The organism is Pyxidicoccus sp. MSG2 (assembly GCF_026626705.1).
GTDB lineage: Bacteria > Myxococcota > Myxococcia > Myxococcales > Myxococcaceae > Myxococcus.
The window spans coordinates 11,801,114-11,900,000 of record NZ_JAPNKC010000001.1; the positions used below are offsets into that span (position 1 = coordinate 11,801,114).

The following is a 98,887-nucleotide window of genomic DNA, read 5'->3' on the forward strand; positions in this document are numbered from 1 at the left end:
TGGGCCTGTGCGTGGAGCGCTCGCTGGAGCTGGTGGTGAGCGTGCTGGGCATCCTGAAGGCGGGCGGCGTGTACGTGCCGCTGGATGCGAGCTACCCGCTGGAGCGCCTGTCCTGGATGAAGCGCGAGGCCGGAGTCGCGCTCCTCGTGGCGCAGGAGAAGCTGGCGGACGAAATCGCCGAGGGCAGCGAGCCCGTTTTCTGCGTGGACTCCCAGTGGGAGGCCCTCTTGCGTCAGCCGGAGGGCAACCTGCCGGTGCGAGTGGGCGGAGAGAACCTGGCGTACGTGATGTTCACGTCGGGAAGCACCGGCCGACCGAAGGGCGTGGGGGTGCCGCACCGAGCGGTGTCGCGGCTGGTGCTGGGGACGGACTTCGCGCGCTTCGGGCCGAAGGAGGTGTGGCTGCAACTGGCACCCATCTCGTTCGACGCGTCGACGCTGGAGGTGTGGGGAGCGCTGCTGCACGGAGCGAAGCTGGTGGTGTACCCGGCAGGCACGCCCTCGTTGGAGGAGCTGGGCCGGGCATTGAGTGCGTCCGGCATCACGTCACTGTGGCTGACGGCGGCGCTCTTCGAGCAGATGCAGGCGAGGCAGCCGGAAGCCCTGGCCAAGGTGAAGCAGTTGCTGGCCGGCGGAGATGTGCTTCCGGTGGGGCGTGTCCGCGAGCGGCTGGCCTCCGGGAACGTGCTCATCAACGGGTACGGCCCGACGGAGAACACGACGTTCTCCGCGTGCCACTGGATGGAGGGTGCGGAAGAGCTGGGTGCCTCGGTGCCCATCGGCCGTCCCATCACCAATACGCGGGCGTACGTGCTGGACCCGGCGATGAAGCCCGTGCCGACGGGCGTGCCGGGCGAGCTGTACGTGGGAGGAGAAGGCCTGGCGGTGGGGTACGTGGGTCGGCCGGAGCTGACGGCGGAGCGCTTCGTGCCCAGCCCCTTCGGAGACGGCGCACGGCTGTACCGCACGGGCGACGTGGTGCGCTGGCGTGTGGACGGGACGTTGGAGTTCCTGGGCCGGCGAGACACGCAGGTGAAGGTGCGTGGCTTCCGCATCGAGCTGGGTGAAGTGGAGACGGCGCTGGCACAGCACTCGGGCGTCAGCGAGGCCGTCGTCATCGCGAGGGAGGACGGCTCCGAGGGCAAACGCCTGGTGGCGTATGTGACGGCGAAAGAGGGCGTGGAGCTGGAGGCCAGCGTCCTGCGCACGCACCTGAAGCAGCGGCTGCCGGAGTACATGGTGCCGTCGGCGTACGTGGTGCTGGACACGCTGCCGCTGACGCCGAACGGCAAGGTGGACCGCAAGGCCCTGCCGACTCCGGACGCCCATGCTCCGAAGCAGGAGATGTTCGAGGCCCCGCGCACGGAGGCCGAGCAGACGCTGGCGGCCATCTTCGCGGAGGTGCTGAACGTCGAGCGGGTCGGCCTGTATGGGGACTTCTTCGAGCTGGGCGGCCACTCGCTGCTGGCGACGCAGCTCGTCTCACGCGTGCGCGAGGCGTTCCGGGTGGAGCTGCCGCTGCGCGACGTCTTCGAAGCCCCCACGGTGGAGAAGCTGGCGCGTCGCATGGAGGAGACGCGGGGCGGAGCCGTGGAGCCCCAGGCGCCCCCACTGAGGCGGGTCGCGCGTACGGGCGCACTGCCCCTGTCCTTCGCGCAGCAGCGACTGTGGTTCCTCGACCAGCTGGAGCCGGGCAGCCCCTTCTACAACATCCCCATGGCGATACGGCTCGTGGGCTCGCTGGAGGTGGACGCCCTGGAGCGCAGCCTCCGCGAGCTGGTGCGCCGGCACGAGGTGCTGCGTACGACGTTCCGCACCGAGGGCGGCTCGCCCGTGCAGGTCGTCTCCCAGCAAGCCGTGCTCCCGTTCGCGGTCATCGACCTTTCCTCGCTGCCTCCGGAACGGAGCGAGGCCGAGGTCCACCGGCTGGTCCGGGAGGAGGCGCTGCGCCCGTTCGACCTCTCCAGCGGTCCGTTGCTGCGGGCCCGTCTGCTGAAGCGCTCCGAGCAGGAGCACGTCCTGCTGGCGAACATGCACCACATCGTCTCGGACGGGTGGTCCCTGGGCGTCGTCATCCGTGAGTTCACCGCGCTCTACGAGGCCTTCCGCGAAGGACGGCCCTCGCCGCTGCCCGAGCTCGAGGTGCAGTACGCCGACTTCGCCGCGTGGCAGCGCTCCTGGCTGGAGAGCGGCGCGCTCCAGCGGCAGCTCGACTGGTGGCGGCGGCAGCTCGACGGAGCGCCCCAGGTGCTCGCGCTCCCCACCGACAGGCCCCTGCCCGCGGTGCAGACCTTCCGCGGCGCCAACGTTCCCGTCCGCCTTCCCGGGCCCCTCTCCCAGGCGGTGAGGGCGCTGTCCCAGCGGGAAGGGGCCACACCCTTCATGGTGCTGCTGGCCGCCTTCCAGACCCTGCTGGCGCGCTACTCGGGCCAGGAGGACCTCGTCGTCGGCACACCGGTGGCGGGCCGCAACCGCGCGGAGACGGAGGGGCTCATCGGCTTCTTCGTCAACACGCTGGCGCTGCGGGCGCGCCCGTCCGGAGCGCTGTCCTTCCGGGCCCTGCTGGGGCAGGTCCGGGATGTCTCCCTGGGCGCCTATGCCCACCAGGACGTTCCCTTCGAGCGACTGGTGGAGGACCTGCAGCCCACGCGCAGCCTGAGCCACTCGCCGCTGTTCCAGGTGATGTTCTCCCTGCAGAACACGCCCATCCCACAGAAGCGGTTGCGGGGACTCACGCTGACCGTGCTGGAGGCGGAGCTCGGCGCGGCGAAGTTCTTCCTCACCCTGGCCCTGGAGGATCTGCCGGACGGCATCTCCGGCCTGTTCGAGTACAACGCCGACCTGTTCGACGCGGCCACCATCGAGCGCATGGCGTCGCACTGGCTCACGCTGCTGGAGGCGGCCGTCGCCGCACCGGAGCAGCGCCTGGCCGACCTGCCGCTGCTGTCGTCCGGAGAGCGGCACCGGCTCCTGGTGGAGTGGAACGACACCGCGGCGGACTACCCGCGCGACACACCGGTCCACGTGCAGCTCGCGGCGCGCGCGGCGCGAATGCCCGAGGCCGTGGCCCTTCGCTGGGACGGCGGGCAGCTCACGTATGCCGGACTGATGGAGCAGGTGCGGGCCCTGTCCGTGCGGCTGCGGCGGCTCGGCGTGGGGCCCGAGGTCCGCGTGGGCCTGTGCGCCCTGCGCTCGCCCGAGGTGGTGGTGGGACTCCTCGCCATCCTCGACGCCGGTGGCGCCTGGGTGCCGCTGGATCCGGATTCTCCGCGTGAGCGCCTCGCGCTCATGCTGGAGGATGCGCGCCCGGCGGTGCTGCTCACCCAGCGGGCCCTGCGCGACGCGCTGCCTCCGAGCGCCGCGCCGGTGGTGCTCCTCGATGAGGATGCGCCTGCGTCGGAAGCCACGGCCGCTGGCGCACCGGCGCCGGTCGTCCTGGCGGACCATGCCGCCTACGTCCTCTTCACCTCGGGTTCCACGGGCCGGCCCAAGGGCGTGCTCGTGTCCCACCGCGCGCTGGCGCGGCACACGGCGTGGTTCATCTCCGCACTGAAGCTGGGTGCGGAGGACCGGGTGTTGCAGAAGGCCTTGCTGGGCTTCGACGCCTCCGTGCCGGAGGTGCTGGCGACGCTGGTGGCCGGCGCGCAGGTGGTGCTCGCGCCCGCCGAAGCGAACAGCGACTCGGGCGTCCTGTTGGAGGCGCTGGAGCGCCTGCGGGTGACGGTGCTCCAGCTCGTGCCGTCGCAGCTCCGGGTCCTGCTGGACGAGGAGCACCTGGAGCGCGCCGCGGCCCTGCGCGTGCTGGTCTCCGGAGGCGAGGGGCTGCCCGTGGACCTCGCCCGTCGGGTGAACGAGCGGCTGCCGTCCACCCGGCTCATCAATGCCTATGGCCCCACCGAGACCACCGTCGACGCGACGGCGTGGCTCGGGGGCGCGCTGGGAGAGGGCCCCACCGCGCCCATCGGCCGGCCCATCGCCAACACGCAGGCGTACGTGCTGGACGCCGGCTGGCAACCCGTCCCGGAGGGCGTGCCCGGTGAGCTGTTCATCGGGGGCGACGGCCTGGCGCGCGGCTACGTGGGCAGGCCGGAGCTGACGGCCGAGCGCTTCGTGCCGGACGCCTTCGGTGCAGCACCCGGCGCCCGGCTGTACCGCACGGGAGACCGCGTGCGCTGGCACGTGGGCGGCTCCCTGGAGTTCCTGGGCCGCGTGGACGCCCAGGTGAAGGTGCGAGGCGTCCGCATCGAGCCGGCCGAGGTAGAGGCCGTGCTGGCGCAGCACCCCGAGGTGCGTGAGGCCATCGTCATTGCTCGGGAGGAGGCCTCCGGTGGCATGAGGCTGGTGGCGTACGCGGTGCTTCGGAGCGCGGCATCCTCCGCCGGTGGAGTCCCGGTGACGGTGGACCTGCGGACCTGGCTCGCCGGGCGCCTGCCGCCCGCGATGGTGCCGTCGGCCTGCGTGGTGCTGGAGTCCCTCCCGCTGCTTCCGAACGGGAAGGTGGACCGGAAGGCGCTGCCTTCGCCCGATGCGGAGATCTCTGAGCGCCAGTACGTCGCGCCGCGCACTCCGACGGAGGAATTGCTGGCCGGCTTCTTCAGCCGGGTGCTGGGTGTCGAGCGGGTTGGCGTCCACGACGGCTTCTTCGAGCTGGGTGGCCACTCGCTGCTGGCGACGCAGCTCGTCTCGCGGGTGCGGTCGACGTTCCGGGTGGAGCTGGCCCTGCGCGAGCTGTTCGAGGCGCCCACGGTGGCCGAGCTGGCCCGCCGTGTGGACCAGGCGCAGCGGCAGGGGCAGCACTCCCCGTTGCCCCGGCTGAAGGCCCTTCCCCGCACGCGCGAGCTGCCTCTGTCGTTCTCGCAGCAGCGACTGTGGTTCCTCGACCAGTTGCAGCCGGGGAGCGCGTTCTACAACGTGCCCTCCGTGGTCCGGCTGTCCGGACCGCTGGACGCCCGCGCGCTGGAGTGGAGCTTCGGGGAGCTGGTGCGCCGGCACGAGGTGCTGCGCACGACGTTCCGCGTGCAGGACGGCACCCCGGTGCAGGTCATCTCGCCGGAGCCGACGGTGGCCTTCCTGGCGGTGGACCTGGAGGCGCTGCCGGAGGCGGCCCGCGATGCGGAGACCTCGCGGTGGATTGAAGAGGAGGCGCAGCGTCCCTTCGACCTGGCCAGGGGGCCCCTGCTGAGGGCGACGCTCCTGCGCCTGGACGCGCGGACGCACGTGCTGGTGCTGGTGATGCACCACATCGTCTCGGACGAGTGGTCCATGAACATCCTCGTGCGCGAGGTCGCGGAGGTCTACGAGGCGCTCGCCCACGAGCAGCGCCCGGCATTGCCGGAGCTGCCTCTCCAGTACGGGGACTACGCCCTGTGGCAACAGAACTGGCTGCGTGGAGAAGTGCTGGACGCGCAGCTTGCGTACTGGCGGACGCAGCTCGAAGGGGCGCCTCGGGCGCTGGAGCTGCCCACGGACAAGCCGCGTCCGGCGATGCAGACGTTCCGGGGGGCGATGAAGGGCACGCTGTGGCCCGAGACACTCTGGGGAGCGGTGAAGTCGCTGGCGCAGAAGGAAGGCGCCACGCCCTTCATGGTGTTGCTGGCGGCCTTCCAGACGGTGCTGTCACGCTACTCGGGACAGGAGGACGTGAGCGTGGGCGCGCCCATCGCGGGCCGCACACGTGAGGAGACCGAGCGACTCATCGGCTTCTTCGTCAACACGCTGGTGCTTCGGACGAAGCTCGGTGGCAACCCCACCTTCCGGCAGGTGCTCGCGCAGGTGCGTGAAGTGACGCTGGGGGCCTATGCCCACCAGGACGTGCCCTTCGAGAAGCTGGTGGAGGAGCTGCAGCCCGGGCGTGACCTGAGCCGCAGCCCGCTGTGCCAGGTGACTCTGACGCTGCAGAACACGCCGACGAAGGAGTTCCGGCTGCGAGAGCTGACGCTCCAGGGCCTGGACACGCAGGAGAAGACGTCGAAGTTCGACCTGTCGCTCCTGGTCGAAGAGGCACCGCAAGGGCTGGCGGTGGCGGTCAACTACAACAGCGACCTGTTCGAAGCCGCGACGATGGAGCGACTGCTGGGGCACCTGCGGGTGCTGCTGGAGTCGGCGGTGGCGAGCCCCGAGCAACGGCTGGTGGACCTGCCGCTGATGGGCAGGGAAGAGCGGCGGCGGGTGGAGGAGTGGAGTGGCAGGGCCGCCGGGTTCCCACGAGAGGCCGGGCTGCACGAGCTGTTCGAAGCACAGGTGCTGAGGACGCCGGACGCGGTGGCGGTGGAGTACGAAGGCCAGCGCCTGACGTACGCGGGGCTGAATCGCTGGGCCAACCAGCTTGCGCACCACCTGAGGGGAATGGGCGTGGGGCCCGAGGTGCGAGTGGGCCTGTGCGTGGAGCGCTCGCTGGAGCTGGTGGTGAGTGTGCTGGGCATCCTGAAGGCCGGTGGTGTGTACGTGCCGTTGGACGCCAGCTACCCGATGGAGCGCCTTTCCTGGATGAAGCGCGAGGCCGGAGTCGCGCTCCTCGTGGCGCAGGAGAAGCTGGCGGATGAGGTCGCCGAAGGCAGCGAGCCCGTTTTCTGCGTGGACTCGCAGTGGGAAGCCCTCCTGAGCCAGCCGGAGGACAACCTGCCGGTGCGAGTGGGCGGAGAGAACCTGGCGTACGTCATGTTCACGTCGGGAAGCACGGGCCGACCGAGGGGCGTGGGCGTGCCGCACCGTGCGGTATCGCGGCTGGTGGTGGGGACGGACTTCGCGCGCTTCGGGCCGGAGGAGGTGTGGCTGCAGTTGGCGCCCATCTCCTTCGACGCGTCGACGCTGGAGGTGTGGGGAGCGCTGCTGCACGGAGCGAAGCTGGTGGTGTATCCGGCGGGCGCGCCTTCGTTGGAGGAACTGGGCCGCAAACTGGGCGAGTCCGGCATCACGTCGCTGTGGCTGACGGCGGCGCTCTTCGAGCAGATGCAGGTGCGGCAGCCGGAGGCGCTGGCCCGGGTGAAGCAGGTGCTGGCCGGCGGTGACGTGCTGCCCGTGGGCCGGGTGAAGGAACGGCTGGCCTCCGGGCACGTGCTCATCAACGGGTACGGCCCGACGGAGAACACGACGTTCTCCGCGTGCCACCGGATGGAGGGCCCGGAGGAGCTGGGTGCTTCGGTGCCCATCGGCCGTCCCATCACCAACACGTCGGCGTACGTGCTGGACGAGGCGATGCAGCTGGTACCGCTGGGCGTGCCGGGCGAGCTGTACGTGGGAGGGGAAGGCCTGGCGGTAGGGTACGTGGGCCGGCCGGAGCTGACGGCGGAGCGCTTCGTGCCCAGTCCCTTCGGAGACGGCGCACGGCTGTACCGCACGGGCGACGTGGTGCGCTGGCGCGTGGACGGGACGTTGGAGTTCCTGGGCCGGCGCGACATGCAGGTGAAGGTGCGTGGCTTCCGCATCGAATTGGGCGAGGTGGAGGCGGCGCTGGGGCAGCACTCGGACGTCAACGAGGCCGTCGTCATCGCGAGGGAGGACGGCACCGAGGGCAAGCGCCTGGTGGCGTATGTGACGGCGAAGGAGGGCATGCAGCTGGAGCCCGCCAGACTGCGTACCCACCTGAAGCAGCGGCTGCCGGAGTACATGGTGCCGTCGGCGTACGTGGTGCTGGACGCGCTGCCGCTGACGCCGAACGGCAAGGTGGACCGCAAGGCCCTGCCCGCACCGGACATCCAGGACTCCAACCCGGAGACGTTCGAAGCTCCGCGGACGGAGGCCGAGAAGAAGCTGGCGGCCATCTTCGCGGAGGTGCTGAACGTCGAGCGGGTCGGCCTGCACGGGGACTTCTTCGAGCTGGGCGGCCACTCACTGCTCGCCACGCAGCTCGTCTCCCGGGTGCGAGAGGCCTTCAAGGTCGAACTGCCCCTGCGCGACGTCTTCGAAGCCTCCACGGTGGAGAAGCTCGCCGGGCGACTGGACGAGGGCACTCAGGAGACGAAGGGCGTCCGCGCACCGCACCTGAGGCGTGAGGCGCGAAGCGAGGCGCTACCGCTGTCGTTCGCGCAACAGCGGCTCTGGTTCCTGGATCAACTGGAGCCGGGCAGCGCGTTCTACAACGTGCCGTCGGTGGTGAGGCTGACGGGGACCCTGGACCTCCAGGCCCTGGAGAAGAGCTTCCGCGAGCTGGTGCGCCGGCACGAATCACTGCGAACCACCTTCCGCGCGGAAGCCGGTACTCCCGTGCAGGTCATCTCGATGGAGCCGGCTCCCGCCATCGCGCGGGAGGACCTGAGCCGGTTGCCGGAAACGGACCGCGGCACCGCGGCCGAGCGCTGGGTGGAAGAGGAAATCGAGCGTCCGTTCAACCTGGAAACAGGTCCGCTGCTGAGGACGACGCTGCTGAAGCTGTCGGAGCAGGAGCATCTGCTGGTGCTGGTGATGCACCACATCGTCTCGGACGGCTGGTCGATGGGCATCCTCGTGCGCGAGGTGGTGGCGCTCTACGACGCGTACGCACGGGGCCGGGAGCCAGCGCTTCCTTCGTTGGAGGTGCAGTACGCGGACTACGCGGTGTGGCAGCGCGATTGGCTGAAGGGCGAGGTGCTGGAAGCGCAGCTCGGCTACTGGCGCAAGCAGTTGCAGGGAGCCCCGCGGGCACTGGAGCTGCCGACGGACAAGCCGCGTCCAGCAGTGCAGAGCTTCCGGGGCGACCTGCAGTCGTTCGAGTGGCCCAGGGAGCTGTGGGAGTCGGTGAAGGCGCTGGCCCAACGGGAAGGAGCCACGCCCTTCATGGTGCTGCTGGCGGCCTTCCAGACGGTGCTGGGGAGGTACGCGGGTCAGGACGACGTGAGCGTGGGCACGGCCATCGCCAACCGGACGCGAGCGGAGACGGAGGGGCTGATTGGCTTCTTCGTCAACACGCTGGTGCTGAGGGCGAAGCTGGAGCCGAGGCAGAGCTTCCGCGAGCTGGTGAGGCAGGTGCGGGAGACGACGCTGGGCGCGTACGCGCACCAGGAGGTGCCGTTCGAGAGACTGGTGGAGGAGCTCCAGCCCGAGCGGGACATGAGCCGGGGCGCGCTCTTCCAGGTGATGTTCGTGCTGCAGAACGCGCCGGGCACGGCGGTGAGCCTGCAGGGGCTGAAGCTGGAGGGGGCCAGGTCGTCGTCGGGCAAGACGTCGAAGTTCGACCTCACGTTGGACATGGGCGAGACGGAGAAGGGCCTCTCCGGCGGACTCGAGTTCAACAGCGACCTGTTCGAGCCGGAGACGATGGAGCGACTGCTCGGGCACCTGCGGGTGCTGCTGGAGTCGGCGGTCGCACGTCCGGAGCAGCGGCTGATGGACCTGCCGCTGATGGATGAGAAGGAACGCCAGCGACTCGTAGGCAGGTGGAGCGGCAAGGCCACTGAATACCCGCGGGAGGAGTCCCTCGCGGAGCTGTTCGAAGCTCAGGTGCTGAAGACGCCCGTTGCGGTGGCGGTGGAGTACGAGGGGCAGCGGCTGACGTACAGCGAGCTGAACCGGCGAGCCAATCAACTGGCGCACCACCTGAGGGCAATGAGAGTGGGGCCCGAGGTACGGGTGGGCCTGTGCGTGGAGCGCTCGCTGGAGCTGGTGGTGAGCGTGCTGGGCATCCTGAAGGCTGGTGGTGTGTACGTGCCGCTGGACGCCAGCTATCCGTCGGAGCGTCTGGCGTGGATGAAGCGGGAGTCTGCTGTGGCGCTGCTGGTGACCCAGCAGAAGCTGCTGCCTTCCGTCCGTCAGGCCGACGACGAGCCAACGGTGTGCGTGGATACGGAGTGGCCCGTCATTGCTCGCCAGCCGGAGGGCAACCTGCCGGTGCGAGTGGGCGGAGAGAACCTGGCGTACGTGATGTTCACGTCGGGAAGCACGGGCCGACCGAAGGGCGTGGGGGTGCCGCACCGGGCAGTGTCGCGGCTGGTGCTGGGGACGGACTTCGCGCGCTTCGGGCCGGAGGAGGTGTGGCTGCAACTGGCACCCATCTCGTTCGACGCGTCGACGCTGGAGGTGTGGGGAGCGCTGCTGCACGGGGCGAAGCTGGTGGTGTACCCGGCGGGCGCGCCTTCGCTGGAGGAGCTGGGCCGGGCATTGAGTGCGTCCGGCATCACGTCGCTGTGGCTGACGGCGGCGCTCTTCGAGCAGATGCAGGCGAGGCAGCCAGAGGCCCTGGCGGGAGTGAAGCAACTGCTGGCCGGTGGTGACGTGCTGCCCGTGGGCCGGGTGAAGGAGCGGCTCGCAGCTGGCGGAGTCCTCATCAACGGGTACGGCCCGACGGAGAACACGACGTTCTCCGCGTGCCACCGGATGGAGGGCTCGGAGGAGTTGGGCGCTTCGGTGCCCATTGGCCGTCCCATCACCAACACGCAGGCGTACGTGCTGGACGAGGCGATGCAGCCCGTGCCGACGGGCGTGCCGGGCGAGCTGTACGTGGGAGGAGAAGGACTGGCGGTAGGGTACGTGGGCCGGCCGGAGCTGACGGCGGAGCGCTTCGTGCCCAGTCCGTTTGGACATGGGGCTCGCCTGTACCGCACGGGCGACGTGGTGCGCTGGCGCGCGGATGGGGCGCTGGAGTTCCTGGGCCGGCGCGACACGCAGGTGAAGGTGCGTGGCTTCCGCATCGAGCTGGGGGAAGTGGAGACGGCGCTGGCGCAGCACTCGGGCGTCAGCGAGGCCGTCGTCATCGCGAGGGAGGACGGCACCGAGGGCAAGCGCCTGGTGGCGTATGTGACGGCGAAGGAGGGCGCGGAGCTGGAGGCCAGCGTTCTTCGTGCGCACGTGCAGCAGCGGCTGCCGGAGTACATGGTGCCGTCGGCGTACGTGGTGCTGGACGCGCTGCCGCTGACGCCGAACGGCAAGGTGGACCGCAAGGCCCTTCCTGATCCAAGGGCTGCCTTCAGTCCGGAAGGTGCCGGATACGAAGCGCCGCGCACTCCCGCGGAGGAGCTGCTCGCAGGGCTCTTCGCCCAGGTCCTCGGAGTCGAGCGTGTCGGCACGAAGGACAACTTCTTCGAGCTGGGCGGGCACTCCCTGCTGGCCACGCAGATCATCTCGCGGATTCGCGGTGCCTTCGGCATCGAGCTCCCGCTGCGTGCGCTCTTCGAGGCGCCCACCGTGGCGGCACTCGTCGAACGGACGGAGCGTGCGGTACGTGCAGGCTCCGCGCTGGTTGTTCCTCTCCTGAGACCGCGCGTGGAGCGCAATGCGGCCCCGCCGCTGTCGTTCGCTCAGCAGCGACTGTGGTTCCTGGACCGATTGGAGCCGGGAAGCGCCTTCTACAACGTGCCAACCGTGGTGCGTGCGGAGGGCACGCTGGACGTGAGCGTGCTCCAGCGGAGCTTCGAGGAATTGGTCCGTCGGCACGAGTCCCTGCGCACGACGTTCGGCGCCCGGGATGGAAGGCCCGTCCAGCTCATCGCCTCGGAGCCGCTGCTCGCCTTCGAGGTGAAGGACCTGGGCGCGGTACCCGTGGAAGGCCGCGAGCCAGAAGCCATGCGGCTCGTGGAGCACGAGTCGCAACGGCCGTTCGACCTGGAGCACGGGCCGCTGTTGCGGATGACCCTGCTGAAGATGTCGGAGCACGAGCACGTGTTGGTGCTGGTGATGCACCACATCGTCTCGGACGGCTGGTCGATGAACGTCCTCGTGCGCGAGATCGCCGCGCTCTACGAGGCGTTCTCGGAAGGCCGCTCGTCCCCGCTGCCGGATCTGGCGGTGCAATACGCGGACTACGCGGTGTGGCAGCGCGAGTGGCTCCAGGGACAGGTGCTGGAGGCAAAGCTCGGGTACTGGAATCAGCAGCTCAAAGGGGCCACCCGGGCCCTGGAGTTGCCGACGGACCGTCCGCGTCCGGCGGTGCAGACCTTCCGAGGCGGGCACGTCGAGGTCCAGTGGCCGAAGCGTCTGTGGGACGGTGCGAAGACGCTGGCGCAGCGCGAGGGAGCAACGCCCTTCATGGTGTTGCTGGCGGCGTTCCAGACGGTGCTGTCGCGCTACTCGGGGCAGGAGGACGTGAGCGTGGGAGCGCCCATCGCGGGGCGCACGCAAGGGGCGACGGAAGGGCTGATTGGCTTCTTCGCCAACATGCTCGTGCTGCGCTCGAAGCTGTCATCTGACCAGAGCTTCCTGCAACTGCTGGGACAGGTGCGGGAGACAACGCTGGGGGCGTACGCGCACCAGGAGGTGCCGTTCGAGAAGCTGGTGGAGGAGCTGCAGCCGGAGCGGGATTTGAGCCGCAGTCCGCTGTTCCAGGTGACGCTGACGCTGCAGAACACGCCGACGACGGAAGTGAAGCTGCGTCAGGGGCTGAAGCTGTCGGGAGTGGAGTCGGAAGACAAGACGTCGAAGTTCGACCTGTCGTTGGTGGTGCAGGAGGTGCCCCAGGGAGTGGCGGCGGGGGTGAACTACAACAGCGACCTCTTCGACGCGGCGACGATGGAGCGCCTGCTGCGTCACCTGGGGGTGCTGCTGGAGTCAGCGGTGGCGAGGCCCGAGCAGCGGCTGATGGACCTGCCGCTGATGGACGAGGCGGAACGCCGGCAGCTGGGAGGGTGGAGCGGGAAGGCCGTGGAGTACCCGCGAGAGGCCTCGCTGGCGGAGCTGTTCGAAGCACAGGTGCAGCGGACGCCTGACGCGGTGGCAGTGGAGTATGCGGGCCAGCGGCTGACGTACGTGGAGCTGAACCGCCGGGCCAACCAGCTCGCGCACCACTTGAGGGCAATGGGAGTGGGGCCCGAGGTGCGGGTGGGTCTGTGCGTGGAGCGCTCGCTGGAGCTGGTGGTGAGCGTGCTGGGCATCCTGAAGGCCGGTGGTGTGTACGTGCCGCTGGATGCCAGCTATCCACTGGAGCGCCTGTCCTGGATGAAGCGTGAGGCGGGTGTTGCAGTCCTCGTCGCCCAGGAAAAGCTGGCCGACGAGATTGCCGAAGGCAGCGAGCTGCTGGTGTGCGTCGATTCAGATTGGGACGCCATCGCTCGCCAGCCGGAAGGCAACCTGCCGGTGCGAGTGGGCGGTGAGAACCTGGCGTACGTGATGTTCACGTCGGGAAGCACGGGCCGACCAAAGGGCGTGGGAGTGCCGCACCGGGCGGTGTCGCGGCTGGTACTGGGAACGGACTTCGCGCACTTCGGACCGGAGGAAGTGTGGCTGCAGCTGGCACCCATTTCCTTCGATGCGTCGACGCTGGAGGTGTGGGGAGCGCTGCTGCACGGAGCGAAGCTGGTGGTGTACCCGGCGGGCGCGCCTTCGCTGGAGGAGCTGGGACGCACGCTGGGAGAAGCGGGCATCACGTCACTGTGGCTGACGGCGGCGCTCTTCGAGCAGATGCAGGCGAGGCAGCCAGAGGCCCTGGCAGGAGTGAAGCAACTGCTGGCCGGTGGTGACGTGCTCCCGGTGGGTCGCGTCCGTGAGCGGCTGGCCTCTGGAAACGTGCTCATCAACGGGTACGGCCCGACGGAGAACACGACGTTCTCCGCGTGCCACCGGATGGAGGGCTCGGAGGAATTGGGCGCTTCGGTGCCCATTGGCCGTCCCATCACCAACACGCAGGTGTACGTGCTGGACGAGGCGATGCAGCCCGTGCCGACGGGCGTGCCGGGCGAGCTGTACGTGGGAGGAGAAGGACTGGCGGTAGGGTACGTGGGCCGGCCGGAGCTGACGGCGGAGCGCTTCGTGCCCAGTCCGTTTGGACATGGGGCTCGCCTGTACCGCACGGGCGACGTGGTGCGCTGGCGCGTGGACGGGACGCTGGAGTTCCTGGGCCGGCGAGACACGCAGGTGAAGGTGCGTGGCTTCCGCATCGAATTGGGCGAGGTGGAGACGGCGCTGGCGCAGCACTCGGGCGTCAGCGAGGCCGTCGTCATCGCGAGGGAGGACGGCACCGAGGGCAAGCGCCTGGTGGCGTACGTGACGGCGAAGGAGGGTGCCGCCATCGACGCGGCCATCCTGCGCACGCACCTGAAGCAGCGACTGCCGGAGTACATGGTGCCGTCGGCGTACGTGGTGCTGGACTGGCTGCCGCTGACGCCGAACGGCAAGGTGGACCGCAAGGCCCTGCCTACGCCAGACGCCCCGATGCAGGAAACGTTCGTCGCCCCACGCACGGAGACCGAGCAGAAGCTGGCGGCCATCTTCGTGGAGGTGCTCAACCTCGATCAGGTCGGCCTGCACGGGGACTTCTTCGAGCTGGGCGGCCACTCGCTGCTGGCCACGCAGCTCGTCTCCCGGGTGCGCGAGGCCTTCCAGGTCGAGCTGCCCCTGCGCGACGTCTTTGAAGCCTCCACGGTGGAGAAGCTGGCCGCGCGCCTTGGCACCGAGCTGTCCACCGGGCCGGGCCTCCAGTCGCCGCCACTCAAGCGCGTTCCGCGCACCGGCCGCCTGCCGTTGTCCTTTGCACAGCAGCGGCTGTGGTTCCTGGATCAGCTCGAACCCGGGGGCAACTCCTACAACATCCCCGCCGCGGTGAAGCTGACCGGGACGTTGCACGTCGAAGCCCTGGAGCAGTCCCTCGAAGCGCTGGTCCGCCGTCACGAGTCGCTGCGCACGACCTTCCAGGAGCAGGGCGGCTCACCCGTGCAGGTCATCTCGCCCGAGGCGCACGTGCGCCTGGGAACCGAGGACCTCACCGGTGCACCCGAGGCCGAGCGGGCATCGGAAGCAGCGCGCATCTTCGCCGAGGAGGCCCAGCGCCCGTTCAACCTGGAACAGGGCCCGCTGCTGAGGGCGTTGCTGCTGAAGCTGTCAGAGCAGGAGCACGTGCTGGTGCTGGTGATGCACCACATCGTGTCCGACGGCTGGTCGATGGACATCCTCGTGCGCGAGGCAGGAGCCCTGTACGAATCGTGCTCACGGGGCCTGCCCTCGCCGCTGCCGGAGCTGCCGCTCCAGTACGCGGACTACGCGGTATGGCAGCGCGAGTGGTTGAAGGATGCGGTGCTCGGCGCCCAGCTCGCGTACTGGAAGCACCAGCTCCAGGGCGCCCCCGCGGTGCTGGAGCTGCCCACGGACAAGCCCCGTCCCGCCGTGCAGACGTTCGTCGGCGAGGGCCGCGGCTTCCAGTGGCCGCGCGAGCTGTGGGAGTCCGCGAAGGCGCTGGCGCACGGCGAAGGCGCCACGCCCTTCATGGTGTTCCTCGCGGCCTTCCAGACGGTGCTGTCCCGCCACTCGGGGCAGGACGACGTGTGCGTGGGCTCGCCCATCGCCAACCGCACCCGGGCGGAGACGGAGGGCCTCATCGGCTTCTTCATCAACACCCTGGTGCTGCGGGCGAGGCTCGGCGGCAACCCCACCTTCCGGCAGCTCGTGGCGCAGGCGCGCGAGGTGACGCTGGGGGCCTACGCCCACCAGGACGTGCCGTTCGAGAAGCTGGTGGAGGAGCTCAAGCCCGAGCGGCACCTGAACCGGAGCCCGCTGTTCCAGGTGATGTTCATCCTGCAGAACACGCCGACGACGGAGCTACGGTTGTCGGGGCTGACGCTGGCGGGCATGGACACGGACGCCCGCACGTCCAAGTTCGACCTGACGCTGGAGCTGACCGAGCAGCCACAGGGGCTCTCCGTCGCCGTCGCGTACAACCGCGACCTCTTCCATCAGGACACCGTGGACCGGCTCGTGGGGCACCTGCGCGTGCTGCTGGAGGCGGCCGTCCGCGCTCCGGATACGCGGCTGGCGGATCTGCCGCTGATGGTCGGCGCGGAGCGGCAGCGGCTCCTCGTGGAGTGGAACGACACCCACACCCCCTTTGCGCCCGTCACCGTGCAGGCCCTCTTCGAGGCCCAGGCGGCGCGGACTCCGGATGCCGAGGCCGTCGTCGCCGAGGACTCGCGCCTGACGTACCGGGAGCTGAACCAGCGCGCGAACCAGGTGGCGCATCACCTGCGCGAGCTGGGCGTGGGCCCCGACGTGCCGGTGGGCCTTTACCTGGACCGCTCCGCGAGCGCCCTGGTGGGCCTGTGGGGCATCCTCAAGGCGGGTGGCGCCTACGTGCCCCTGGACCCGGCCTTCCCCCTCGAGCGCCTGCGCGGTGTCCTCGCGGACGCGGGCGCACGGGCACTCGTCACGCAGTCGACGCTGGCGGAACGTCTCGGATGGAGCGCCGGAGCGGTCATCCGTCTCGACGCGGACGCCCGCCTGCTGGCCGGGCGCAGCGCCGCGGACCCGGTGCCCGTGACGGCACCGGAGAACCTCGCCTACGTCATCTTCACCTCCGGCTCCACCGGCCGTCCGAAGGGCGTGGCCATCGAGCACCGGCAGCTCGTCAACTACGTGGAGGGCGTCTCGCGCAGGCTGGAGCTGCCTGCCTCGGCGAGCTTCGCCTCCGTGTCCACGCTGGCGGCGGACCTCGGCAACACCGCGGTCTTCCCCGCGCTCTGCCATGGCGGCGCGCTGCACCTGGTGTCTCGCGAGCAGGCCTCGGACCCGGCGGCATTGGCCGCGCTCTTCGAGCGCGAGGCGGTGGACTGCCTGAAGATCGTCCCCCCACACCTCCAGGCGCTCCTGGCCTCCGGGAACCCGGAGCGGGTGCTTCCTCGCCAGCGGCTGGTGCTGGGCGGAGACGTGTCGGACTGGTCGCTCATCGACCGGGTCCACGCGCTGGCCCCCGGGCTGGAGGTGTTCAACCACTACGGCCCTACCGAGACGACGGTGGGCGTGCTCACGCTCAAGGTGCCACGCGGGGCGGAGGGGCGCGTGTCCGTGTCCGTGCCGCTCGGCCGGCCCATTCCCAACGCGCGCACCTACGTGCTGGATGCGCAGCTCGTTCCCGTGCCCGTGGGCGTTCCCGGTGAACTGTGCATCGGCGGCCTCGTCGTGGGCCGTGGCTACCTGGGCCGTCCCGACCTGACGGCGGAGCGCTTCATCCCGGACCCGTATTCGGGCGCTCAGGGTGCGCGGATGTACCGCACGGGAGACAGGGCCCGCCTGCTCGCGGATGGACGGGTCGAGTTCCTCGGCCGTGTGGACCATCAGCTCAAGATTCGCGGCTACCGCGTGGAGCTCGGCGAGGTGGAAGCCGCATTGGAGCGGCACCCCGCGGTGCGCGAGGCCGTCGTCCTGGCGCGTGACGGACAAGCGGGAGGCAAGCGGCTCGTTGCGTACGCCGTGCCCGTGGCGGGCCAGACGCTGGTGGCCGAGGCGCTCCGTGACTTCCTGGGCGGGACGCTGCCCGACTACATGGTGCCGCAGGCGTTCGTGGTGCTGGACGCGCTGCCGCTGACGCCCAACGGCAAGGTGGACCGGGCGGCGCTGCCGGCACCGGACTTCGTCGCGGCGGAGCCCGAGTCGTTCACCGCGCCTCGCACAGAGACGGAGAAGGTGCTGGCGGGCCTCTTCGCCGAGGTGCTCGGGCTCACGCAGGTGGGCGTCCACGGGAGCTTCTTCGAGCTGGGTGGACACTCGTTGCTGGCCACGCAGGCCATCTCGCGGATTCGCAGCGCCTTCGGCATCGACCTGCCGCTGCGTGAGCTCTTCGAGGCACCCACGGTGGCGGCGCTGGCGGACCGCGTGGACCGTGCGGTGAGGGCGGGGGCGGGCTTCGTGGCGCCGCCCCTGAGGCGGAGGCGTGAGCACCAGGACGTCCTGCCGCTGTCCTACGCGCAGCAGCGCCTGTGGTTCCTGGAGCAGCTCGCGCCGGGTAGCGCGTTCTACAACGTGCCGGCGGTGGTGAAGCTGAGCGGGCCGCTGGACGGGGCCGCGCTGGAGCGGAGCTTCGAGGAACTGGTGCGCCGGCACGAGTCGTTGCGCACCACGTTCCGCGCCGAGGGCGGCCTGCCCGTGCAGGTCATCTCCCCCGCGGGCCGTGTGGTGCTGGACACGGTGGACCTGGGCGGACATCCGGAGCGCGAGCAGGAAGCACGCCGCCGCGCGGAGGCGGAGGCCGTCCGTCCGTTCGATCTGGCGCAGGGGCCGTTGCTGAGGACGTCGCTGTTGCGGCTCGGGGCGCAGGAGCACGTGCTGGTGCTGATGACGCACCACATTGTCTCGGACGGTTGGTCGATGGGCATCCTCGTGCGCGAAGTGGCCGCGCTGTACGAGGCCTTCTCGCAGGGCCGCCCATCCAGCTTGCCGGAGCTGCCCGTTCAGTACCCGGACTACGCGGTGTGGCAGCGGGAGTGGCTGAAGGGCGAGGTGCTGGAGGCACAGCTCGGCTACTGGAAGCAGCAGCTCGAAGGGGCGCCGGCCACGCTGGAGCTGCCGACGGACAAGCCGCGTCCGGCGGTGCAGACCTTCCGTGGCGAGGTCCGGCAGACACTGTGGCCGAAGGCGCTCTGGCGCAACCTGGAGTCGCTTGGCCGGCGCGAAGGCGCGACGCCGTTCATGGTGTTGCTGGCGGCGTTCCAGACGGTGCTGTCGCGCTACGCGGGGCAGGAGGACGTGAGCGTGGGAGCGCCCATCGCGGGGCGCACGCAGGGGGAGACGGAAGGGCTGATCGGCTTCTTCGCGAACATGCTGGTGCTGAGGGCGAAGGTGGAGGGAGGGCAGAGCTTCCGGCAGTTGTTGAGGCAGGTGAGGGAGACGACGCTGGGAGCGTACGCGCACCAGGAGGTGCCCTTCGAGAAGCTGGTGGAGGAGCTGCAGCCGGAGCGGGATTTGAGCCGGAGCCCGCTCTTCCAGGTGACGCTGACGCTGCAGAACACGCCGACGACGGAAGTGAAGCTGAAGCAGGGGCTGACGCTGTCGGGAGTGGATTCGGAGTGGAAGACTTCGAAGTTCGACCTGTCACTGTTGGTGGAGGAGGTGCCGCACGGAGTGGTGGCGGCGGTGAACTACAACAGCGACCTCTTCGGCGCCGAGACCGTGGAGCGGCTGCTGGGGCACTTGCAGGTGCTGCTGGAGTCGGCGGTGGCGAGGCCCGAGCAGCGGCTGATGGATCTGCCGCTGATGGGCGAGGCGGAGCGAAAGCAGCTCTTGGGCGGGTGGAGCGGCAAGACTGTCGAATACCCGCGAGAGGCCTCGCTGGCGGAGTTGTTCGAGGCGCAGGTGCGGAGGACGCCTGGCGCCGTAGCGGTGGAATACGCGGGCCAGCGGCTGACGTACGTGGAGCTGAACCGCCGGGCCAACCAGCTTGCGCACCACTTGAGGGCAATGGGAGTGGGGCCCGAGGTGCGGGTGGGCCTGTGCGTGGAGCGCTCGCTGGAGCTGGCGGTGAGCGTGCTGGGCATTCTCAAGGCGGGTGGCGTGTACGTGCCGCTGGATGCCAGCTATCCGCTGGAGCGCCTTGGCTGGATGAAGCGCGAAGCCGGAGTCGCGCTGCTGGTGGCGCAAGAGAAGCTGGCGGAGGAGATCGCTGAAGGCAGTGAGCTGCTGGTGTGCGTCGATTCGGAGTGGGCCACCATCTCGCGCCAGCCGGAGACCTCGCCTTCCACCCAGGTCAGCGGAGCAAACCTGGCGTACGTGATGTTCACGTCGGGAAGTACGGGCCGACCGAAGGGCGTGGGCGTGCCGCACCGGGCGGTGTCGAGGCTGGTGCTGGGGACGGACTTCGCGCACTTCGGGCCAGAGGAGGTGTGGCTGCAACTGGCGCCCATCTCGTTCGACGCGTCGACGCTGGAGGTGTGGGGGGCGCTGCTGCACGGGGCGAAGCTGGTGGTGTACCCGGCGGGCGCGCCTTCGCTGGAGGAGTTGGGACGCACGCTGGGCGAAGCGGGCATTACGTCACTGTGGCTGACGGCGGCGCTCTTCGAGCAGATGCAGGCGAGGCAGCCGGAGGCCCTGGCTGGAGTGAAGCAACTCCTGGCCGGTGGTGATGTGCTGCCAGTAGGCCGGGTGAAGGAGCGGCTCGCAGCTGGAGGAGTCCTCATCAACGGGTACGGCCCGACGGAGAACACGACGTTCTCCGCGTGCCACCGGATGGAGGGCTCGGAAGAGCTGGGCGTTTCGGTGCCCATTGGGCGGCCCATCCGCAACACGCAGACGTACGTGCTGGACGGGGCGATGCAGCCGGTGCCGGTGGGCGTGCCCGGAGAGCTGTACGTGGGAGGCGAGGGACTGGCGGTGGGGTACGTGGGCCGGCCGGAGCTGACGGCGGAGCGCTTCATCCCCAGCCCCTTCGGAGACGGCGCACGGCTGTACCGCACGGGCGACGTGGTGCGCTGGCGCGCGGATGGGGCGTTGGAGTTCCTGGGCCGGCGAGACACGCAGGTGAAGGTGCGTGGCTTCCGCATCGAGCTGGGTGAAGTGGAGACGGCGCTGGCGCAGCACTCGGGCGTCAACGAGGCCGTCGTCGTTGCGAGGGAGGACGGCACCGAAGGCAAGCGCCTGGTGGCGTATGTGACGGCGAAAGAGGGCGTGGAACTGGAGGCCAGCGTCCTGCGCATGCACGTGAAGCAGCGGTTGCCGGAGTACATGGTGCCGTCGGCGTACGTGGTGCTGGACGCGCTGCCGCTGACGCCGAACGGGAAGGTGGACCGCAAGGCCCTGCCGGCCCCGGACGCCCATGCTCCGAAGCCGGAGGCGTTCGAAGTGCCGCGCACGGAGACGGAGAAGAAGCTGGCGGCCATCTTCGCGGAGGTGCTGAACGTCGAGCAGGTCGGCCTGCACGGGGACTTCTTCGAGCTGGGGGGCCACTCCCTGCTCGCCACGCAGTTGGTCTCGCGCGTGAAGGAAGCCTTCCAGGTCGAGCTACCCCTGCGCGACATCTTCGAAGCCTCCACGGTGGAGAAGCTGGCCGAGCGGATCGAGGCAGGAGCCGGGGACACGAAGGGACTTCAGGCACCCGCCCTGAAGCGTGCGCTGCGCGATGGAGCGCTACCGCTGTCGTTCGCGCAGCAGCGGCTCTGGTTCCTGGATCAGCTGCAGCCGGGCAGCGCCTTCTACAACGTGCCGACGGTGGTGAAGCTGTCGGGGCGGCTGGATGTCGATGCCTTGGAGAAGAGCTTCCGCGAGCTGGTGCGCCGGCACGAGTCGCTGCGAACCACGTTCCGCACCGAGGCGGGCGCACCCGTGCAGGTCATCTCGACGGAGCCTGCACTCGCCATCGTCCGAGAGGATCTGAGCCCGCTGTCGGAAGCAGACAGAGCCCAGGCAGCACAGCGCTGGGTGGAAGAGGAAATCGAGCGTCCGTTCAGCCTGGAGCAGGGCCCACTGCTGCGGACGGCCCTGGTGAAGGTGTCGGAGCAGGAGCACGTGCTGGTGCTGGTGATGCACCACATCGTCTCGGACGGCTGGTCGATGGGCATCCTCGTGCGCGAGATGGTGGCGCTCTACGAGGCGTATGCGCAGGGTCGTCAGCCGGCACTGCCGGATCTGGCGCTGCAGTACGCGGACTACGCGGTGTGGCAGCGCAATTGGCTCAAGGGCGAGGTGCTCGAAGCGCAGCTCTCGTATTGGAGGAAGCAGCTCGAAGGGGCACCGGCGGCGCTGGAGCTGCCGACGGACAAGCCGCGCCCGGCGGTGCAGAGCTTCCGAGGCGACACACGGACCTTCCAGTGGTCGAAGGGGCTGTGGGAGGCGGTGAAGACGCTGGCGCAGCAGGAAGGGGCGACGCCCTTCATGGTGCTGCTGGCGGCCTTCCAGACGGTGCTGGGGAGGTACGCGGGTCAGGACGACGTGAGCGTGGGCACGGCCATCGCCAATCGCACGCGAGCAGAGACGGAGGGGCTGATTGGCTTCTTCGTCAACACGCTGGTGCTGAGGTCGCGGCTGGACGGCAGGTCCACCTTCCGCGAGCTGCTGAGGCAGGTGAGGGAGACGACGCTGGGTGCGTATGCGCACCAGGAGGTGCCGTTCGAGAGGCTGGTGGAAGAGCTTCAGCCGCAGCGAGACATGAGCCGGGGCGCGCTCTTCCAGGTAATGTTCGTGCTGCAGAACGCACCGGTCTCGGCGGTGAACCTGCCGGGACTGAAGCTGGAGGGGGCCGACTCGTCGGGCAAGACGTCGAAGTTCGACCTGACGCTCGGCATGGCGGACTCGGGCGATGGAGGTGTAGCGGGCGCACTGGAGTTCAACAGCGACCTGTTCGAGCCCGCCACCATTGAGCGGCTGATGGGGCACCTGCGCGTACTGCTGGAGTCGGCGGTGGCGCGTCCGGAGCAGCGGTTGGAAGCGCTGCCGCTGATGGCCGGGGTGGAGCGGCGGCGGCTGGTGCAGGATTGGAGTGGGAGGGCCGCGGAGTATCCGCGCGAGGCCTCCCTTGCCGAACTGTTCGAAGCACAGGTGCGGAAGACACCTGACGCGGTGGCGGTGGAGTACGCAGGCCAGCGGTTGACCTACGCGGAGCTCAATCGTAGGGCCAACCAGCTTGCGCACCACCTGAGGGCAATGGGAGTAGGCCCCGAGGTGCGAGTGGGCCTGTGCGTGGAGCGCTCGCTGGAGCTGGTGGTGAGCGTGCTGGGCATCCTGAAGGCGGGCGGCGCGTACGTGCCGCTGGACGCGAGCTATCCGTCGGAGCGCCTGGCGTGGATGAAGCAGGAGTCCGACGTGGCGCTGCTGGTGACCCAGCAGAAGCTGCTGCCGTCCGTGCACCAGACGGAAGTCGAGCGAGTCGTGTGCGTGGACACGGAGTGGCCCGTCATCACACGTCAATCAGAGGGCAACCCGCCGGTGCGAGTGGGCGGAGAGAACCTGTCGTACGTGATGTTCACGTCGGGAAGCACGGGCCGACCGAAGGGCGTGGGAGTGCCGCACCGAGCGGTGTCGCGGCTGGTGCTGGGAACGGACTTCGCGCACTTCGGGCCGGAGGAAGTGTGGCTGCAGTTGGCGCCCATCTCCTTCGATGCGTCGACGCTGGAGGTGTGGGGAGCGCTGCTGCACGGAGCGAAGCTGGTGGTGTACCCGGCGGGCGCGCCTTCGCTGGAGGAGCTGGGACGCACGCTGGGAGAAGCGGGCATTACGTCGCTATGGCTGACGGCGGCGCTCTTCGATCAGATGCAGGCGAGGCAGCCAGAGGCCCTGGCGGGAGTGAAGCAGTTGTTGGCCGGTGGTGACGTGCTACCCGTGGGTCGCGTCCGTGAGCGGCTGGCCTCCGGGAACGTGCTCATCAACGGGTACGGCCCGACGGAGAACACGACGTTCTCCGCGTGCTACCGGATGGAGGGCCCGGAGGAGCTGGGCGTTTCGGTGCCCATCGGGCGTCCCATCACCAACACACGAGCGTATGTGCTGGACGGAGCGATGCAGCCGGTGCCCGTGGGAGTGCCGGGCGAGCTGTACGTGGGAGGCGCGGGCCTGGCGGTGGGGTACATCGGCCGGCCGGAGCTGACGGCGGAGCGCTTCGTGCCCAGTCCTTTTGGAGACGGTGCACGTCTCTACCGCACGGGCGACATGGTGCGCTGGCGTGTGGACGGGACGTTGGAGTTCCTGGGCCGGCGAGACACGCAGGTGAAGGTGCGTGGCTTCCGCATCGAACTGGGTGAAGTGGAGACGGCGCTGGCGCAGCACTCGGGCGTCAACGAGGTCGTCATCATCGCGAGGGAGGTCGGCACCGAGGGCAAGCGCCTGGTGGCGTACGTGACGGCGAAGGAGGGCGCGGAGCTGGAGCCCGCCGGACTGCGCACGCACCTGATGCAGCGGTTGCCGGAGTACATGGTGCCGTCGGCGTACGTGGTGCTGGACGCGCTGCCGCTGACGCCGAACGGCAAGGTGGATCGCAAGGCCCTGCCCGATCCGACGGCTTCGGCTCGTACCGCCAGCGCCGAATACGAAGCGCCGCGCACGCCCAGGGAGGAGCTGCTCGCAGCGCTCTTTGCCCAGGTCCTCGGAGTCGAACGCGTCGGCACGAAGGACAACTTCTTCGAGCTGGGTGGGCACTCCCTGCTGGCGACGCAGGTCGTCTCGCGGATTCGCAGCACGTTCGGTGTCGAGCTTCCGCTGCGTGAGCTCTTCGAGGCACCCACGGTGGCGGCTCTCGCCGACCGGACCGAGCATGCGGCACGTGCGGGTCATGGGCTGGCCGCGCCTCCCCTGAAGCCGCGTACGGAGCGGCAGGCGGTGCTGCCACTGTCGTTCGCTCAGCAGCGACTGTGGTTCCTGGATCGGCTGGAGCCAGGCAGCTCCTTCTACAACGTGCCGGCAGTGGTGCGTGCGGAGGGCGCGCTGGACGTGGGTGTGCTCCAGCGAAGCTTCGAAGAATTGGTCCGCCGACACGAAGCGCTGCGTACGACCTTCGGAAGCAAGGACGGGAAGCCCGTCCAGGTCATCTCATCGGAGCCGTTGCTCGCCTTCGATATGAAGGATCTGCGCGCGGTGCCGGAGGGAACGCGTGAAGCGGAGGCCATGCGGCTCGTGGAGGAGGAGTCTCAACGGCCGTTCGACCTGGAGCACGGGCCGCTGCTGCGGATGACCCTGTTGAGACTGTCCGAGCAGGAGCACGTGCTGGTGCTGGTGACGCACCACATCGTCTCGGACGGCTGGTCGATGAACGTCCTCGTGCGCGAGATCGCCGCGCTCTACGAGGCGTTCTCGGAGGGCCGCTCGTCCCCACTGCCGGAGCTGGCTGTGCAGTACGCGGACCATGCGGTGTGGCAGCGCGAGTGGCTCAAGGGCGAGGTGCTCGAGGCGAAGCTCGGGTACTGGAAGCAGCAGCTCGAAGGCGCCACCCACGCCCTGGAGCTGCCGACGGACCGTCCGCGTCCGGCGGTGCAGACCTTCCGCGGCGGGCACGTCGAGGTCCAGTGGCCGAAGCGCCTGTGGGACGGAGCGAAGACGCTGGCACAGCGCGAGGGAGCAACGCCGTTCATGGTGTTGCTGGCGGCGTTCCAGACGGTGCTGTCGCGCTACGCGGGGCAGGAGGACGTGAGCGTGGGAGCGCCCATCGCGGGGCGTACGCAGGGGGAGACGGAAGGGCTGATCGGCTTCTTCGCGAACATGCTGGTGCTGAGGGCGAAGGTGGAGGGAGGGCAGAGCTTCCGGCAGTTGTTGAGGCAGGTGAGGGAGACGACGCTGGGTGCGTACGCGCACCAGGAGGTGCCGTTCGAGAAGCTGGTGGAGGAGCTGCAGCCGGAGCGGGATTTGAGCCGCAGTCCGCTGTTCCAGGTGACGCTGACGCTGCAGAACACGCCGACGACGGAAGTGAAGCTGAAGCAGGGGTTGAAGCTGTCGGGAGTGGAGTCGGAAGACAAGACGTCGAAGTTCGACCTGTCGTTGGTGGTGCAGGAGGTGCCCCAGGGGGCGGCGGCGGCGGTGAACTACAACAGCGACCTCTTCGACGCGGCGACGATGGAGCGGCTGCTGAGCCATCTGCGCGTGCTGCTGGAAGCGGCAGTCACCCAGCCGGAGCAGCGGCTGGAAGCGTTGCCTCTGATGGACAAGGAGGAGCGGCGCCAGGTGGAGCAGTGGAGCGGCCGGGCCGTGGAGTACCCGCGAGAGGCGGGCCTCCACGCTTTGTTCGAAGCGCAGGTGCAGCGGACGCCGCGGGCCGTGGCCGTGGAGTACGCGGGTCAGCGGCTGACGTATGAGGCGCTCGACCGCCGTGCCAACCAACTGGCGCACCACCTGAGGTCGATGGGAGTAGGCCCTGAGGTACGAGTGGGCCTGTGCGTGGAGCGCTCGCTGGAACTGGTGGTGAGCGTGCTGGGCATCCTCAAGGCCGGCGGCGTGTACGTGCCGCTGGATGCGAGCTACCCGCTGGAGCGCCTGTCCTGGATGAAGCGCGAGGCCGGCGTCGCCGTCCTCGTCGCCCAGGAACGGCTGGCCGACGAGATTGCCGAAGGCAGCGAGCTGCTGGTGTGCGTCGATTCGGAGTGGGCCACCATCTCGCGCCGGCCCGAGAGTCCCCTGTCGCCCATGGTGGGCGGGGAGAACCTGGCGTACGTGATGTTCACGTCGGGAAGCACGGGGCGTCCGAAGGGAGTGGGCGTGCCGCACCGGGCGGTGTCGAGGCTGGTGCTGGGAACGGACTTCGCGCACTTCGGACCGGAGGAAGTGTGGCTGCAGTTGGCGCCCATCTCCTTCGATGCGTCGACGCTGGAGGTGTGGGGAGCGCTGCTGCATGGAGCGAAGCTGGTGGTGTACCCGGCGGGTGCGCCTTCGCTGGAGGAGCTGGGCCGCACGTTGGGTGAAGCGGGCATCACGTCACTGTGGCTGACGGCGGCGCTCTTCGAGCAGATGCAGGCGAGGCAGCCAGAGGCCCTGGCTGGAGTGAAGCAACTCCTGGCTGGTGGTGACGTGCTCCCGGTGGGGCGCGTCCGTGAGCGGCTGGCCTCTGGAAACGTGCTCATCAACGGGTACGGCCCGACGGAGAACACGACGTTCTCCGCGTGCCACCGGATGGAGGGCTCGGAGGAGTTGGGCGTTTCGGTGCCCATCGGCCGTCCCATCACGAACACGGCTGCACACGTGCTGGACGGAGCGATGCAACCGGTGCCCGTGGGTGTGCCCGGAGAGTTGTACGTGGGAGGGGAAGGACTGGCGGTAGGGTACGTGGGCCGGCCGGAGCTGACGGCGGAGCGCTTCGTGCCCAGTCCTTTTGGACATGGGGCTCGCCTGTATCGCACGGGCGACGTGGTGCGCTGGCGCGTGGACGGGACGTTGGAGTTCCTGGGCCGGCGCGACACGCAGGTGAAGGTGCGTGGCTTCCGCATCGAATTGGGCGAGGTGGAGACGGCGCTGGCGCAACACTCGGGCGTCAACGAGGCCGTCGTCGTCGCGAGGGAGGACGGCACCGAGGGCAAGCGACTGGTGGCGTATGTGACGGCGAAGGAGGGCGCGGAGCTGGAGGCCAGCGTCCTGCGCACGCACCTGAAGCAGCGGCTGCCGGAGTACATGGTGCCGTCGGCGTACGTGGTGCTGGACGCGCTGCCGCTGACGCCCAATGGCAAGGTGGACCGCAAGGCCCTGCCAGCTCCGGACGCCCATGCTCCGAAGCCGGAGGCGTTCGAAGCGCCGCGCACGGAGACGGAGAAGAAGCTGGCGGCCATCTTCGCGGAGGTGCTGAACGTCGAGCAGGTCGGCCTGCACGAGGACTTCTTCGAGCTGGGCGGGCACTCGCTGCTGGCGACGCAACTCGTCTCCAGGGTGCGCGAGGCGTTCCAGGTGGAGCTGCCGCTGCGCGACGTCTTCGAGGCCTCCACGGTGGAGAAGCTCGCGTTGAAGCTGGACGGGGCGGGCACGGATACAGAGGTGAAGGCACCGCCCCTGGTCCGCGTCTCTCGCGACCGCGCCCTGCCGCTGTCGTTCGCACAGCAGCGCCTGTGGTTCCTGGATCAGCTGGAGCCGGGCAGCGCGTTCTATAATGTCCCAGTGGCCGTGAAGCTGACCGGGACGCTCGACCTCCGAGCCCTGGAGCGCAGCTTCGAAGCGCTGGTCCGCCGTCACGAGTCACTGCGCACGGTGTTCCGAACCGAGAACGGGCTCCCCGTGCAGGTCATCGAGCACGGGATGCAGGCGCGGCTGGAGGTGGTGGATCTGGGCTCCCTGCCCGAGGTCGCCCGCGCCACCGAGGCGAAGCACCTGGCCGGACAGGAGGCTCAGCGTCCGTTCAACCTGGAAACGGGCCCACTCCTGAGGACGACGCTGCTGAAGCTGTCGGAGCAGGAACATCTGCTGGTGCTGGTGATGCACCACATCGTTTCGGACGGCTGGTCGATGGGCATCCTCGTGCGCGAGGTGGTGGCGCTCTACGAGGCGTATGCGCTGGGGCGTCAGCCGGCACTGCCGGAGCTGACGGTGCAGTACGCGGACTACGCGGTGTGGCAGCGCGAGTGGCTGAAGGGCGAGGTGCTGGAGGCGCAGCTCGGGTACTGGAAGAAGCAGCTCACCGGGGCCCCGCGAGCGCTGGAGCTGCCGACGGACAAGCCGCGTCCGGCGGTGCAGAGCTTCCGAGGCGACACGCGAACCTTCCAGTGGCCGAAGGGGCTGTGGGAGTCCGTGAAGGCGTTGGCTCAGCAGGAAGGGGCCACGCCGTTCATGGTGTTGCTGGCGGCGTTCCAGACGGTGCTGTCGCGCTACTCCGGGCAGGACGACGTGAGCGTGGGCACGGCCATCGCCAATCGCACGCGGGCGGAGACGGAGGGGCTGATCGGCTTCTTCGTCAACACGCTCGTGCTGCGGACCCGGCTGGACGGCAACCCCTCGTTCCGCGAGCTGCTGGGGCAGGTGAGGGAGACGACGCTGGGCGCATACGCGCACCAGGAAGTGCCCTTCGAGAGACTGGTGGAGGAGCTGCAGCCCGAGCGGGACATGAGCCGCGGTCCGCTCTTCCAGGTGATGTTCGTGCTGCAGAACGCACCGGGCTCGGCGGTGAGTCTGCCGGGGTTGACGCTGGAGGCGGCCGAGTCGTCGGGCAAGACCTCGAAGTTCGACCTGACGCTCGGCATGGGTGAAACGGAGGAGGGCCTCTCCGGCGGCCTGGAGTTCAACAGCGACCTGTTCGAGTCCGACACCATCGAGCGACTGCTGGGGCACCTGCGGGTGCTGCTGGAGTCGGCTGTCTCCAATCCGGAGCAGCGGTTGGAAGCGCTGCCGCTGATGGGCGCTCAGGAGCGGCGGCGACTGGTGGAGGAGTGGAGTGGGAAGGCCGTGGAGTACCCGCGCGAGATGTCGCTGGCGGAGTTGTTCGAAGCGCAGGTGCAGCGGACACCGCACGCCGTGGCCGTGGAGTACGTGGGCCAGCGCCTGACGTATGCGGAGCTGAACCGCCGGGCCAACCAGCTTGCGCACCACCTGAAGGGAATGGGCGTCGGGCCCGAGGTGCGGGTGGGACTGTGCGTGGAGCGCTCGCTGGAGTTGGTGGCGAGCGTGCTCGGCATCTTGAAGGCCGGCGGCGTGTACGTGCCGCTGGATGCGAGCTACCCGTGGGAGCGCCTGTCCTGGATGAAGCGCGAGGCCTGCGTCACGGTGCTCGTGTCCCAGGAGAAGCTGGCTGTGGCCGAGGACGGCGTGCCGGTAGTGCTCGTGGACTCCGGGTGGACGGCGTTCTCGCATCAGTCCGAGAGCACGCCCCCGGTCCGGGTGGGTGGCGGCAATCTCGCCTACGTGATGTTCACGTCGGGAAGCACGGGTCGTCCGAAGGGCGTGGGCGTGCCGCATCGAGCGGTGTCGCGCCTGGTGCTGGGGACGGACTTCGCTCACTTCGGGCCGGAAGAGGTGTGGCTGCAACTGGCGCCCATCTCGTTCGACGCGTCGACGCTGGAGGTGTGGGGAGCGCTGCTGCACGGGGCGAAGCTGGTGGTGTACCCGGCGGGCACGCCTTCGCTGGAGGAACTGGGCCGGACATTGAGTGCGTCCGGCATCACATCACTGTGGCTGACGGCGGCGCTCTTCGAGCAGATGCAGGCGAGGCAGCCGGAAGCCCTGGCGGGAGTGAAGCAACTCCTGGCCGGTGGTGACGTGCTGCCCGTGGGCCGTGTGAAGGAACGGCTCGCAGCTGGAGGAGTCCTCATCAACGGGTACGGCCCGACGGAGAACACGACGTTCTCCGCGTGCTACCGGATGGAGGGCTCGGAGGAGTTGGGCGCTTCGGTGCCCATTGGCCGTCCCATCACGAACACGTCTGCATACGTGCTGGACGGGGCGATGCAGCCGGTGCCCGTGGGGGTGCCGGGTGAGCTGTACGTGGGCGGCGAGGGCCTGGCGGTAGGGTACGTGGGCCGGCCGGAGCTGACGGCGGAGCGCTTCGTGCCCAGTCCTTTCGGAGACGGTGCACGTCTCTACCGCACGGGCGACATGGTGCGCTGGCGCGTGGACGGGACGCTGGAGTTCCTGGGCCGGCGAGACACGCAGGTGAAGGTGCGTGGCTTCCGCATCGAGCTGGGTGAAGTGGAGACGGCGCTGGCGCAGCATTCGGCCGTCAACGAAGTCGTCGTCGTCGCGAGGGAGGACGGCGCCGAGGGCAAGCGCCTGGTGGCGTACGTGACGGCGAAGGAGGGTGCCAACATCGACGCGGCCACTCTGCGCACGCACCTGAAGCAGCGGTTGCCGGAGTACATGGTGCCGTCGGCATTCATGGTGCTGGACGCGCTGCCGCTGACGCCCAATGGCAAGGTGGACCGCAAGGCCCTGCCCGCACCTGACGCGGTGTTGGCAACCCACCGTCGCGAGTACGTCGCCCCACGTACGCCGGTGGAGCAGACCCTGGCCACGCTGTGGTCCGAAGTCCTGCGCCACGACAGCCCCGGCGTGCTCGATGACTTCTTCGAGCTCGGCGGGCACTCGCTGCTCGCCACGCAGCTCGTGTCGCGTATCCGCGAGGCCTTCCAGGTGGAGCTGCCGCTGCGTGAGCTGTTCGAGTCACCCACGGTGGCCCGACTGGCTCAACGCGTGGAGGCCGCACGGTCTCGCGCGGCCGGAACACAAGCTCCGCCCCTGAAGCGCGCTCCTCGCGACGGAGCGCTCCCGCTGTCCTTCGCGCAGCAGCGCCTGTGGTTCCTGGATCAACTGGAGCCGGGCAGCACCGTCTACAACGTGCCCTCCGTGGTGCGACTGTCCGGGGGGCTCGACACACACGCCCTGGAACGCGCCTTCGACGCGCTCGTGCACCGCCACGAGTCGCTGCGCACGACGTTCCAGGTCGCGAACGGCGCACCCGTGCAGGTCATCGAATCGCAGGGCCGCACCCGACTCCACGGTGTGGACTTCAGCTCGCTACCGGAAGACTCTCGTGACGCGGAGGCGCGCCGGTGGGCGCTGGTGGAGTCCCAGCGCCCGTTCGACTTGGAACAGGGGCCGCTGCTGCGGACCACGCTCCTGAAGCTCTCCGCGCAGGAGCATGTGCTGGTGCTGGTGATGCACCACATCATCTCGGACGGCTGGTCCATGGGGCTGCTGGTCCACGAGGTCGCGGAGCTGTACGCGGCCTTCTCCCAGGGCCGCCCGTCGCCGCTGCCGGAGCTGCCGCTCCAGTACGCGGACTACGCGGTGTGGCAGCGCGAGTGGCTGCGCGGGGACGTGCTGGACGCGCAGCTCGGCTACTGGAAGCAGCAGCTCGAAGGCGCCCCTCGCTTGCTGGAGTTGCCCACGGACCTGCCTCGGCCCGCGGTGCAATCGCTGGAAGGCGCCCTTGCTCCGTTCTCCCTCGGCCGTGAGCTGACGGACGCCGTGAAGGCGCTCGGCATGCGCGAGGGTGTGACGCCGTTCATGGTGATGCTGGCCGCGTTCCAGGCCGTGCTGGCGCGCTACTCGGGGCAGGACGACGTGTGCGTCGGGTCGCCCATCGCGGGCCGGACGCGGGCGGAGACGGAGGGCCTCATCGGCTTCTTCGTCAACACGCTCGTGCTGCGGACACGGCTGGACGGCAACCCCTCCTTCCGCGAGCTGCTGGCGCGGGTGCGCGAGGTGACGCTCGGCGCGTATGCGCACCAGGACGTGCCCTTCGAGAAGCTCGTGGAGGAGCTGCGCCCCGAGCGCAGTCTGAGCCACTCGCCGCTCTTCCAGGTGATGCTCACCCTCGACAGCACGCCCAAGGCGGCGGGACAGGGCCTGTCGGACCTGGCGCTCCGTCCCGTCGAGGTGGAGCACCGGGTGGCGCGGTTCGACCTCACCCTCGGTCTCGCGGACGGGGAGGACGGGCTCACCGGCGGGCTGGAGTACAGCACCGCGCTGTTCGAGCCCGCGACGGTGGAACGGCTGCTTGGTCACCTGAAGGCGCTGCTCGAAGGCGCCCTGGCCCGGCCCGAGGCGCCCGTCTTCACCGTGCCCCTGCTGCGAGACGCCGAGCGGCGCCGCCTGCTGGTGGAGTGGAACGACACCGGCTCGGCGGGGCCCGCGGACGCGTGCATCCACACCCTCTTCGAGTGGCAGGTGACCGCCACCCCGGACGCAGTGGCGGTGCTCGCGGGTGACGTGTCGCTGACGTACCGCGAGCTCGACACGCGGGCCAACTGGCTGGCGCACCACCTGCGCGGCCTGGGCGTGGGTCCGGAGGTGCGGGTCGGCCTCTGCGTCGAGCGCACGGCGGACCTGTTGGTCGCGGTGCTCGGCATCCTCAAGGCGGGCGGCGCGTACGTGCCGCTCGACCCGGCGTACCCGCGCCAGCGGCTCGCGTTCATGCTGGAGGACGCGAAGCCCCGCGTGCTCGTGGGCCAGCGCCATCTGCTGGACTCCCTGCCTCCAGTGGAGGCGGCCCGGGTGGCGCTCGACGATGCGCACATGCTGGCTGTCGAGCACACGGAGGCACCGACCTCCGGCGTCACGCCGGACCACCTGGCCTACGTCCTGTTCACGTCGGGCAGCACCGGCAGGCCCAAGGGCGTCGCGCTGGAGCACCGGAGCGCGGTGGCCTTCCTGCGGTGGACGGCGCGCGTCTTCGCGGCGGAGACGCTCGCGGGCGTGCTGGCCTCCACCTCGCTCAACTTCGACCTCTCCGTCTTCGAGCTCTTCGCTCCGCTCACGCGTGGTGGCGCGGTGGTGGTGGCGAGGAACGCGCTCGCGCTGCCCTCGCTGCCGGCGGCTGGTCGCGTCACCCTCATCAACACTGTCCCCTCGGCCATGGCGGAGCTGGTGCGCGCCCACGCCGTCCCCGGCTCCGTGCGCACGGTGAACCTCGCGGGCGAGCCGCTGGCCAACTCGCTGGTGCAGGCCATCCACGACGCCGCGCCCGGCGTGGAGCGCGTGCTCAACCTCTACGGCCCCACCGAGGACACGACGTACTCCACGTGGACGCTGGCGCCCCGGGGCGCGACGCGGGAGCCGACGCTGGGCAGACCGTTGGATGGGACGCGGGCGTACGTGCTGGACGCGTTCGGCCAGCCCGTGCCCACGGGGGTCGCGGGAGAGCTGTACCTCGGCGGCGCCGGCCTGGCCCGGGGCAATGTGGACCGGCCCGAGCTGACGGCGGAGCGCTTCGTTCCGGACCCGTTCAGCACGACTCCGGGCGCGCGGCTGTACCGCACGGGAGACCGGGTGCGGTGGCTCGCGGAGGGCGTGTTGCAGTACTTCGGCCGCATCGACCAGCAGGTGAAGGTGCGCGGCTTCCGCATCGAGCTGGGCGAAATCGAGGCGGCGCTGCGCCAGCATCCCGACGTGCGCGAAGCCGTCGTGTTGGCCCGCGAGAGCGGCGCCGAGGGCAAGAGGCTGGTGGCCTGGCTCGTGGCTCAGGCGGGGGCAACGCCGGACACGGCGGAGCTGCGGCGCTTCCTGAAGGAGCGGGTGCCCGACTTCATGGTGCCCTCCGCCTTCGTGTCGCTGGACGCGTTGCCGCTGACGCCCAACGGCAAGGTGGACCGCAAGGCGCTCCCGGCACCGGAAGTCCGGACGGAGCCGGCACACACCTACGTGCCGCCGCGCGACGACCTGGAGCTGCGTCTCGCCCGCATCTGGGAGGAGCTGCTGGGCGTGTCACCCGTTGGCATCCACTCGGACTTCTTCGAGCTGGGGGGCCACTCGCTTCTGGCAATGCGGATGATGTCCCTCATCCGCGAGCGCCTGGGCCGGAGCCTGCCGGTGGTGGCCCTCTTCCAGTCGGGCACGCTCGAGGAGCTGGCGGCACGGCTGCGCGAGGCACAGGGGAGCCTGTCTCCGTGGGTGTCACTCACCAACGGGGGCTCGCGCCGGCCGTTCTTCTGCGTCCACCCCGTCAGCGGCAACGTCCTGCCCTACCTGGAGCTGGCTCGCGCACTGGGCCCGGACCAGCCGTTCCACGCGTTCCAGGCGCCCGGCATCGAGGACGAACAGGCTCCGTTGGAGACGGTGGAAGCCCTGGCGGCGCGCTACCTGGAGGCCCTCCGTGAAGTCCAGCCCGTCGGCCCGTACCGGCTGGGAGGCTGGTCCATGGGAGGCACGGTGGCCTTCGAGATGGCGCGCCAGTTGGAGCAGCGGGGCGAGCAGGTGGAGCAGCTCGTGCTCATCGACTCCTACGCCTTCGACAAGCGCCCGCCGGAGGGGGCAGGGGAGTCGTGGCTCGCGGCCCGCTTCGTCGAGTTCACGGCCCGACTCGTCGGCCTGCCAGCTCCCGAGCTGGATGCGGAAGCCCTGCCCGGCGGCGACGCGCTGCTGAACGGGTTGCTGGAGGCGGGGCGGAACGCCGGAGTCCTCGCCCGGGGCGTGGGCGTCGAGCAGCTCCGCATCCTGTACCGCGTCTTCGCGAGCAACCTGCGCGCCCTGTGGCGGTACGAGCCGGGCGCGTACGGAGGCCGCGTCACGCTGGTGCGCGCCAGCGAGACGCAGGTGCCCACCGGCCCGGACGGTGGCTGGGCGCGGCTCGCGGCCGGCGGCGTGGAGGTGTGCGAGCTCCCCGGTGACCACCACTCCCTGCTTCGTGCTCCCACCGTGGAGGCGCTCGCGAAGAAGCTTCAGGAGTGAGCGAGACACGGGCGTGCCGAGCGGCACGCCCGTGTCTGGCGCAGACGGCCTGAGCGTGCTCCCGAATCCGTGGAGGGCTTTAGAGCGCCGTCCTCATGCCTGTGGCCGGGAGCTCCGAGGGGAGAAGTGCTCGCAGGTAGCCCTCCACCTGCTCCGGAGTGCCCGGGCTCGCGAACAGGCCGAGATGGCCATCCGGTCGCACCAGCACGAGCGCATCGCCTCGCACGTCGTACGCCGTGCGGGCCCGCGCGCTGGAGTCGATGAGGTCTGGCCCTTGGCACGGCTCTCCCGGCTGGACCAGTCGCAGCGCGCGCACCGTGGGCGCGAAGCGAGCCGTCATTCGAGCCACCGTGCTCGCATGTGCCGCTCCGAAGGCGAGCAGCGTGAAGTGTGGTCCCCGGAAGGACTCGAACAGCCGGACGGCGCCTCCGCTGGCGTCGTGGCAGGGGGCATCCGGGGCCCGGTCTCCCGCGCGGAGCCTTCCGGGATGGCGTTGCTCGTCGCGAGCCAGGGAGCCGCCGCGGTAGCTGATTCCGAGCTGCTGCGTGTCGGCTCCTCGCCGTTGGGGCTTCATGCCCCCTCCGGTGGCGGAGGCCTGTCGGTACAGCCGGGTGGAGAGGCCCAGCACGTGCGCGGCGATGGGCAGCCGCTCCTCCTCGTAGGTGTCCAGCAGCGCCTCGGGCGCGCCCGCGAGCACCTGGCCGAGCTTCCAGCCCAGGTTGTACGCATCCTGGATGCCGGTGTTGAGCCCCTGGCCTCCCGTTGGCGGGTGCACGTGCGCGGCGTCTCCCGCCAGGAAGACCCTGCCCACCCGGTAGCGGTCCACCATCCGCACGTTCGGCCGGTACAGGGAAAGCCAGCTCGGGCTGTGGAGGCGGATGCCCGGGGGCGGCCGGGCGGACTCGGCGAAGTATTGCTGGACGCCGCGCTCGGACAGCTCCGGCGGCTCGGCGCCGGTGGGGAGCTTCACGAAGAGCTGGAAGTGGTCCGTGCCGGGCAGGGGGCAGAGCGCGATGGCGCCGCCCTTCGTCTTCGGCCAGACGTGCCAGTGCTCACGGTCGAGCCCCTCCACCTGGACGTCACCGACCACCATCCGCTCGCCTTCGTAGGTCTCTCCCTTGAAGGTCACGCCCAGCGCCTTGCGCACGAAACTGTGCCCGCCATCGGCGCCGACGAGGTAGCTCGCCCGGACCTGCTCGGTGCCCCCCTCGCGCGACAGCGTGGCCGTGACTCCGTCGCCGTCCTGCTCGAAGCCGGTGAGCGTGGTGGCCAGCTCCACCTTGCCGCCGTCAACGGCGAGCCGCTCGCGCAGGAGCGCCTCGGTCCTCCACTGGGGCACGAGCCAGGTGTTGGGATACGGCACGTCCGGGGTGGGCTCGCGCTGCGCGAACATGCTCCAGCGCGCGAGCGCGAAGCGCCGCCACCAGACACGCAGGCGCGGGTACTTCGTACCGGACGCCAGGAGCGGCTCCACGATGCCCAGGTCGTCGAAGAGTTCCAGCGTTCGCGGCTGCAGACCCTTGCCGCGCGAGCCGGCGAAGTGCCTCGGTTGCGCCTCCACCAGCCGGAACGCGACGCCTCGTCGCGCCAGCTCGCAGGCCAGCGTCAGTCCGGTGGGGCCCGCGCCTGCGATGAGGACTTGAAGCTCAGGTGACTTGCTCATGACGACTCCCGGCCGGACCCTGGAAGGGTCCGGCGCTCGTGAGGTCATGAAAATGTAAGGAAGTGCTTATTTTGTCAGCTTGCATTCCCCAACCGGTCGCGACGCCTCTGGGTGGACGCCCCGTGGGCACGACTTGCTGGCATTCGGATGCGGAAGTTCCCGGGGCTCAGGGCGAGCGCTGAACGACGACCGTCGTCTGGTCCTCGATGGGGGGCTCGGCTCGCGGCTCCATGGTGTGCGTGGGCGCGTCATCCAGCGAGGGTTCCGCCGGCCGCTCCCTCGTGAGCAGCACCTCGACCTCGGAGGGCGTGGGGTCGCTGAGCTCCGACAACTCCCGCTCGCGGCCCCAGCGCTCCGCGAAGTTCCCGCGCAGCCAGGAGGCGAGGTCGATGGCCGGAAGCTCTTGTCGCACCGGGTCGAGCGCGCGCTGGAAGCTCCAGGCGTCGGTGAAGCGCTTGTCCGGACGCGCCTGGAGCGCGACGTCCAGGACGCCCCGGAGCATCCGGTACGCCTCGGGCGCATCGGGGCGCTCCAGACCCGGAAGGCGGGGGCCTCCCGAGGCCGCGTGCGGACCCGGGAGCGTGCCGAACAGCAACTCGTGGAGGACACAGCCGAGCGCGAAGAGGTCGCCGGACGCGGTCGCCTCGGCCCCCGCGCGGCGCTCGGGCGGCATGTACACGAACTTCCCGATGACGTCGCCCACCTGCGTGAGTCGCTCCGAGGACGGAACCGCCCACGTCCCGGTGACCTGCTCTTTGGCGTCACCGGAGCCATGCGCGATGCCGAAGTCGACGACCTTCACCACGCCATCGAAGGACACGACGAGGTTGTCCGCGCTGATGTCGCGATGCACCACGCCTCGTTCATGCGCATAGGCGAGTCCGCGCAGGGCCTGCTGGCAGAGCTCCACCACCACCTCGAGCGGCAGCGCGGCTCCCTTCCTGACGCGCCGGGCGAGCTCCAGCATGCTCACGCCGCTCAGGTACTCCATGACGATGAACCACCCGCCATCCATCTGCCCGAGGTCGTAGACGGACACGACGTGCGGGTGGTGCAGGCGCGCGGCGGTGCGGGCCTCTCCGATGAAGCGGTGGAGCCGGACCGCGGGGTCCTCGCCGCCGCCCTCGTCCAGCATCCGCTTGAGGACGACGAGCCGGTTGAAGCCCGCCCGGCCGGTCCTCACCGCGAGCCACACCTCGCCCATGCCGCCGCGGCCGAGCCGGACGAGCCGGCGGTAGCGGTGGATGCCCGTCCCCAGGTCCGCGCCCCGCAGCGAGCGCGCGGTGAGGATGGCGAGCGCGGTGGAGGCGAGCAGGAGGAACGGCAGCCCCACCAGTGCGAAGAGCGGCGGCCCCGGAAGCCAGCCGACATCAATCGCAAGCTCGCGGCCCAGGAGCGCGAGCGCGACGAGCGAAGCGACGAGCACGGCCATCGCCATCGCGCCACGGCGCTTCAGGAGCCGCACCGCTTCGAAGGCCCAGGTCCCCGCCACACACGCCGCGAGGAGCCAGAACAGCGGCAGGCTCAGGCCCGCGGTCGCATGCGAGAGCTCCTCCGACGTCAGCCGCGTCGCCGGCAGCGCGAGCACGGAGGCGGAGATGTCGAGCACCCGCACCGCGCCGAGCGCCACGGCTACGCCCAGCATCACCCGCCGGCCAAAGGTGAGCGGCTGGTCCAGCAGCGACCACGCCACGCGAAGCAGGGGGTAGGGGAGCAACACCGACGTGAGCGTGCCGAACACCAGCCACGGACGCGTGTCGGAGAAGATGGCACTGGCCTCGCGGCTGGTGAGCCCGATGGTGAAGCTGATGACCGCGAACCCGAGGAAGCTCCAGGCCAGCCAGAGCTGCACGCGCTGCGAGCGGACCGCAATCCAGGTCGCGAGGTGCACCAGCGCGAGCACGAAGAACGCTCCCGCGAGCGCCAGGTGCAACATCGTATAGGGGGTCACGGACCGGGAGCGTATTCGAGCGGGCGACTTTTCGTGAAGACCAGGGAAAGCTGGAACGAAGCCCCGCAGGGGGTGAGTCGCGGTACACTCATGGTGTCAGTGGAAAGGACGGCTCCGCGTGCCCGTGCGAACGACGAGAACTTCCCGTGGAGTGCCTGGATGGGGGCTCGTCGTCCTGTGTGCGGTGCTGCTCTCCGCCACCGCGAGCGCCCAGACGTCCGAGGACCGCGCCTACGTCAGCTACAGCCTCGCGCGCGGTACCGCCATCGGCTCGGAGGGGCGGAAGCTCGACAACTGGAAGCAGCTGGACCTCCGCCTTCCGCTGCCGCCCGTCTTCCTCGGGAAGACGATTGTCGTCCCGTCGCTGGCGTACGAGACACGCTGGCTGGCGCTGGAGCCGCGGGGCGCCCTGGCGGGCCTCGACGAGGACGTGCTGGGCCGTCGCTTCCACCGCCTCCAGCTCGGGCTCACGGTGGTCCGGCCGCTCGCGCCCCGGTGGCTCCTGTTCGCCGGGGCATCCGGCATCGCGCGCACCGACTTCCGCAACGCCTTCGACGTGGGCATGGACATGTCCTGGGTGGGCTACGCCATGGCGAACTACCTGATTGGCGGTGACCCGGGCATGCGGCTGATGTTCGGGCTCGTCGTGATGTGGCCCTTCAACGTCCTCCCGGTCATCCCCATGGTGGGCTTCACCTACCGCAAGGGGGCCTACGTCGTGGAGCTCGGCCTGCCGCGGCTCACCCTGCTGCGGAAGTTCGGCGACGGGCTGGAGCTGGGCCTTACCGGCGCGTTCGATCAGCAGGTCTTCCACGCCCGCCTCCCGGGAGATGGCCAGACGCTGGGCGCGCACTTCGTGCAGGAGACGTCGATGCACGTCGGCCCCACGGCGAACGTCCGGCTGGGGGGCGGCAGCGTCTGGCTGAGTACGTCCGTCGGGCTCGACCTGCTCAACGACTTCTCGCTGCTCGACGGCGACCGGGAGCGGCTGGGCCTCGGTGTCGGCTCCACGCGCGCCGCTCCCTTCGTCCGGGTGGCCGTGAACTGGCGCCCGCCCCGGCGGATGCCGAAGGCACCGGAGCCGCCAGGCAGCGGCCCCGCCCCCGCGGCTCGGTGAGCGAGGCCCTTCCTCCATCTGCGCGGAGGAAGGGCGCGGGCCCGTTGGACAGGGCCTCACCTCTTCATGTCATCGCGTGGCGGCCGGCTGCTCGAGGCGCTTGACGGTCTCCGCGGCGCTCGTGTTCTTGGGGTTCAGCTCCACGGCGCGGCGGTAGTTCACGAGCGCCTGCTCCTTGTTCCCGCCGGCCAGGTACGCCTCGCCGAGGCTGTCGTAGACGTTCCCCTCGCCAGGGAACATCTCCACGTTGAGCTTGAAGATCTCGATGGCCTCCGCCACGCGCCCGGAGCCGAGGAGCCGGTAGCCCACATTGTTCAGCTCCCGCTCGGCGAAGTCGTACTCGGTGGCCTTGGTGGTCTTGAGGGTCCGGTACCGGGCGATGGCCTCCGCGGCGGACGACTTCTCGAGGGTCGCCATCACGACCTCGCCGATGGACGCCTGGGGCTGCTTCGGCGGGATGCCATGAAGGATGCTCAGTGCCCCCGTCGCCATCGCCATCAGCTTCGAGCCACGGGCCGTGTTGTCGAGGAGGACGACGACCTCCTTCCGCTCGGGCGCGCGGACGAACAGGGCGCTGAAGCCATTGATGCCACCGCTGTGGCTGATGGTGGCGACCTCCGTCTTGCCGTCATGCAGCTTGATGGGCCCGACGTGCCACCCGAAGGCGTAGTCATCCAGCGCGGTGGTGAACATCCGCTGCTTGAGCGGTGCGGGAAGCAGCTTGTCTTCGTAGAGGGCTCGGTCCCAGCGGTAGAGGTCCTGCACCGTCGAGTACATCGAGCCCGCGGCGTAGGGGAGGCCCATGTCGAGGTAGGGCGCGTTGACGTACCCGCCAGGCTGCGCCTCGTAGCCGCTGGCGCGCTTCGGGAGCACGGTGGCGGACACGTCGTAGCCCGTGTTCTTCATGCCCACCGGGTCGAAGATGCGCTGCTGCAGCGTCTGCGCGTACGTCTGTCCGGTGACCTTCTCGATGACGGCGCCGAGCAGGAAGTAGCCGGAGTTGCTGTAGTTGAACTTCGTGCCGGGCTCGAACTCCAGGTCACCGCTGCAGAACTTCTTCACGAAGTCCGCGACGGTGTAGGGGTCGCGTGAGGCGGTCTTGAAGAAGGTGGGGTTCGTGTAGTTGGGGAGGCCGGAGGTGTGGTTCAGCAGGTGGGCGATGGTGATGCGGTCGCCCGTGTCCTTGCGGTAGTCCGGCAGGTACTTCGTGACGGGGTCCTCGACCTGGAGCTTCCCCTCCGCCACGAGCTGCATGATGACCATCGAGGTGAACTGCTTCGTCACCGAGCCGATGCGGAACTTCGTGTCCGGCGTATTCGCCACCTGCCACTCGAAGTTCGCGAAGCCGTAGCCCTTCTCGAGGATGACGCCCTTCTCGTTGGCCACCAGCACGCTGCCGTTGAACTGGTTCATCTGCTGGTACTTCGTGATGAGCCGGTCCAACTCCTGCCGCTGCGATGCCGCCTCGGCGGCAGGCCCCACACACACCCACGCCACGACCACGCCCACGCAGAGCGTCTTCAGCCAGTTCATTCGTCCTCCAGGAGGTTCCCGGGACGTACGGTAGCTGGCGGCGGCGATTGCGTGGGCGCGTCACATCGCCAGGGCGCCCGGCAGGAGCAGGGGTGTGTGCCTGGCGGTGGTGGCCTGGGGGAGTTGGATGCGGAAGGTGGAGCCGTGTCCCGGCTCGCTCTCCACGTGGATGGAGCCGCCATGCGCCTCGAGGATGCGCCGCGCCACGGAGAGGCCCAGGCCGACGCCCGGGATGTTGGCGCGGTGCGTGGCGCTGCGGCGGAAGGGCTCGAAGATGCTCTCCCGCTCCGAGGGGGCCACCCCGACGCCCGGGTCGTGCACCGCCACCCAGGCCCCATCCGCCGTGTTTCCGACCTCCACCCGCACCGTGCCTCCATCCGGGGAGTACTTGATGGCATTGCTCAGCAGGTTGTTGAGCACCTGGGCGATGCGGGCGCCATCGCACCGCACCCACAGCGACCCCTTCGGCCAGGAGGTCTCCAGGGGGTGCGCGTCGCTCAGGGGCCGGTGCAGCTCCACGGACTCCCGCACCAGCTCGACGAGGTCGTGCTCGCCGCATTGCAGGGACAACTGCCCGGCCTCGATGCGGGACGTGTCGAGCAGGTCCTCCACCATGCGCGCCAGCCGGTCCACCTGACGTGCCACCAGCGAGAAGCGGTCTCTCAGCGTCTGCTCGGGAGGAAGGGGGCGCTCGGGGCGCACGCTGGTGGCCGCCGCGCGCAGGGCCTGGAGCGGGTTGCGCAGGTCATGCGCGACGCCCGCGAGGAAGCCGAGCTGCACCTCCCGCTGGCGCTCGAGTCGCGAGGCCGTTTCGTTGAAGGCACTCGCGATGTCGCGGATCTCCCGCACGCCCGCCGCTGGCGCACGCTGGAGCGGCATGCCCGGGCGGAAGCGCAGCAGCGCCTCGCGGACGGCTTCGAGCGGCCAGTAGAGCTCGCGGCGCAGCGTCCAGAACGCCAGGGCCGCTCCGGTCACCATCGCCAGCGACACGACGAGGCCCACGACGTGGGCCCTGCGCGCCCACCGCTGATTTGCCGCGAAGGTGGCGCGCGCATCCGCCGAGTTCAGCTTCTCCAGTGCTCGCGAGAGGTGCATCTCCCGGTCGAGCATCTTGCCCGTCTTTGCCTCGAAGGTTCCCGGCATGGGGGTCGGGTGGGCGAAGTACCCCTCGAGCTCCTGGTCCAGCTCATCGACGAAGGACCGCTCCTCGGGACTGTCCGCCAGTTGCCGGGCCTGCGCGAGGGACTCCCGCACGCGTGTCTTCGCGTCTTCCGCCTGCCAGACGTGGGCGAGCTGGCCTGTCGCCTCGTAGAGCCGCTGCTCCCGCTCATGGAAGATGAGCGCCTTCTCCATGCTCTCCGACGCCTGCATGCTCTCCAGCACGTGCATCATCCGGGCGCTGTTGCGCTCCATGCTCGCAGTGGTGCCCGCCAGCGCGGCGACCGTTACCCCGATCAGTGTGCCCAGAAGCAGGGTGAGGGTGACGGCTTGGCTTCGCAGGCTTCGACTCATGATGCTCCCCCGACAGCATTTGACGTCAAGGCTCAACAACCGATCCGGAGGTCTCCTGAAGCGCGCCGCGCGGACACGCGGCCACTGGCTTCACTGCTCGCACGTGGGGCTCACGGCACGAGCTCATAGGCGGTCAGCTCCTCGGTCTGTCCGCCGATCTCCTTCACCTTCCCGATGCCCCGCACGTACCAGTAGGTCTTCGCGGTGCTGCCTCCCGCCTTGCGCAGGACCAGCGCGCGGAACGTGCCGGCGGGCACGGTGATGGACTCTCCGTCGGCAATCACCGTCCAGCGGTCCCTCGCCGTTTCCGTGCTCGCCGCGCCATCGGTGGGCTGCTTCGTCTCCTCGTAGATTTCGAGCCAGCTCGCGCCCACGACGATGTGCTCGGGAGTCTCGTCGAGGTGGAGCTTGGGCGGATCCCACTGCTCCTCCAATTCGAGCGCCCCGGTGCTGGCGCGGAACGACTGCTCCCGGTAGCGGATGACGCGCTCGCCCGACAGGGCCTGCCAGCTCACCGTCTGGTCATTCACGCCCTTCCGGGTGACGACGCGGTTCGCGAGGAAGTCCCGGCTCACTCCCGTCCCGCCGACGGGCTCCAGCTCGCCCACCGTGGTCTCCTTCTCGGAGACCTGGCCGTCCTCGGTGACCCGGTATGTCCACCGGTTGCCCGCCTTCCACGGCAGCAACGGCCCCGAGCCGAGCGCCTCTTCGCCGCCGTCATCGGCGGGCATGGCGCTCTCGCCACAGCCCGTCACCATGAGCCCGAGCAGCACCGCGGCTCCGAGTCTCCACGCGTGTCGCTTCACCGAGACCTCCCTGAGGCTCATTGGCCCCGTCCGGGGTGCGGGCGGGCCTGCTTGATGACGACCCGGGGCGTCTCGCCGGGCTCTCCGTCGAACTTGAACTCGACGTCCATGGCGTACCAGCCGTCGTTGCCCGCCTTCGGGCCATAGGCGGGGGAGAAGCGCTCGTGGATGGCATCGAGCGCCTTGCCCAGCTCGTACACCTGCGCCGACGTCAGCACCGTCTCTCCGTCCCTCACCAGGTTGGAGCGGGACAGGTAGGTGATGGGCAGGCCGGGCTGATGGAAACCGTAGATGAACTGGTCGCTGGTGATGCCCGGGGGCGGGTGCACCACCTCCGCGTCTCCTCCCGCCTGGACGTTGACGTAGAAGCCGGGCTCCACGCCGGACGGGTCATACGGGTTGGCGGTGAGCGCGACGCCGTTGGCCTCTTCGTCCGGGAAGTTGTGATGCACCAGCAGCGCCATCACCACCGACTTGTGGTCGATGCTGCTGTACGAGCGCTCCTCGAACGTGCGGAACAGCCAGATGCTGGCCCACGTCTCGCGGATGGCGTCGAGCACGTCCTCCCAGTCACCCGCGTCCCCCGTGTGCGACTCGTAGCAGCCGGCGCAGGGAAAGCCCTCCAGGTCCTCGCTGTTGGTGCTGGTGCGGAAGCGCATGCTCAGCCCCGGGTAGTCCGCCGCCAGCTTGTCCTTCAGCCGTTGCTGGAAGGTGGCATCCACTGGTGCGACCTCCATGGCCTCGCGCAGCTCCTTCAGGCGTGCGTCGCGGACCTCCGGCTTCGACTGGAACTCCGCATCCGCCAGCAGCGCGTCCACGCGGGCGTAGAACCCGTTCTGCTCCATGAACTGGACGTAGTACGCGGCGGGAATCGCGAAGGCCTTCCGGATGGGGAGGCCCTCCGTCCGGGCCATCACGGAGTAGTGCGCGGCCTTGCCACCGAAGGCCGGCACCGCGGCCTTGATGGCGTCCCGCAACGAGCCCGTGCCTTCGACCACCACGTCCTCGATGTCCCTCAGGTCGGTGACGCTCACGTCCGGCGCGGGGAGCTGCACGGGCTCGGGCTTGTGCTCCTCCCAGAATGCGTCGGCCACCTCGCTCGACACGGCCTCGATGCTCCAGTCGAACGCGCCGACGGTGAGCCGTACCCACTGGCCGTCGAGTGCGCGGAGCCGCGGGTCCGTCATCGCCGATCGCAGTCCCATGTTGGGCGTCTTCCGGTTCTGCGACAGCACATTCACGTGAGACAGCGGCGTCTGGAACTCCTCGGTGATGATGCCAAGCACCACGGAGATGTCGTTCGGCACCACGTCCAGCACGACGATGTCGCGGAATGACACGTAGGTCGTGGCCAGCTCTTCCGCCGTGAGGAAGCGCAGCCTGCCTACCGACGTGGCCAGGTTGAGCGGCTGGTAGTCGATGGCCGCGAACAGCGCGTCCGTCGTCATCACCGTGACGCTGGACGGCAGGTTCTTCGCCTCTGCCGCGACGGCCTGCGACGTGGGGTGGAACACGAGCGCGGGGCCGAACCAGGCCTCCGCGCGGATGGCCTCGTAGAGCTGCGCCATCAGCGTCGCGGAGGCGGAGTCGTAGGGCGCCAGCTCCAGCGCCCAGACGCCGGGCCCCTCGTACCAGGTGACGGCGCCCAGCAGGAAGCGGCGGTCCGGGGACGTGTACTCCGTCTGGTTGAAGTCCGCGAGCGAGCCCACCACGGGCCGCCCGTTGCCGGAGAGGTTCGCGGAGGTGAAGGCGTAGTGGATGGCGTACTTCTGGCTGTTCTGGAAGTAGAGCGTGTCCCCGTCGAAGCGGTCGAGGACGACCTTCACCGAGCGGGCTCCCGGGATGCTCGTGTCGAGCGGCTCCGAGGCCAGGGCCTCGAAGTCCCCCTGGCAGCCGAGGTGTTTCAGGAAGTCGGGAGCGGAGGCTCCCTCCGCCACCTGGCAGGCCTCCTCCCGCACCTCGTCCTCATCCGAGGTGGACGAACACGCGAGCAACGGAGCGATGGCGATGGCGGCGAGCAGCAGCGTAAACGCGCGCATGGGGGCTCCGGGGAGAATCAGGGTCTGACGGCGAAGCAGTAGATGCCGCCATAGCCACCGCCACCGCCCACGGTGGCGGAGCCGTTGCCCGGGCCTGTCTGGGAGAGGTTGACTCCGGCCCCGCAGCCCGGCGCCTCGTGGTCGGACATCCAGTTGCCGCCGTTGGAGGGGTTGCTGGCGCTGCGAGGCCAGGAGTGGCCAATCATCGGCCGCCCGGTGGAGCCCGTCGCGCTCGTCCAGTCGTTGCAGGTGTTGGCCCGGCTGCCGCTGAACTGGCCCGACTTCGTGGAGCCGGTGAGTGTGTCGTGGTTGTCCACGCCCTGGTGGTTCGGCTCGCCGCGCTCGTTGGGCAGGTCGTTCTTGATGGCCGCGTCGCCAGACGGCCGGCTGCCCAGGAGGCCCGCCTTGTTCGACGCCACGAGCCGCCCGTTGCGGTCGTACCAGGGCCCGTTGCCGATGCGGTCGATGGCATGGATGGCGCCACCGTTGGTGCCGCCCGTCGACGCGCTCAGGAAGGCGCGCCAGTCCTTCTGTCCCGCGCCGGCCACCGCCTGCTCCGCGATGGTCCGGCAGATCTTGTCCGCGCCCGCCAGCCCCGTGGACTCACCGAAGCGCAGGTCTCCACCGAAGCCATTCTGGCTGCCGGAGAGCTGGCGCATCGCCTCCAGGCTCGTCACGAAGAAGCTGAAGTCCGTCGAGCCCTCGCCGGTGGGCGTCCCTGCGTCGGTGTCCGTCGAGCCGTCACCTCCGCCCGGCTCGAGGGGCTCTGGGTTCGAGCCACACCCCGGGAGCCAGGCTCCCAGGAGAGCCATCACGACAGTGGGAACGATGATCGAGCGTCTCATGCGGGGGCTCCCTTCCAGGGTTCGACGAATCACTGGCACGTCAGGTCCGCGCGGCAGGTCTTCCCGTCGGGGCAGTCCGCGTTGGTGCTGCACGACATGAGCCCGGGGATGAGGACCTCCCGCTCCACCTGGGACAGGACCAGCAGCTCCACGCACCCGGCGGACGTGTCCGTCGAGTCCGCGGTGCGCCGGCTGAGGGTGAGCTTCGGGAAGCCGGCGACGCCCTCGTCGAGCAGCCGCGAGAGCAGTCCGGCGGGGATGTCGAAGCGCCCGGTGTCCTCGATGCCGTCGCACTCCACCGAGGCGGCGATGCCGCCGTGGTGGGCGAGGTCCACGACCACGTGGAGGCGCGCGGCCTCGGACGCCGTGGAGGGTGTCCACGACACCGTGACGGGCAGGCCGCGTTCCAGGGTGATGGCGTCCTCGGGGACCTCGAGCGCGGCCACGCCCTGGCCCTGCAGCGTGAAGGTGGGGAGCTCGGCCCCGCTCGTCACCAGCGAGATGTCCGTGCCCGGGTCGAAGCCGGGATGGGGAAGGGTCGTCGCGCCGTTGGAGTAGAACCGCGCCGAGTTGGGCGACATGGAGAGGTCGGCCTTGAGCCCCAACACGCGCACCGTGCCCAGGTCTTGCGCGGTGGGGTACGGGATGCAGGCGCCATCCTCGCCGCAGGTCTGGGATGCGCCACACGCGGGCTCGCAGAAGAGCGTGCGTCCCAGCAGGAGCCGGCACTGGCCTTCCTCGGCCTCCACCTTCCGCACGTTCGCCGGCACGACACCGCTGAGCGCGCGTCCCTGGACCGCCGTGTAGCCGTCTCCCAATTCCACCGTGAACTGCCCCACGCGCTGGCTCGCGTCACACGGGGCATAGGTCAGGTCGTTCACGATGACCGGGTAGAGGCCGTCATCCGGCTCCGGCTCGGAGCCGCACCCGAGCGCGCACAGCACGAGCAGGAGGGAGAGCTTCGTGTCGCGTGTCCTGCGTGCCATCACCTGACCTCCTCGGGGCCACGATGAAGTGTGCCCCTCGAATCTGAAGATTTCCTTGAGCGGAGCGCGGGCTGCGTTACGCCGGGTCCAGCGATGCGCTCCGCACGCCCGGCAGCCGGTTGCGCAGTCCCTGGAGGAGCTCCAGGCCATCCGCGCGCATGGGCACGGAGAGCTCGACCACCGCCGTGCCCTCCGAGGAGGAAGCGGACTGCTCCAGCGAGAGGAAGCGGACCTCGGGGTGCAGCGCCCGCAGGGCTGGCAGCGCGGCGGCCACGTCCTCCAGCCCCAGCGACAGCGTCACCACCTCCATGCGCCGCTTGCTGACGGCATCCAGCACCAGCAGCACGCCACCGAAGAAGAGGGACGCGCAGATCGCGATGGAACCGGCGCCCAGTCCACACGCCATCCCCACGCCAATCATCACGAACATGGCCGCGGCGTCCCTCGGGTCCTTGATGCCCGATCGGAAGCGGATGAAGCCCCCGAGCCCCACCAGGCCGAACGCGCGGGACATGCTGTCGCCGATGACGGTGGTCATCACCGCGCCGGCCACGGCGATGAGCACCTGGGTGTGCGCCGTCTCCGGCGGCATGGGCGGCACGTGCGGCATCAGCCTGCGCCAGGGCCGGTACGCGAGGAACGCGCCCAGCAGCAACGCCAGCGTGAAGCGCGTCAGGAGCGTGGAGATGGTGAGCGAGTGGGGTCCGGCATCCAGACCCTGCATGACGTTCTCAAGCGGAGGCATCGAGGGCTCCCAGGAAGGTGTCCGCCGCGCCACGGGCCGCCTGGCGGAGCAGGCCGACGTCGTGCGGGTTCGCCGCCAGCAGCCGCTCGGTGAGGGAGCGCCCGCGCGGGGTGTTGAGCAGGGGGCCCAGGCTCCGCACCGTCGCCGTGGGCCAGGTGTCCGCCAGCGCGGTGCGCAGCCCCCAGGCCGAGGGGCCATCCATGCCGAAGATGGAGTCCAGCACCTCCTCGCACTGCGCGCCGAAGGACTCGCGCAGCATCCATGCGCGCGGGTGGTCCAACCCGTCGAATGTGCCGAGCACGGCCCTGGGCGCGCGGGACACGTGCTGGTCGCGGAGCTCCCAGGAGCGCGGACTGGTGAGGCCGGCCAGCGAGCGGAGCACCGCGTCCGGGGCGATGCTCCAGGCGCGCTCACGCCAGGCCCAGGCCATGGAGTCGTCGAGCCCCCGGATGGAGCGGCACGCCGTGCGCGCCACCGGCTCCAGGCCGAGCGCGTCCTCTCCCCCCGAGCCCGTGAGCCAGCGCTGCCGCTCCGTCCAGGCGCGGTCTCCTTCGAGCCCGGCCAGCGAGCCCACCACGGCCTCCCACGCGGAGAAGGAGAGCCGCTCCCGCATCCACCAGGACTGCTCGGTGTCGAGCCCGCCGAGCGACTTCGCGACCTCCAGCGGCGCCTGGGTGATGAGCCGCTCCCGCAGCTCCCACGCCTCTGGCGCATCCTGGGCCGCGTCCGTGAGCGAGCGGAGGACCTCCACCGGAGCTGACTCCAGCAGCTTCCAACGCAGCCGCCAGGACGCCTCGTCCGTGAAGCCCGCGAGGCCGTGGGCCACCAGCTCCGGGTGGTGTTCGGCCAGGCGCGTGCGCCGCTCCAGCATGTCCGCGCCCGTCATCCCCGAGAGGAAGTACGCGGCGAGCGGCGGCTCCTCGTCCATCCACACGTCGAGCTGGTGCAGGAACCGCGCGCGGGCCTCCTCCACCGTGCGGACCGGAGGCGGCGCCGGACGCAGCACCCGCGCCGACGGAGCGGTGCCGCCGCGCGCCTGGAGGATGTCCTGGACCACCTGCTGGACGAGCACCTCGAGCGGGACGCCCGCGTTCTCCAGCAGCGTCCATCGCTCGGGGCACTCGGCCGCGAGGGCGCGGTAGCCCGCGCGCAGCCTCACCTGGAGGCCCGTGCCCGCCAGCCCCTTCCGCGACGGAGTGCCGGGCTTCGGTGAGACAATCTTCGAGATGCGGCGGCGGGCCCGCGCCAGCGCCGGCAGCACGTCCATGAGGAAGACACGGTCCGGCACCAGCCCGCGCGAGCACACGTCGAGGACGGGGCGCACCGCGCTCTCCGGCAGGCCGCGGCCCCACCGCGCGAGCACCTCGGCGGTGTAGAAGAAGCGGTCGGTGATGACGACCTCGTGCGCGGTCAGCGCCGGGCGCGTGACCTCTTCGAAGAGCTGGACCTCCCGCGCGGCGTAGAGGAGCAGCTCCGCGGTGGGCGTGAGCGCCAGGTGCGCCGGGTCTCTCGTGAAGCGCCGCAGCGCCTCGGAGACGGGGGAGGCGAGCGTGCCGCCCTCGCGGACATGGCGGACGCTCAGGCCCGCGCGGCGCAGCTCATCGGCGACGCGGTTGGAGAGGGTCGTCTTCCCGGACCCGTCGATTCCCTCGAATACGATCAACATCAGAAGCCAACCTCCAGTTGCACCAGCACGGCTCGCCGCGAGGCGAGGCTCTCTTCCAGGGCCTCCAGCACCGGGGGCGTGCCGGAGCTGGCCTTTCGGACCTCGAACTGCGTCTGCACGCGCCACCGGTTCCACTGGCCGGCGTTGAGGCCGGCGGCGCCCTCCCACAGCAGGTCGTCGGGACGGTCCAGGTCCGGGTCCATCGCGGAGAGCATCAGGAAGGGCTCGACGTACGCCTTTCCCCGGTCCGCGCCGCCCAGGCGCCACCCCGTCACCACGCGGCCCATGAGCATTTTCCCGGTGCCGCCGATGAGAGCGGCGCGGCCGGTGAGGGCCTCCGCCCAGGTGCGCAGCGCACCACTGCCGAGCGCGAGCGTGTGCCTCACGTCCAGCTCCGCCAGCCAGCTTCGCTGGTCACCTCCCGGACTGGCGCCCGCGGGCTGCAGCAGCCCGGACGCGCCCAGCTCCACACTGCCCAGCTCCCACGTACCGCGCAGCGCGGGCATGAGGCCAAGCCCCCGCTCCAGGGCGACCTTCGAGTCCGGATCCTGCGTCTGCCACACGCCGGACAGCAGCCTCACGTTGCCGAGGCAGCCCGGGCACTTCCACTCCACCTGCGCGCCGGGAAGTCTGCCGCTGAGGCCCAGCGCGTCGTCCAGCACGTCGCGCAGCAGGCCCCGGCGGACCACGGGCAGCCGCGTGGCGGACTCCAGCTCGATGAGGGACAGCGGCACCTTGAAGCGTCCCGCGCGCGTGGCGAAGCCCTGGCCGAGCTTCAGCCAGATGAACGCGTCCTTCACCTCTCCTCGGACGTCGAACTCCACCACGGCGCGCAGGCGCTTCTTCCAGCGGTACGTGGCCTCCAGCCGCGCGGCGGGCAGGGTGAGCTCGCCGGCCCAGATGCCGCCCTGGGGCTGTTCGATGGTCTCACGTACATTGATCCGGCCGCCGAGCTGCACGTCTCCGAAGTTCGTCGAGAGCACGAGCGCCTCCGGCTCACGCGAGGTGGGCTCGGGAGCCTCGGCCCCGCTGCCGGGGGCGGCAGGCTCGGGAGCTTCGGTTGCCGTGTCGGAGGCGCGAGGCGCTTCCGTGTCCTGGGCGCTGGCGGGCCGACCCAGGACGAGCAGGGCAATGAGGAGCACTCCGCGGCCCATGGGGCCACGGTGGGGAAGGGGTCGCACGGTAGAGAGGTCCTTGGATGAGGAGGCCGCCCCCGTGAGGGCGCGGCGGGTCGGCGTGCTCAGTCGTCGCGCGGTGGGAGTGCTCCACCCAGGAGCACGCGCATGCCCTGTTCGAACTTCGAGCCCTGCGTTTCCGAGGGTGCGAGCGGCCGGAGCGCCTGCTCCAACCACGCGGGCGCGCGGCCCTGCCACTTCACCTCGAGCAGGGCGGCGGAGGCCCGTTCGAGCAGGCGTGTGGGCTCGGCCGGGTCCCCCGGCAGCGGGGGCAGGGCGAAGGCGAGGTCCTGGTCGAGCGTGATGCGGACCCGCTCATCCGCCGTCGTGCGCGTGACACGCCGGTACCAGGCCGTCACCCACGGCATCACCGGGCCCCGGGCGAGCCGCTGAAGCAGTCCCGCGGCGGCGCTGCCCTCGGGGAGCGACAGGCCGGCCAGCAGCGCCTGCGCCTCCTCCGCCGAGAGCAGGCAGCGCGACTTCGTGCGCCGCTCGCCGGACGTCACCTTCACCTCCAGGAAGCGCCGCCCGGTGAGGACGGGCGGCTGCCCCAGGTCCACCGCCGCCGCGTACTCGCGCAGGCGCAGGCGCTGGGCATGGCCGCTGCCCGCGGACGCGAGGAGGTCCAGCGCCGGAGTGTCGAAGTACGTGGTGCGCGTGAAGGCGTGGGGGTGGCCGGGCTCGTAGACGCGGGCTTCGGTGTAGGGCCCGGTGGCGCGCAGGAACGCTTCCATCGCCTCGAGGAGCGGCTGGAAGCGCCGCTCGTGGTCCAGGTCTGGCGCGTCGCAGTTCATGGGCGGGGCCGCGGTCCAGGCGAGGGCGTTCATGGGGCGTTCCCGAAGGTGGAGCGCACCGCCGCCTCGCGCTGCTCGACGAAGCCGAACAGCCCCGCGCTGCCCGTGAGCGACGCGTCGAACTGCTGCGCGTTGGTGTACGTGAAGCCCTCGCGCTCGGCGGTGTCGCCCGACACATAGGGCGCGATGAGGTCGTGCGCCGCCTGCATGCGCGCCTTCATCGTGGCCGGGGAGAGCGGGCCGTCGATGGACTCGCGGGCGTACTGCTCGTACTGCGCGCGGTACACCGGGTCATCCATGAGGAAGCGGATGAGTGGCCAGGACCCGGTGACCTCGGAGAGCGTCAGCGACAGCGTGCGGTTGGACGACATGGACAGGTTGTGGTCCCACGTAATCCAGTGCAGCCGGTTGCCGTCGTTCGGGTCCGCGTACAGGTAGTAGTTGTGGGACATGTTCCCGTAGCTGTCCCAGTTCACCATCACCGTGTTGACGGCGAGCCACTGGAGGAACCCATCCACGTCCAGCCGCTCCTCCAGTCGCGCGCGCCAGGCGGCCGCGTCGCTCCGGTCGGAGTGGAGCGTGGCGATGGCGGCCTCCACGCTCTCCCACGTCGCCTCGGCGGCGTCGGACTGCGGCTCGAAGGACTCCTGGTCGAAGGCGCCCCAGGTGGCGCCGGTGCCGTCCGCTTCATAGAGCGCGCCGTCGTGGTTGCCGAAGTGCGAGTCGAGCAGGGACTTCTGCGGGTCCTCGGCGGACGTGTAGAGGCCGAAGTACTCGGGCCCGGCACCGTGGTCCACGTACACGGCCATGAAGCCCGTGTGCGCGGTGGGCACGCCCGCGGCGAGGAAGGTGTCCGAGGCCACATGGTCCCGGATGTACGAGGTGTCGCCCTGGTTGCTGGAGAGGGAGAGCTTGCTGAAGCCGTAGAAGTGCTGGCCTTCGATTTCGGGGTACTGGTCCTCGAACTTGTCGAAGTTGAGCCGGAAGGGCAGCTTGCCGATGCCGGAGCGCCAGCCTCCCGAGAGCGTGGAGTTGCCCTTGTAGCGGATGCCGACGTTCCACCAGGTCTGACCGTTGAAGCGCACCGTGGCGGGCACGTACACCGGGGTGCGGGGGATGAGGTCCATGCTTCCGCCGCCCCCTGGCATGCCGCCGGTGCCTCCGTCCGCGCCGCCCGGGCCTCCGGGGCCGCCCGGGCCTCCGCCCTGCGGAGTGCAGGCGAGCGTCCCCGTGCCGTCGGGGATGGAGGCACAGGTGGAGGTGAAGGTGTTGCCGAAGAGGGTCGCGGTGCACGCGTCACCCGCGGCCTTGCCCTGGCAGGCCGTGATCAGCTCCGCGGGAAGCGTTCCTCCGCCGCCGGGCATGCCACCGCCGGGCATGCCGCCGTCGGGAGCACCACCGCCGGGGTTCATGGTGCCGCCCGTGCCGAAATCACCGAGCATGTCTGTCATGTCGTCCTGCATGGACTGCCAGTCGGAGGCGGAGATGACGACGTCGAGCCGCTGGACCTTGTCGGACGGGAAGACGACGTCATAGGCCGGCTTCGCATTCTTGCCGTGGGACTCCTCGCTCCAACCATCCGGGCGGCCATCGCCACAGGCGGCGACGAGGAACAAGGCGGTGGCGAGCGCGGCGACGCGCGGGACTCCGTGCATACGACTCTCCTCGTGAGAGCAGGCAACCCTCGGTCAGGGCCGGCTCCGTGCCGGCGCTGTTGCTGCGAGGTGACACCTTGAGGCGGAGTCGTGACTCCTGTGTTTCACATCCGTGACGAAGTATTTCCGAACGGAGGGAGGGGGCCGCCTACGTTGAGCGAGGAGGCCCCAATTCCTCCGGAAGAGGCGTCCGAAGAAACTTCAAGCCTCTCGGCAAGCGAACGACCTGGAAGCCCTGGCCAGCGATCTTGACGAGGTCGCCGTCATTGGCGCTCCCACCGCGCAACCATGCATCTGCTTCATCCTGCGTCGTGAAGGTTTGCGCGATGGGGACGCTGAAGGATGGATCGGAGAACTCGCGGTAGTACTCGAGGAAGTCCTCCAGCTTCTGGATCTTGCGGAGGTAGAGCAACGAGATCGCTGCAAGCTGAACCGTCGCCTCTTCTTTCGAGCCGGCCGGGTAGTTCTTGCTGGCCGCGTCGAGGATGCGAAGCGTCGAGTCCATCTCGAAGTCGTTGTTGGTTGTCATTTCGCAATCCTTCTTTCATGGGCTCAAAGAGCAAGCGGCGCAAGAACCAGCGCACCGGCGCCGCCAGTTGCGACCATGAACGTCACGCCCGCAACGATGACGATGGTGCCGATGGCCACCTCCGACTTGTGGTCCCTCAACCAATCCAGCGCGCCGTCGATGCTCGAGAACCGCAATGCCGTGCGTTCCGTGTCGTGCCTCGAGTGCTCCTCTTCCTCGATGCAATCCATGTACGCCTTCCGGCATTCCTCCGTGCAGTACTCATGATGTTTCCCTGAGCCTTTCTTGATGCTGCTCAGTGGCGGTGTGGAGTTCCAGCACTTATCGAAGCAATCGACGTGCTCGGCGTCGCAATCGCGTGTGCCCGAGCCGCCTACTCCAGCCGCGTCTTCCGAGATCACGTAGACGCGGCGCTCTGGTCGTTGGGCATGTGTGCAGCCCCAAAGGGCGGCTGCCAACAGGAGCGTCCATGCCTCCAGGAACCGCCTGGGTATGCATGTTCCTCGCATCGGCTCCCTCGGGCGGTTCGGGGGACTGGGTCTCTTCGGGATCTTCGCCACATGCCGAGTCCCTCTCTATGTGGACAAGGGACACTTGTGCGCTCACGGACATCTCGCGGCCGGCTCGTTGAGGAACCCCGCTCCTGCTACTCCGTTACCGGAAGCCGGCGCCCGAGGAGGAAGAGCTTCGGCAGGTTCCGCTCGACGGCTTCGACGAGCTCGCGTCCCCGCAATTCATAGGTCTCCGCCTCGGCGGTGGCCTGGCCGTTGGAGATCTGAACGGTGTAGCGGGCGGAGTAGACGAAGCGGAAGTCAGGCGGCGCGAACCAGTGCTCGGGGTCTCCATCGGGTTGGACGGTCACCGGCCACCGACTCGCGAAGGGCGGCGGCTGGACCTTCCGCAGCGCCATCTGGAAGTGCTCTTCGGTGTAGTTGCCCGTCATCTCCTCGAGCGTCGCGCCCTTCTCGAAGCGCACGTGCGGGAAGAGGCGGTAGTTCGTGTGGTGATGGTCGAGCGCGTAGAGCCACTCCCCCGGCGGAACGAGCTCCCGGAAGACCGTGAGCATCTTCTCCGCCAGGTCTCGATACAGCTCGAGCAGCTCGTTTCTGCCTCGCGAGCCCAGCGCTTCGTCGACGACGAACTGGACGCCTCCTTCCCTCGGCTCGGGCCACGGGTGATTCAGCGCGGACGTCTCTTCGTCACCGGACAGGAGGAACCAGGCCTGGGGCTCGTGCGTGCTCACGCCAGCGGTTATGTCCCCGGAGGCCTGTCGGGGCAATGCGACATGCTGTCCGCTTCCGGGAATGACGCGTGCCATGTCCGAACACGGCCCCGGGCTTCCGGCGCGCCTCGGGTGCGCCAAGCGCGGGGCGCCAGGAAGCCCACTCCCGTCTGGCGCTAGAGTTGCACTCACTCGAGGCCCCCATGTCCCAGCTCCTCCAGGACGTCCGTCTCAGCCTGCGCCGCATGCGGCGCGAGCTCGGCTTCACGCTGGTCATCATCGCCACGCTGGCGCTGGCCATCGGCGCCACCACCGCCGTCTTCAGCGTGGTGTACCAGGTGCTGCTGCGGCCGCTGCCGTACACCGAGCCGGAGCGGCTGGTCCGCCTGTTCCAGTCGAGCCCCCGGATGGAGCGCATGGGCGTGTCGCTCCGCGTCCTCCAGGCGTGGCGCGAGCGCACGCATTCCTTCCAGTCCCTGGAGGGCATGACGGTGCGCGACTTCACGCTCACCGGCGATGGCCCGGCGGAGCGCCTGCGCTCGGGGCGCGTGACGGTGAATCTGCTGCCCATGCTCGGAGTGCGGCCCATCCTCGGCCAGGGTTTCGGCGCGGAGATGGAGGTGGCCGGGCGCGACCAGGTCCTCCTGCTCTCCCACGCGCTGTGGCAGCGCCGCTTCGGCGGAAGCCCGGACGTGGTGGGCCGGACGCTGAACCTCAGTGGCCGGCCGTACACGGTGCTGGGCGTTCTGCCCGCGGACTTCCGCCTCGCGCCCGGCGCGGACATCTGGACGCCGCTGGCTCCGGACCTCGCCGGAGGAGAGCGCCCGGAGGACATCTTCCTGCGCGCCCTGGGCCGCCTGCGTCCCGGCATTCCGGTGGAGCGCGCGCGGGAGGAACTGGACGCGCTGGCGACCTCGATGGCCCACGAGGAGGCCTTCGCGGGCGAGGCGTCGGGCGCGCGCGTGCTGCCCCTGCACGCGCAGGTGGTGGAGGACACGCAAGCGCAGCTCTGGCTGCTCGCGGGCGTGGTGGCGCTGGTGCTGCTCGTGGCCTGCGCCAACGTGGCGAACCTGCTCCTGGCCCGGGCCAGCGCGCGGGAGCGCGAGGTGTCGGTGCGTGCCGCCCTCGGCGCGAGCCGTGTCCAGTTGATGCGCCAGTTCCTGGTGGAGAGCGGAATGCTCGCGCTCGCCGGAGGCGCGGCCGGCCTGCTGCTGTCCCTGTGGGGCATGGACGTGCTGCGCGTGCTGGTCCCCGTCGAGGTGCTGCCTCCGGACGCGGTGCGGTTGGAGCCACATGCGCTGGCCATCGCCGGAGCGCTGTCCCTGCTCACCAGCGTCCTGTTCGGCCTGGTGCCGGCGCTGAGGGCGGCGCGGGCCGACGGACGTGGGGCGCTCGGAGGACTGCATGGGGGACGTGGTGCCACGGGGCAGGGACGCGCTCGCGCCGCGCTGGTGGTGGCGCAGGTGGCGCTGGCACTGGTGCCGCTGGTGGGCGCGGGGCTGATGCTGCGCACCCTCCACTCGCTGCATCAGGTGCCGCTGGGCTTCGAGCCTCGTGGTGTCACCGTGGCGGAGGTGTTCGTTCCCGCAGAGAAGTACAAGGATGACGCCGCCCGCCGCGTGGTGCTCGCGTCGGTGCTGGAGCGGGTGCGGGGGCTGACGGGTGTGGAGTCCGCGGGTCTGGCCAGCACGGTGCCGCTGTGGGGGCGCAAGGGCCTGGCCACCGTGTTGCTGCCGGGCGAGCCCGCCTCCGTCGCGGAGACCCGGGAACTGAGCACCTTCCGCACCGCGAGCGACAGCTACTTCGCCACCCTGCGCATCCCCATCAAGGAAGGGCGAGGCCTCGAGGCCTCGGATGGTCCGGGCACGGCGCCCGTGGTGGTGGTCAGCGAGACCTTCGCCCGCACCTGGTTCCCCGGACGCAGCGCCGTGGGGCAGCGCGTGAAGCTGACGTTCGACGACGAGCCCTTCCGCGAGGTGGTGGGCGTGGTGGGTGACGTCCACCACGACAGTGTGGATGCGGCGCCGGCCAGTGAGGTGTACCTCCCCGTGGGCCAGTTCGAGGTGCTGTACATGCTGCTTGCCGTGCGCACCTCGCAGGACATGGCCGCCCTGGCGCCCATCCTGCGCGAGACGCTGCGCGCGGTGGACCCGGACCTGCCGCTGGTCCAGGTCCGCTCCATGGTGGACCTGGTGGACGCCAACCTCGGGAGCACGCAGGTGCTGGGCACGCTCCTGGCGGCCCTGGCGGTGCTGGGGCTGGTGCTGGCGGGGGTGGGGCTGTACGGCGTGCTGGCGTACTCGGTGAGCCAGCGCACGCGCGAATTGGGCATCCGCATCGCGCTGGGCGCCCGGGACAGCCAGCTGATGTGGCTGGTGGTGGGGCAGGGCGTGCGGCTCGCCGCGGTGGGGGTGGCCCTGGGGCTGGTGGGCGCCGCAGTGCTCGCGCGCAGCCTGTCCGGCCTGCTCTACGGCGTGGGCGAGTTCGACGCCTTCACCTTCGGCGTCGTGCCCCTGCTGCTCGGGGCGGTGGCACTGCTGGCCAGTTGGCTCCCCGCCCGCCGCGCCCTGCGGGTGCCGCCCAACGAGGCGCTCCGCGGCGACGGCTGAGCGACGCGCACGGGCCCCCGAGCAGCAGGACCCGCGCGCATCGTCACCTCACGTCACTACGGGCAGCCCATCAACCCGGTGGCCGACTTGCGCGTCCCCGTGCTACCGCTGGCGGTGCTGCCGGAGTGGGCGCCGCAGGTGGCCCAGGCCCTCACGGCGGCGGGCGGGTTGAAGGGGTTGAAGGGGCCAATCCAGAACGAGCCACGCTCCACCTTCTCCGAGTTGTTGGCGCTGCTGCTGCCTCCGCTGAAGGCGGTGCCCAGCAGGTCCACGTACGTGACGACCACCCGCATCGAGTGCGGCTCGCCCACCTGCCGCGAGCACACCCACGGGATGATGCCCTTCCAGCAGAAGAAGCGCTCCGTCCGCGTCCCGCCGCTGACACGCTCGGTGGCGCTGCTGGTCCAACTGAACACCGAGTGCAGGTTGATGGCGTAGCCCCGGATGCAGAAGCCGGAGGCGTTGCAGAACGTGCCGGTGCCGTCGAACGCGTAACGCTCCCCCTGCGCCGTGGGGCCCGTGCTCTTGAGCGCCTGCGCGGCCTTCCCGTCCTTCGGCGGGATCTGCAAGTCCCCGCAGACCTCCGGGCGGACGCAGATGCGCTCCTTGCCGATGTAGACGTACCCCTGGAGCCCGCCGAGGAAGGCGCCCACCGGGTTGACGACGTCGCGCACCGTCTTGGTCTCCGCGTCCGCCATCCCCGGCGCTCCGGCGATGTCGTAGTCGCCGCTGACGCCCTCGAACTCGCCCGTCTCGGGGTGGGTGTGGACGCGCGCGTTGAGCGTCTTCTGCGCGTACTCCGCGAAGGCCTTCCAGTCCTGGAACTGCAACGGCTTGGAGCTGGCGGGCTGGAACACCACCTTGTCACCGGTGGCGTCGAAGCGGACGATGCCCGACTTTTCGGAGTTGATGACGGTGGGCTGTCCCGGCAGCGGCTCCTCCGCGAGGGCGCTGACGGTGCCTTGATCCGCTTCGGGTGTCTCGCCCGCCGTGCCCCCGCACGCGGTGGTGAGTGCCATGAGCCATACGACGAGCTGCTTCCTGGTGTTGTACACGGTGATTCCCCCATTTCCCGCGCGGATGAATGAGAGGCTTTTGCGCGGGCAGGGGCAGTATTCACGGACTTCCGTGTTACATCCAGTTTGTCTTTGTTATTTTTATCCGTCGAGGGACGTGCGCTCGCCCGGGGTGAGCCACGTCACCCGGTCCGCGAGCCCCGCCCGGGTGAGCTCCCGCCGGGCCTCGTCGGGGCCCTGCCTGAAGTGGGTCCACCCGTCGTAGTGCACCGGGACGATGCGCTGGGCCCCGAGCGCCTGGGCGGCGACCACGGCCTCCCGCGCGTTGAACGTGTAGCGGAGCGGCCCGGTGAGGGGGAACCCCACGCAGCCCAGGTGGAGGAAGGCGGTGTGGACTCGGAAGCGCCGGGCCACCTCCGCGACGCCGTCGAACCAGACGGTGTCGCCGGAGATGTAGACGGGCCCCGGGAGCGAGGGGGACTCCAGGAGGAAGCCCACCACGTGCCCGACGATGGGCAGCGAGCCCGGCGGGCCATGGCGCGCGGGCGTGGCGGTGATGCGCACGTCGCCCACCGTCGTCGACTCGAAGGGCTTCAGCCCCACCGCGCCGGAGTGGCCCAGGCGCCGGGCCGCCGCGGGCGTCGTCACCAGGTGGGCCGCGCGGGGCAGCAGCGTGCGCCCCGCGTCATCGAGGTTGTCGGCGTGCTGGTCATGGGTGATGAGCACCGCGTCCAGGTGTCCGATCTGCTCCAGGGGAAGGGCGGGGCCCGCGGTGCGCTTCGAGCTCGTCCCCCAGCCGAAGCCATACGTGCGCCCCGGCGGGTCGAACGCCGGGTCCGTGAGGATGCGGAGCGGACCGATTTCGAGCAGCAGGGTCGCCGTGCCGATGTGGGTCGCTGAGAAGGCCATGCCCCACCATGCTCAAGGACTCCCCACGAAGGCAACGGCTCAGTCGTCATCCGCCGACCCGGGCCGTTGTAGCATTCCGCGTTACACACCGAGACGCTTCGCTGTAAAGTGTAGCATTTTGCGTTACACGTCGAGACACCTCGCCGCAAAGCTTCATCATCATTGGATGTCTCGCTTCACACGTGGTGAATATCGTACAGTCCAAGATTCGTGGAACTTTCTGCCGGTTCCGCGAGCCTGGACCACGACCGGCCGGGGTCCATCCATGGCAGGAGGGCGCGGCCGTCCGCGCGAGTACGAGGTCACACATGAAGCAGGTGAGTGATTGGAAGCGAATCCCGTGGCGTCTGGCGCTGGGAGGCGTCGCGCTGGCATGGGCGGCTGGCTGTGGCGAGGCGCCTCCGGAGGCCTCGCCTCCCATGACGACGCCGGAAGTGACTCCGGAAGTCGTCGTCCCGGAGCAGTCCTCCCACCCGGAGCGCCGCGGCATCGGCGCGGTGGCGCTGCCGCCACGGGGCCCCTCGGCGCAGGCCACCCCCCTGGACCCGCGCAGCTCGCTCATCGTCACCGATGACGCCATCGTGAAGAACTTCCCGCTGCAGAAGGTGATGCAGCAACTGGTGACCCAGTCGGCCGTCGCGGGCCTCACCCCGCTGGCGCTCTTCCAGAACTGGTGGAGCACGGCGACGCCGCCCGGCTGTACGCCGGGCTTCAACAACTTCCCCTACCAGTGTCCGCGCGTCGAGGGGAACCAGGCCACCGTCAATCCCTTCATCAATCCCTCGGTCAACCCGGACGAGTACGTCCCCACCGCGCTGGTCAACCGCTTCGACCTGGCGCCGGTGAGCGGGACGGACTGCGGCGAGTACCGCATCGTCTACGCGAAGCGCTCCGGAATCACCAACCCGGGCCAGCGCAACCTCCTCATCTTCGAGGCGGTGCTGCCCAACCCCACGCCGGCCCTCGGGCTCGCGGGCTGCATGCCGGTGGCGAACTTCTGGGCGTCGCTGACCACGGCCAGCCTCGCCACGCGCATCGCCGGGCTGCAGAACTTCTACTTCACCGGCCTGGGCGGCGGCTTCATGCCGGTGGTCCACTACGACAACTACGGCAACCGCACGGGGATTCCGGCCACGGGCCAGGTGCGCACCAACCAGTTCATGCAGCCGCCCTGGACGCTGCGTGAGTTCAAGGTCCTGCGCACGATGTGCGGCTCCGTGCCCTGCGCGCTGAACTTCCGGCCGGTGGTGGACTCGACCAATCCGGGTGGGCTGCTCTTCAACCCGGCCTCCGGTCATCCGGAGGCCTTCAACTTCCAGAACGCGCAGTTCCCGTCGCAGGTGCCCAACCTGGCCATCAACGACATCAACCTGTTCAACTTCGCCTCCACGCAGCCGGAGAACAGCGGGCAGAGCAACGCTCAGGGCCCGGAGAATGACTACCTCTTCCACTTCGGCCCGGGCCCCAGCGTCTTCCACGGCAACATCCAGGCCGCGCTCACCGCCATCCCCAGCGCGCTGACGCCGCAGCAGGTCGTCGCGCGCTCGCTGGCCCTGTCGTGTGGGGGCTGCCACCAGCTCAGCAACGGCGCCAACCTGGGCGGCGGCATCATCTGGCCCCCGTCGCTGGGCTTCGTCCACGTGTCGGAGCAGACGTCCCCCGGCCCGTTCGGCCCGCGCTACAACATCTCCCCAGCGCTCACCGGTACCTTCCTGCCGCACCGTCAGGCCGTGCTGGAGACGTTCCTCAACTCCTCGTGCGGTGACGCCATCTGCCAGCCGTGGGAGACGCACGCCGCCTGCACGCTGGACTGCCCGTAGTCGCTCCACCCACTGTCTCGGGGCCCTGCGCACACCGGGCTCCGAGACATGTGTTCTGTGATTGAAGTCATCCAGGCCCGGGGCGGGTCAGTCCCGCCTCTGTAGTCAGACAGGAGCGTGCGGGTGTGTTTCGCATCCCGCTCCATGTTTATGCTCTGGGTGTGCAAAGGCAGTCATAAACAAGGCATGGCGGCACACACGGGTTTTTAAGTAAGACCCGACTAGCCCGAAGGCGCCCCCTCGCCTTCGCGGCTCCCCTCATGCGCCCTCAGTTCGGCATGTCCGTGTGGCCTCATGGCTCGAAGGCTCGTCAGCCTTCCTGCCGGCCTTGCGGGGGCCTGCTTCTCACACGCCTGCTCTGCCGCACGGAGTGTGAGCATCTGCTGCCGGTGCCGCTCTCCTCCGTGCAGGTCAGCGCTGTCGTCGCGCGCTCCCACCGCGCGCGGAGTGGAGCCGCCACCGGGAGCACCGTCCGATTCCGCTTCATCCACCGCGGCCGCGTTGGCCCCACCGAGTCGATGGGAATCCCGCCATGGAACCATTGAAGAAGAGCTTCCCCGCGCCGGAGCGGGCTCGCACGCCGGTCATCGTGGCGCGCACGGAGGAAGCGGAGCTGTCCTTCGCCCAGCTCCGGTTGTGGCTCGTGGACCAGTACCAGTCGGGCACCTCGCTCTACAACATCCCGGCCGCGCTGCGGCTGAAGGGCGCGCTCGACGTGCCGGCGCTGGAGCGGGCCTTCACGGAGGTGGTGCGCCGCCACCAGTCGCTGCGCACCACGTTCCGCGCGCGTGAGGGCCGGCCCGTCCAGGTCATCCACCCCGGCATGCCGTGCGAGCTGGACGTGGCGGACCTGCGGCGCCTGCCCGGGCCGGAGCGGGACGCGGAGGCCCTGCGCCTCGCGCGCGAGGAGGCCCGGCGCCCCTTCGACCTGACGCGCGGGCCGCTGCTGCGCACCGGGCTCGTCCGTCTCTCGGAGCAGGAGCACGTGCTGCTGGTGACGATGCACCACATCGTCTCCGACGCGTGGTCGCTCTCCGTGCTCATCCGCGAGGTGGGCGCGCTGTACGACGCCTTCCTCTCCGGCCAGCCGTCGCCACTGCCGGAGCTGCCCATCCAGTACGCGGACTACGCCGTGCGCCAGCGCGAGTGGCTCCAGGAGGACGTGCTGGACGGGCAGCTCGCGTACTGGAAGCGGCAGTTGGAGGGCGCGCCGCCCCAGCTGGAGCTGCCCACGGACCGGCCGCGCACCGCGGACACGCGCAACCCGGGTGCGATGATGCACGTGGAGCTGCCTTCGGCCCTCACCCGGAACCTGCGCAGCTTCTGCCGCGCGGAAGGGGCCACGCTGTTCATGGCCCTGCTGGCGGGGCTGCAGGCGGTGCTGGCGCGTTACTCGGGCCAGGACGACCTCTGCGTGGGCGCGCCCATCGCCGGGCGCCGTCAGGCGGAGACGGAGGGGCTCATCGGCTTCTTCGTCAACACGCTGGTGCTGCGCACGCGGCTGGGCGGAGACCCCACGTTCCGCGAGCTGCTCGCCCGCGTGAAGGAGGTGACGCTGGGCGCCTACTCCCACCAGGACGTGCCCTTCGAGAAGCTGGTGGAGGTGCTCCAGCCGGCGCGGCAGCTCGGGCACACGCCGTTCTTCCAGGTGGCGCTGGGGCTGCTCAACACGCCGCCCCTGGAGCTGTCGCTGCGCGGCCTCACGCTCACGCCGCTGGACGCGGTGGACAGTGGCACGTCCAAGTTCGATTTCACCCTCACGCTGGTGGAGTCTCCCCAGCGAATCGCAGGCACCCTGGAGTACCGGACGGACTTGTTCGATCCGGCCACCGCGGCGCGGATGATGGAGCACCTGCGCGTGCTCCTGGAGAACGCCGTCCTCTACCCGGCGCGGCGCCTGTCCGAGCTGTCCCTCCAGCCCACCGTGGAGCGGCGCCGGGTGCTGGTGGACTGGAATGCCACCTCCGTGGAGTACCCGCGCGACGTCAGCCTGCCCTCGTTGTTCGAGGCCCGCGCCGCCAGCACCCCGGACGCCGTGGCGGTGGAGTCGGCGGGCCGGGCCTTCACCTACGCGGAGCTGGACCGAAGCGCCAACCGGCTCGCCAACCACCTGCTCGCCGAGGGTGTACGCCTCGGAGACAGGGTGGCCCTGTGCCTGGAGCACTCGCCGGAGGCCGTGGTGGCCGTGCTCGGCATCCTGAAGGCCGGCGCCGCCTATGTGCCACTGGACCCGTCCGCTCCGGCCGAGCGGCTCGGCTTCATGCTGGAGGACACCGGTGCCGCGCGCGTGCTCACGCTGGAGGGCGCGTCGCGGCACCTTCCCCCGGGCGGAGTGCGGCCGCTCTTCCTCGACGCGGACGCCGCGCGCATCGCCGCCGCGCCGGACACAGCGCCACGCATGGAGACCACGGGCGCGGACCTGGCGTACGTCATGTACACGTCCGGTTCCACCGGCCGGCCCAAGGGCGTCTGCGTACCCCACCGCGCGGTGACGCGGCTGGTGCTGGGCACGGGCTTCGCGCGGCTGGGACCTGACGAGGTCTTCCTCCAATTGGCGCCGCTGGCCTTCGACGCCTCCACCTTCGAGCTGTGGGGCAGCCTGCTCCACGGCGCCCGGCTGGTGGTGCCGCCGCCGCATCCGCTGTCGCTGGAGGAGCTGGGCCGCGTCCTGGACAGGCACGGCATCACCACGCTGTGGCTGACGGCCGCGCTCTACGAGCAGATGGTCGCGGGCCAGCCGGCGTCCCTCGCGCGGGTGCGGCAGGTGCTCGCTGGCGGCGATGTGCTGCCGCCGGAGCGTGTGCGCGAGCACCTGGTCCTCGGCGGGCGGCTGGTGAATGGCTACGGCCCCACGGAGGGCACCACCTTCACCTGCTGCCACGTGCTGACGGACCCGGCCGGGGTGGGGCACTCGGTCTCCATCGGCCGGCCCATCGCGAACACGCGCGTGTACCTGCTGGACGCGCACCTGCGGCCGGTGCCCGTGGGCGTGCCGGGCGAGCTGTTCATCGGGGGCGACGGCCTGGCCTGGGGCTACCTGCGGCGGCCGGAGCTGACGGCGGAGTGCTTCATCCCGGACCCGTACAGCTCCACGCCCGGCGCTCGCCTCTACCGTTCCGGAGACCTCGCGCGGTGGCTGCCGGACGGGCGGCTGCAGTTCCACGGTCGCCGCGACGCGCAGGTGAAGCTGCGCGGTTTCCGAATCGAACCCGGCGAGGTGGAGGTGGCGCTGTCCCGCCACCCGGGCGTGCGCGAGGTGACGGTGGTGGCGCGCGACGACATGCCCGGCGGCAAGGCGCTGGTGGCGTACCTCGCGCCGCGCAACGCCGACACGCCGGACCCCCAGGTCCTGCGCGCCTTCCTCCGCAAGAGCCTGCCCGAGTACATGGTGCCGTCGGCCTTCGTCGTGCTGGACGCGCTGCCCGTCACCAGCAACGGCAAGGTGGACCGGCGCGCGCTGCCACACCCGGACACGGTGGGCGCGGGCGTGAAGGGCCGTGAGTCGGTGGCGCCGCGCACACCCGTGGAGGAGCAGGTCGCCGCGCTGGTGTGCCAGGTGCTCCGGCGCGAGCGCGTCAGCGTGCACGACGACTTCTTCGCGCTGGGCGGTCACTCGTTGCTCGCCACCCAGCTGCTCTCCCGCATGCAGCACACGCTGGGCGTGGAGCTGCCGCTGCGCGCCATGTTCGAGGGGCCCACCGTGGCCGACCTCGCGCGGCGCATCGAGGCGGAGCAGGGCGCGCCGGTGCGCTCACTGCCCCCGCTGGTCCGCGTGCCTCGCGACGGGCCGCTGCCGCTGTCCTTCTCGCAGGAGCGGCTCTGGAAGCTGTTCAAGCTGAACCCCGCGTCCACGGCCTACAACCAGCTGGGGACGTACCGCTTCGTCGGGGACATGAAGGTGGAGGCGCTCCACGGCGCGCTCCAGGCGATGGTGGACCGGCACGAGTCGCTGCGCACCACCTTCGTCGAGGAGGACGGGCGCCCGTTGCAGAAGGTGGCCCCGTCGTTCCACTTCGCGCTGCCGGTGACGGACCTGCGCGGGCGGGAGGACGCGCGGGACGAGGTGTTCCGGCGCATCTCCGAGGAGGCGCGCCGTCCTTTCGACCTGACGCGCGGGCCGCTGGTGCGCGGTGAGCTGTTCCGGCTCGCGGACGACGAGCACCTGCTGCTCTTCAGCAAGCACCACATCCTGTCGGACGGCTGGTCCGAGGGCATCCTCACCCGCGAGGTGGGGCTGTTCTATACGGCGCTCTCCACGGGCGTGACGCTGGCGCTGCCGCCGCTGCGCGTGCAGTACCCGGACTTCGCGGCGTGGCAGCGGGGCTGGCTCGCCGGGAGCGAGCTGGAGTCCCGGCTGGGCTACTGGCGCGCGGCGCTGGCCGGCGCGCCCACGTTGCTCGCCCTCCCCACCGACAAGCCCCGGCCGGCGACGCGGACCTTCAACGGCGCCTCGCTGCCGGTGGAACTGGGCCGCACGCACAGCGACGCGCTCAACGCCCTCTGCCAGCAGGAGCGGGTGACGCCCTTCATGGCGCTGCTGGCCCTGTTCGGCGCGGTGCTCTGCCGCGAGTCGGGCCAGGACGAGGTCGTCATCGGCTCGCCCATCGCCAACCGCACGCTGCCGGACCTGGAGCCGCTCATCGGCCTCTTCGTGAACGGGCTGGCGCTCCGCGTGGACCTGCGCGGCGGCCCCTCCTTCCGCCAGCTCCTCGCCCGCGTGCGGGACGTCACCCTGGGCGCGTACGCGCACCAGGAGGTGCCCTTCGAGCAGGTGGTGGACGCCATCGGCGTCCAGCGGCTGCCCAACCGCCCGCCGCTCTTCCAGGCCATGTTCGCGCTGCAGAACGCGCCCGCGGAGCCGGTGCCGCTGCCCGGCCTGACGCTGGCACCCATGGAGTCCACGGACCGGGGTAGCTCCATCTACGAGCTGTCCCTGGCGTTCTACGAGAGGGAGGGCGGCTTCAGCGGCAGCCTGGAGTTCAACACCGACCTGTTCGAGCCCACCACCGCGGAGCGCTGGCGCGACGCGCTGCTCGCGCTCATGGACCGGGTGCTGGCGAACCCCGATTCGCTGTGAGGTCTTCCATGGAAGAGAAGAACCGCTACCGCAACACGGAGTCGATGATCGTCCACGGCAATCCCTCCTTCCAGGCGGCGAAGGAGGCGGGGCTCCTGGACCTGTCGGTGCGCAACACCGGACGGGGCTCGCTCGAGCTGCCGGACGGCCGCGAGTTCATCAACATGTGCTCCTGCTCGTACCTGGGGCTGGACTCGCACCCCGACGTGCTCGAGGGCGCGATTGACGCGCTCCGCCGCGAGAAGACCATGGACATGGCCATCTCCCGGCTGCGGGTGCGCGTGTCCATCCTGGACGAGCTGGAGGAGGAGCTGTCCCGCCTCTGGCGCGCGAAGACGGTGGTCACCACCACGGCCAGCGCCGCCAGCGCGGGGCTGTTGCCGCTCATCGCCTCGGGGCACCTGCTGCCCGAGAAGCAGAAGCCGGTGCTCGTCTTCGACAAGGCGGCGCACTTCTCGATGAACCTCATCAAGCCCATCTGCGCGGACGAGACGGAGGTGCTCACGTCGCCGCACAACGACCTGGACTTCCTGGAGGACGTCTGCCGCAAGCACGCGCGCGTGGCCTACGTGGCGGACGGCTTCTACTCCATGGGCGGCGCGGCGGTGGTGAAGGAGCTGCTCGCGCTGCAGGACCGCTACGGCCTGTTCCTCTACTTCGACGATTCGCACTCCCTCTCGCTCTACGGCACGTCGGGCGAGGGCTTCGTGCGGACGCTGATTGGAGGCGAGGTGGGGCCGCGCACCATCATCATCGGTTCGCTGGGCAAGGGCTTCGGCACGGCGGGTGGGGCGGTGATGCTCGGCGCGGCCCACCACACGGACCTGGTGGGGCGCTTCGCCGGGCCGCTGGGCTGGTCGCAGAGCCTGTGCATCCCCGCCATCGGCGCCGGCCTGGGCTCCGCGCGCCTGCACGGGTCGGCGGAGCTGTCGAAGCGGCAGCAGGCGCTGCGCGCCAACATCCGCGCCTTCGACGAGCGCATCCCCACGCGCACCACGGGCGAGGACTTCCCCATCAAGGTCATCGAGGTGGGCCCCGAGGCCGCGGCGGTGGAGCGCTCGCGCCGGATGCTGGAGCGGGGCTTCTACACGTCGGCCGTGTTCTTCCCCATCGTCCCCAGGGGGCGGGCGGGCCTGCGCATCATGCTGCGCGCCAACCTGTCCCGGGACGACGTGCAGCGATTGTGTGACGCCGTGCAGGAAGTGTCAGCGCCGGTGGCTTGAAGAGAGAAAGCGGAGGCGTCATGCCGTTGCCCATTCCCAGCAGGACCTACCTCGTGACTCCCGCCCTGGACCCCACGCGCTTCGACAAGGCGGCGGCGGTGGGGGCGGACGTGGGGTTGCTCGACCTGGAGGACGGTGTGCCCGGGGCCCTCAAGGCCGAGGCGCGCCGGCTCGCCGTCGACCACCTCTGTCGCACCCGCCCCAGGGGCCCCATGACGGTGCGCATCAACAGCCTGCGCACCGTGGACGGCCTGCGGGACGTGCTCGCCCTGCTGGACGCGGACGCCCAGCCCGACGCCATCCTGCTGCCCAAGGTGGAGTCGCCCGTGGAGTTGCAGCAGCTCGACGAGCTGCTCGGCGAGCGCATCCCGGACGCCGTGCTGCTGGCCATCATCGAGACGCCCCGGGGCGTGTCGGCGGTGGACGCCATCGCCGGTGCCACGCCCCGGCTGCGGGGCCTCATCTTCGGCGCGGCGGACCTGTCGTCGCAGCTCGGCGTGCCGATGACGTGGGAGCCCATGCTGTACGCGCGCTCACGCATCGCCATGGCCGCGGGCCTCGCCGGGCTGGCCGCCATCGACTCGCCCTTCTTCGACCTGGAGGACCCGGAGGGCCTGGCGGAGGAGACGCGCCGGGCGCGCGCGCTGGGCTTCACCGCGAAGATCGTCATCCACCCGGACCAGGTGGACCTCATCCACGAGGCGCTCCGTCCCACCGCCCGCATGGTGGACCACGCACGGCGCGTGCTGGCCCAGGCGGATGACGGGAAGGGTGGCATCCACCTCGTGGGTGGCAACATGGTGGGCCCTCCGCTGGTGGCGGCCGCGCGGCGGGTGCTGGCGAGCGTGAAGCTGGAGGAGGCCCTGGAGCCCGTCGCGCTGCGCACGAGCGCCGGCAGGGGAGACACATGAAGAAGATGGTCACCGCCCACAAGAAGGTGGGCAAGCAGCGCTACCGCGAGACGCACGGCCTCTATTACGAGGACTTCGAGGTGGGCGACGTGTTCGAGCACCGGCCCGGGCGCACCCTCACCGACGTGGACAACATCTGGCAGTCGCTGCTGTGCCTCAACACGCACCCGCTCCACATCGACGCGGTGTACGCCAGCAAGACGGAGTGGAAGCGGCCGCTGATGTCGAGCCTGGTGACGCTGGCCATCGTTGGAGGTATGAGCCTCAACAGCACCAGCGCCAAGGGCGTGGCCAACCTGGGCTGGGACAAGGTCCGTCTCACCGCCCCCGTCTTCGTGGGCGACACCATCTACGCGGAGAGCCGCGTGCTGGACAAACGCATGTCGAAGTCGCGCAAGACGCAGGGCGTGGTCTCCGTGGAGACGAAGGGCGTGAAGGCGGACGGCACCGTCTTCATGACCTTCGAGCGTTCCTTCCTGGTGCCGCTGCGCAAGCACGCGGTGGACGTCGATGCCAACTACTGAAGCGGCCATGCGGGCGGTGGTGCTGGAGGAGTTCGGCGGGCCGGAGGTCATCCGGCTGGCGGAGGTGCCCCGTCCGCGGCCGGGCCCCCGCCAGCTCCGCGTGCGCGTGCGTGCCGCCGCCCTGAATCGCGGGGACACGGTGCAGCGCAGCGGCGGCTACCCGCTGCCTCCCGGCATCAAGAGCCCGCGCATGGGCATCGAGGTGGCGGGCGAGGTGGAGGCGGTGGGCGCCGAGGTGCGCGGCTTCACCCCGGGCCAGCGCGTCTTCGGCCTGGTGGACGGCGGCGGCTACGCCGAGGCGTGCCTCATGGAGGAGGGGATGGCCATCCCCATGCCGGACGGCTGGTCCTTCGTGAACGCCGCGGCCACGCCGGAGGCCTTCATCACCGCGCACGAGTCGCTGGTGGAGCTGGGCGGCCTGCGCAAGGGCCAGTCCGTGCTCATCCACGCGGGCGGCAGCGGGATTGGCACCGCCTGCATCCAGGTGGCGCATGCGGTGGGCGCGAAGGTGTTCGTCACCGTGAGCACCGAGGAGAAGCGGCGCCGGTGCCTGGAGCTGGGGGCCGACGCGGGCGTGCTGCGCACGGAGCGCAACTTCGCCCGCGAGGTGCCGACGCTCAATGGCAACGCGGGCGTGGACCTGGTGGTGGACTTCGTGGGCGGCGCGGCGCTGGAGCGCAACCTGTCCGTCCTGAAGTTCGGTGGGTGCGTGCTGCTGCTGGGCATGCTGGAGGGGATGAGCGCGGAGCTGGATTTGCGACAGGTGGTCATGCGCCGCCTGCAGCTCAAGGGCATGGCGCTGCGCCCGCTGCCGCCGGAGGAGAAGGCGGCCGTCACCCGGCGCTTTCGCGAGCGGTGGCTGCCGGAGCTGGTCGCCGGGCGCGTGCGCCCCATCATCGACTCCACCTTCCCGCTGGAGCGCGCGGCGGACGCGCACCGGCGCATGGAGTCCAACGCCAGCTTCGGGAAGATCGTCCTGGAGGTGTAGGCGCCCTCGCCGTGTCAGAAGGAGAGGTTGACCTGCAGGGTGATGAGGTTCGTGGTGCCCGGGTCCTTCGCCAGGCTGAGGCCCGTGGCGGCGGCCGGGTCCGGCGACTCCTGGTGGGCGATCTGGTAGCGCAGCTTGAGGGCCAGGTACGGCGCGTCCACGAACCACGCGAGCTGGGCCTCGCCGACGTAGAGCAGGTCGTTGTCTACATTCCCGCTCGCGTCCAGGTAGCTGAGCCGTACCCCCGCATCCAGCACCTTCTTGTAGAAGACATAGTCGGCCTGCACCCACGCGCCGAAGCTGGTGAAGTGGGCCGCATCTCCGGGGGGATCGGTGCGGCGCAGGTACGCCTCGCCAAAGAAGCTGAAGCGCCGGGCCTGCACGAACACGTCCACCGAGCCCGTGGCGAAGCGGCGCACGCCCTCGCGCTCGATCTTGAAGATGCCGGCCTCCGGGTTGAAGTTCTCCTGGATCTGCTCCACCTCGCCGCCCGCGCCCTGCACGGTGAAGGACACGTTGAGCGGGGGCGGCTCCTTGTCACCGGACATGATGAAGGGAAGCTCGCCGTAGCCGGGCTTCCCCATGGGGGAGCAGGTGAGCCGGGCATTGAGCTGGTAGCGGCCGGGCTCCGAGGTGATGGTGCGCAGCGGCGAGCCGCTGTAGATGCCCGCGTAGTACTCCAGGTGCTCCGTCGTGCCGAGGAAGGTGACGCCCTTGTCGCGGCCGGTCCAGAAGTAGTTGGCGATGGGCGCGAACTCGGGGAAGAGGATCTGCTGCGGTCCCCACGACTCGTGCCGGCTCAGGGGCGTGTACTGCTGGCCCGCGCGCAGGCCGACCGCGTCGATGGGCTGCACTTCCACGAACGAGTCCAGCACGTAGATGGGAAACGCCGCCATCTCCAGCGAGGTCCAGAAGCGGATCCACGGCCGGTAGATGTTGCCCTTGAGGATGGGACGCAGGAACGAGAAGGCGGTGCGGGACTCGGCCTCGCCATCCACGAAGATGGGCTCGATCTTGTACCCGGCCTGCAGTCCCAGCCCCAGCAGGTAGTTGCCGTCCGCGGACTGGAGGTGGAAGCCCTTCTGCCGGTCGAAGCCGCCCGTCAGCGACGGGCCGTCCTCCTTCGAGTCCTCGTCGTCGTCTGCCCACCCACGGGCCGGCGCGAGCAGCGCCGCCACAGCGAGCCCACCCACCCATTGCTTTCGGCCCATGTATGTCCCCCGCGCCCGGTCCGTGCAGCAGGGTGGGGACTCGCGGGCTCCGCGCAAACGGAACGCGGGGGGCATCGTCGTCGGGACGACGCGGGGACGGAAGCAACGTGTCCCGGCCGATAGCGGACCGGGACCTGGGGGAGGGCCCTGCGTCGCGTGTCAGGGGCGCTCCGGGCCGCTCGTGCCGGAGCCTCCCGTCGCGGACCCGGCGCTGGGGATGGGCTTCGCGGCATACAGGTTGCCCCCCAGCGTGTTGATGACCTGGGTGATGGCCTTCTGCGCGCGCACGCTGTTGCCGGCCTCGTCCAGTGGGGGCGAGAACACGGCGATGGCGTAGCGGCCGGGCACCACCGCGACGATGCCACCTCCCACGCCGCTCTTGGCCGGCGCGCCCGTCCGGTAGAGCCACTCGCCGGTGTTCTCATAGAGGCCGTTGGTGGCCATCAACGCCAGCGTCCGCCGCGCCGTGTCCGGGCTCACCACGCGCTGGCCCGTCACCGGGTTGACGCCGCCATTGGCCAGCGTGGCGCCCATGGTGGCGAGCTGCTTCGCCGTCACGTCCAGGGAGCACTGTCGCGTGTACAGGTCCAGCGCCTGTTCTCGCGGGGAGCCGAGCACCTTGTAGGACTCCAGCAGCGCGGAGATGGACTGGTTGCGCGTGTTGGTGGCCGTCTCCGACTTGTAGACCTCATTGTTGACCGGCAGCGGCTCGCCGGCGAACGCGGCGAAGGTGTCGTTGATCTTCTTCCAGCGTTCCTCGGGCGTGCGGGCCGGCAGCATGCTCACGGTGGTGATGGCGCCCGCATTGACGAGCGGGTTGCCGGCCCGGTGGTCGTCGTTCATCTCGATGGCGACGATGGAGTTGAAGGGCTGGCCGGTGGCGTCCACGCCAATCGTGTCCTCCACCTTCTGCGCGCCCACCTCCTCCATGAGCCGCGCCAGGGTGAAGGGCTTGGACACGGACTCGATGGGGAAGGGCGCCTGCGCCTGCCCCTCGACGAACACCCGTCCGTCGACGGTGACGAGCGCGAGGCCGTACAGCTTCGAGTCCACCTTCGCGAGGTAGGGGATGTAGTCCGCGTTCTTGCCCTCCTTGTCGTTGGCGAAGGCCTGGTGGGCCCGCTGGAGGGCCTGGTGGATCTCCTGCTCGGAGGGGAGCTCGGACCCCGGGGCGGGGGAGGCCGCCGGGCGGGCGGACGCCGGGGAAGTCTTCGTCTGGGGCGCGCCGCCCAGCGCGGTGCCCGCGCCGCCCAGGGTGAGCAGGAGGGTGGAGAGGAGCCAGCGGCTCCGGCATCGTGCGGCCTGCGTCATGGTGGAGTCCTCCGGGGTCGGTGGGTAGCAGAGAGATGGGAGAGCCGCGCTCGCGCCGCAACGGCCGGCGGCCGGGGCTGGGAAGCAGGGGGGGACTCGGACCCACGCCCCCGGCGCAGGGAGCACGCCGGGGGCGGGCACGTCAGTGGTGGTAGCCGGACGCTTCCTCGCGCGTCATCGGCGCGCTCACCGGGTGGCGCTGGAAGTGCTGGATGCTGGCGACCAGGTCCGTCACCAGCAGCGCGGCCAGGTCCCGGCTGACGCCGTGGCGCACCAGGATGCGCTGCACCACCACGTCCTGGATGTTCGAGGGCATGGGGTAGGCGGGCACCTGCCAGCCGCGCTCACGCATGCGGTCGGCCAGGTCGTAGAGCGTGAAGCCCGGGTTCGCGCCCTCCCTCATCCTCCAGCACACGCCCGGCACGCCGCCCCTGCCGTCGTAGATGACCTCGAAGAAGTCGAGCTGCTGGATGGCCTTCGCGATGACGAAGGCGGTGTCCGAGCACGCCTGCTGCACGCGTCGGTAGCCCTCCCGCCCCAGCCGGAGGAAGTTGTAGTACTGGATGACGATCTGCCCGCCCGGCCGCGAGAAGTTCAGGGCGAACGTCGGCATGTCGCCGCCCAGGTAGTCCACGCGGAAGACGAGCTCCTCTGGCAGGTCGGCCGCGTCGCGCCACACCACCCAGCCGCAGCCCAGCGGCGTCAGCCCGAACTTGTGGCCGGACGTGTTGATGGACTTCACGCGCGGAAGCTGGAAGTCCCACACCACGTCCCTGTGGATGAACGGTGCGATGAAGCCGCCGCTCGCCGCGTCCACGTGGATGGGGATGTCCAACCCGGTGCGCCGCTGGAGGTCGTCCAGCGCCTGGGAGATATCCTGCACCGGCTCGTAGAGCAGGTTGAAGGTGATGCCCAGCGTGGGCACGACGCCGATGGTGTTCTCGTCGCAGCGCTTGAGCACCTCCTCGGGCGTCATCACCATGCGGCCGGGCGCCAGCGGCACCTGGCGCAGCTCCACGTCGAAGTAGCGCGCGAACTTGTGCCAGCAGATCTGCACCGGCCCGCAGATGAGGTTGGGCCTGTCGGTGGGCTTGCCCTCTGCCTCCCGTTTCTTGCGCCAGCGCCACTTGAGCGCCAGGCCCCCCAGCATCGCCGCCTCGCTGGAGCCGGTGGTGGACGTCCCCACGGTGTGGGCCGCGTCGGGCGCGTGCCACAGGTCGGCGAGCATGTTCACGCAGCGCGTTTCAATCTCGGCTGTCTGCGGGTACTCGTCCTTGTCGATCATGTTCTTGTCGAGGCACTCGTCCATCAGCCGGTGGACCTGCGGCTCGGCCCAGGTCTGGCAGAAGGTGGCGAGGTTCTGCCGTGAGTTGCCGTCCAGCAGCAGCTCGTCGTGGACCACGGCGTAGGCGTGGTCGGCGCTGTGCTCGTCGTCGGGGATGCGGTACTTGGGCATCGTGACGGACAGGTCGGGCGAGGCGTAGACGTCGTCGTTCAGGTGGTCCCGGACTTCTTCTTTTCCGTGCAGTGGCATTGGGCCCTCCTTGGGATGTGACGCCTACCGGCTGGTGAGGCCGGCGGTGAGCTTGTCCATGACCTGGTCGACGGTGAAGCTCGCGGCCTTCTGCCTGGGCGGGAAGGCCTTGAAGGACTCCAGGAACTTCCCGACGATGGCCTGGGTCGGCACCGCCAGGAAGGCGTGCTTGAGGCACCAGTCGTAGTAGGTGTTCGAGGTGATGTCCGCCCGCTCGAAGGGGTCGGTGCGCAGGTTGAAGAACTTCGGCATGCGCAGCACGATGAAGGGCTCTCCCCAGACCTTGAGCGTCCCGGGGGCGCGCTGCTCCAGGAAGGTCATCTTCCAGTTGTCGAAGCGCACCGCGACCAGGTCCCCGTCGTCGGAGAAGTAGAAGAACTCCTCGCGCGGGCTCTTCGGCTCCTGTCCCGTCAGGTACGGCAGGACGTTGTAGCCGTCCAGGTGCACCTTGAAGGTCTTCCCGCCCGCCTTGTATCCCTTCAGCAGCCGTTCCTTGACGTCGGGCGCGCCGGCGGCGGCCAGGAGCGTGGGCAGCCAGTCCAGGTGGCTCACGATTTCGTTGGAGACCGACCCTGCCTGGATGTGCCCCGGCCAGCGGATGAAGGCCGGCACCCGGTAGGCGCCCTCCCAGTTGGTGTCCTTCTCACTGCGGAAGGGCGTCATGCCGCCGTCGGGCCACGAGTTCATGTGCGGCCCGTTGTCCGTGCTGTAGATGACGATGGTGTTGTCCGCGATGCCGAGCTCGTCCAGCAGGTCGAGCATCGCTCCCACGTGTTTGTCGTGGTCGATCATCGTGTCGTGGTACGCGGACTGCCACCGTCCCGCCTGGCCGCGGCTTCCGGGCTTCACGTGGGTGTACAGGTGCATGTGCGTCGTGTTGAACCACATGAACCACGGCGTGCCGTCCGCGTTCCGCTCGCGGATCCACTTCGTGCCCGCCTCGAGGAACTCGTCGTCGACGGTCTCCATTCGCTTGGCGGTGAGCGGCCCCGTGTCCTCGATCTTCTGCCCGCCCTCTGGATTGGCCCGGCAGTGGAGGACGCCGCGGGGGCCGAACTTCTCCCGGAACTGCGGGAAGTCCTTCGGCGAGGGGTAGTCGTACCGCTCCGGCTCCTCCTCGGCGTTGAGGTGGTAGAGGTTGCCGAAGAACTCGTCGAAGCCGTGCATGGTGGGCAGGTGCTCGTCACGGTCTCCGAGGTGGTTCTTCCCGAACTGCGCGGTGGCATAGCCGAGGGGCTTCAGCAGCTCGGCGATGGTGGGGTCCTCGGGGCGCATGCCATTCGCGGCACCCGGCAGTCCCACCTTGCTCAACCCGGTCCGGAACACGCTCTGGCCGGTGATGAACGCCGCGCGGCCCGCCGTACAGCTCTGCTCACCGTAGTAGTCGGTGAACATCATTCCCTCTCGCGCGAGCCGGTCGATGTTGGGCGTCTTGTAGCCCATCACGCCGTGGGAATAGGCGCTGAGGTTGTTCATGCCGATGTCGTCGCCGAAGATCACCAGGATGTTCGGTTTGTTGCTGTCCTTCTTCGCCATGGTCGTCTTCCTCTTGTCTCCAGGTTGCGTCCGTAACCGCGGACTCAGGAAGCTCACGGCCGGGCCTTGAATCATCGGGCCGGAGGGGGGGAGTGCCGTGCCGTCGGGCGATAGGCGGGCTCCTGCGGTCGGCAGGCCGTGGGCGTGTCAGTTCAGTGAACGATGGCCATCACCTTCCGGACCATGGCGAGCGGCCAACGTGGCGCGCACCGTTTCCAGGCCCTCGCGCGTCACGGAAAGGGGAGCGGTACGCCTGGCGTGGCCCGGGAGCCCGACGCATGTTCGAGTGGAAGACGGAAACGGAGCTCTGGGCGCGGCTCGTCCTGGCGGCCTTCGCCGGCATCACCCTGGGGCTTCCGTACCGCCGGCGGCCGGGAGGCGTCAGGACTCACCTGCTGGTGACGTTGGGCGCCACGCTGTTCTGCACCACCGCGGTCCGCTTCGGCACGCGCATGAATGAGGACGTGCTCCGCGTACTGCAGGGCATCACTTCAGGCATCGGCTTCGTGGGCGCCGCGAGCGTCCTCAAGCGGCGCAACTACATCCTGGGCATCACCACGGCCGCGTCCATCTGGGTGGCGGCGGCGGTGGGCTGCGAAGCCGCGCTCGGCAGCCCCCTCCTGGCGGCGGTGCTCGCGCCAGCTGTCGCCACCTTGAGCTGGGTGGTGGCCTTGCTGGAGCGCAGGGTCTTCCACCGCCAGCGCCGGGTACGGCTCCCCGGGGGCTCGCGACCCCGTTCGTGAGTTGCCCAACGTCGTTCCCACCCGGCGTCCCGCTTCACCCCGGCATACTGGAACCCACCTTCAGTCCTTCGAGTCCATCTGTCGAAGGAGCGCGTCATGCCGTTGAAGGAATACGAGCCGGGAAAAGCATTCAACGGAGTTGCCGGGAGGACCTTCGAGGAGTCCGAGCCCTCCTGGCCCAGTCCGATGCGAGCCAGGAAGGGCGCGGCCAACGTCGTCTTCATCGTCCTGGACGACACCGGCTTCGGACAACTGGGGTGCTACGGCTCACCCATCCGCACGCCGAACCTGGACCGGCTCGCGGCGGGCGGTCTCCGGTACAACAACCTGCACACCACCGCGCTGTGCTCGCCCAGCCGCTCCTGCATCCTGACGGGCCGCAACCACCACTCCAACGCCATGGCGTGCATCACCGAAGGGGCCACCGGCTATCCAGGCTCCAACGGCATCATCCCCTTCGAGAACGGCTTCCTCTCCGAGGTGCTCCTGTCACAGGGCTACAACACCTATGCCGTGGGCAAGTGGCACCTGACCCCCGCCGAACAGTCGAGCGCCGCCGGCCCCTACGACAGGTGGCCGCTGGGGCGCGGCTTCGAGCGCTACTACGGCTTCCTCGGGGGTGACACCCACCAGTACTACCCGGACCTCGTCCACGACAACCACCAGGTCCGGCCGCCGAAGACGCCGGAGCAGGGCTACCACCTCACCGAGGACCTGGTGGACCACGCCATCGAGTTCATCGCGGACTCCCGGCAGGTCGCCCCCGACAAGCCCTTCTTCCTCTACTTCGCGCCCGGCGCGATGCACGCCCCCCACCAGGTCCCGCGCGAGTGGGCGGACCGGTACAAGGGACAGTTCGACGACGGCTGGGACGCCTACCGCGAGAAGGTCTACAAGCAGCAGATGAAGTTGGGGCTGTTGCCGCCCGGCACCCGCCTGTCCTCGAGAGACCCCGACGTCCAGGCCTGGAGCTCGCTGTCCGCCGACCAGCGCCGGCTCTATGCGCGGATGATGGAGGTGTTCGCCGGGTTCCTCGAGCACACCGACAATCAGATTGGCCGGCTCATCCAGTTCCTGGAGGGGGCGGGACAGCTCGAGAACACGATTCTCATGGTCGTCAGCGACAACGGTGCCAGCGCCGAGGGCGGCCCGAACGGGTCGGTCAACGAGAACCTGTTCTTCAACAACGTCCCCGAGCGGCTGGAGGACGGGCTCGCCGCCATCGACGAGCTGGGAGGGCCCAAGCACTTCAACCACTACCCGTTTGGCTGGGCCTGGGCGGGCAACACGCCCTTCCGCCGGTGGAAGCGTGAGACGTACCGTGGCGGCACCAGCGACCCGTTCATCGTCCACTGGCCCAAGGGCATCCAGGCGAAGGGCGAGGTCCGCAGCCAATACGCGCACGTGATCGACATGCTGCCCACCGTGCTGGAGTGCCTCGGGCTGGAGCCGCCAAAGCAGGTCCGCGGGGTGACGCAGTCACCCATCCAGGGCGTCTCGTTCGCCGCGAGCTTCAACGACGCGAAGGCGGAGAGCCTGCACCGCACGCAGTACTTCGAGATGTTCGCCCACCGGTCCATCTACCACGACGGCTGGCGCGCCGTCTGTCCGGTGCCCGGGCCGTCCTTCGCCGAGGCCGGCGTGGGCTTCGGTGAGATGATTGTCACCGAGGAGAAACTGCGCGAGCTGGATGCGCACGGCTGGGAGCTGTACCACGTCGCCGAGGACTTCTCCGAGACGAGGAACGTCGCGGCGAAGAATCGCGAGAAGCTCATCGAGATGGTTGCGCTCTGGTACGTGGAGGCCGGCAAGTACAACGTGTTGCCGTTGGACAGCCGGGGTGCCACCCGGCTGGCCGATGACCGCCCGCAGCTTGCTAAGGGGCTCCAGCGCTACGTCTTCTTCCCCGGCACGTCGACCGTCTCGAACAAGATTGCCCCGCGCCTGCTCAACCGGCCGCACAGCATCACCGCCACCGTCGAAATCCAGAACGGCGCCGAGGGCGTCCTCGTGGCGCAGGGCGGGTCATCCGGAGGGTACTCGCTCTACGTGAAGGACCACCGGCTGCACTACGCCTACAACTACGTGGGCATGGAACACCACCACCTGGCCTCGAACGTGACGATTCCCGAGGGTCGCCACGAGCTGCGCTTCGAGTTCGAGCCCACGGGCCAGCCGGACATCAACCATGGCAGGGGCTCGCCGGGGCGGGCGCAGCTCTACATCGACCGCCAACTGGCCGGTCAGCTCCAGCTCCCGGTGACCATTCCGCTCGACATCGGCATCACCGAGGGCCTCACCTGCGGCCGGGATGAAGGCTCTTCCGTGACGACGGACTACAGCACTCCGTTCCCCTTCACCGGGACGCTGGAGCAGGTGGTGGTCGACGTGTCTGGCGACGTCATCGAGGACAAGGAAGCCGAGATGCGGAACATCATGGCCCACCAGTAGCGGCATGCGCGCGTGCCGCGGGGAAGGGTGTTCGCCCTTCCTCGCGGACCGCGACGCGGGTGTCATCAGCGAGCCGCTTGGCCCTCCCAGGAGGGATGGGTGTCCTTCCACCATCGGCTAGCCACCCTGTGCGACGTGCGAGAGCGGCCCGCGGCCCGGCAAGGGTCGGAGGGCATGGAGCCCGAGGGCGGTCCGCACGGTACGGGAAGGCGGAGCGGCATGGCATCGCAGGAGAAGAAGGGCAAGACGTCAGGCAACGGTCACGGCGGCAACGGTCACGGCAAGAGCGGCGTGCAGCGAAAGCCGAACATCCTGGTCATCTGGGGTGACGACATCGGCCTCTGGAACGTCAGCGCGTACAACCAGGGGATGATGGGCTACCGCACGCCCAACATCGACCGCATCGCGAAGGAAGGCGCGCTGCTGACGGACTGCTACGGGCAGCAGAGCTGCACCGCGGGCCGCGCGGCGTTCATCACCGGCATGAACCCGCTGCGCACGGGGCTCACGACCATTGGCATGCCGGGCGCGGACTACGGGCTCCAGGAGGGCGACCCCACCATCGCGGAGCTGCTGAAGCCACTGGGCTACACCTGCGGCCAGTTCGGGAAGAACCACCTGGGGGACTCGAACCGGTTCCTGCCCACGGTGCACGGCTTCGACGAGTTCCACGGCAACCTCTACCACCTCAACGCGGAGAACGAGCCGGAGTGCCCGGACTACCCGAAGGACCCGGCCTTCAAGGCGAAGTTCGGCCCGCGGGGCGTGCTCCACTGCCATGCCACGGACCGCGACGATCCCACGGAGGATCCGCGCTGGGGGCGCGTGGGCCGGCAGCGCATCGAGGACACGGGCCCGCTGACGAAGAAGCGGATGGAGACGGTGGACGAGGAGTTCCTGGCCTCCTCGCTCTCCTTCATGGAGCGCGCGGCGAAGGACAACAAGCCCTTCTTCATCTGGCACAACACCACGCGCACGCACGTGTGGACGTTCCTGCAGGAGAAGTACCGCAACAAGACGGGCAAGGGGCTGTACGCGGACGCCATGACGGAGCTGGACGACCACGTCGGCGTGCTCCTGGCCAAGCTCGACGAGCTGGGCATCGCCGACAACACCCTCGTCGTCTTCTCCACGGACAACGGCGTGGAGAAGATGGGCTGGCCGGATGGCGGCAATGCCCCGTTCCGGGGTGAGAAGGGCTCCACCTGGGAGGGCGGCGTCCGGGTCCCCTGCGCGGTGCGCTGGCCGGGCGTCATCGAGCCGGGTCGCGTCATCAACGACATCTTCGCCCACGAGGACTGGATGCCGACGCTGGTCGCCGCGGCGGGCGGCGCGGAGGACCTGGTCGAGAAGTGCAAGCAGGGCTACCAGGTGGGGAACAAGAAGTTCCGCGTCCACCTGGACGGGTACGACCAGCGCACGTTGCTGGCCGGTACCGAGCCCGGCCGGCGCCATGAGTTCATCTACGTCCTCGACAGCGGCAACATCGCCGCGGTGCGGTACGACGACTGGAAGGTCATCTTCAGCTACCAGGACGGCGAGGGCCCCGACATGTGGTTCAGCGGCAAGCGCTTCAACCCGGCGTGGCCGTACCTCTTCAACCTGCGCTCCGACCCGTTCGAGTACGCGACGCACTCGGGCCTGTACACGAGCTGGTACGGCGAGCGCATGTTCCTCTTCGTCCCGGCCCAGGGGCTGGTGAAGAAGTTCGCGGAGAGCCTCATCGAGTTCATCCCCAGCCAGGCACCGGGCAGCCTGAGCATCGGGCCCCTGAAGGAGCGCGTGAAGGAGAAGATGCGGCAGGCCCAGAACGACGGGAAGTCCGAGGTGGGTGACCAGGTCATGGCGCTCGCCAACGACGTGGAGGAGGCCCTCCGCCGCTTCCAGCAGAGCCACGCATAGTCTTTCGCGTCAGGAGCCAGCCAGAACAGGGGCTCGGCTCCCTGCTCGCCCTGGGAGCCGCATGGGCTGTCCGCTCGCCAGGGCGAGCCTTATCTAGAAGGCGGCATGCTGACTCCGCCTTCTTCCCATCCCGGCCTGCCGATGCGCGAGAAACATCCCGCCCAGCAGGGGGATGGACGCGGGCGGCTCCCGCCCCAGCGCGAGAAGCTCCTCCAGGCGCGCATCAAGGACCTGGCGCTCCGGCTGTCGGGCACGCAGCTGGAGCGCGACATCGCCCAGCTCCACGCGGAGCTGGAAGCCAAGGGCATCTCCTTCAAGCCCCAGTGCTACCTGTCCGACGAGTGGGGCTGCCCGTCCGGCGTCCCCGTCATCGGCGTGCCCTTCTATCTGGCGGACGCGGAGCTGCACTCGATTGAAGAGGAGCTGGGCGGAGGCGTGGAGACGGAGGAGGAAATCCTCATGTACCTCCGCCATGAAGCGGGCCACGCCTTCAACTACGCCTACCGCCTCTACGACACGGACGAGTGGCGCAAGGTGTTCGGCGACTACTCGCGCCCCTACCGCGACGACTACAAGGCGCGGCCCTTCTCGCGGCGCTACGTCCACCACATCTCCGGCTGGTACGCGCAGAAGCACCCCGACGAGGACTTCGCGGAGACGTTCGCCGTCTGGCTCACCCCCGGCAGCGAGTGGCGCAAGCGCTACCAGGGCTGGGGCGCGCTGAAGAAGCTCCAGTACGTGGAGGACACGGTGGCACGGCTCGGCCGCGCGCCGCCGCTGGTGCAGCTCGCCGAGCCGGACCTCACCACGGAGGAGATGGAGGGCACCGTCCTGGACCACTACCGCCAGCGCGAGCTGGACGCGAAGGTGGACCTGGAGCTGCGCGACGCCTTCGACCAGGCGCTGGAGGACATCTTCTATGGCCCGGGCGAAGCGCCCGCCCGCGCGGAGACGCTGGTCCGCTCCGAGCGCCAGCGCCTGTTGAGCGCGGTGAGCCGCTACACCGGCGTGAGCCCCAACGTGGTGCGCGCCCTGGTGGACCACCTCGCCGAGCGCACCGCGACACTCGGCCTCACCCTGCACCCGGACGACAGCCGCGAGGCCGCCGTCCACATCGCCTCGCTGGTGACGGCGTTGGCGATGAACCACCTCTACACCGACCGCTTCTACGAGGAATGACCATGCCCGTTGGCCCCCTGCGCATCGCGGTCCTCCACTACCAGCCGAAGGGCGAGGCGCCCGACGCCGTCGTCGGCCAGGTGCGCGCCGCCCTGGAGGAGGCGGGCCACACGACGGTGGACGTCGGCGTGGACGAGAGCGTCACCGACCTCATGCGCCAGGTGTCGTGGAGCCGCGCGGACCTCGTCTTCAACATCTGCGAGACGTTCGCCGAGGACTACCGGCTGGAAGTGAATGTGGCCGCGGTGCTGGAGCTGGCGCGAGTGCCCTTCACGGGCTCGGGCACGGCGGGGCTCCTGCTGGCGCAGGACAAGATCCTCGCCAAGCAGCTCCTCCAGTTCCACGGCGTGCTCACCCCGCGCTTCGCGACGTTCGACGGCGACTCCTTCCAGACGAGCGCCGACCTCAAGTTCCCGCTCATCGTGAAGCCGGCGCGCTCGGACGCCTCCATGGGGCTGGGCGTGGAGAAGGACATGGAGGGGTTGGCCCGGCGCGTGCGGAAGATTCGCGAGGAGTACGACGACGAGGCGCTCGCGGAGGAGTTCATCGAGGGGCGTGAGCTCTACGTGGGCGTGCTCGGCGACCACGCGAATCCGGACGTGCTGCCGGTGGTGGAGCTGGACTTCGGCAAGAAGTGGAGCCGCAAGCGGATGAAGATTGCCAACCGCGAGGTGAAGTTCGCGCCGGAGACGGAGGGCAGTCCCCGGCTGGTGATGCCGCATGACCTGTCGGACGAGCTGCGCGGCCGCGTGGAGCGGGCCGCGGTGACGGCCTTCCGAGCGCTCAAGCTGCGCGACTACGCCCGCATCGACTTCCGCGTGTCCAGCCGCACGAACGAGCCGTACCTCCTGGAGGTGAACCCCAATCCCTACCTGGAGGCGCAGTGCGAGGTGGCGCTCGGCGCGCGCGAGCGGGGCATGTCCTACGCGCAGCTCGTGCAGCGCATCGTCGAGGTGGCTGCCCGCCGCCATGGCCTGACGAAGGGCCGGGCGCCCCGCGCCACGCCTCCTGCTTCCGGGCACGTCACCGCGCACTGAGCGGCCCAGCGCCGCGGGGCTCCAGAATCGGCCCCGCGCCGCGGGGCTCCGGCGTCGCGCCGGTTGAAGCGGGCGGGGTGGGGCGTTATAGCCGGGCACGCACGGCTGCTCATGGTGAGCGCGCCGAGCCCGGACGAGGCGCGCCGTACCCGGTCAGGACAAGACGACGCGAACACGGGAGTCGTGCGTCATGTCGTGGGTCCTTCTCGTCATCGCCGGGCTGCTCGAGGTCTGCTGGGCCATCGGGCTGAAGTACACCGAGGGCTTCACTCGCCCCATCCCCAGCATCCTCACCGGTTCCGCCATCGTCGCCAGCATGGTGCTGCTGGGCCTGGCCGCGAAGTCGCTGCCCATCGGCACGGCCTACGCGGTCTGGGTGGGCATTGGCGCGCTGGGCGCGGCCGTGCTGGGCATGGTCCTCTTCCACGAGCCCGCCACGCCGCTGCGCATCTTCTTCCTGTCGCTGCTGCTCGTCGCCATCGTCGGGCTGAAGGCCACGAGCGGCGTCGGCGAAGCCCCCTGAGGCTTCCCGGGGGACGGGGCGGAGTTTTTTCAGCCCCGCCCCGTCCGCGCCTTCCATTTCTACAGGGACGCAAGAGAGGGTGGCCGCAAGAGTTCGATTTTCCTCATCGTGGCGTTGGCACGCGGACTGCTTTGGGCAGCAACCGCGTATGAGGTCTCCCAAGAACATCCACCGCCCGTACACGGTCGAAATCGCGACCGAGGCCTGGGGACAGGTCTCCCACCTGCCACGCGAAACCTATCGCGCCATCCAGGCCCGGCTGGAGTCGCTGGCCTGGCAGGCCGCGCTGGCGTCCCAGGAAGCGCCCGGGGAGGAAGTCCCGAGCTTCCGAATCGAGGACCTCACCATCCACTACGCGGTGGATGCGCGGCGCCGCCTCATCGAGCTCGTGCGCATCTCCCGGGCGCACGGTCCGGCCTCCGAGTCCCGGCGCGAAGAGACGCAGGGCTGAGGACGGGCGGGCAGGCGCGGGAATGGGGGCTCATGCGCTCCGCCCCGGGCGTGCAGGGCAGGACACGCCTCCGCCGGTGGACGGCCGGTGTGGTGACTACCTTCCACGCATGGCCGATCCGGGGGTGGAGACGACCAATGCGGGCCTCCGCCTGTGCGACTTCATCCTGGCGCGGCGGGCGGAGGTGCTGGCGGAGTGGGAGCGCCGCGTCCGCGCGTACTCCGTGGCCCGGCACCTGAGCGGCCCCGCGCTGAGGGGCCAGGTCTTCCAGTTGCTGGAGCGCATCTCCCACGTCGTCCGCGGCGTGAGCTCTGGGTACCCCGGGGCGCGCGAGCCCCTGGGAGACCTGCCAGACATCCATGCCCTGGAGCGACTGGTGACGGGCCATGACCCGCACATCGCCGCGCGCGAGCTGGGCGACCTGCGCGACACCATCCTCGCGCTGTGGGAGCGCGAGGCCGCCGGAGCCATCACCCTCCAGGAGGTGCGGCGGCTCGACCAGGCCATCGACGCACTGCTCGCCACCGTCACCGAGCGGCTGCGCCGCGGCGAGGCGCGGCTCCAGGCCATCCTCGACACGGCGGTGGACAGCATTCTCACCATCGACGACCAGGGCACCATCCTCGCCGTCAACGCGGCCACCCCGCGCATCTTCGGCTACGGCCCGGAGGAGATGGAGGGGCGGAACATCCGCATGCTGATGGCCGAGCCGGACCGGAGCCAGCACGACACCTGCCTGAGCACCTGTGTGGGGAAGGGCCTCGGCCGCGAGGTGCTGGGGCAGCGCAAGGACGGGCAGGTGTTCCCCATGGAGCTGGCCGTCAGCGAGACGGTGTTCCCCGGGGGCCGCTTCTTCACCGGTATCGTCCGGGATATCTCCCGTCGCAAGACGGCGCAGCGGGCGCAGGCCCTGCTGCAGGAAGCGGGCACGCTGTTGGCGCAGTCGCTGGACGTGGAGTCCACTCTGCGCAGCCTGGCCCTGCTCGCGGTGACGCACCTGGCGGACTACTGCGCGGTGGATCTGCTGGGCGAGGACGGGCAGCTCCACCGGCAGGTGGTACGGGCGAAGGACCCGGCGCGGCAGTCGCTGGCGGACCGGCTCATGGATTTCACGCCCCGGCAGGGCTCGCGCAGTCCCGCCGCCAGCGTGCTGGAGACGGGACAGCCGGTGGCCACCGAGGCCGTCCCCGGGTGGCTGGACGCCATGACGCACGACGCGGAGCACCGGGCCGCGCTGGAGGCGCTCGCCCCGCGCTCCTCGGTCATCGTCCCGCTGGTGGCCCGGGGGCGGAGGCATGGCGTCCTCACCATGGCGTCCTCGGTGCCCGGCCGCATGTCCCTGCCCACCATGCTGGAGATTGCGCACGCCGTGGCGGACTGCGCCGCCATCGCCATCGACAACGCCATCCTGCTGCGCGAGGCCCAGGACGCGGTGCGGATGCGCGAGGACGTGGTGGCCATCGTCAGCCATGACCTGCGCAACCCGCTCAACGCCATCTCGCTGGCCTCGCTGTCGCTGCTGCGGCACGACCCGCTCACCGAGGCGCAGAGCCGGGGCTTGCGGCGCATCGTCTCCGCGGCGGACCGCGCACACCGGATGATTCGCGACCTGCTGGACTTCACCCAGGCGCGCGTGGGCGGAGCCATTCCCATCCACCCGCGCCCGGTGGACCTGCACGAGCTGACGCAGCGGGTGGTGGACGAGGTGCACCTGGCCAACCCCGGGCGCCGCATCTCCGTGGAGGTGCGGGGCGATGGGCGCGGCGATTGGGACGAGGACCGGCTGGCCCAGGTCATCACCAACCTGGTGGGCAACGCGCTCCAGCACAGTCCGGACGACGCGCCCGTGCGCGTGTCCTCGCGCGCGGAGGAGAGCGGAGTCTCACTGGGAGTCCACAACGTCGGCGCGCCCATTCCCCCGGCGCTGCTGCCCACCATCTTCGAGCCCTACCGGCGAGGTCCCGCGGCCGCGCAAGGGCGGGGGAGCATCGGCCTCGGGCTCTACATCACCCGGCAGATCGTCCTCGGCCATGGAGGTCACATCGACGTGCGCTCTTCGGAAGAGGACGGCACCAGCTTCATCGTATGGCTGCCAAGGAGTCCGTCGCGCGTGGTGCAGTGACGTCGGGGTGCCAGGAGACTTCGCGCGTCTACGTACTCTCCCGCATGCGTGGAGGTGGGGTTGCACGCTCGGAGCGGCGGCACCCAGACTGTGCCCGGATGCGAATCTCCCTCACGCAGAAGATCACCCTCGCGCCGCTGCTGGTGGCGCTCTTCTTCACGCTCCTGTCGTTCGGCTACACCGTGCCCCGCATGCGCCAGTCCTTCGAGGACCAGGGCCGCGAGCTGGGCGCGGCGGTGCCCACGGCGCTGGCCTCCACGCTGACGGGGCAACTGCGAGGCAAGGACCCGGCGGCGGTGCAGGCCACGCTGGACACCGTGGCCCGTGAAGGGAAGCTGGCCTATGTGGCGGTGGTGGACGCGAAGGGTGACCTGACGGCGGTGGCGGGCCGGCACACGCAGACGCTCCGCGACCACCACGAGCAGTTGGCGAAGGCCGCGAATGGAAGCGCGCTGATGTCGGGCGGCTCGGAGCTGCTGGACATGAACGCACCCATTCCGGGTGGGCTCGGAGTGGTCCACGTGGGCTTCAACCGCACGGAGGCGCGGGACAGGGTGGAGGACATCCTGGGCAACCTGCGCCTGGTGCTCCTGGGCGCGTTGGTGGTGCTCACGGCGGTGGCGTTCGCGCTGAGCCGCCGCATCGTCGCGCCGCTGAACCAGCTCACCGCGGCGGTGCGGCGCATCGCCGAGCACGGTGACCTGCGTGAGTCCGTGCACATCAACTCCACGGACGAGGTGGGGCAACTGGCGCGCGCCGTCGGCATGCTGGTGGGCAAGCTGAAGGAGCTGTTGCACCAGCTCCAGGCGTCCACGGAGCTCTTGAGCGACTCGGTGACGGGGCTCAACGAGTCCTCCGATCAGCAGAACCAGATGGTCTCCCGCAGCGCCGCGGCCCTCCAGGAGACGCAGGTGACGGCGCAGGAGATCCGCCAGACGGCGCTGATGGCGTCGGACTCGGCCGAGTCCGTCATCCAGGTGACCGAGCGCGCCGAGTCCCTGCGGCGCACCGGCGAGGAGGCCATCGCCGCGAGCATCGAGGGCCTGGTGGACCTGCGTGCGCAGGTGGAGCAGATCGCCGAGCGCATCATGTCGCTGGGCGAGCGCACGCAGCAGATCAGCGGAATCACGGAGACGGTGAAGGATCTGGCGGACCAGTCCCACCTGCTGGCGGTCAACGCGGCGATTGAAGCAGCGCGCTCGGGTGAGCACGGCAAGGGCTTCGCGGTGGTGGCGCGGGAGATTCGCGCCCTGGCGGACCAGTCCATCCGGGCGACGAAGCAGGTGCGGGCGATTCTCTCGGACATCAGCGAGGCCATCGCCGGCACGGTGGACATCACCGCGGCGGGCACCCAGCGCATGGAAGCGGGCCTGACGCAGGTGCGCACGTCCGGGGACACGCTGCGGCAGCTCACCGGCATCGTCCAGGACAGCACCACTTCCGCGCGGCAGATTGCGCGGACGGTGAGCCAGCAGGCCACCGGCATCGAGCAGATCTTCACCGCCGTCAACGAGCTGAACACGCTGATGGGCGACACGGTGAAGCGCATCTCCAACACCAGCGACGCGGCGGTGTCCCTGAAGATGCTCTCCGAGCGCGTGTCCCAGGTAGTGCGGGCCTACCGCGTCTGACGTTTCAGCCCTCGCCGTCGCCCGAGCGCGCCTGGGCCAGCGCGGGCGCGGGACGGAGTCGGGGCAGCAGCCGGGACGCCATTTCCCCCACGGAGCGCACCGGCTGGGCCCCGGGCTCGAGGATGCGCGCGGCGAGCAGGCCCGCGCCCAGCCGGGCCACGGAGGACAGCACGAACAGCACGTGCAGGTTCACCCACTCGTGGCCGGCCAGCATGAACTGCCGCGGCAGGGCGGCGGCGATGGCGCCCCCCACGGCGGCGGCGGCGGAGTACGCGAGCCCGCCCGCGGTGGCGAAGGCGGCGAGGTAGAAGGGCCGGCCCTTGCGCGGGGCCACGGTGAGGGGCAGCGCGAAGATGGCCAGGCCATGGCCGCTCCACAGCGAGCCGGCCAGCAGCACGTCGAACAGGAGTGGCCACAAGGTGCCCGCGGACGGCAGGAGCCACAGCACGGGGATGGTGCTGATGCCCAGCGAGCACGCCATCAGCACCGGCTGTGCGCCCACCTTGTCAATCATCTTCCCCCACAGCGGCGCGGTGAGGATGCGCACCCCCGCCACCGCCGCGGCGTGCAGCGCCATGATGACGAAGGTCATCTTGAGGTTCTGCAGGCTGTGCAGCGCGAAGAAGGGCGCGGACACGCCCACCGCCGCGTTCCACGCCATCTGGTAGCCCAGCACGCGCCGCGCCGTCGGGTCCTTCAGCGGCACCAGCGCGCCCTTCAATTCCAGTCGTGGCGTGGTGCCCGGAGGGGCCGGGTCGTGCTGAGTGGCCATCAGCAGCGTCGTCACCACACCCATGACACAGGCGCCCAGGGCGAGCAGGGGCAGCCCCAGGCCCACGCCTCCGGGCATCCGCAGCCTGTCCATGAGGAGGCCCGCGGCGAGCGAGGCAACCGTGCCCGCCAGCGTGGTGAGCGCGGTGCGCCGGCCGAAGAAGCGGCCCCGCACGGAGCGCGGCACCAGTTCCCCCATCCACGCCACCCATGCGTTGTTGCCCACCACGCCCAGCAGCGCGGACCCGCCGGCCACCGCCAGAAGCAGGTGCTGCTGTGCGGGGAACGTCAATCCCAGCCACGGCATCACGGCCAGGGGGAACAACACCAGACGCGACAGGCACACCGCGGTGAGTGCCACCCGGCGGTGCCCGAAGGTGGACGTCAGCCACGCCGCGGGGAACTGCACGAACTGGGCGAAGAAGGGCAGGGCGGTCATCACCCCGACGAGGAACGGCCCCAGCTCGAGCGCAATGGCCCAGGCCGTGAGCACCGTGGCGCCCGCGCACGCGGTGAATACCTCCGCGAACATGCCCTCCACCACCGAGGCGCCCATGCTGCGCCGCAGCCGGCCGGTGGCCCGGGTGGAGCCGGGGCCCGGCCCGTCCGCCGGAGGCGCGCCCAGCAGCGGCGCGGAGGAGCCCGGCAGCGACGAGCCCGGGCGGAACAGCGGGACGGCGGTGGCGAGCGAGGCGAAGCTGCTCAGGACGTGGCGGCGGAAGGTTGCGGCGGGGCTCAACGGGTTCCTTCTTCGAAGAGCGACGGGGCCCTTCATCTGTCGCACAGCCCTCCCGGCCCCTCAATCCGCCCCCGGGTGAACCCCGCGCGCACGGCTGCCCTCCATGCGGGCGCAGGCCACATGTCCCACCCCGCCTGCCCGCCTGGAGGGGGCCGCTGGATTCAGGTGCAGTTCACGCGGTCTTGAACTATATGAACGGGCGAGGAGACGGCGCACATGGACCTGGCTCGTGAGCTGACGGACTTTCTGGGGGCGGTGGAGCAGCGGCTTGGGAGCACGCTCGTGGACGGCAACGCCGGTCCGGACGTGAAGGGCGACACCCTCATGGAGGCAGCCCGTCACCTGTGCCTGGGCAGCGGCGGCAAGCGGGCGCGTCCCATGCTGGTGCGGCTGTTCGGCGGCGCCGTGGGCGTGAAGCCGGAGCGACTGGTGGACGTGGCCGTCGCCTCGGAGCTCATCCACTCCGCCAGCCTCCTGCACGACGACGTGGTGGACGCGGGCATGTTCCGCCGCGGCCGGCCCACGGTGAATGCGCGCTGGGGCAACATCGTGGCGGTGATGAGCGGTGACCTCATCCTCTCCACCGGCCTGCACCAGCTGTCCATGCTGGACGCGCGCCTGACGCGCAGCGCGCTCTCCGTCGTCGCCGAGATGACCCGCGCCGCCATCGCCGAGGTCGAGGCCCGTGGCGACCTGGACCTGCCGCTCAACCGGTTGCGCTTCATCGCCGAGGGCAAGACGGGCTCGCTGTTCGGTTGGTGCGGCAACGCCGCGGCCACGCTCTCGGACAACCCGGAGGCCGTGGAGCGCTTCGACGGCTTCGGCCGCCACCTGGGGGTGGCCTTCCAGATTGCCGACGACATCCGCGACATCCTCGGCACGGACGTGGGCAAGCCGCGCTACGCGGACGTGCACTCGCGCACGCCGTCCATGCCCATCCTCCTGGCGGTGGCCAAGGAGGAGTCCCTGCGCCGCAAGCTGAAGGACGCCTGGGCGTTCTCCACGATTACGCCCGAGCGCACGAAGGAGATTGGCGCGGCCATCGAGGCCACGGGCGCGGTGGAGGCGGCCATGGCGCGGATGAACGTGGAGATTGAAGCGGCGCTCGACAAGCTGGGCCACTTCGCCAGCGACCCGGCCGGCGCGGAGCTGGTGGGCTGGGCGCGGAAGCTGTCGGCCGGCATCGCCGAGCAGGTCCAGGGACGCGCTGCATGAAGGGCTACCTGTGGACGGGGGCGCCCGGGAGCCCGACATCCGAGGAGCCAGCGCAGGAGGGAAAGCTGGCACCGTGGGAGGCCATCGCGGTGGACGCGGTGGGCAATGTCATCGAGTTCTGGGGCTTCAAGCGCAACCAGGGCCGGGTGTGGGCCCTGCTGTATCTGCGGGGAGAGCCCCTGACCGCGGGAGAAATCGAGCGCGAGCTGGACCTGTCCAAGGGCGGCGTGTCGATGCTGCTCAGGGATCTGGAGCGCTGGGGGGTCATCCAGCGGGTGCGCCTGCCGCAGGACTCGGCGTGGCGCTACGCGGCGGAGACGGACCTGGTGCGGATGGTGACGCACGTCATCGAGGAGCGCGAGGCGGGCTTTGTGGCGCGCATCCGCGCGGACCTGGCGGAGGCGCGGCGGCTGGCGCAGTCGGTGACCGGCGTACCCGGCGAGCGGCTGGCCCGGCTGGAGAAGATGACCACGCTGGCCGAGCACGTGGAGCGCGCGCTGCGGCTGTTCATCAAGACGTCGCGGCTGGACGTGTCCGGCGTGCTCGCCGTGTTCCGTGACGAGGCGGGCTCGCCGCGCCGGGAAAAACGCTAGAAGGGGCGGACCATGGACTCGCACTACGACCAGGTGATGAAGGCGCGCGAGGGGGCGGACCCTTCGGCCACGCGCCTGTATTTCGCGTACTCCACCATCCTGGACCGCGCCGCCTTCGACGAGTGGAAGCAGCAGCACAGCTACGGCTTCTTCGAATTGCCCGAGGGGCGGCTGGCGGAGGCGGTGGACGTGGACCTCGTCTACGACTTCCCGTCGCGTTGGTGGGGCGGGCGGGTGGCGGGGCTTGCGGACGCGGCGGGTGGCAAGGTGTATGGGCGCTTGTTCGAGATTCGCGGCCAGGACTGGCCCATCGTCCAGCACAAGGAAGGCTTCGTGACGGGGATGTGCGTGGAGCGCCCCGTGCACGTGCGCGTGGACGGCCAGGAGGTGGAGGCCACGGCGTTCGTCACGAATCCGCGGCGCGCCTCGCAGGACGGCCCGGTGAGCCCGCGCTTCGTGGAGGCGCTGGTGCGCGGCGCCCAGGCAGCGGGCCTGCCCGCGGAGTACGTGGAGCGGCTGAAGCGCGGCGCGTAGCTCCCAGCCGACACGGTGTGCTGGCCGACAGCGCTGCGCCCCGGGCTTCCCAAGAGCCCGGGGATGCGCAGGTTCTTCCCCGCCCATGTTCTTCTTCTTCTCGAACAAGCTCGGCTGCCTCGGCAGCATCGCCGTCTCCGCTGCCCTGAGCGCGGTGCTCTACTTCCTCTTCATGCGCTGAAGGGCCCGCCGGCTCACGGCTCGCCGTGCCAGAGGTCCTCGGAGTCCTCGTCGCCCAGCGGGTGGACCGTCACCACGCTTCCGTCCTTGTCGGGTGTGCTGCGGACCTGCTCCGCCTCGGCCGGAGTGTGAGGCGCCCGCTCGGAGAAGTTGTCGTTCTGGAGGTGACGCTGGCGCTGCTCGCTCGTCCCTCCGTAGCCCTCGACGATCTTCTTCTTCGCCATCTCCCTGCCTCCTGCTCCGGGTGGAGCATCAAGCCCAACGCTGGGGGCGAGGGGAGGGGGAAGCAAGCGATGCCCGGCGCGCGCCCGCCACTGCAACCGCAGGGCAGGCGAGCGACCTCCATCCAAATGAAGTGCCGTGCCTACATGAACGTGTCTTCAGTCTGTCGCCGCTGATCGCAATTCGGGACGGAACGGGCTTTCAGTGATTGGCACTGAAATTGCGGACTGTCGTGCCTACATGAACACCTCTTCAGTCAATCCAGACGTAGCTCCGGACGTGCCGTGCCTACATGAACGGGTCTTCAGCTATTTTTCCACCCTCGACGACTCAATTATATATCAATCAGTAGTATGTTGATTCAGATGGCTTGTCTGTTTTGTGTTTTATTTGTATGTATTTTATTGAGCCACTGTGACGCCGTGCGTCCATGCGGCGAGGGTCTCCGGCAATCCAGATCTATGTCGGAATCCTGGGATACTCTCCCCGTCGCATCCACCCTCACGGACGGGGAAGACCATGAAGCGCGGCACCCGGTGGCTCGTTGCATGTTTTTCGCTCTCACTCGCGGCTTGCGGCTCGGAATGGCCGGAGGCGGCCCAGGCGCCTCGGGAAGAGGGCGTCTCCCGAATCGCGGACATCGAGGCGGCGCTGCGCGCGCTGCCGGGCACGGAAGTCCTCGGCCTGAATGACGACGGCGTGCCGTACATGCTCGGCGGTCCGCTGGGCGAGACGGGCCGGGGCATCACGGGGGCCTCGGCCCGCCAGGCGCATGCGCTGCTGACGCCGGCGATCGAGCGCATCACCCCGGTGTTCCGCCTCCGAACTCGGGACCTGGTGCCCCTGAGCACCTCCACGGACGAGCAGGGCCACACGCACCTGCGCTACGCCCAGACGAAGAATGGCCTGCCGGTGGTGGGGCAGCAGCTCATCCTCCACCTGGACGAGAAGGGCCGCGTGTACTCGGTGAACGGCACCGCCCGGGATGGCGAGAGCGTCGCCTCCGAGCCGCGCATCAGCGCACAGGCCGCGCGCCAGTCGGCGCTGGGCTCCACGAAGGGCGGCAACACCGTCGTCGGTGAGCCCCGGCTCGTCTACGTGCGCGCGCCCGCGACGGAGCGCCTCACGCTGGCCTTCCAGGTCCAGGTGGAGGGCGAGGAGGACGGCACGCCGGTGCGCGACCAGGTCTTCGTGGGAGCGCTCGACGGAGCCGAGGTCTGGCGCTACGCGGAGGTCCACCCCGCGAGGAACCGCCGGGTCTGCTCGGTGGGCGGCACGAACAACGGCACCTGCCGCAACGAGGGGCAGCCCGCGACGGGTGACGCGGCCATCGACACGGCCTACGACAACCTGGGCCGGTTCTACGACTGCTTCAACGTGAACTTCGGGCGGGACAGCTACAACGGCGCGGGCGCGCAGCTCTACGCGCGCGTGCACTACATGAGCAGCTACGCGAATGCGTACTGGGACGGCACCGGCATGGTGTGCGGCGACGGGAATGGCTCCACCGTCGGCCCGTTGTGCGCGGACCCGGACATCGTTGTCCACGAGGTGACGCACGCGGTGACGGACACCACCTCCGGCCTCATCTACTCGGGTGAGCCCGGCGCTCTGTCCGAGGCGTACTCCGACATCTTCGCCGCGTACTGCCACAGCTGGATCACCGGCCCGTGGATCATGGGCACCGACGTGTGGAACATCGCGGAGCTGGCGTGGACGCCCTCCACGGCTGGGGATGCGCTGCGGTACATGGACGACCCCAAGCGGGACGGCGCCTCGCTGGACTACTACGCCGACTACAACTCGACGGTCGACGTGCACTACGCCTCGGGCATCATCAACCTGGCGTTCAAGCTGCTATCCACCGGTGGCCTGCACCCGCGCGGCCGCTCCACGGTGAACGTGCCGGGCATCGGCATCCAGGCCGCGGGACGCATCTTCTACCAGGCCAACCTGAACTACTTCACCGCGAGCACCACCATGGCCCAGGCGAAGACGTACACCCGCACGGCCGCGCAGGCCCTGGGCTACGGCACGGCCATCCTGGATGCGGTGGACAAGGCCTGGCAGGCGGTGGGCGTGGGCGTGACCACTCCGCCTCCGAGCTGCACGCTGCTGACCAATGGCGTCGTCCGCACCGGCATCTCCGGCGCGGCGGGATCGCAGCAGTACTTCTGCCTGGATGCGCCGGCCAACGTGCCCGTCGCCATCACCATGAGCGGCGGCACGGGGGACGCGGACATGTACGTGAAGTTCGGCGCGGCCCCGACGACGGCCTTGTATGACTGCCGGCCATACCTCACCGGCAACAACGAGACGTGCAACCTGGCCGCGCGCACCACGGCGGGGCGCTACTGGATCATGCTGCGCGGCTACTCGGCCTACTCGGGCGTGTCGCTCAAGGGCCAGTACTGACCTTGCATCAACTCCGGGCGTCCCGTGCACAGGACGGGACGCCTGGTCATCCGCCTACTGCAGCTCGCAGACGCCGCAGACGGGCTTGATGAGCTTCCAGCCGCCACAGGTCCCGTTGGGGTAGCAGCAGCGCTCGTAGTAGGAGCCGCGCAGGCCATATTGCGTGGTGGGGTACGTGCACGTCCCGCACGTCGTGTACTCGGTCTTCGAGGTGATGTAGCCCCCGGTGCTGCACAGCGGCGTCGTGCCGATCTCCTGCTCCACCTGCGCCGGGTCCTCGGACGTGAGGGGCTCGTCGGAGATGTCGGCGGGACCGCAGGCGGACAGGCCCAGGGCGAGGCAGGTGGCGAACAGCAGGCGCATCTTCCGGTTCATGAGGGGCTCCTTGAGTGGAGGGACGCGAGTGCGCATCCCGGTGGAACCCCCAGTATGACTCAACGGCCGAGCATCGACCTACGGCCACCGGGTGACAGCTGCTGTTCCAGCTCGGCTCCGCTCAAGCGCTCCTGTTGCGCAGGGTCGAGCAGCGCGTGCCGCAGCTCGTCGTCACTGCCGCGTCAGTGCGGCGCGACCGCGTCCGCCGTGGAGATGGGCGTCCCGGTGTTCCGGGACACGCGGGGGAAGAACAGCCCGGCGGCGAAGGCGGCGACGGAGAAGGCGCAGATGAGCCAGAAGTTGATGGTGAGGCCCGAGCCAAGCGCGCCGCTGAGCGTCTTCAGGACCTCCGGCGGCACGCCGTGTCCATGCTCGGGGCCGAGCAGTGCATTCGCGGCGGAGATGGGGATGCTCGGGTCCTTCATGAGCTGGGACACCATGACCCCGCCCATGATGCCCACGCCGAGCACGCCGCCGATGGTGCGGAAGAACATGTTGCTGGCGGTGGCCACACCGCGCAGCTCCCAGCCCACGCTGGTCTGCACCGCGATGAGCAGCGCGGTGGATGCGAAGCCCAGGCCCACGCCGAATACACCCATCGCCAGCTGGAGCAGGAGGATGGGCGAGTCCGGCTTGAGGAGCAGCGCCATCGCCCCGGTGCCCGCCACGGTCAGCCCGAGCCCTCCGACGATGAGCGGGCGGAAGCCCGTCTTGAGCATCAGCCGTCCCGCGAACAGGGCGGCGGTCGGCCAGGCGACGATCATCGGGGTGATCATCCCGCCCGCCAGCGTGGGCGAGCCTCCGAGCACGGCCTGGACGTAGAGCGGCACGTAGGTGGTGGCTCCGAACATCGCCGCGGAGAAGCAGGCGCCCGCCACGGAGGAGATGGCGATGGCGGGCTGCTTGAAGATGGTCATGGGGATGACGGGCTCCGGCGCCCGGCGCTCCACGAAGACGAAGGCGACGAGCAGGACGACCGCCGCGGGCAGCGCCCACAGGTTCCGCCCGAGGCCCTGGACGCCGAAGAGCAACGCCACCACGCCAGCGGCGAGCAGCGTCGCGCCCGCGTAGTCGAGCTGCTGCGGCCTGCGCTTCACCTGCTCATGGAAGAAGGTCATCAACAGGAGCGAGGTGGCCACGCCCACGGGGACGTTGATGAAGAAGATCCAGTGCCAGGAGAGGTACTTCACGATGAGGCCGCCGGTGAGCGGGCCCACCAGCCCGGCGATTCCCCAGACGGCGCTGAAGGCGCCCTGCACCTTCGCGCGCTCCTCGATGGTGTAGATGTCCCCGATGATGGTGAGCGAGACGGGCTGCATGGCCCCCGCGCCCAGTCCCTGCAGGGTGCGGAAGGCGATGAGCATGCTCATCGAGGTGGACAGACCACTGGCAATGGAGCCGACGAGGAACAGGCCGGTGCCGAAGAGGAGGATGGGCTTTCGCCCGTACAGGTCCGACAGCTTCCCGTAGATGGGGACGGTGATGGTGGAGGACAGCATGTACGCGGTGAAGACCCACGCGTAGCTCTGGATGCCTCCCAACTCGCCGACCACGGTGGGCATGGCGGTGGAGACGACGGTGACCTCCAGCGCCGCCATGAAGAGGCTCAGGGCGAGGGCCAGGGTGGTCAGGGGACGATGGGTCTTTCGCATGGAATCGGAGCCGGGGACGCGCCCTTGTAACGGGAGCGGGCAGGGACCGCCACCGTCATGCGGGCCCTGCCTGTCATTCCGTCCAGCGTCAGCGAGGCCGCACGCTCAGCGAAGGTCCGTGCCCTCTTCGCGGAGCTGCCGGGCGGCCCGCTTGATGGCGGCGCGGATGCGCACGTAGGTGCCACACCGGCAGACGTTGTCGCTCATGGCCGCGTCGATGTCCGCGTCCGTCGGGTCCAGGTTCTTCCGCAGGAGCGCGACGGCGGCCATGATCTGCCCGGGCTGGCAGAAGCCACACTGCGCGACGTCCTCCGCAATCCACGCCTGCTGCACGGGATGGAGCCCCTCACCGCCCAGCCCTTCGATGGTGGTGACGCTCGCGCCCGCCACGCCGCTGACGGATTGGATGCAGGGTCGGAAGGCCTCGCCCTCCAGGTGGCTGGTGCACGCGCCGCACACGCCCACGCCGCAGCCGTACTTCGGGCCCGTCACGCCAAGCATGTCTCGCAGAGCCCAGAGCAACGGAAGGTCCGCCGGGGCCTCTACCGACACCGTCTGGCCATTGAGGATGAACTGGTAGGCCGGCATGGTCAGGCTCCTGCGTCGAGCAGCGGGAAACGGGTGGGCATGGTGCCGGTCGCTCGCGCGATGGCATTGGTCAGGGCCGCGGCGGCGCTCGGGTAGCCGAGCTCTCCCACGCCGCCGACGCGGTCGTCAGAACGGACGAGGTGGACTGCGATCTCGGAGGGGGCGTGCCTCATGCGGAGCCACCGGTAGTCGGCGAAGCTGCCTTCGCGCACGGCGCCGGCGTCGATGTGGATGCCGGCGCTCAGGGTGGTGGAGAACGCGTCGATGGCCGCGCCCTGGAGCTGGGCCTCGATGCTCTTCGGGTTGATGGGCAGCCCGACATCGGCGGCGATGACCACGCGCAGGACCCTGGGAGCCTCGCCGGTGACGTCGACCTCGACGAGGTGGGCGATGGCGCTGTCCCACTCCTCGAGGACGGCGACGCCCTGGGCGACTCCGGGCGGCAGGGACCTGCCCCACGCGCCTTCGAGCACCACCTTGTCCAGCACGGCCTTCAGCCGGCTCGACGTGAGTTGCGAGCGCCGCAGCTCCACCGGGTCGCGCCCGAGCTCGCGGGCGAGCTGGTCGACGAACACCTCGTTGGCCACACCGACCTGGCTGGTGAACACCGAGCGGAACGACGCGGTGGGGATGGGGAGGGAGACTTCTCGAAGCTCCTGGCCCACCAGTCCGAAGCGGTATGGCACGTGCTGCGTCAGCGCGAAGAACGTCGCGCTGGTCACCTCGGGAAGGACGATGCCGAGCAGGGAGGTGAGGACGTCCCCGAAGCCATGGGGGAACTCCACGGTGGGGATGGCGGCGCGGTGGTTCCAGCCGAGGATGGAGCCATTCGCGCCGACATACGCGAGGATGCGATGGTGGCTGGCCGGCCGGTAGCGCCCGTGCCGCATGTCATCGTTGCGGGTCCACATCAGCTTCACCGGCCGCGAGAGCGCACGCGAGATGAGCGCGGCCTCCACGGCGGCCTCGGCGAAGAACCGGCGGCCGAATCCGCCTCCGGCCCGAGCGGTATGCACGGTGACCCGCTGCGGGGTGAGTGCCCAGCCCAGCGCCTGGGCGACTTCGCGCTGGACGAACTTCGGGTCCTGCGCGCCCAGCCAGAGCTCGGCGCTGTCGACCGTCACGCGGGCCACGCAGCTCTGCGTCTCCATGGGCGCGTGGGCGAGGTACGGGAAGTCGAAGCGCCCTTCCAGCGTGCGCGCAGTGAAAAGGGGAGGAAGGGGACGCGCGCCAATGGCGTCGCGCAGGCGGGTGCGGATGTCCGGGTCGGACAGGTGGCTGGCCGGGCCGGGATCCCAGGAGACGCTCAACGCATCCCGGGCCGCGAAGGCCTGCGAGAAGTTCCCGGCGGCGACCGCCACGCCCGTGGGAATGCGTGCCACGCCGAGCACGCCCGGCATCGCCAGCTCCGCCGACGCGTCGAAGTCCCGCACCGTGCCGCGCAGCGTGGGAGGCCGGGCGACCACCACCGGCACCGCGCCGGGGATGTCCAGGTCGAGCGCGTACCGCGCCTCCCCGGTGACGAGCTGCGCGGCGTCGATGCGACCCGTGGGCTGGCCGACCACGGTGTACGCGCTCGGGTTCTTCGGCTGGGCTGAGACGAGGAGGAGCAGCACGCGCGCCGCGTCCTCGGCCAGCGAGCCATAGCCTGCCCGGCGCCCGTCGGGAGCAACCACCTCACCGTTCACGGTGGTGAGGCTCTGCGCCGACACGTGCCAGCGATTCGCGGCCGCGGTGACGAGCCGGGCGCGGGCCGTCGCGGCCGCGGCGCGGATGGGGCCCGCGAGGTAGCGCATCGTCGACGAGAGCCCGGTGAGCTGGATGACCCACCGGGAGTCCGCATCGGCGGTGCGCACCTCCACCGAGCCGAGGCTGACATCCAATTCCTCGGCTACGAGCATGGCCACGCCGGTGGTGATGCCCTGTCCCATCTCCGTGCGAGGAAGGGTGGCGTGGATGCCTCCATCGGTCTGGATGGCGATGTAGGCATTGAGCGCGGTCTCGGCGGTGGCCGCCTCGGTCTCCGCCGCGTCGGCCCCTGGGACGTCGAGCCCCAGCCGTGCCGCGACCACCAGCGCGGGTGAGGCCACCACCCAGGTGAGGAACCGGCGACGATCCACCACGACTTCATTCGGTTTGGACGTGTCCGCCATGCGGCGAGCATGGCACACGGTCCACGGTGCGAGAACCCGTGATCCCGGCGAGCCTCGAACCAGGTCACGTGGTAAGGCTCCGGGCATGACCGTTCGGCAGTTCGACGTGGTGGTGCTCGGCTCCGGTCCGGGCGGAGAAGGCGCTTCGATGAAGGCGGTGAAGTCCGGCCGCCGGGTGTGCACCGTGGAGCAGAGCCCCTTCGTGGGCGGCGCCTGCACGCACACCGCGACGATTCCTTCCAAGGCGCTGCGCCATGCGGTGCAGCGGCTCGTGGACGTGCAGGGCGACCATCCGGAGCTACGTGCGGAGCTGGCGCGCACCACCACCCTCAAGGACATGCTGCGCGCGGCGTCCTCGG

General features: G+C 69.9%; 51 protein-coding genes and 1 riboswitch (2 of these 52 cut by a window edge). Of the genes, 23 read left to right on the top strand and 28 right to left on the bottom strand.

Features of this window, described 5'->3' with window-relative positions; translation table 11 throughout:
- Positions 1 to 34,145, top strand: the 3' portion of a protein-coding gene (locus OV427_RS45200; protein ID WP_267862442.1) for a non-ribosomal peptide synthase/polyketide synthase. The gene continues 4,816 nt to the left of window position 1, outside the view; the window shows 34,145 of its 38,961 coding nt (coding positions 4,817–38,961); the start codon falls outside the window, past its left edge; the stop codon is at positions 34,143 to 34,145.
- 79 nt (positions 34,146 to 34,224) lie between these two features.
- On the opposite strand, the gene OV427_RS45205 is transcribed toward OV427_RS45200, so the two are convergent.
- Positions 34,225 to 35,808 carry an FAD-dependent oxidoreductase gene (locus tag OV427_RS45205; RefSeq protein WP_267862443.1) on the bottom strand — a complete coding sequence of 528 codons (1,584 nt, stop codon included), beginning with the start codon at positions 35,806 to 35,808 and terminating at the stop codon, positions 34,225 to 34,227.
- A 166-nt stretch (positions 35,809 to 35,974) separates the two neighbouring features.
- Positions 35,975 to 37,759 (bottom strand): serine/threonine-protein kinase, encoded by a 1,785-nt coding sequence (locus OV427_RS45210; RefSeq protein WP_267862444.1) that lies wholly within the window; start codon positions 37,757 to 37,759, stop codon positions 35,975 to 35,977.
- Between the two features lie 151 nt (positions 37,760 to 37,910).
- On the opposite strand from OV427_RS45210, the gene OV427_RS45215 reads away from it, so the two are divergent.
- Entirely contained in the window at positions 37,911 to 38,876 is a 966-nt protein-coding gene (locus tag OV427_RS45215) for a hypothetical protein (protein WP_267862445.1), read from the top strand.
- Positions 38,877 to 38,945: 69 nt separating this feature from the next.
- Here the strand turns inward: OV427_RS45215 and OV427_RS45220 are convergent, their stop codons facing one another.
- The 14 genes from OV427_RS45220 to OV427_RS45285 all read right to left on the bottom strand — a co-directional run bounded on the left by OV427_RS45220 (position 38,946) and on the right by OV427_RS45285 (position 54,404).
- Complete coding sequence (locus OV427_RS45220) at positions 38,946 to 40,409, bottom strand: beta-lactamase family protein (protein ID WP_267862446.1); 1,464 nt, start codon at positions 40,407 to 40,409, stop codon at positions 38,946 to 38,948.
- Positions 40,410 to 40,469: 60 nt separating this feature from the next.
- Positions 40,470 to 41,921, bottom strand: coding sequence for a sensor histidine kinase (locus tag OV427_RS45225; protein WP_267862447.1), 1,452 nt, complete (start codon positions 41,919 to 41,921; stop codon positions 40,470 to 40,472).
- A 110-nt stretch (positions 41,922 to 42,031) separates the two neighbouring features.
- Complete coding sequence (locus OV427_RS45230; protein WP_267862448.1) at positions 42,032 to 42,727, bottom strand: hypothetical protein; 696 nt, start codon at positions 42,725 to 42,727, stop codon at positions 42,032 to 42,034.
- A 17-nt stretch (positions 42,728 to 42,744) separates the two neighbouring features.
- Positions 42,745 to 44,766: a PEP/pyruvate-binding domain-containing protein gene (locus tag OV427_RS45235; protein ID WP_267862449.1), complete on the bottom strand. Its 2,022-nt coding sequence runs from the start codon at positions 44,764 to 44,766 to the stop codon at positions 42,745 to 42,747.
- 17 nt (positions 44,767 to 44,783) lie between these two features.
- A complete protein-coding gene (locus OV427_RS45240; protein WP_267862450.1) occupies positions 44,784 to 45,611 on the bottom strand; it encodes a hypothetical protein in 828 nt (275 codons plus the stop codon).
- Positions 45,612 to 45,640: 29 nt separating this feature from the next.
- Entirely contained in the window at positions 45,641 to 46,597 is a 957-nt protein-coding gene (locus OV427_RS45245; RefSeq protein ID WP_267862451.1) for a hypothetical protein, read from the bottom strand.
- A gap of 76 nt (positions 46,598 to 46,673) precedes the next feature.
- Positions 46,674 to 47,342, bottom strand: coding sequence for a DUF4956 domain-containing protein (locus OV427_RS45250; protein ID WP_267862452.1), 669 nt, complete (start codon positions 47,340 to 47,342; stop codon positions 46,674 to 46,676).
- Positions 47,329 to 49,008, bottom strand: a complete 1,680-nt coding sequence (locus OV427_RS45255) for a dTMP kinase (protein ID WP_267862453.1) — start codon at positions 49,006 to 49,008, stop codon at positions 47,329 to 47,331. Before OV427_RS45255 ends, OV427_RS45250 begins: the two co-directional genes overlap by 14 nt.
- The gene (locus tag OV427_RS45260) at positions 49,008 to 50,189 is read right to left on the bottom strand and encodes a hypothetical protein (RefSeq protein WP_267862454.1); all 1,182 of its coding nucleotides are present in this window, start codon (positions 50,187 to 50,189) and stop codon (positions 49,008 to 49,010) included. Before OV427_RS45260 ends, OV427_RS45255 begins: the two co-directional genes overlap by 1 nt.
- Positions 50,190 to 50,248: 59 nt before the next feature.
- Positions 50,249 to 51,010, bottom strand: a complete 762-nt coding sequence (locus OV427_RS45265; RefSeq protein ID WP_267862455.1) for a VTC domain-containing protein — start codon at positions 51,008 to 51,010, stop codon at positions 50,249 to 50,251.
- A complete protein-coding gene (locus OV427_RS45270) occupies positions 51,007 to 52,632 on the bottom strand; it encodes a CotH kinase family protein (protein ID WP_267862456.1) in 1,626 nt (541 codons plus the stop codon). The genes OV427_RS45265 and OV427_RS45270 overlap by 4 nt, the downstream gene beginning before the upstream one ends.
- 148 nt (positions 52,633 to 52,780) lie before the next feature.
- Positions 52,781 to 53,161 carry a hypothetical protein gene (locus tag OV427_RS45275; protein ID WP_267862457.1) on the bottom strand — a complete coding sequence of 127 codons (381 nt, stop codon included), beginning with the start codon at positions 53,159 to 53,161 and terminating at the stop codon, positions 52,781 to 52,783.
- A gap of 23 nt (positions 53,162 to 53,184) precedes the next feature.
- Entirely contained in the window at positions 53,185 to 53,391 is a 207-nt protein-coding gene (locus tag OV427_RS45280) for a hypothetical protein (protein WP_267862458.1), read from the bottom strand.
- Positions 53,392 to 53,807: 416 nt separating this feature from the next.
- Positions 53,808 to 54,404: a DUF2716 domain-containing protein gene (locus OV427_RS45285; RefSeq protein WP_267862459.1), complete on the bottom strand. Its 597-nt coding sequence runs from the start codon at positions 54,402 to 54,404 to the stop codon at positions 53,808 to 53,810.
- A gap of 182 nt (positions 54,405 to 54,586) precedes the next feature.
- On the opposite strand from OV427_RS45285, the gene OV427_RS45290 reads away from it, so the two are divergent.
- Complete coding sequence (locus OV427_RS45290) at positions 54,587 to 56,992, top strand: ABC transporter permease (protein WP_267862460.1); 2,406 nt, start codon at positions 54,587 to 54,589, stop codon at positions 56,990 to 56,992.
- A 56-nt stretch (positions 56,993 to 57,048) separates the two neighbouring features.
- Here OV427_RS45290 and OV427_RS45295 read toward each other — a convergent pair whose 3' ends face one another.
- Positions 57,049 to 58,047, bottom strand: coding sequence for a hypothetical protein (locus OV427_RS45295; RefSeq protein WP_267862461.1), 999 nt, complete (start codon positions 58,045 to 58,047; stop codon positions 57,049 to 57,051).
- Between the two features lie 102 nt (positions 58,048 to 58,149).
- Positions 58,150 to 58,917 (bottom strand): MBL fold metallo-hydrolase, encoded by a 768-nt coding sequence (locus OV427_RS45300; RefSeq protein ID WP_267862462.1) that lies wholly within the window; start codon positions 58,915 to 58,917, stop codon positions 58,150 to 58,152.
- Between the two features lie 308 nt (positions 58,918 to 59,225).
- Between OV427_RS45300 and OV427_RS45305 the strand changes: the two genes are divergently transcribed.
- From OV427_RS45305 to OV427_RS45330, 6 genes are all read left to right on the top strand, one after another.
- Complete coding sequence (locus tag OV427_RS45305) at positions 59,226 to 60,737, top strand: hypothetical protein (protein ID WP_267862463.1); 1,512 nt, start codon at positions 59,226 to 59,228, stop codon at positions 60,735 to 60,737.
- Between the two features lie 532 nt (positions 60,738 to 61,269).
- Entirely contained in the window at positions 61,270 to 65,814 is a 4,545-nt protein-coding gene (locus OV427_RS45310; RefSeq protein WP_267862464.1) for a non-ribosomal peptide synthetase, read from the top strand.
- 8 nt (positions 65,815 to 65,822) lie between these two features.
- Entirely contained in the window at positions 65,823 to 67,037 is a 1,215-nt protein-coding gene (locus tag OV427_RS45315; RefSeq protein WP_267862465.1) for an aminotransferase class I/II-fold pyridoxal phosphate-dependent enzyme, read from the top strand.
- Between the two features lie 20 nt (positions 67,038 to 67,057).
- Positions 67,058 to 67,948 carry an HpcH/HpaI aldolase/citrate lyase family protein gene (locus OV427_RS45320; RefSeq protein ID WP_267862466.1) on the top strand — a complete coding sequence of 297 codons (891 nt, stop codon included), beginning with the start codon at positions 67,058 to 67,060 and terminating at the stop codon, positions 67,946 to 67,948.
- A complete protein-coding gene (locus OV427_RS45325) occupies positions 67,945 to 68,472 on the top strand; it encodes a MaoC/PaaZ C-terminal domain-containing protein (protein ID WP_267862467.1) in 528 nt (175 codons plus the stop codon). Before OV427_RS45320 ends, OV427_RS45325 begins: the two co-directional genes overlap by 4 nt.
- Entirely contained in the window at positions 68,459 to 69,460 is a 1,002-nt protein-coding gene (locus OV427_RS45330) for an NAD(P)H-quinone oxidoreductase (RefSeq protein WP_267862468.1), read from the top strand. Before OV427_RS45325 ends, OV427_RS45330 begins: the two co-directional genes overlap by 14 nt.
- 14 nt (positions 69,461 to 69,474) lie before the next feature.
- On the opposite strand, the gene OV427_RS45335 is transcribed toward OV427_RS45330, so the two are convergent.
- The 4 genes from OV427_RS45335 to OV427_RS45350 all read right to left on the bottom strand — a co-directional run bounded on the left by OV427_RS45335 (position 69,475) and on the right by OV427_RS45350 (position 75,052).
- Positions 69,475 to 70,671: a porin gene (locus OV427_RS45335; protein WP_267862469.1), complete on the bottom strand. Its 1,197-nt coding sequence runs from the start codon at positions 70,669 to 70,671 to the stop codon at positions 69,475 to 69,477.
- 159 nt (positions 70,672 to 70,830) lie between these two features.
- Positions 70,831 to 71,982: a glutaminase A gene (glsA, locus tag OV427_RS45340; RefSeq protein ID WP_267862470.1), complete on the bottom strand. Its 1,152-nt coding sequence runs from the start codon at positions 71,980 to 71,982 to the stop codon at positions 70,831 to 70,833.
- Between the two features lie 142 nt (positions 71,983 to 72,124).
- Positions 72,125 to 73,516, bottom strand: coding sequence for a glutamate decarboxylase (locus OV427_RS45345; protein WP_267862471.1), 1,392 nt, complete (start codon positions 73,514 to 73,516; stop codon positions 72,125 to 72,127).
- A 24-nt stretch (positions 73,517 to 73,540) separates the two neighbouring features.
- A complete protein-coding gene (locus OV427_RS45350) occupies positions 73,541 to 75,052 on the bottom strand; it encodes an arylsulfatase (RefSeq protein WP_267862472.1) in 1,512 nt (503 codons plus the stop codon).
- A gap of 278 nt (positions 75,053 to 75,330) precedes the next feature.
- On the opposite strand from OV427_RS45350, the gene OV427_RS45355 reads away from it, so the two are divergent.
- The 9 genes from OV427_RS45355 (at position 75,331) to OV427_RS45395 (ending at position 87,091) form a co-directional block, all read left to right on the top strand.
- Complete coding sequence (locus tag OV427_RS45355; RefSeq protein WP_267862473.1) at positions 75,331 to 75,795, top strand: MgtC/SapB family protein; 465 nt, start codon at positions 75,331 to 75,333, stop codon at positions 75,793 to 75,795.
- 96 nt (positions 75,796 to 75,891) lie between these two features.
- Complete coding sequence (locus tag OV427_RS45360) at positions 75,892 to 78,246, top strand: arylsulfatase (protein WP_267862474.1); 2,355 nt, start codon at positions 75,892 to 75,894, stop codon at positions 78,244 to 78,246.
- A gap of 219 nt (positions 78,247 to 78,465) precedes the next feature.
- Positions 78,466 to 80,148: an arylsulfatase gene (locus OV427_RS45365; protein WP_267862475.1), complete on the top strand. Its 1,683-nt coding sequence runs from the start codon at positions 78,466 to 78,468 to the stop codon at positions 80,146 to 80,148.
- A 105-nt stretch (positions 80,149 to 80,253) separates the two neighbouring features.
- Positions 80,254 to 81,327, top strand: coding sequence for a putative zinc-binding metallopeptidase (locus OV427_RS45370; protein WP_267862476.1), 1,074 nt, complete (start codon positions 80,254 to 80,256; stop codon positions 81,325 to 81,327).
- 2 nt (positions 81,328 to 81,329) lie between these two features.
- Positions 81,330 to 82,364, top strand: coding sequence for a D-alanine--D-alanine ligase family protein (locus OV427_RS45375; protein WP_267862477.1), 1,035 nt, complete (start codon positions 81,330 to 81,332; stop codon positions 82,362 to 82,364).
- Positions 82,365 to 82,471: 107 nt separating this feature from the next.
- Positions 82,472 to 82,537, top strand: a riboswitch (guanidine-III (ykkC-III) riboswitch).
- Between the two features lie 17 nt (positions 82,538 to 82,554).
- Positions 82,555 to 82,887, top strand: a complete 333-nt coding sequence (sugE, locus tag OV427_RS45380) for a quaternary ammonium compound efflux SMR transporter SugE (protein WP_267862478.1) — start codon at positions 82,555 to 82,557, stop codon at positions 82,885 to 82,887.
- Positions 82,888 to 83,035: 148 nt separating this feature from the next.
- Positions 83,036 to 83,338 carry a hypothetical protein gene (locus tag OV427_RS45385; protein ID WP_267862479.1) on the top strand — a complete coding sequence of 101 codons (303 nt, stop codon included), beginning with the start codon at positions 83,036 to 83,038 and terminating at the stop codon, positions 83,336 to 83,338.
- Between the two features lie 109 nt (positions 83,339 to 83,447).
- Entirely contained in the window at positions 83,448 to 85,460 is a 2,013-nt protein-coding gene (locus tag OV427_RS45390) for a PAS domain S-box protein (protein WP_267862480.1), read from the top strand.
- 98 nt (positions 85,461 to 85,558) lie between these two features.
- A complete protein-coding gene (locus OV427_RS45395) occupies positions 85,559 to 87,091 on the top strand; it encodes a methyl-accepting chemotaxis protein (RefSeq protein ID WP_267862481.1) in 1,533 nt (510 codons plus the stop codon).
- 4 nt (positions 87,092 to 87,095) lie between these two features.
- Here the strand turns inward: OV427_RS45395 and OV427_RS45400 are convergent, their stop codons facing one another.
- A complete protein-coding gene (locus tag OV427_RS45400; protein WP_267862482.1) occupies positions 87,096 to 88,637 on the bottom strand; it encodes an MFS transporter in 1,542 nt (513 codons plus the stop codon).
- A 180-nt stretch (positions 88,638 to 88,817) separates the two neighbouring features.
- Between OV427_RS45400 and OV427_RS45405 the strand changes: the two genes are divergently transcribed.
- The 3 genes from OV427_RS45405 to OV427_RS45415 are packed head-to-tail and all read left to right on the top strand — an operon-like array spanning position 88,818 to position 90,943.
- Positions 88,818 to 89,816 carry a polyprenyl synthetase family protein gene (locus OV427_RS45405; protein WP_267862483.1) on the top strand — a complete coding sequence of 333 codons (999 nt, stop codon included), beginning with the start codon at positions 88,818 to 88,820 and terminating at the stop codon, positions 89,814 to 89,816.
- Positions 89,813 to 90,409, top strand: a complete 597-nt coding sequence (locus tag OV427_RS45410; protein WP_267862484.1) for a GbsR/MarR family transcriptional regulator — start codon at positions 89,813 to 89,815, stop codon at positions 90,407 to 90,409. Before OV427_RS45405 ends, OV427_RS45410 begins: the two co-directional genes overlap by 4 nt.
- Before the next feature lie 12 nt (positions 90,410 to 90,421).
- Entirely contained in the window at positions 90,422 to 90,943 is a 522-nt protein-coding gene (locus OV427_RS45415; protein ID WP_267862485.1) for a gamma-glutamylcyclotransferase, read from the top strand.
- A gap of 194 nt (positions 90,944 to 91,137) precedes the next feature.
- On the opposite strand, the gene OV427_RS45420 is transcribed toward OV427_RS45415, so the two are convergent.
- Positions 91,138 to 91,347, bottom strand: coding sequence for a hypothetical protein (locus OV427_RS45420; protein WP_267862486.1), 210 nt, complete (start codon positions 91,345 to 91,347; stop codon positions 91,138 to 91,140).
- A gap of 517 nt (positions 91,348 to 91,864) precedes the next feature.
- On the opposite strand from OV427_RS45420, the gene OV427_RS45425 reads away from it, so the two are divergent.
- Positions 91,865 to 93,760, top strand: coding sequence for a M4 family metallopeptidase (locus tag OV427_RS45425; protein WP_267862487.1), 1,896 nt, complete (start codon positions 91,865 to 91,867; stop codon positions 93,758 to 93,760).
- A gap of 54 nt (positions 93,761 to 93,814) precedes the next feature.
- On the opposite strand, the gene OV427_RS45430 is transcribed toward OV427_RS45425, so the two are convergent.
- From OV427_RS45430 to OV427_RS45445, 4 genes are all read right to left on the bottom strand, one after another.
- On the bottom strand, positions 93,815 to 94,135 hold the full coding sequence (locus tag OV427_RS45430) for a hypothetical protein (protein ID WP_267862488.1): 321 nt from the start codon (positions 94,133 to 94,135) through the stop codon (positions 93,815 to 93,817).
- A gap of 182 nt (positions 94,136 to 94,317) precedes the next feature.
- Positions 94,318 to 95,787, bottom strand: coding sequence for an MDR family MFS transporter (locus tag OV427_RS45435; protein ID WP_267862489.1), 1,470 nt, complete (start codon positions 95,785 to 95,787; stop codon positions 94,318 to 94,320).
- A gap of 105 nt (positions 95,788 to 95,892) precedes the next feature.
- A complete protein-coding gene (locus OV427_RS45440; RefSeq protein WP_267862490.1) occupies positions 95,893 to 96,375 on the bottom strand; it encodes a (2Fe-2S)-binding protein in 483 nt (160 codons plus the stop codon).
- Positions 96,376 to 96,377: 2 nt separating this feature from the next.
- Positions 96,378 to 98,528 carry a xanthine dehydrogenase family protein molybdopterin-binding subunit gene (locus OV427_RS45445; protein ID WP_324290035.1) on the bottom strand — a complete coding sequence of 717 codons (2,151 nt, stop codon included), beginning with the start codon at positions 98,526 to 98,528 and terminating at the stop codon, positions 96,378 to 96,380.
- An 85-nt stretch (positions 98,529 to 98,613) separates the two neighbouring features.
- On the opposite strand from OV427_RS45445, the gene sthA reads away from it, so the two are divergent.
- Positions 98,614 to 98,887, top strand: the start of a protein-coding gene (sthA, locus tag OV427_RS45450; protein ID WP_267862492.1) for a Si-specific NAD(P)(+) transhydrogenase. The gene runs 1,124 nt beyond the window's last position; 274 of the gene's 1,398 nt are visible here — the first part of the coding sequence; the start codon lies at positions 98,614 to 98,616; the stop codon falls past the right edge of the window.

What these genes read in the sequence shown, in the direction of transcription:
- OV427_RS45335 (WP_267862469.1), bottom strand. Translation starts at nt 70,671, where the DNA reads ATGGGCCGAAAGCAATGGGTGGGTGGGCTCGCTGTGGCGGCGCTGCTC.
- OV427_RS45205 (WP_267862443.1), bottom strand. Translation starts at nt 35,808, where the DNA reads ATGAGCAAGTCACCTGAGCTTCAAGTCCTCATCGCAGGCGCGGGCCCC.
- OV427_RS45300 (WP_267862462.1), bottom strand. Translation starts at nt 58,917, where the DNA reads ATGGCCTTCTCAGCGACCCACATCGGCACGGCGACCCTGCTGCTCGAA.
- OV427_RS45355 (WP_267862473.1), top strand. Translation starts at nt 75,331, where the DNA reads ATGTTCGAGTGGAAGACGGAAACGGAGCTCTGGGCGCGGCTCGTCCTG.
- OV427_RS45225 (WP_267862447.1), bottom strand. Translation starts at nt 41,921, where the DNA reads ATGAGTCGAAGCCTGCGAAGCCAAGCCGTCACCCTCACCCTGCTTCTG.
- OV427_RS45410 (WP_267862484.1), top strand. Translation starts at nt 89,813, where the DNA reads ATGAAGGGCTACCTGTGGACGGGGGCGCCCGGGAGCCCGACATCCGAG.
- OV427_RS45395 (WP_267862481.1), top strand. Translation starts at nt 85,559, where the DNA reads ATGCGAATCTCCCTCACGCAGAAGATCACCCTCGCGCCGCTGCTGGTG.
- OV427_RS45220 (WP_267862446.1), bottom strand. Translation starts at nt 40,409, where the DNA reads ATGAACTGGCTGAAGACGCTCTGCGTGGGCGTGGTCGTGGCGTGGGTG.
- OV427_RS45305 (WP_267862463.1), top strand. Translation starts at nt 59,226, where the DNA reads ATGAAGCAGGTGAGTGATTGGAAGCGAATCCCGTGGCGTCTGGCGCTG.
- OV427_RS45235 (WP_267862449.1), bottom strand. Translation starts at nt 44,766, where the DNA reads ATGCGCGCGTTTACGCTGCTGCTCGCCGCCATCGCCATCGCTCCGTTG.
- OV427_RS45275 (WP_267862457.1), bottom strand. Translation starts at nt 53,161, where the DNA reads ATGACAACCAACAACGACTTCGAGATGGACTCGACGCTTCGCATCCTC.
- OV427_RS45420 (WP_267862486.1), bottom strand. Translation starts at nt 91,347, where the DNA reads ATGGCGAAGAAGAAGATCGTCGAGGGCTACGGAGGGACGAGCGAGCAG.
- OV427_RS45430 (WP_267862488.1), bottom strand. Translation starts at nt 94,135, where the DNA reads ATGAACCGGAAGATGCGCCTGCTGTTCGCCACCTGCCTCGCCCTGGGC.
- OV427_RS45320 (WP_267862466.1), top strand. Translation starts at nt 67,058, where the DNA reads ATGCCGTTGCCCATTCCCAGCAGGACCTACCTCGTGACTCCCGCCCTG.
- OV427_RS45385 (WP_267862479.1), top strand. Translation starts at nt 83,036, where the DNA reads ATGAGGTCTCCCAAGAACATCCACCGCCCGTACACGGTCGAAATCGCG.
- OV427_RS45250 (WP_267862452.1), bottom strand. Translation starts at nt 47,342, where the DNA reads ATGCCTCCGCTTGAGAACGTCATGCAGGGTCTGGATGCCGGACCCCAC.
- OV427_RS45255 (WP_267862453.1), bottom strand. Translation starts at nt 49,008, where the DNA reads ATGTTGATCGTATTCGAGGGAATCGACGGGTCCGGGAAGACGACCCTC.
- OV427_RS45365 (WP_267862475.1), top strand. Translation starts at nt 78,466, where the DNA reads ATGGCATCGCAGGAGAAGAAGGGCAAGACGTCAGGCAACGGTCACGGC.
- OV427_RS45240 (WP_267862450.1), bottom strand. Translation starts at nt 45,611, where the DNA reads ATGAGACGCTCGATCATCGTTCCCACTGTCGTGATGGCTCTCCTGGGA.
- OV427_RS45265 (WP_267862455.1), bottom strand. Translation starts at nt 51,010, where the DNA reads ATGAACGCCCTCGCCTGGACCGCGGCCCCGCCCATGAACTGCGACGCG.
- OV427_RS45440 (WP_267862490.1), bottom strand. Translation starts at nt 96,375, where the DNA reads ATGCCGGCCTACCAGTTCATCCTCAATGGCCAGACGGTGTCGGTAGAG.
- OV427_RS45310 (WP_267862464.1), top strand. Translation starts at nt 61,270, where the DNA reads ATGGAACCATTGAAGAAGAGCTTCCCCGCGCCGGAGCGGGCTCGCACG.
- OV427_RS45325 (WP_267862467.1), top strand. Translation starts at nt 67,945, where the DNA reads ATGAAGAAGATGGTCACCGCCCACAAGAAGGTGGGCAAGCAGCGCTAC.
- OV427_RS45280 (WP_267862458.1), bottom strand. Translation starts at nt 53,391, where the DNA reads ATGGATTGCATCGAGGAAGAGGAGCACTCGAGGCACGACACGGAACGC.
- OV427_RS45315 (WP_267862465.1), top strand. Translation starts at nt 65,823, where the DNA reads ATGGAAGAGAAGAACCGCTACCGCAACACGGAGTCGATGATCGTCCAC.
- OV427_RS45330 (WP_267862468.1), top strand. Translation starts at nt 68,459, where the DNA reads ATGCCAACTACTGAAGCGGCCATGCGGGCGGTGGTGCTGGAGGAGTTC.
- OV427_RS45375 (WP_267862477.1), top strand. Translation starts at nt 81,330, where the DNA reads ATGCCCGTTGGCCCCCTGCGCATCGCGGTCCTCCACTACCAGCCGAAG.
- OV427_RS45350 (WP_267862472.1), bottom strand. Translation starts at nt 75,052, where the DNA reads ATGGCGAAGAAGGACAGCAACAAACCGAACATCCTGGTGATCTTCGGC.
- OV427_RS45425 (WP_267862487.1), top strand. Translation starts at nt 91,865, where the DNA reads ATGAAGCGCGGCACCCGGTGGCTCGTTGCATGTTTTTCGCTCTCACTC.
- OV427_RS45400 (WP_267862482.1), bottom strand. Translation starts at nt 88,637, where the DNA reads ATGAAGGGCCCCGTCGCTCTTCGAAGAAGGAACCCGTTGAGCCCCGCC.
- OV427_RS45435 (WP_267862489.1), bottom strand. Translation starts at nt 95,787, where the DNA reads ATGCGAAAGACCCATCGTCCCCTGACCACCCTGGCCCTCGCCCTGAGC.
- OV427_RS45370 (WP_267862476.1), top strand. Translation starts at nt 80,254, where the DNA reads ATGCTGACTCCGCCTTCTTCCCATCCCGGCCTGCCGATGCGCGAGAAA.
- OV427_RS45415 (WP_267862485.1), top strand. Translation starts at nt 90,422, where the DNA reads ATGGACTCGCACTACGACCAGGTGATGAAGGCGCGCGAGGGGGCGGAC.
- OV427_RS45360 (WP_267862474.1), top strand. Translation starts at nt 75,892, where the DNA reads ATGCCGTTGAAGGAATACGAGCCGGGAAAAGCATTCAACGGAGTTGCC.
- OV427_RS45270 (WP_267862456.1), bottom strand. Translation starts at nt 52,632, where the DNA reads ATGCACGGAGTCCCGCGCGTCGCCGCGCTCGCCACCGCCTTGTTCCTC.
- glsA (WP_267862470.1), bottom strand. Translation starts at nt 71,982, where the DNA reads ATGACGCAGGCCGCACGATGCCGGAGCCGCTGGCTCCTCTCCACCCTC.
- OV427_RS45345 (WP_267862471.1), bottom strand. Translation starts at nt 73,516, where the DNA reads ATGCCACTGCACGGAAAAGAAGAAGTCCGGGACCACCTGAACGACGAC.
- OV427_RS45445 (WP_324290035.1), bottom strand. Translation starts at nt 98,528, where the DNA reads ATGGCGGACACGTCCAAACCGAATGAAGTCGTGGTGGATCGTCGCCGG.
- OV427_RS45390 (WP_267862480.1), top strand. Translation starts at nt 83,448, where the DNA reads ATGGCCGATCCGGGGGTGGAGACGACCAATGCGGGCCTCCGCCTGTGC.
- OV427_RS45245 (WP_267862451.1), bottom strand. Translation starts at nt 46,597, where the DNA reads ATGGCACGCAGGACACGCGACACGAAGCTCTCCCTCCTGCTCGTGCTG.
- sugE (WP_267862478.1), top strand. Translation starts at nt 82,555, where the DNA reads ATGTCGTGGGTCCTTCTCGTCATCGCCGGGCTGCTCGAGGTCTGCTGG.
- OV427_RS45290 (WP_267862460.1), top strand. Translation starts at nt 54,587, where the DNA reads ATGTCCCAGCTCCTCCAGGACGTCCGTCTCAGCCTGCGCCGCATGCGG.
- OV427_RS45405 (WP_267862483.1), top strand. Translation starts at nt 88,818, where the DNA reads ATGGACCTGGCTCGTGAGCTGACGGACTTTCTGGGGGCGGTGGAGCAG.